Raw genomic sequence first — 115,343 nt, forward strand, 5'->3', positions numbered from 1 at the left:
TGCTAACCAAGTCTTTTAAGGTAGCGGCTATTTTAGCCGTAGTTGCTTGGCTATTAGTAGCAAGTGAGCGCACTTCTGATGCGACAACAGCAAAGCCACGACCATGCTCTCCGGCTCTAGCGGCTTCAATTGCGGCATTTAAAGCCAGTAAGTTAGTTTGATCTGCTATTCCCGATATTTCATTAAGTAAACCCGATATTACGTCGCCTGCGCCAACAAGATGATTTATTTGCTCTTCCGTATGATTAAGTAGTGTTAATAGCTCTCTGCTTTTACTGTCTGTTTGTGACACTTCTTGCAAGGCATTGGTCGCAGCTTGAGTAATATTATCTACTTGGTGTTTTAATACTTCACTTTCTTGCTCAACAAGTTTAAAGCCATGAGCAACTTGCGCACCAGAACTTGCAATATCGTCGGTTTGTTGGGTGCGCTGATCTGCACCTTCGGTTAACTCGTCGTGCACTTGGATCAGCTCTTGTGAGCTTACCTTTAATGACTCTGATTGAGTTTTTACTTGTTTAATTACATCTGACAAATACTCTAATAAGGTATTAAAGCCGGCTACCGCTTGGCTTTTTTGATCATCAGCACGTAAAGAAAGTTTAATATGATTAGGGTCTTGCATTATTTGCTCTGTCGCTGAGCTTAGCGATAGCCCGGCACTACGTTCGCGCTGCAATGTTTTAGCAATATAGCCTGCAACAAACACTTCAACAATGGCATAACCTGCATGTATTAGCACTGTTGTAAAGGCAAGCCTATCTGGATCAAACACGTAAAAACCTGTGTTTTGAGTTTGTAGGTAATAAAACGATAAGTGATGTACAGCAACAAACACAATAGCAGTTATAAAAACACGCCATTGCACAAACATAATTAACATCGCCATTAAAATAAATATTTCAAAATGCACTTCAATCAAACCATAGGTTTGTTGAATATGTAAAAAAGAAAACATCATAATGGCTGCAGCGACAACGTGGGGCGTTAAAGCACTATTAGGTTGGGTTTTTAATAGCCAAATTGGTAATAAGCAAAGCGGTAAGCCAACAATAAAGGCTTCGCTCAATGTGCCAAAATATAAACCAACACCTATTGATTCTATAAATAAGAGGCTAAAAATAACCGTAAATAAACGCGCAACACTAGACATAGTAGCCTTAAATTAAGTTTTTTAATAAAAATTAAGCGAGGTAATACGTATTAAAGTTTAAAAAAGTTCATCGGTTCCCCCTAACAAGCAAAAAAATGCTGAAATATTACACTTAACTTAACAAAGTAGACGAGTTAATTACATTATTTAAATATATTGACCTAATTGAATTGTTATTTACCCAACAAGCTAATAAGTTTATGTACAAGCAAAGACGGCTATTTAACCTGCACTTTAGTTAGAACTTTATTATCCAGAGTTAAGGCTATTTAATAATAGGTAATATTTTTTTAAAGTTAGGTGTTGCTGCTTGCTTGGTCCATTGAAAAATAATGCTCTCGGTACTGGAAATGATCGCACCAGCTTGGCGTAGTTGCTCAGTAGCAATTATTTTGTGGTTGTCGTTGCGTGAACCTATCGCATCAACTGCAATGATCACCTCATAGCCGTACTGCAATAAATCTAAGCATGTTTGCAACACACAAACATGCGCTTCGGTACCAATAACCACGACTTGCGGGCGAGTATACTTAGCGAGTTGCGCTAAAAACCCGGGCTCTGCACAGGCACTAAAGTGGGTTTTATGAAAATAATCTGCTTGTGGCAAAGCACCCTGTAAGGTTTGATTGGTTGCGCCCAAACCTTTTTTATATTGCTCTGTAATAAGGGTCGGTATTTTATGCACTAAGCTGGCTTGCGATAACTGTAATGAGCACTTTAAAATAGCGCTAAAGTCAGCTATGGCTGGCTCAAGTTTCGTTTGTATATCAATAATTAATAACACACTGCTTAAAGCATCCACATTACTCATTTTGCTCATACTTCCTCCACTGTCCTGTTTAGTGTTAACTGCTTGTAACTAGCTCACTCTAATACGAACACCAAAACAAAGCTACTCTGCTCGCTGTTAGTATTGTTCAACTAGGCTTAAATAAGTTATTAATACACTGATACAACTCATTTTTATTGATGGGTTTGGCTATAAAGTCATTCATACCGGCGTTTAAGCATTTTTCTTTATCTTCGGCAAACGCATTGGCAGTAATAGCTAAAATTAATACGTTTTTACAATCATTTGGCATTTGGCGTATTTTTTGTGTGCATTGGTAGCCATCCATATTGGGCATTTGGCAATCCATTAAAATCAAATCTGCGGGGTAGCTTTCTAAGCAATGTAACGCTTCAAGGCCATCGTTTGCCGTTTTTATCTCGCATCCCGTTGCAATCATCATTTTGGTGATTACTATTTGATTAATTGGATTATCCTCTACGATTAAAATACGTTTTGCTGCTAAATCAGGAACAGAACTGTCGGCTATCTCCTTAACTGGAGCCTGGCTTAGAATGAGTGGGATTTTTATTTTAAAACAGCTTCCTACCCCTTCTTCACTGCGCAGGGTAAGCGAACCGCCCATCAGCTCAATTAATCGTTTACTAATTGTTAGCCCAAGCCCAGTGCCGCCATATTTTCGGGTAGTGGAAACATCAGCTTGTGTAAATTCTATAAATAAATTTTGTTGTTGCAGCGCAGAAATACCAATACCAGTATCGGTAATTTTAATGAACAAACAATCATCCTCTGCAAAGCAATCCATAGTAATTAAACCAGTGTCAGTAAATTTACCCGCATTACTGAGTATATTGTTGATAACTTGAGAAAAGCGTAGTGAGTCTAACGCTATAAATGGCGGTAATTCTGGAGCAATAGTTAGCTTAAATGTAACGTTAGCGCTTAATCCCGAGTTATCAAAAACAGTGGCTAATTGGCGTATTAGTTTTTTAATTTCAGTTGGTTGCACATCTAACTTTAACGCATTAGCTTCTATTTTAGAAAAGTCGAGTATCTCATTTAAAATAAGCAGTAAGTTATGGGCACTTTGTTGGATCATTTGCAGCTCATTTTGTTCATCGGCAGCAATTTTAGAATTTTTTATTAGCAACTGAGTCATGCCCAAAATACCATTAAGCGGAGTGCGAATTTCGTGACTCATATTGGCCAAAAATAATGACTTAGTTTTATTTGCTTTATTAGCAACCCCTACAGCTTTAATTAGCTCTTCTGTTTTATCTTTAACTTGTTGCTCAAGCTTTAAATTAAAGTTTTTAAGCTGATTATTCAACGCTTCATTTTTACTGTTTGCGGTGCGTAACTTATTAAAGTTATTAGTCATCTTAAGGGCTAAACTTGCAAACTGTTGTTGTAACTTTTCAACCTCGTACCAGGTATTAGTATGCGAAACTAACCCTACTGTTTGTTCATCGGTTTCGAAGTTATCTATTTGCTCGGTTAACTTTATTATAGGCGTTACTAACCACTTACTTAGCTGCGTAATAAAAACACTGGTTAGTCCAATTATAAATAAGATCAACACCAGAGATTGCCCCCACGCTTGGGCTGCAACATTATTGGCATACTTTTTATTCATTAATGTGAAAATACGCCAATGATTTAATGCCGATGTAGTGTCTTTTGAATAATATTGCTGCGCGTTTGTTGCTGTAAATGCGCTTGTATGTTTAAGGCTTTGCAGCGCAACTACATCTTGTTTGCTAAGGGTTTGCATCTGCTTAAAGTCATTTAAGGTTGAAAATACTACCTGATTGCTTTTATCTAATATAATTAAGTCGGCTTGGCGCTTAAATAAGGTAGGTTGTAAATCACTAAAGTTTTCAAATAACAATGAGCCTTCTACTATCCCCTTAAATTGCTGGTTATTATAAACAGGGGCCGATATTGCCACTATTGATTGCTGTCCAAACCCTCTTCCTTTAAAAATACCAGAAATAAATCCATTTTGAGAATCAATTGCTTGGTAAAAATAATCGCGATCAGCAACATTAGCAACAGCCTTACCTTTTAACTGCTGTGTTTTTGACGTTGTGGGATAAAAGTAATTTACGTTGGCAAGTTCATCGGTACTTATAGCAGTTATAAACCCAGGATATAACTTCCCTAAAAGCTCAATAGCACTTTGTGGGCTATGCCCTACGCTAATATTTTGTGCGGTCAGTATTACTGCTTTGCGATGGTTTTCTAAATATAAATCTAGGCTTTGCGCTATTTGTTGGGACTTTTCGTTTAGTTGTGCGTTTATTTCGTATTCAACCCTAGAGTAATGGTTATTAATAAGCACAATTGAGGTAAGCACTACCACTAAAATAACGAGCAAAGTTACAATATAATTAAGGATTTTATACAAAGAACCATAATGGCGAGACCAAGAATGGCGATTAAAAAAGAAACTAAATAAATCAATTACGCATAAATAAATGGCGGCATTTAAACAATATTTAGCAAGCGCAGTAACCAAAGGTAAAAAGCTAATATTAAGAAAGTAATGCCCAAACCCCCACAGTAATGGCATTGCTACTACAAGCCAAAACAGCATTCCTCTAAAAAATAAAGGCCTAGAATAGCGCAGACAAAAAAAGTACACCCATAGTATTTCTAAACCAAAAACGATTGAAGGCCAAGCATGCCCCCAACGATAAAATATGCCTAGGGTGCTTAAAGTAAACACAACTAACGAATAGCGCCAGCCAAATAATAATAAGCTTAAAAGAACAAAAAATTGCCCTAATAAAAACTCAGAACTATTAATAAATAAGATTGGTAGGGTATTTACAAAAGCAGCGGTAATACCAAATAAACACGACACAATAAAGTTAAAGTAGCGATGCTTACTTGCTAGTAAAGGCATAATTAGATTCCAATAAATTGCTGTTGATTCAATTTGTTCCTACAACAGCTATTATTTACATATAGCTTAAACTAAGCCATATGCTGCAATTTGCCAAGTTTAATTAACACTACTGCAACTACTTTCAATTTGTAACACACTATTTGTTACATTAAATTTTGAACGCAACAGGTTTTCGACCTTTAAGCGACATGCTTTATCGTGTTTTTCAATGGTGCAGTGTTTTTTTAGCACTATATGCGCACCCACTATTACCGTTTTATCTTTTCGTACTACAGTTACATTATGCACATTTTTTACATGCTGAATTGTGGTAATTGCTTGCTCAACTTTAGCTACTTTAGGGAGTTTATCTTTATTTATGTACAGCCCTTTAACGCAACTTATAATAACCTTAATACCGGTGAATAAAACGAATGAAGCAATTAACATGCTCGATAAAATATCGATAATATCCCAACCAGTCAGGTAAATTAACACTCCGGCTATAAAAGTAGAAATAGTAGATATAATGTCAAAAAACGAGTGTAAAAACACCGCATATACATTAATACTCGCTTTACGGCCTTTATATAACACCCAAGCAGCGGCACCATGAAACAAAAAACCAAGCGCGGCAATGGCCGACATTAAAAAGCTATTTATTTCAAGTTCGTTGCCTTCATGATGGTGCATAAAACGCTCGCCACCTTCATACAATATAACCAAGCTAATTGCTAAATATAAAAAGCCATTTATAAGGCCTCCTACTAACTCAGCACGCTGATAGCCATCGTTATAGGTTTTAGCAAAGTGAATCGCCAAGCTCGAGGCAATTAAAGCAATAAATAAAGAGCTGTTATGAACAAACAAGTGCCCTGCATCGGCTAATACTGCTAGTGAGTTGGCGTAATATGCGCCTATTAATTGAATAACCATAAAAGAGCAGGTGATCGCCAAAGCAATTAATAAACGGCGACGGGAAGCTTTATGTGTCGTTATTTCGGTCATGAAATACTTAAGTACCTATACTTAAAACAAAGTAAGCTTCGAAAAAGCTCAACGGGGAATACGTAATGATATACAGTATCAATTATAATACGTAAACCTAATAAACGCACTAAAAAATTGGGAAAATAGAAACTTCTGTACTAAAAGTATTTAAAAAGGTATAAAAATAACAATATATTATAAAAATAATAACGTTTAATGTTTAGCTTGGAGAAACAAGTGAGTGATGACTCAATACTAAAATTGTGGCAGGTTTTAAATAAACTCAGTTTAGCTATTTTATTATACGACAATAAAAATAATACTTATTGTGTTAATACTGCGGCGCAAATTTTATTTGATTTAAAGCATTGCGACAATTTAGATAGCACTGCATTTAATGCTGTCACCCTCCTGAGCGTGCATAATAATAAACATATTGCTATTGAGTCATTATTCGATTCAAAAACTAGCACTAATATACAGCTAAAAAAACAACAACAAAGCATACCGTTAAATATCGCCCTTACCCAATTATCTGATTCTGTTTCTATGTTGTGTTTAGAGCCTTTAAAAAGCGATGTAATTGAGCTCTATAATTTTGATCGGGTTATTTCTGAAATATCAACAGACTTAATCGACATACAAAATGATGATATAGATTTGCATATTAATTTTGCGTTAAAAGCCATTGGCACTGCATTTGCTGCCGATCGTAGTTATTTATTTGAATTTAATACCGACAACGAAACCATTACTAACACCCACGAATGGGTGAATGAAGGCATTGAACCTTTCAAACAAAGATTACAAAATGTGCCAAAAACCGAGCTACCCTACTTTTTTGAAGTAATGAACGCTACGCATTTGTTTCAGGTAAACGATGTTTTAAAATTACCTCAAGCAGCAAACGCTGAAAAAGTTGAGTTTCAGATACAAAAAATACAATCTGTTTTATGCATAGGGCTCCTTTTTGATAAAGAGCTTATTGGTTTTATAGGCTGTGACTGTGTTAATTTTAAGCGCGCATGGACACACATTGATCTGATCAGAATAAAATTAGTGGGCGAAATAATTGCCAACGCATTAAAAAATATAGATTACAAAAAAAAGCTGCAACTAGCCCAGCAACAACTTATTACTGCTAATCAAAAATTAAGTTTATTAGTTAATACCGATGGTTTAACTAATATTGCCAATCGCCGCTGTTTTGATGAAACACTTAAAAGTGAAATACAACGTTGTGCTCGTAATAAGCATTCACTTAGCTTAATTATGTGCGATATAGACTTTTTTAAACGCTATAACGACAATTATGGCCACCAAAAAGGCGATGACGCACTTAAGCAAGTTGCTAAAACACTAAATAAACTTTGCAGGCGCGAAGGTGATTTAGCTGCGCGTTATGGTGGGGAAGAATTTGCAATTATTTTGCCTTCGCTTAACGCAGCAGAGTGCCATCAATTTGCATTATTATTACAACAAAAAATAGCGCTGCTAAACATAGTACATAGCGACTCTAGTGTTGCAAAAACACTCACACTTAGCGTGGGCTTTTATAGCACATATCCAACTAAAAACACCCGCCCCGAAACAATTATTAATAATGCTGATGCAGCCTTATATGAAGCTAAAGAAACGGGCCGTAATAAAATTTGTCAGTTTTTTGAAAGTAATTGAATATCACCTTACTAGGGTCTGTTGACCCTTGCGGATTAAAATTTGTTCAAACTAGGGGCGATTTAATCACGGCGCGAGGTTTGTAACCTAGTGGGCTAAGTGAAAACCGAGTAACAAAGAGTCAATCGCCCCTAGGCAGAACCCTTCGGGCAGCGCATGTTTGGCATTGATGCTACGTTATCGCCTATTTATGGGGAATAACCACACCACATAGGCTCTGCCTTGCCTAAATACCAAACACACTGCTGTAAATTTAACCTTGAAAGATCAACAGACCCTGACTATTTTATAGTGAAACCACATCAGTAATGTTACTCTAGCAACGTTGAAATTATAAACAACACTAACAATTCAACTTGTTAACTCTTTATTATTAGAAGGAATATTTACATGGACCCGATTGCACAAGTGCTCAATACAATATTTACCGTTGAAGCATTTTTACTCATTTTTGTTTTAGTACTGCTAAAAAGTAGTGTCAAATTTGTACCACAAAACCGCGCTTGGTTAATAGAACGCTTTGGTAAGTATCAATCAACTAAAGAAGCAGGTCTAAACTTTATCATCCCATTTATTGATCGTATTGCTGCAGATCGCAGTTTAAAAGAACAAGCACAAGACGTGCCTTCACAGTCGGCAATCACTAAAGATAATATTTCGCTTACTGTAGATGGTGTTTTGTATTTCCGTGTGCTTGACCCATATAAAGCAACCTACGGCGTTGATGATTACATATTTGCTGTAACTCAGCTTTCGCAAACAACCATGCGTTCTGAGCTTGGTAAAATGGAATTAGATAAAACTTTTGAAGAGCGTGACGTACTGAACACTAATATTGTAACTTCTATCAACCAAGCGGCAGAGCCTTGGGGTATTCAAGTATTACGTTACGAAATAAAAGATATTGTGCCACCACAATCTGTAATGGAAGCGATGGAAGCACAGATGAAAGCAGAGCGAGTTAAACGCGCACAAATACTTGAATCTGAAGGTGACCGTCAAGCCAATATCAATGTGGCCGAAGGGCGTAAACAAGCTCAGGTATTAGGTGCTGAAGGTGAAAAGGCAGAACAAATTTTACGCGCAGAAGGTGAAGCTAAAGCAATTATTGCAGTTGCCGAAGCACAAGCCGAAGCCCTGCGTAAAGTGGGTGAAGCTGCCGATACAGAGCAAGGCCAAAAAGCAATCCAACTTGATTTAGCAACTAAAGCAATAGCTGCAAAAGAAGCCATTGCCAGAGAGTCATCAATTGTACTGCTTCCTGATAATGCCACCGATGCAAGCTCAATGGTTGCACAAGGTATGGCCATTATTAATAGCTTAAATAAAAAGCATCAAGGCTAATAACTAAATAAAGGAGTCGGTATGGAATTTATTACCCAAAATTTACCACAAACCTTAATGGTACTTGGGGTTCTTGCGCTGATCATAGAAGTAGCCGTATTGGGGCTCTCTACCTTTATATTGTTATTTTTTGGCTTATCGTTATTTATAACCGGGCTGCTCATGAGTATGGGAATATTAGCCGACTCTATGACCACTGCGCTTTGGAGTAATACTCTAATAACAGCTGCAATTTCTATATTGCTTTGGAAGCCCCTAAAGCGGATGCAAAATAATGTTGAGCGTAAACCAGTTAATAGCGACTTTGCAGAGCTGACTTTTGTACTTAACCAAGATGTGACTATTGAAGGGTTAAGTACTCATCAGTATTCTGGCATTAGCTGGCAACTTAAAAGCAAACAGCCCATTAGCGCCGGTACGCAAGTTAAAGTAACTAAAAAAGAAGTTGGTGTAATGTGGGTTCAAAGCATTTAAAAACCTACAGCAATTATATTTTTCTAAACAGTTAAAATAACAATAAACGGGCAATTAAACACTGCCCGTTTATTTTGTTGAGTATTTATAATAAATAATCGCCTACCTCCTCCCTCGCACTTTGCTAACTAAGTTGATAGCATTAAAAAATGATGTAAGGAATATATCGTTATGACAAATCAACATAAACACACTTTGGTTGTTGAAGGGGGGGCAATGCGCGGTATTTTTGCAGCCGGTGTACTTGATGAGTTTTTAAAACAAAACTATCAACCATTTGCACGTTATTTTGGCGTATCTGCAGGGGCTACAAATGTAGCCGCCTATTTATGCAAGCAACCAATGCGCAATTACAAAGTGATCACCGACTATTCATGTCGTCCTGAGTTTATTAATCTTGCGCGCTTTATAAAGGGTGGCCATTTATTTGATTTAGACTGGCTATGGCAAGAAACCATTCGTGAAATACGGCTAAACACCGAAGTGTTTGCGCAAAACCCGGCAGACTTTTATATTGTTACTACGGCTATCGAATCGGGTAAAGCCCATTACTTAAAAGCCACCAGCACCGATATGGTCGAGCAATTAAAAGCGTCTTGTGCTATTCCTATTGCGTATCGCGACTATCCAATAATTAATAATATAGCCATGACCGATGGCGGCGTAGCCGACTCTATTCCCGTTATAAAAGCGTATGAAATGGGTGCACGTGAAATAACCGTTATTTTATCTCAGCCTTTGGGTTATCGTAAAAGGCCAAGTAAAGCACCATGGTTAACTAAAAAAATATATAAAAACTACCCGGCACTTATTAACACAACCCTCGCCAGAGCCGATGTTTATAACCAAAGTATTGATTTTATTAATAACCCACCCGCTGATTGCCGGGTAAATATTATAGCGCCACCAGTTAATTTTAAAGTGGGCCGTACCACTAAAAAGCTTGCAACCCTTAACACTGGCTACCAAATGGGTGTAGACGCCGCAAAAGCATTTTTAGCTTAATTCAAAACTAACTTAAGCTATATATTTAAAATTACTGCCCTTTATTTTAAATAAACATTAAAACACTTTAGATATTGTTAATAAGCTCTTATCCTATGGCGGAATTTTGATAAGTGAGTTATGTATTGTTTCTCATGAAATATTATGAGCATTAGCAACTCCCATTGTATTTTTTATTAAGTATTTAGGAACACATTGAACGTGGACATTTTTAACGCAATTATTTTAGGTATTATTGAAGGTATTACTGAGTTTTTACCTATTTCGTCAACCGGGCATATTATTGTAGCAGCGCAATGGTTGGGTATAGAAGCAACGGCTACTAATCAAGCATTCGGCGTAATTATTCAATTAGCCGCCATTTTAGCGGTACTAGCCAACTATAAAGATAAGTTCACTCCAAAACATCTTAACTTATGGATAAAAGTAGCCATCGCATTTATTCCGTTAGGCATTATTGCTTTCATTTTTAGTGACGTAATAAAAGCACTATTTAACGTACCTGTTGTGGGAGTAATGTTTATTGTTGGTGGGGTGATTTTTTTACTACTAGAGCGCAATTATAAAGAACAAAACTGCACCATTACCGATGTTACTCAAGTGACTTATAAGCAAGCAATATGGATTGGTATAGCCCAAGTATTTGCACTTATTCCTGGTACAAGCCGTGCGGGTAGCTCTATTGTAGGTGCTATGTTGTGTGGCTTAAACCGCAAAGCCAGTGCTGAATTTTCATTTTTACTTGGTTTACCTGTACTTGCTGCAGCGTCTGGGTATGATTTGCTAAAGCATTATGACTTATTTACTTTTGACGATTTAACCGCCCTTGCTGTAGGCTTTGTTACCTCTTTTATAGTGGCCTATTTTACAATTAAATTATTTATCCGCTTTTTAGAAAACTTTACTTTTGTAAGTTTTGGTATTTACCGCATTGTATTTGGTGTTATTTTATTAACCATAGCTTACGTTTAAAACATATTTAAGAGAGAAAATAATGAACGAAAAAATAAATCAAGAAGCACTCCACGCACTTAAAATAGCATTTACCTACATGCCTAAAGCAATCGAGGTGACTAAATACGAGTACGGCGAGCGTTATCAAACCGTACTTGATCATATTGAAGCCGTGCGCGAAACACTTCTCATAAACGATGTAGATCCTGAGGAAGTAGGCGGCGATATAAATCCAGAGTACACACCAAATTCAACCTATTAAATAATCATAAATTGCGTTAGCTTATTTACTATTATTTAACTAGTATATTTAACTAACACTCTAAAAAGTAAGGATCTATTATGAATAACAAAGTGATTGGTATCGTGCTTATTATTATTGGCGTTGCGTTGGCTATTTGGGGGTATGATGTTTATGAAGCAGCTGGCTCACAAGTTAGCCGCGCGCTAAGTGGCGACACGCCAATAGAAGCATGGGCCGGTATGATCGGTGGAGCTGTGTGTATAATAGTCGGCATTACCAGGGTTAAGTAACATACAGCTTATAAACGCTGCATGTTAAAAAAACAAAAATAATCAGTGTTTATTTAACCCCTAAATTAAATATTAAAAAAAGCCGCCTTTGGAGAAGGGCGGCTTGGGTGAACAAACAGCTATGGGTGTATTTTTGCTGTTATATCAAGAGACGTTTTTTAACTAACCTGATGCAGATTAACTAAATTAAGCTTGCTCTGTTTCATCGCTGTGGCGAATTAAGTAATCAAACGCACCTAAACTGGCTGTTGCACCACTGCCCATAGCAATTATTATTTGCTTAAATGGCGTATTGGTTGCATCCCCCGCACCATAAACGCCTGGGAGTGATGTTGCGCCTTTGGCATCAATTAAAATCTCACCAAATTTGCTCAGTTCAAGCTCGCTGTCTTTTAGCCATTCTGTATTTGGTATTAAACCAATTTGTACAAATATGCCCGCAAGAGTGAGTTGCTTACTGTCGCCACTTACGCGGTCGGTGTAAGTTAAACCGGTTACTTTTTTGCCATCGCCGAGTACTTCGGTTGTTTGTGCACTTTTAATAATAGTAATATTAGCCATACTGCTAGCTTTGCGAATAAGTACTTCGTCGGCACGTAATGTATCGGCAAATTCAAGTACCGTTACATGTTCTACAATATTGGCTAAATCAATCGCGGCTTCTATACCTGAATTACCGCCACCAATTACCGCAACCGGTTTGCCTTTAAATAAGGGCCCATCGCAATGTGGGCAATATGCCACACCGTGGCCACGATATTGTTGCTCGCCAGTCACGTTCATTTCGCGCCAGCGTGCGCCTGTTGCCAGTACCAGCGACTTGGCACTCAGTACCGCGCCGTTTTCTAGAGTAATTTCGTAACCATTATTATTGCGACTAAGCTTAGCTGCGCGTTGATTATGCATTACATCTACATCGTATTCTTTAACGTGCTCTTCTAGTTGTGCTACCAGTTTTGGCCCTTCGGTGGCTTTAATCGAAATAAAGTTTTCGATTGCTAAAGTATCGGCTACTTGTCCGCCAAATCTATCTGCAACAATACCGGTGTTTAACCCTTTTCGTGCTGAGTAAATAGCAGCCGATGCACCCGCAGGCCCACCACCAATAACTAACACGTCAAACTTTTCTTTTTTACTTAACGACTCAGCTTGGCGCTGTGCACCTTTGCTATCTACTTTATTGAGTATGTCGGTTAGGCTTAGTGCACCTTGGCTAAATGGTTCGCCATTTAAATAAACAGCCGGTACAGCTAAAATGTTGCGCTCTTCTACTTCGCCTTGAAATAACGCGCCATCTATCATGGTGGCTTTAATTTTATTATTAGTTGCTGCCATTGTATTTAGAGCCTGCACTACTTGTGGGCAGGTTTGACAACTTAAGCTTATATACACTTCAAAATTAAGCGCTTGGTCGAGCGACTTTATTTGTTCAATGTCCTCGGCTTTTGCTTTACTGGCATGTCCGCCAGTGTGCAATAGCGCTAACACTAAACTAGTGAATTCGTGGCCCATAGGTACACCCGCAAACGTAATGTGGGTGTTTTTAATAGGTGAATGTACAACCATTGACGGACGACGCGCGCTTGTGTCTGGGTTGTTTATTACCGTAAATTTATCGCTTAGTGAGGCTAAATCGTTTGCTAAGCTTGCTACTTCTGTTGATTTTTTGCTGTCGTCCAAGGCGATAAGCAGCTCAACAGGTTGAGTAAGCGATTCAAAATGGCTTTTTAATTGATTTTTTATGTTGTTATCTAACATGGCTTAACCCTTTTAGAAAATTTAAACAGCAAGCCTCCCATGCCAAATAATGCATGTGCTTAAACAAGTATATTGAAATAGGAGGCACCAACAAACGGATGTTTATTGATTTAAGGGCAGTTACCTGCCCTTACTTGGTAAATCGAGTACTTAGATTTTACCAACTAGGTCTAGTGAAGGTGCAAGTGTGTCTTCACCTGGCTGCCAAGATGCAGGGCAAACTTCACCGTCGTGCGTTGCAATGTATTGTGCAGCTTGTACTTTACGAACGAGTTCTTTAGCGCTACGGCCAATACCTAAATCGTGAGTTTCGATAATTTTAATTTCGCCTTCTGGGTTCATTACAAATGTTCCGCGAAGTGCTAAGCCTTCTTCTTCGATCATTACGCCAAAGCTACGTGTAATACGCCCTGTTGGGTCGCCAATCATAGGGTAAGTAATTTTACCTATTGTGTCTGACGTGTCGTGCCATGCTTTGTGAGTAAAATGAGTATCGGTAGATACTGAATAAACTTCTACGCCCATTTCTTGTAATTGTGCGTAATAATCTGCCATGTCGCCAAGTTCAGTTGGACATACAAAAGTGAAATCAGCTGGGTAAAAGAAGAAAATAGACCATTTACCAAGTACGTCTTTTTCAGATAATTCTACAAAGTCGCCGTTGTGGTAAGCGGTTGCATTGAATGGTTGTAATTTTGTGTTGATTAATGAAGTGCTCATGGTATTTCCTCATTTATGTTTAATGTATTTAAAAAGTAATCAACGCTATCGTTTTAAACGACCTTCTGCGTTGGCTTGATTAATACTATAAGACTAATGAAGATTTAAATAAAATTGATTGTTTAGATTGATTCAATCAGTTTTTAAGATGGTGGTTTGGCAAATTACTTTTATACGCAATTTTTTAAGGTAGCTATTAGTAATACTGTTACAATAGCCGCGCTAAATACTCACCATATAAACGAGGCGTGCTGTTATGGAAAAATTTATTAACCACATACAACTAGGCTACTTGGGCTTGCTCCCATTTTTAGGCTGTGTTGGTTGGCCACTAATGTTTGGCAGTAACAGTGTAAACTTAGAGTTTTTTACTTTTTACAGCATTGCTATTTTAGCCTTTATGGCGGGTAACTTATGGCGCGCTGGTGAGCAAAGTTACAGTAATGCTATAAAAGCAGTTATTGTAGTTATACCTGTACCGTTTTTATCATTTTTACCAGTTGAATGGGCGCTTGCATGGTTAGCGGTAAGCTTTTGGTTGGTGCTTATTTTTGAAAAAGCCTCACCGCAATGGCAAAGCTACCATAAAGATTATCAAAAAATGCGTTTTGTACTTACCTCTGTGGTGTTTGTATGCCATATATTTACTATTGGTATGAGCATTTACCCTAACTAATTTAAACTATTGCGCTTAAGGGCACACCATGATTGACCAATTGCGCCAGCAACTTAATACGCTTGGCGAAAACTACGTAGAAAAAAAAGCGGTATTTAAAATTAAAGTTATTCCATTTTTTTGTGCCATTAGTATAAAAAAAGATCATAAAAGTGAAGGCCGTCTGAGCTTTTATTCTAATCAACTCATTGAAATACTTATGGTGGTATTATTTGTTTTGTTTGGCTTATCTATTTACGACATAGACGCTGGCTTTACCCATGGCCCTATTCATATTATGTTCGCAATTTTAATTACCTTTAACCTTATACTTAAGCAAGTGGCCATTGAAGGGTTAAAAACACGTTTAGCCATGCTGCGTTTATATGAGCAACAAGCGCTAAATAATAACGCCGACGTTATCATTGCAAATAGCGATAAAAATACTAAATAACCTGATCTCAAGCAGCTATTTTCAGCGCTAACTGCGTTGAATTTACTTGCAATAGGCCAGCTATTGACGCGTAAATTCGCCTTGTTTTCACTGAAAACCTCTGGCTAGAGAAAATTAAATATAAATATGATTCAATACGTTAGTAAATCTCTTAACCAGAGTCCAGGTTAAATAACTTATGTACCTAAATCCCAAATGGAAAATACTCACTGTGGGCGATGGCGATTTATCGTTTTCTAACGCGCTGCATCAGCACCTAAAGCCGAGCTTATTGGTAGCCTCTACGTTTGATGACGCAGCCACTATTGAGCATAAATACCAAGACAATGCACTAAGCACTTTAAAAACCAATAAAGTAACCGTACTTAATAGCTTTGATGTTACAAAACCCCATTGCTGGCAAAACCTAAACGTTAACTTACATAGCTTTGATGTGGTTATTTTTCAATTTCCGCTTGTTCCTGCCTTTGTGGGCCGCGAAGCGTTTGAAAACAATACTCAACAAACCAGTATGAACGTATTTAATCGTGCTTTACTGCACCAATTTATAAAATACGCTAACGAGTATGCGCTTAACCCCAATGGCCCAATGCTGTGCTATATCACTTCAAAAGACGTAAAGCCTTATCGGGAGTGGAATATAGAAGGCAGTTTAAATGCACATTTAAACGCTGAGTATTTAGGGCAAATGCCGTTTGATATTAGCCGCTTTGCTGGTTATAAAATTCGCAATGTTGACCGTGATAAACACGTAAAAGACACCAGCGGTATTACCTATGTATTTAGCCCAAAACAGCATAGCGAGTTAAGCTGTCATCTTACTTTGCCGCATTATTTAACCCCAAATCACTGCCCACTTTGTCGTGTTGGCCCTTATATGGCAACCGAGGACGAAAACAAACACTTAAATGCCAAAAAGCATCAGCAAATGCTGCGCCTAGAACACGACTGGCAACAATGGCTTAATGCCTTTTATGCTTAACGCTTAATTTAAGGATTAGCCTGCTTAATTAAATCGGCCGCTTTTTCAGCAATAGCAATAACCGCAGCATTGGTGTTACCGGTTATTATGCTGGGCATAATTGAGGCGTCTACTACACGTAGCCCTTGTATAGCGTAAACTCGCAGCTCATTGTCAACCACTGCAAGTGGATCATTACCCATTTTACAGGTGCCTACTGGATGGTATTCGGTATCGGCCGTTTGACGAATAAATTCAATCAATTGCTCATCGTTATTTATATCAAGCGGGTAAACCATGTCACCACGAATGGCATCAAATGCACTGCTTTGCATTATTTGTAGTGTTTTTTTAAGGCCCTGTAACATCACTTTTATATCGTCGGGATGGCTTAAATAATTAGGATCGATTAGCGGCGTGCTGCGCGGATCACTATCGGCTAACTTAACAGCACCGCGGCTTTTAGGGCGCATAATACTACTATGAATACTGTAACCATGGCCGGTGTGTAATTTTCGGCTGTGATCATCCACTAAACCCAGCACAAACTCTAGCTGTACGTCTGGCGCAGGGGAGTCATCAAATAACTTAATAAATGCATGCGACTCTGCAAAGTTAGTAGTTAAGCACCCTTGGCGCTTACTAAACCAATCTATACAGCCTTTTAACACCCTAGCAGCCCCTGGGATACTCAAGCCAAACGTGCCTTTACTGGTTTTTGCTCTATACAAAGGCACCACTGTAAGGTGGTCGTGTAAGTTAGCCCCCACCCCTTCTAATGGTACTATCACCTTAATATTATGTGCGTGTAAATGCTTGCTGGGGCCAACTCCTGAAAGCATTAATAGTTGCGGCGAATTAATTGCCCCGGCACTGAGGATCACTTCGTTATTGGCGTATAAATTAACCACCTGTTTATTACGTTCAATTTGTACACCTTGCGCCATATTATTGTTTATTATTACTTTATTTACATGGCTATTGGTTAATACGGTTAAGTTTGCACGTTTTAAATGAGGAGTTAAGTACGCTTTAGCTGCGCTGCAACGCTCTCCATTATGTTGCGTAACCTGTGAAAGCCTAGCACCTTGCTGCTCGGTTGCATTTATATCGTTATTTAAACTCACCCCTTGCTCAACGCAGGCATTTAAAAAACATTGATTTACTGGGCTTGGCTCATTCAATTCTTGTACGTGAAGTGGCCCTTGTGTGCCATGTAACTCACTATTGGTAAATGTTTTATTGTTTTCGGCTTTTATAAAGTAGGGTAATAAACTGTCATAATCCCAGCCACTATTGCCATTGGCCGCCCACTGATCGTAATCGTATTTATTGCCTCTAATATACACCATGGCATTAATAGAGCTTGAGCCACCCAATACCTTACCTCGTGGCATAAAACCACAGCGATTATTCAGCTCTTTTTGCGCTACTGTATTGTAATGCCAGCTATTAATACCATAAGGCACACTTGCAGCAACCCCTGCAGGCATTTGTACAAAAGCAGTATTATCGCTAGAGCCTGCTTCAATTAAGCACACACTTACATTGGCATTTTCTGATAGCCGCGAGGCAATAACACACCCTGCACTGCCCGCGCCTACTACAATGTAGTCAAATGTTGTATTCATAGCATGCCTTTTATAATTTTCACAAATTGCCCATAACCATAATATTGCATAGATAAAAACATAAAAACTTGATATTTTTAGACACTCAACAGCAAAGGTTAACTATGAGCAGCTTAATAAGAGCCACGTCTTTACAAGGTATTGATACGCTAATTTTAGAATTTGGCGCAAATGTAACTGCCATTATGCAAGCGTGTAATATTAACGTTGATTTTACTCAGCTCGAAAACCAATATGTAAGCTATCGTTGCTATGCAGCATTATTAGAATACTGCGCACAACAATTTAATTGCCCCAGCTTTGGCTTAAAGCTCGCCAGCCGACAAAGTTTTGATATTTTGGGTTATATTTCTATTGCCGCTAAAAGCGGTACCTATTTAAGTGATGCACTCGATTGGGTGGTTAAATACTTACATTTGCACAGCCCTGCTCTTCGGCTTACGGCTCATCCATTAGAGGACGATAAAAGCTTATTTTTATCGTTCGAAATTAACCTCAACCCGCTACCTAACATTAACCAAGTTACCGAACTAACGATTGGCTTAGCAATGGGAGCGATTAAAAAGCTTAGTAATAACCAATGCAAACCTATCACGGTTTTTTTACCACAAAAGCTCACCACCAGTAAGTATGCTTATAACAGCTATTTTGACTGTAAAGTAATAGAGCACCGTAACAGCGCGGGTATTGTGATTGCGAAACAAGACTTAAGCATAGCACTTGAACAAGGGGAGCTGACAAACGTAGAGGCTGCACGAAACTTTTTAGCTAAAAATAGTCAATACAACAGCCCATTACCCATTCAAGTAAGCGCGTTAATGCGCCCCATGCTGCCTATTTATCAGTGCTCTAATCACACGATTGCTGCGGCGCTTAATATGCATCCACGTACTTTGCATCGCAAACTAGCTAAGCATAATACCAGCTTTGTAAAACTCAAAGATACCACGCGCCGTGCACTTGCACAGCACTACCTAACACAAGGGCAACTTACTATATCAACCATATCAGAATTATTGGGTTATCAAGAGCAAGCCACATTAAGCACCAGTGTTAAACGCTGGTTTGGCTGTTCTCCTCGCGTAATGCGCAGTAAAAAATGATCTGCTAATTCATTTTAGTTTCCCTTTATTTTCTCTATCCCTAATCTAATTTATTAGCACTAATTACAGATGATTTTATTTGTTTAAAAGCACTCTGAATTAACTTCTTCTAAGTTCAGTTTTTATCTATAAAAACAATTAGTTATTGATATTTATTATATTGCATTTATAATACAGATATTGTTATGCTATGGATGGCTAAAGCAGTAACTTATCAATACTCCTATCATATGCTGTCCATACATCAATACAGCCTCTAATATCAACATTCATCCTAATGTCGATTTAGTAGTATATTATCCATAATGTCATAAAGGACGACTATGAAACTTTATAAGTTCCCCTTAGCTGCAGGGCTTTTGTTTTCAGCACTTGCAAATGCTGGAGATCTACCATCTCCAATTAAAAATGTAGATGTTTATCATACTGACTCTAACTATCTCTCAATTCAAAATCTATCTATTGATACTGTTAAAATTGATATTTATGGTGAAATATTTACAGTGCTTCCAGCTTCTGGTGTTTCGTTTGAGTGTAACTCTTATTACAGCTTGGAATTATTATTTAAAAATAATGTTCATGATTTTTTTGAAGTTCCTTGTCAAAGCCGTGTCGTAATTAACGAACGTTACCAAAACAAATACTAACGGAGTATCAAAGTGAAAAAGTATATATTATTAGCACTTACATTAACTCTTGTTGGTTGTGGCTCAAATTCAGATGGGTCAAGTAAGTCAACTTACTCTTCTTGTAAGATAACTCAATCCAACGCAATACTTGCCTCAAATAGAGATAATGACTTAAAGCAATGCTGGAACGCCTCTGGTAACGGTTATGAAAGCCAAGGTGATGCACTACAATGGTGCGAAAAGACAGTGAATAACTACCTTTCTAATAAGTATCTAGTTACTCATAGTGTTACTTACGCTGTTGAATCAACATACTGTCCTAAATAGTTTGATTAGTTAAAAGGTTTTACCTACCTACTTTAATATGATGGTTTAACCTTTTTATTACTTTTTCCCTCTGTGGTTTTATACTTACTTTCTCTCCTCGCGATATGCACACTAAAAAATGATAAGCTTTACTTTTCCTCTACTTTTTATTGTTTTTTAGGAATATCCATGAATTTTGTTATTGTCGGTACTAATTTTATTAGCGATACCTTATTAAAAGCAGCCAACACCTTAATCGATTTTAATTTATATGGTGTGTGCTCGCGCGCAACAACGAGCGGCGAAGCCTTTTTAGCTAAACACCCAAAAAATACTCAAGCAAAAATTTTTACTTCAATAGAGCAAGTTTGCCAAGACGAGCACGTAGATGCCGTTTATATTGCCGCACCAAATAGCTTACATCAGTTATATGCAGTGCAATGCTTAGCAGCAGGTAAACATGTACTGGGAGAAAAACCAGCAGCGGCCAATAGTGCCGAACTAGCCGCTATTATAGCAACCGCTAAAAAGCATCAATGCTTATACATGGAAGCCATGATGACCACGCATTTACCCAACTTTGCACTGTTGCAACAGGCCATGCTAAAAATTGGTACGCCGCGTAAGTTTATTGGACAATATAGTCAATATTCGTCGCGCTACGATAAATATAAAAATGGCGAGCGCCCAAATACCTTTTTACCTCAATTTGCTAATGGTGCTTTGGTTGATTTAGGCATTTATCCACTGTATTTATTAATAGCACTGTGGGGCGCACCAAATAGTGTACACGCAAGTGGTGTACTCCTTGATACAGGTGTAGATGGCGCAGGCGATGTACTCTTAAATTATCACGATAAACAAGCGGTGATCAGCTACTCAAAAATATCGCAAGGCGATAATATTACCGAAATACAAGGCGAACTTGGCCGCATTCGGATTGAAGCAGTGTCGCAACTCAAAAAAGTAGAGTTTATTGCTAACAACGGTGAACGTGAACTACTTTCGCAGCCTTTTGACGAGCATTTTATGAAATATGAAGTTGATCATTTTATGCAAATGGTGACACAAAAAGCGCCGCAATCGGATATTAATACACACCAGCTTAGTGTTGATGTAATGCATGTACTTGATACCGCTCGCGCGCAATTAGGTGTTGTATACCCAAACGATAAAGCGTTTGAGACAAATTAAACCTTTGCTATAGTGCCTATTAGCCGCTTTATAATATGAGTGTTAGTTTAATAGCTAACACTCATACGTTTTTAACTACTTTTTAGCTTGTGAAGCAACGAGTTTAACAGTCGCAACAACATATGTTTTCTTTAACAATAACAAAGCGTAAGTTGCTTAATATGTTGTTTATCGAATAAGTTTACCTCGAGTATCAAAAACAGGTAGAATGCGCCAAATTTAATAGTGATATACAAGGAAAATAATGCATTCATCTACGAAAGAACTCTTACTCGCTGTTTTTTGTATATTGCTCGCTATGGTAACTATCCAATCTGGTGCGTCGCTTGCCAAGCAACTCTTCCCTATTGTAGGCCCTGAAGGGACTACTGCACTGCGTTTAGGTTTTTCTGCCACTATTTTATGCCTGATTTTTAAACCGTGGAAACACTTACCTGCCGCAGGCCAACGATTTCCTATTTTAATTTACGGCCTGAGCCTCGGCGGTATGAACATTTTGTTTTATTACGCCATAGAGCGTATTCCACTGGGTATTGGCGTTGCACTTGAATTTACCGGCCCATTAGCAGTTGCATTATTTTCATCGCGCCGTAAGCGTGATCTATTTTGGGTAGGCTGTGCTATTGCGGGCATTTTATTATTACTGCCTGATATGAAAGGCCAAGAAAGCCTAGATCCGGTTGGCGTTATATTGGCGCTTGCCGCTGGTGCATGTTGGGCAGGTTATATTCTTTTTGGTAAAAAAACCGGTAATCAAGGCTCTGGTGGTGCAACTGTGGCTATGGGTATGACTATTTCGGCCATTGTACTTGTGCCCTATGGCGGAATTTTGCAAGCCTCTTCATTCAGTTGGGATATTATTCCGTTAGGTATTGCTATTGCAGTACTCTCAAGCGCCCTGCCGTATACCCTAGAAATGATCACTTTGCGTAATATGTCGTCGCAAGGCTTTAGTATTATGATGAGTTTAGAGCCCGCAATTGCAGCATTAGCCGGATTACTCATATTAGGCGAACTATTGTCTATTTGGCAGTGGCTGGCAATATTACTGGTAATTATTGCCTCTGTTGGCAGTTCAACTTCAAAACCACAAAGCAGCAGTTAAACTATCCTCATTAAGCGATTAGGGCGTATTAACCTTAGGGATTAAAATTTGTTCAATTTAGAGGCAATTTAATCCCGGCGCGAAGTTTGTTATCTAATGGGCTCAATAACTGTCCCGGCTTTATTTTACTGGCTTACATCCATGCAGGAAAAGTTACTTCCCCCTAGATAGAAGCCTTCGGGCAGCACATATTTGGCATTTATGCGTCGTTATCGCCTGCTTCTGGGGAATAACCACATTACATAGGCTCTGCCTAGCCTAAAAAACAAACGCACTGCTGTAAATTCAACCTCAAAAGATAAATACGCCCTACCCCCTAGTGACTTTAATTTTTTAATGAAAACGGCCATATTTTTTGTCTCATTTCTGCTTGTTACTTTAACCCTCAGCTTGCATTTAAATGCATAACGGTTTTGCTCATCCGTGTAATGTCACTCGCTACTCACATCTTGTTATAAAATTTTACTACTGTTTAGCTTTTAACAACTAAGCAGCAAGAGCTTACTGAATGCTTTTTAAGCAAGTAATTGTTGCTAGTGGTTATTTATTAATCTAAATAAACTTGGGTATAATATTTATTCTATAAAAGTGAATTATAATTCATATTTTTATTCCCAGATGTATTCCACCCTGATAAACTAAAACCCTTACTTACTCATTATAACTAATTGCACTAGGATCACTTTTTATGTTTAAACCAAGCCTGTTAACCTTGGCTATTTCAAGCACACTTTCAAGTGTGGTTTTATTCTCTAATACCGCTTCAGCTCAAGAACAAGTGGTTACAAAAAACAAATCACTTGAAGTTATAGAGGTTACGGCAACACGACGCAGCGGCTCTGTACAAGCAGCACCACTTAATATAACCGCGCTTGACGCTGATGTAATGAAAGATCAAAACATTAGTGAACTTGCCGATGTAGCACGCTGGGTTCCTGGTTTAACAATTACTGACCAAGGTGGCCGCGAAGGCTCACCTATTATTGTACGTGGTTTAAATACTAACTCATCGGGTCCAGCGTCAGATGGCGGCACCGTAGCAACATATATTAATGAAATTCCGGTAAGCGTTGATATGCGCCTCGTTGATATTGAGCGCGTAGAAGTACTCATTGGGCCACAAGGTACATTATATGGCGCAGGTACATTAGGCGGCGCCATTCGTTACATGCTAAAAGCGCCAGAGCTTGATTATACCTCAGGCGAAATTTACGGTGATGTTTTTCAAACCCAAGAAAGTGACTCAGTAGGCGGTGAAGGCGGCTTTATTTTCAACTTACCAATTATTGAAGATACGCTTGCCATACGTACTAGCTTAAACCTATATAAAGATCCGGGTTTTGTAGATTACAATTATGTTGTTCGTGAGCCGGGAGTATCGCTTAGCGATCCTGATTGGAGCAATACTGATGCCGTTAACAACAACCTTAAACAAGTAAAAGATGCCAATGGCGAAACAACCACTACAGGGCGTATATCAGTTCGTTATAAAGCGAGTGAGTCTTTTGAAGGTACGCTTAACTATTTTTATCAAAAACAAGACAGCGAAGGTCGTTCAATTGTTCATAGCAACAGCTTAAATGCAAACAATGGCTTAAGCGATATAATTGGTAAGTACGAATCAGCGTATCGTTACGAAGAGCCACGCGTGAAAGAAGATCAATTACTTAGCCTAGAACTCAAAGCAGACTTAGGCTTTGCAGAGTTAGTATCGGCTACCGGTATATCAAGCTTTGAAGCTGAAGGTCAACGCGACCAAACAGATTTACTGATCCGTCTTGATTATGGCTACGAAGAATTTCCAGCATTTTCAACATTTACCCGCGAAATTGATGAAGTAGATACTTTTACCCAAGAGCTGCGTTTAGTATCACAAAGTGATAGCGATTTTAGTTGGATAGTAGGTGGTTTTTATAATAAAAAAGACACAGATGCATCAAGTAGAGAATTTACACCAGGTTTTGATCAGTTTGCGGTTGATAACTTTGGCGCAACTCAACTTAGACCTGATGCACTAGAGTACCTAGAAATAACGAGCAGCAAAGTAACAGAGTCGGCTCTTTTTGGTGAAGTGGGTTATCAAATAACCGACAAACTAGATATAACGCTTGGTGTGCGCTTTTACGAATACGATGTAAAGTCTAAAGCCGCTTTTGACTTTCCGTTAGCAAATACATTATATGATGGTGCTGGCCCTAACGATATCGCTATTAACTTTGAAGAGAATGCAGCAAGTGATAACGGTAATCTGTTAAAGTTTAACGCAAAGTATCAATTTAATGACACCGTAATGGGCTATGTAACGGTAAGTGAAGGCTTTAGAATTGGTGGTTCAAATGGCTTGGTTCCGTGCCCTGATCCACTTCCTGATGATCAACAAACAGGCTGTGGTAAACCAGATGAAATGCTATTTGATGCCGATATAACGACCAATTACGAGCTTGGCTTTAAAAGTACATGGTTTAGAAGTCAGTTACACTTTAACGCTGCACTCTTTAACGTAGATTGGGACAATGCGCAAATTACTGGGGCAACCGCAGTGGGGCAACTGCCTTACCTTTCAAACGCTGGCAGTGCTAACGCAAAAGGCATTGAAATTGCTACTCGCGCTATTTTATCAGACTCATTTAGCGCCTATGCAACATACGCTTACACTAAAGCGGAGCTAACATCAGATGCACCATTTTTATTTAACGCCGACGGTACTGATGGCGCTGCAGATGGCGATCGTTTACCTGGTTCACCAGAGCATCAGTTTTCATTAGGTATTAATTACCAAACTGACGTGTTTAACGACAAAACATTAGATATAAACTACGGCTTAACTGCGCAAAGCGACGTTATTTCAAAAGTTGGTTTACGTGATAGTGGTGAAGTACTACCAGGTTACAGCCTAAGTAATATTTCTGCTAAGTTAACAGCAGATGCGTGGTCAACTACATTATATGTTGATAATATGTTTAATAAATATGCTGTTACATCGGTGCGTCGCTCAGATGCCGATATTACAAGTGCTAATGGCGCAGAAATACAACGTAACTATGGACATTACATTAACCGCCCTCTTACGGTAGGCATTAAATTTAACTACAAGTTTGAAATATAATTTAAATTACATTTAAACTGTACTTAATCTATGTCATAAAGGCTCAAATTTATTTGAGCCTTTTTATTTATACGAGCTAACTATGCCCCCTAGCCTAAAACAGTTACATCAAAGCGCCATAAATTACTTAAATCAAGGTGATGTGCAACAAGCACATAAAACTTTAGTTGAACTTGTTACCCAAAAACCAGACTTTGCAGACGGCTATTTTTTACTAGCTATGGTAAACCTACAAGTGGGGCAAATTTACAAAGCCATTCAGCTGATTGAAAAAGCGCAAGGTTTGCAAGAAAATGTTGAATACACAGCGCAACTGGCAAAATGTTACGCACTTACAGGACAACTACAAAAAGCCAAAGCAACCGCATTAAGTGTTGCACTTAGCAAAATAACCAAAGCGCTGGATGCAGACACTTTAGGCGTTGCACTCACACAAGCGGGTTTACACGAACAAGCGATAAATTACTTTGAATACGCGTTAACACTGGCAAATAACAAACAAACTCCGCAAGCACAGTTCTTTTATAACTTTGGTGTTTGCGCTAAGTTTTTAGGCCTTTTTGAGCAAGCTCAAAATGCGTTTGAAAATGCTATTACTCTAAAACCATTACACCACCAAAGCCACTTTGCATTGAGCGATTTAACTAAGGCAAGTACGCAAACTAACCATATTGAACGCTTAAAAACGGTTGCTGAACAGGTTACTCACCCCGATGCAAAACTACATATTGGCCATGCTCTAGCAAAAGAATATCAAGATATTGGCGCATTTTCGGATGCCTTTTTAGCACTGCAACAAGGTAAAGCCGATAAACTTAAAAACAGCCCATTTGATAACGAGGGATCTGCGGCTTTATTTGCACATATTAAAAAATTAAGCCTTGAGCATAACGAGCCAAACGCCTCAGGTAACCCAAGCAACGAGCCTATTTTTGTTTTAGGTATGCCGCGCTCTGGCACCACCTTAGTAGAGCGTATTTTATCAAGCCACAGCGACGTGCAATCAGCAGGGGAGCTGCAAGACTTTGGCTTGTGTGTTAAAAAAATAAGCAAAACCACCTCGCCGCACGTGCTTGATAACCAAACCTTGAGTAGCGCCTATCAAATTAACTTTGAGCAACTTGGCACTCATTACTTAAATGCTACCCGTGTAGTTACAGGTAATAGTAAACACTTTATTGATAAACTCCCCTTTAACTTTTTTTATATTGATTTAATAACCAAAGCATTACCTAATGCAAAAATAATTTGCCTGCTGCGCGACCCAATGGACACCTGTATTGGTAACTATCGCCAACTATTTAGTATTAATAACCCTTATTACGCTTATTCGTTAGGTTTACTTGATACCGCTAAATTTTATAGCCGTTTTTATAAACTCATGCAGCATTTTCAAAGTTTGCATAAAAATACAATAAAATTAGTTCAGTACGAGGAGTTAGTAGCGCAGCCCGAAGTGCAAATTAAAGGTTTAGTTAAGTTTTGTGAGTTAGTGTGGCAACCGCAGTGTATTGATTTTCATTTAAATACAGCGCCGGTTTCTACCGCCAGTAAAGTGCAGGTTCGTCAACCGCTCAACAACAAAGCTATTGGCCGCTGGCGTGCATTTAAACCACATACAAATGAAATACAGCAGTACTTTAAAGCGCAGGGAATAGGAGTGAAATAACTGCTAAATTACTCAAGGTGAAAGGGAAAGCGTTAAAACAAAAAACATTTTGCTTTATACGGGCTCAGGCCGCGATTAAGTTAACCTTTGTTTTATTGAATTTAACTGCAACGGTTTGATGTCTAGCTACTAAACGCTAGACATCAGCTTAATTTAATTAAGTTTAAGCATCTTCGTCAACGTCTCGAATACGGTCTAAGCGCTCCAGCTCTTCTTCACGAGCGGCTTCAATTTCTTCAAGTATTGCATCAACATCTGCGGCTTCACTGTTATCTTCAAATTCACCTGTTAAAGTGGAGTTAGCCGTTAAGTTAGCCTCAGAAAACAATGCCCACATTTCTTTGGCGTATTGAGTTTGCAATAAAGCTGGGGCATATTCGCCGTAATAACGGCGCATATTATTAACATCGCGAGCAAACATTGCTTCGGCGCTATTATTCGCTGCAGCATTAACAGCTTGCGGTAAGTCAATAATTACCGGGCCTTTGCTGTCAACCAACACATTAAATTCTGATAAGTCGCCGTGGATGATACCCGCACACAACATTAATTTAATGTAATGCATCATTAAGCTATGCTGCCTAATCGCTTCTTCTTCACTAAGAGCTACATTACCTAACTGCGGTGCAACATCGCCGCTGTCATCGCACACAAGCTCCATTAGCAACACACCATCAATACAGCCGTAGGTGTCGGGTACACGTACACCGGCACTCGCTAAACGTGATAGCGCATCAACTTCGGCATTTTGCCAAATCTCTTCTTCTAATTGGCGACCATAACTTGAGCGTTTACCCATAGCACGCGCTTGGCGCCCACCACGAACTTTACGGCCTTCTTGATATTGTGCGGCTTTTTTAAAACTACGTTTACTGGCTTCTTTATAAACTTTAGCGCAGCGAATATGATCGCCACACTGCACTACAAAAACATCGGCTTCTTTACCGCTCATAAGCCTGCTGAGTACGTCATCAATTAAACCATCATCAACTAGCGGTTGTAGGCGTTTAGGAATTTTCACAGATTTTCTGCTAAATAAAAGGCGCTAATAACGTTTATTTTATTAACTTGGTTATGGTTGTCTAGGTGGTTCAAACGAGGTGTTACCTTTGCGGATTAAGTGCGATTATAGAGTAGTAGCAAGCAGTAATAACATTTAAGTGTAAACTAAGCAGCTACATATATGTGGCTAGAATAAGCGACTCAAGCGTAAAAGCCAACCGCATTTTATAATTTTTCAGCTTTTTTAAACAAACTTTAATACTGGCTGCATTTACTGCAATAAAATTGATGCCTAACTACAATAAATAATGGCTATTTAGTATATAGCCATTATTTATTTTTTAAAAAGAAGTCATTAAATAGCTAATTAAAGCACTTAAAACTGCCATGCTAAAGAAGCCCAATAACGACGTCCGTCTTCTACATAACCATACTCTACTTCGCTAATTTCTTTATCAAATAAGTTATAAACCCCCACGCCTAATTTAATGTTGTTACTTAATTGATAGTTTGCACCTAAATCTGCTGTGGTATAGCTTGGAGCAATTAAGCTACTTTGCGATGGCCCAGTTGTAGGTTGGCTTTCTTCCCCGCGATAGTGCATACGTGCCCATGCACTAAATGCATCGCTTAAAACCCAATTAACAGAGGTTTGCAGTAAGTGTGTTGGTAACTGATTTAATGGGCTTCCTGCATAAGTGCCCGTTTTTTGCTCCGATTCGGTGTAAGTATAATTAGCGCTTGCACTTACTTTACTGCTTAGTTTAAGCGATGCTGATAGCTCAAACCCTTGTGTTACTGCTTCATCAACATTTACGTAGGTTGTTGGGTCTGAACCAAATTCATTTGGACCGTCGGTGCATTGAGTTAATGGGCAAGCTATACGTGATATTTTATCGTCAAACTGATTATAGAAAACAGTGGCCGAGGTACTGAACTTTTCACCTTTATCGTAATAAACACCTACTTCATAATTTATTGATTTTTCAGGCGCCAAATTCGCATTACCATATATATTACCGCCGCGACTAACCTGCCCCCATTCTGGCGTAGTTGCTCGTAAACTAGGTGCTTTAAAACCGGTAGATATACCTCCTTTGACGGTTAAATTATCGCTCGCATTAAGCACACCATATAAACGTGGGCTAATATGGCCGCCAAAGTTACCATCATGGTCGTATCGAATACCGCCGGTTAATGCAAATAACTCGCTGGTTCGCCATTCATCTTCGCTAAATATAGACCATTGCTCGTTATCTATTTGCGATACATCACTTAATTTGTTGCTGGTATGATCGGTTAAATCTTCTTTTTTATAGGAAGCGCCCAATGTCGCATTATGCTCACTCGCAAGCGGAATACTCCACATCGTTTGTGCATCAGTATTTTTAATAAGCATTTCGCGTGATTTATTATTATATTCATCGTACTTTATATAGCTATTAGAACTACCAAAGTCATAATAACCATTATGGCTTACCGAGATGGTTTTTTGCTCGTATTGTGTAGTTGTTGATTCAGGACAACCACTGCGACCACACTCATCCCCTGGGGCAAGTGGCGCAATTGTTTTACCCACAGTCGCATCTAACGTTTGTTCAGCACGGCCAAGCTCTAATGTAACCTCGTGATTTTTATTAGGTGTTACTATAAACTTAGCTTTAAGATTATTTTGCTCTTTACCTCTAAAACCGGCGACTAGGTCATCTTCATCGCGTTTTGTAAATTGCCCGTATAGCTGTACTCCAAGTAGTTCATCAACTAATGAGCCCGCTGTAAAAAAGTTAGCTTGGTTAATGTTCCCAGACTCATTACTTTGTTGAATCGTACTATCTAAACGCACCTCGCCGTACCAGTGCTCAGGTGTTTTACGAGTAATTATATTGATTACCCCGCCTATCGCATCAGAGCCATATAAAGATGACATTGGACCGCGAATAACTTCTATACGTTCAATGGCCCCAATAGGCGGTGTCCATGCCCCCTCAACACCTGGACCGTCACTGTTTGGCCGTGTTTCGCGCGATGTTTGTCGTTGGCCATCTATTAATATTAATGTATAGCCATTAGCCATGCCGCGCAAACTAATATCTTTTCTGTCGCCACCGCCAGTCACTATAACGCCGGGCACGTCTGTCATAGCGTCGGTTAAATCACGGTAAAAACGACTCGCTAACTCTTCTCTATCAATCACACTAATAGATGCTGGTGCATTTTTAATTAGCTGCTCATACCCTGACGCAGTGACTACCATCACTTCCATGTCATCGTTTGTTTTATTTGCTTGCGCATAATTTGTAAAGGTAAATAAAATTGCGGCACTTAAAGGCAATAATTGTCGACTTGCGGTGTTCATATTTGTTTCCCGTGTTAGAATTGCTTAATTGATAATGATTAGCATTTGCGATATTAAGGGTAAGTGCATTGCCGAGCAATATAAGTATGCTAATAATTAAATTAAGGAAAACTTAATTACTATGAATATCAAGTTAACACGCTCGTTAACTATGTTTGTGCGCATAGTAGAAACAAACAGTATGAGCTTAGCTGCTAAACAATTAGGCATGACTACTTCTGCTGTAAGTCAGCAAATTAAAACATTAGAACAAGAGGTTGGGTTAAACTTATTCAATCGTAGTCCACGATCATTAAGCTTAACTGAAGCGGGTGATATTTATTATCAAAGCTGTAAAAAGCTGCTGCAAACAGCAGAGCAGACTAAACAAAAACTACAGTATTTAACCGGTATACCAAGTGGCAAACTTAAATTAGTTGCCCCTGTTGGCTTTGGCGCTGGGTTACTTTCTGAACCATTAAAACGCTTAATAGAGCTACACCCAAAATTAAACATAGAACTAATTTTGACAGATGAACCTGTTGATATGCTTAAAGAAGGAGCCGACTTAGCATTGTGTATTGGCCCACTTAACGACTCAAATTTAATAGCCCGAAAATTAGCCCAATGGCCTTATGCTCTTTGTGTTAATGCGACGCACCCTTTAGCAAAAAATGATCAATGTATTGAACAATTAAACCAGCACGCTCATATAGCTCACAGCCATTTAAACTATCAATTATTTAAGCCAAACAGCGCACCATACACACTTAATGCTCCGCGTATAAAAGTAAATAATATGCAATCAGTTATTCAATTAGTATGCGATGGATTAGGTTATGCAATGCTACCAGAGCCAGAAGTGCGCGAACGCATTAAAAACAAAGAGTTAAAGCAACTTCATAAAGACTGGCAACGTTCAAACTACACTGTGTATGCAGTAACGCCAAAACGAGATTTTATTGCTGCAAAGACTTATGCGTTACTCGATATTTTAAAAAAGCACTTCGCTGAAGTTACCTTAGGCACTAAGCACCACTTATAACAATGAGCATTGTTGTTATATATAACAAATGATAACAACCAGTTAAAAATAAAAACGAAAAGAGTTTAAATTTTATTCGACTCTAGTATTGAGTTAAATTAGATAATGTTTACAATATCAATAAGGTGCTGCTTAATTAATATAAAATAAATTTCTCGTTTTTATTAACGCTATGCGCTCAGACACATTAACTATTATTTAGGAACTTTTCTGAGTGACTCCAGCACAACATTTAGCATTATTTGCAGCCCAACAACAGATTATAGAGCAAATCGCATTGGGTGTAGATATACACCTGTGTCTGCATAATATCTGCGAGCAAATTGAAGCAATAATTGACTCTAAAAATGCTAAAAGCTCGATTTTAACTCTAGAGGGCAACCAACTTCGCCACGGTGCTGCGCCTAAACTTCCCCCTGAATATTGCCAAGCAATAGACGGTGTTACAATTGGAGATAATGTAGGCTCATGTGGCACTGCAGTGTACACAGAGCAACAAGTTATTGTTAGTAACATAGCTACTAGCCCACTTTGGGCTAATTATAAAACTATTGCATTAGCACATGGTTTGCAAGCGTGTTGGTCTACTCCTATTTTTTCCTCAGACAACAAAGTGCTCGGTAGTTTTGCCGTTTATTACACCCATCCAAACGCACCAACCGCATTAGATTTAAAGCTTATTGAACGCTTTACTCATTTATCGGGCCTAGCAATAGAAAAAGCGCGCTCTGTCGCAAGAGAAAAAGCACTTAGTTTAGAGCTACAACGTTCTAACGATAAATTAAAAGCATTTATTGAGGTGATCCCCGATTTAGGAATCATTTTTGATGAACAAGCGCGGTATATTGAAAGTTATGGTGCTAGCAACGAGTTGCAATGTAATAGCTTAAATAATGAGCAGCGCATAAGCTCGCTACCATTAGGTGATCCTAATAAAGTAATCTCTATCATTACTAAAACACTGAAAACAGAGCAAGTACAACTGTACGAGTACGAACTTAATTGTATGGGTAACCGACATATTTTTGAAGCTAGAACGTCAATTATTAATAACTACCTACTTGATGAGCCAAATAAAAAACATGTTTTATGGATGATACGCGACATTACCGAGCGTAAACTTGCTGAAGAGCAAGTTAAAAAGTTGGTGTTTTACGACCCATTAACCACATTGCCTAATCGCCGCATGCTAACTGACACGCTTGAATTGATGATCAGCGAATCTAAAAAGCAGCTTTTATTTGGCACTCTATTATTTTTAGATTTAAATGACTTTAAGCGCATTAATGATTCATTAGGCCATGTTATCGGTGACGAGGTTTTACTAGAAGTTGCTATGCGGTTAAAAACCGTTATTAAAAATGCAGGTATTATTGCGCGAATTGGTGGCGATGAATTTGTAATTTTACCTAAGCACCTAAGTAGTAATAAAAACAATGCACAAAGCCAGGCAATAGTGTGTGCCAACCAAATACTCGACTGCTTCAAAAACCCATTTAAAATAAACAACTGTAGTTATAAAATTACCGTCAGTATTGGCATTAGTTTTATTGAAGGCCCAGACACAACAAGCAACGATGTATTAAAGAGGGCCGATACAGCTATGTATAGCGCCAAAAAATTTGGCGGCCATCGTTTTGCGTTTTACGATCCGGCACTGCAACACGAATTAGACTTACGTTTACAATTAGAAAGCGACATTATAACTGCAATAAAAGAAAAGCAGTTTGTGGCTTACTTTCAGCCGCAACTTGATTGCCAAGGTAATATTATAGCCGCTGAGGCATTAATTCGCTGGATACACCCTATAAAAGGCATTATATCACCCTACTACTTTATTCCTGTTGCGGAACAATCTGGTCTGATTGATCAATTGCAAAGCACTGTATTGTTTGACGCCTGCATGTTAATTAAAACGCTAGAGCAAACACAGCTGCTTCATGATTCATTTTGTGTTGCTATTAATATTAGCGCCTGCCAATTTATAACACATTCCTTATACAACAATATTGTTAGTATTGTAGATGCGTTTGGTATATCTCCTACAAGATTTAAACTGGAGATAACCGAAAGCATTTTACTGGATGACATGGCTGAAAATATTGCACAAATGCAGCAGCTCAAAGCTAAAGGGTTTAGGTTTTCGATTGATGATTTTGGCACTGGTTATTCATCGTTAGCCTATATACACACTTACCCCGTTGATGAGCTAAAAATAGATAAAAGCTTTATTGATAAAATACATGAAGGTAATAGAGGGTCTGCCATTGTAAGTACTATAATCTCACTTGCGCACAACCTTGGCTTTAATGTTATTGCCGAAGGCGTTGAAACCGCAGAGCAAGCTAAAACACTCGCACAACTTAATATTACCGGTATGCAAGGCTATTATATGGCTTATCCTATGCCCGCAGCTGAGTTTATTTCTTGGTTAAAACAACAACTTAACAGTTAGTAACAGCAAAGAATAAGAAGCGCAGCGCCCCCCCTAACCTCTTTATAAATAATTTACTTAGAACTATGTTTGCAAATGCATTTTAGGCTTTTTGAACCTCAAAGTGGTTAAAGTGAACTACCCATCGACGCCACTTCGTGTCGAACAATGGGTTTTCTCGGAGTTTTTTGGATAAAATAACGTGTCTGGTTTTATTTCTAACTGAAACTTACTGTGACACGTTAAAGTTTTATTCTGATTTATTAGCTATTTTTTGTAAATTCTCGTGAATTTTGAATAAAACGATAAGTAGTTCACACCAAATTCTAGCGCCAATTACACCACCAACAATAATACCGAGCCCAGCCCAAAAACCACCACCGTACTGCACAAACATAGTGGTTACACCAGAAATTACAGCACCTAGTAACATTAACCAATATACAAAAGTAATGATTTTAGGTGTCAGCATAGATTCAAAGAAAAAAATATCTTTCATTTTTTAGTCCTTTTTAAAATAGTCAGTAAATTTTTATTTCACAAAAAATGAGCGCTTACTAGCCCTCATAGTTATTATCTAGCTAGCCTTAATAAAGCTAACTGGCTGTATATTTAATTAAAGCTAATTACGCTATTAAATTAAAAATTAGGTGTCGCAGTTACTTATTTAAATTATCGAGTTCTTTTTCTAAGTCTTTCATTGCTTTTTGCGCTTTGAACTCTTCGTAAAGCGCTTCGCGTGAACCGGGATCTAAACGTTTACCTGATTTAGCCACTAGGTTATTAAAGGTATCTTGTGTGTTATTAGTGCTAAAGAATAAGTAAAAAGCATGAAATTCCATAGGTTTTACTTATATTTAATTGACTCATTTAATAACAGCTGTTAAAAATAAGCAACAAATATGAATATAAACTTAATAGGGATATTTAATGAAAAAAGGAATTCAGTTTGCTGTAATTTCTAGCATTTTGTTATCTGGTTGTGCTTTAGATAGTAAAATTAACGGCATGATTGGTGGCTTAAATAATCTACTAACAACAGCAAAACTACCTGTAACCTACATGCGCCCAGCTAATCAAGATAACACCGATAAAATAAAACGTATTGCTGTTATTACCGATAGAAGCTCTTCAAATGCAGTGAACTTAATTGAAAGTAACCTTTCAGCTATTCGCGTTAATGACAAGCCATACTTTACTTTTGTTGATCAAGCAGCGCTTGATAAAGTAATTGCTCAACAGCGCTTTAATGAAGGTGACCTAACAAACTCAAATAATCGTACTCGATTAGGTAAACTTACTGGCGCAGACACTTTAGTAACCGCTCTGTATGGTTCTGATGTTGAAACATCAACCTATTACGAAGAGCGTAGTGAATGTGTTGAAAAAGGTGACAAATGGTATAAATGCAAACGCTCTCGTGATGTTAAAGTTCGATGCTCTGAAAAACTAGCTAAAGTAATACTAGAGCCAAAAGCAATATCTGTTGAATCTGGTGAAATCATTTTCACAAAACGATACAGCCAACAGGTAAGCAGTAAAGTTTGCGAAGGTGATGATCCTCACAATTCTGATAGTGCGCTATTAGGGCAAGCAGTTTCTCAGATATCAGAAGAACTAATTCAAGATGTTGCCCCGCATAGCGTTACAAAATTAGTTGAATTAATGGAATCGGATGATTCTGACATGTCCGACGATGCTGAAAAAATGCTGGATATGGGAATAGAGTTTGCTGAAAAAGATATGCCAGATAACGCCTGTAAGATGTTTAGTAGAGCTCAAAGTATTTATTCTGAATCACTAGCAATTAATTATAATAATGCTGTTTGTGCAGAAAGAGCAGCGGACCTAGAGCTAGCCCTTGCATATTATCAAAAATCTCATAATCTAACTATGGATGTTGATGAGCTAAAGTATATTATTGAAGGTGAGCAGCGTTTGTTAGATCGTAACAAACATAATGCTAAACTAGCTCAAAATAATAACCACAATCGTTTATAAAACAAACTTTGCCCAGCAAATGCTGGGCTATTTGGTTGAAACATGAATAAGAAATTACTTCTTTTTATATCTATGCTTTTATTTTCTTTCACAGTAGAGGCACAAACACACTCTAATTGCAGCTGTGCCCATTACTACCCAACACAAGCTCAAACCCCTGATTGGATAGGCATAGATAAAGTAACCGACACCCTCTATGTTAGCTCCGGCTCTTCTCAATGCTCTGGACTAAAGTCAATTGACGAACGCCGTTCTGCACTTGAAGCTCGAAAAGCACTCACAAAGCTTCTTAAAACTGAAATAGAAATTAAAGAGGAAAATAAACTCTTCTCTTCTAATTCCATAAGTAACTTACAGTTTAATTCTACAGCTAAAATAACAAGCGACCAGCTGCTAAAAAACGCTAAAATATTCGAACGATGGGTAGATAAAAATAACTGCGTGGTTTATGCAGGAGTAACAATAAACCATACAGATATACAAAAAGCGCAAGCACAAAAAAAGCAAGAGGCACAGTCAAAACTGTCCGCTAAGAATAACTGCATAAAAAGTACTGGCTCGCAAGCAGGTGAAGTTAAAAGCTTATTAACCGCTAAGTTTATTCAAAATGGCTTTAATATCACAGACTCAGCCTGCGACGTTTATTACCATGTAAAAAACTCAATTGTTAAGAGTAGTCAAAATAAAGTTTTTACTAGGTTACAGTTAGAAATAATTACTCACACTAACAAGCGTCTTTGGCAGGATCATTATCAAGGTAAAGGTATTAGCTTTTCTAAAAGATCAACGCAGCAATTACTACAAATCGCAAATGAAGACAGCATATCACTATTAATTGAAGATATTATTAAACTAAAAGATACTCCCGTTAATTAGCGCATATTTTAAGGAATGAAATGCCCGTGGAAAATAACAGCACACCTACAGAACAAGTTACTGAAGAAAAAAAAACAACTATAAAAAAACTTAAAGAATATTTTATTTTGTTAATGGTGGCGCTTATGGGCTTAGGTAACTGGGCAGATACTAAAGCTCTATCAATAGAAGCATATAATGGATTTATTACTAACTTTACAAATAAAATTGAAGAAAAAAAGATTTCAAAGTTAGACATAGGTAACTACCTTCCATATGCGCAAAAACAAATAGGTATACCGCAAGTCATTAAAACTTCAAAAATTGATGAACGTTACGAATATCGTTATTATAAAGAAGATAAATACCTCCTAACTTTAATCAATAAAGAAACTCGCATAGTAGCTATTGTTGTCCATAGCCTGTCCTATGACAAAAGCTTAGTTGACGATTTCTCACCTAAGGTACCGTTTAGTAACTTTAAATTAAAAGAGCACAGTCTTGAACAAATAGTGCCTGATAGTAATGAATTTTTTTATGACAGTAATAACATTAAATACTACATGCAAGTAAAACAACTCAATGCCCAAGGTATGTTTCTTAACTTAACGAGTGGCTTTAGTGATTATACTGAGCTAAAGGGAAATGTTGCTGAGGATCTATTCAAATTAGATGAAGTAACTTTGATGAGTGACGAGCAAACGCTTACTTCACCTATCACCAAAAAATTAGCAACCAATAAAGCAACTTTTTACGCAATCTCAGAATTACCAAGCGAATATATTGCTGATTCACTACTTACTAAATATGAATTTAACGTTTATTTTTAAGGAACAAAATGCGACATTTTTCATTGTTTTTACCACTACTTTGTACTTTTACAGTAACAAATATAAGTGCGAACACTTTTACTGAGTTTAAAAAGCAGCAACTTTTAGAAGCAACCAGTTTCAGCAAGCAATATAAACAAGATTACGCAAATTTTAGAGAAGCTTATTTAGCTGATTACGACTCTTTTAGAGATTCATTACTTAAGCATTGGTCTGTGCCCATCCAAAGCAGCACATTAAAGCAGGTCGTTTACAGTGCAGACCTAAAAAGTCGCATAATTATTGACGAACAAAGCATGACGGTTACTGTAGAAACATTAGATTCTCACAGTACGCTTGGACAAGCAGCTGAGACATTAATAACTGATAAAAATCTAGCCTCGTCTTTAGAATTAATAAGCCCAACTAAACAAGAATTAGAAAATAGCTTAGCAATTTCAAAAAGTGAAATTAAAAGTCAAAAAGAGTTAAAGCAGAACCAAGAAACGCTAGCACAAGAAATAACTACACAGTATGAACAGTCGCTAAGCAGTGTTGATAAAAACACTCAATTAAAGCCTCAACAAGCAATACAAAGTAAACAGCAATTAGCCATAGAAAAACAGCAGCGTATTGAAAAATTAAACACATCACTCAGCACCAAAGATAATGATGTGACTTATAAAAATATTACTTCTCGTACTTTTTCACTCCCTGACGAATATTTACATAAAAAAGTGAGTCCTTACTTAAACTTTTACTTACAATACGAGCAACAACAACTACCTCTGTTATTAGCAATTTCGCATGCTGAGTCATCTTTTAATCCAAATGCTAAGTCGCATATTCCCGCATTTGGGCTAATGCAAATTGTACCTAATTCAGCAGGTTTAGATGTAGCAAGAAAACACTTTAAAAAAGATATAGCGCCAACACCAGAGGAGCTTTTTGATCCTGATACCAATATCACTTATGGATCTGCTTACATTTCTATTTTAGACAAAAGTTATTTACGGAAAATAAAAGATCCAATAAGTCGTAAATATTGCGCAATTGCAGCTTACAATACTGGTGCAGGAAATGTAGCTAAAGCGTTTAATACTGATAAAAGCCGAAATATTAATCGTGCTATTTCTATTATAAACGACCTAGATAGTGAAAGTGTTTACAGTCACTTAATTGCAAACTTACCCTATGATGAAACAAAAAAATACCTTAAGAAAGTAAACAAGCTTGAACAGCAGTACCAAGCAAATATTAATCAATGGAACCTTAATAATAAGGAAATCAAACATGAAAAATAAACTTTTACCAATAGCCACTATTTTCTTTTTAAGCGCATGTGGATCAACTCAACAGCCACAATCAACCCCCTTTAGTAATGCTGATACTGTACCAAGCTGGGTTTTAATGCCAAGCGCACCTGAAGGAGGGTTAGCCTCATCTAGCTGTGTACCTTGGAGTGGTAATATGGCAGCAAGTAGAGCACAGGCTGTGGCTAGCGCGCGCGCTGATTTAGCAACACAAATTAATAGCAAAGCTCAAGTTCTTGATACCTTAATAAATAAGCAAATGCAGCAGCAAGATTCTGTACAAACACAAAGTTCTTTTACACAAGTAAGCCGCCAAACAGCCGAAGAAAGCCTTGTTGGTAGTATTGCAAAAGAAGTCAGCTTTGCTCAAATAAATAACCAAAAGCAACTATGTGCATTAGTTATTATGGAAAATACTAAGCCTATTTTCGATAAGTTGATTGAAAAGTCAGGCAAAAATCTGAGCCCTAATGATGAAGATATGCTTTACCGTGAATTTAGATTGCAACAAACCACTGAAGAGTTAAATAACTTAGCAAACTAACTCCATATTAAAATGAATACTGTAGAGTAAAGTTACTCTACAGTATGTCAGCACTACCCCAAAGCCAGCCATACACCAACGGCGACCATTAAACTGCCCGCAATGCGATTCATCCACTGGATGTTATTACCGCGCGTTAAAAATAATCGTAAGCTTTTTCCACCTGTTGCATAAGCCAACATACTTAAAAATTCGGTAACCATTATTACACTTAACAACACTAATAGTTGCGGGGCTACGTCATGTTCAATGCTTATAAATGGTGGTAGTAATGAGATCATAAACGCCCAGCCTTTTGGGTTGGCTATTGCAGTTACAAAGCCTTGCGTAAACAGTGACTGGCGACTTACAGCTGTGGCATTGCTGGTATTTACCGACATTTTTCCTTTAGAACGCCACATATTTATACCAATGTAAATTAAGTATGCACCGCCTACCCACTCTAAAATAGCAAACGCCTCTGGATAATTAAGCATAATACTCGCCACGCCTAGCACTGCAGCAACTGCAACACTAGCAACGCCGAGTAGCTCGCCAAGCATCATCCACAAAGTGCGCCGCACGCCAATACTCATGCCTAGCGTCATGGCTAATGTCATACACATACCTGGGGTGATCGAAACAAAAAAGAAGGTGGGAATAAATACCGCGAGTACTGTTATATCAATCATTTAAAACTCGTAATGGGTTAAAGACAAAGTTGTAATAGGTTCTAGGCGAAAGGGTAAAGGAAAAAGAGCTAAGGTGAAAGATAAATGATATGTAATATGACCATTTGTACTCGCTCACATTGAGCCAGTTTTTGGTAAGGTCCCCCCCCCCCTTAAACAAAGTATCAGCCCAAAATAAATTTTACCTATTAGTAAAACATCTCCCCACTTGAAAGCCCTGAACAGCAAGGCTTTCGCGTTATTTATCCTTTATTATGAAAAACAAAAAGCGTCTGAATTTGGAAATTTTATACACTCATATATGGCAAAAGTCTGAGATGATAAAGTGCAAAAATACATTTTGTTGCTCTAAAGTGCGGCGTACATACGCTCACTTTGCATTGGGAAGGTGCCGTGAGATTTAGAGTGGATCTTCTTGCTCTCACAGCATAAACACGTACTTTACTACTGCCTCGGTGTTGGCTCTGCCACTTGCTCAGTTATTACCTTTACCGGCTCAGCTGAATCATTTAGTAAGTACTTATCTAACCACTGCTCTTGCTCCCACAATACATGCAGTAAACTTTTACGAGCACGATAGCCATGTGCTTCATGGGGTAGCATAACTAAACGCGCTTCTTTACCTAAGCCTTTTAACGCGGCGTACATACGCTCACTTTGCATTGGGAAAGTTCCAGAATTCGGATCTTCTTGCCCGTGAATCATCAACATTGGCTCGTTAATTTTTTCGGCATGAAAAAATGGCGACATGTTTGCGTACACATCTTGGGCTTGCCAAAAGTCGCGCTCTTCGCCTTGAAAGCCAAACGGCGTTAAGGTGCGATTATACGCGCCACTACGTGCTATACCAGTTTTAAACAAGTCACTATGCGCTAATAAGTTAGCCACCATAAATGCACCATATGAATGCCCTGCTATTGCAATCTTGCCTTTATCAGCAATGCCTTTTTTAACCAATACATCTACGGCAGCTTGTGCGCTGGCCACTAGTTGCTTTCTAAAGTTATCATTTGGTTCACTGCCCTCAATACCTACAATAGGCATTTTAGGATCGTCAAACACCGCAATACCTTTAGCTAAGTAAGGCATCGGGCCCCAGTAACCAATAGAGGTAAACTCATAAGGCGATTCACGCACTTGAGAAGCGACTGCTTTGTCTTTATATTCAAGCGGGTATGCCCACATTAATACAGGTAATGAACCTTGAGATTTATCATAACCTGGTGGTAAATAAAGTGTGCCTGAAAGCTCAACACCGTCATCTCGGGTATAACGTAATTGCTCTTTTGTTACGCCTTTAAATGCAGGGTAAGGGTGCTCAAAATTAGTAATTTGAGTTAAATTTTGTTTATTTAAATCACGAATAAAAAAGTTAGGTTGCTCTGTTTTAGACTCTCTAATAGTAATAAAACGCTTACCTTCGTCATCAAGTAACGCACGAACACGCTCATAATAAGGTGCCGCTGATTGCCACAAACGTTTGCTGCTATTAGTTTTTACATCGTATTGGTCTAAAAACGGCACATTACCTTGCTCTGATGCGCCATTACCGCGTAAAAATAGATAGCGTCCGCCAACCACTTTTATTACCTTGCTGCCTAAATCATTGCGCTCATATAGTGCTCTACCAGGGTCTTTGTAGGCATCGTTGTAACTACGCTCTGAAAATAATATGCGGTTTTTATCAGCATCACGTGGGGCAATAATATAAGTACGCACTTGGCGGTCACTAAAGCGCCAATCGCTGAGCATAGCAATATTATCGTTACCCCATTCTATACCCGAATAACGACGCTCTACTTTAGCAAACAGTTTAGGCTCGCGCTTAAACGGTGCACGTAAGCTGTAAATAAAGTCGTGATATTCAACATCGGTTTTCATATCACCACCATCTTGCGCTTCAGCCCAAATAACCTCTGCACCTTGATCGGCTCGCCACTCAAAGTCACGTCTGCCAGTACGTACACTGTCGTAGCCTTGTGGAATATTATCGGCTAATGGTTGTTTTGCCAGCTCAACTAATGAAAAACCACGCATTCCCCATATTTGCCATGTTGTAGCAAAGCGGTTGTATGGAACTTGATACGAAAATGGCTCGTTTATGCTTGCCACTAATATATTGGTTGAGTCGGGTGATACTGAAAATGACTTAAGCAACGCAGGGCGGCCAATCGGTTGCGCATGTCCATCAAGCGTTATATAGGCGAGTTGCCCTTGGCCATAAAACTTAAACTGCGCCTCATCAAACGGACCGGTTAATAAGTTTTGATAAGTACGTGCAGGGGCTTTTTCGCCGCTACTTTGCTGAATAACAGGCACAGTACTTTGACTATCATTTTGTAACCTGGTTTTTCCTAAATTAACGGCTAAATTTGCAACCAAGGCACTGCTATCGGGTAGCCATTCATAGGGGGATGCAGTAAGGACAGAGTTTAGCGCAATTGAGTTTAGCTCATTAGCTTGTTTTGTTTTTACATTGTATAACCATAAACGCGCATCATTTTTTTGCTCAACCACAAAGGCTAAGTACTCACTATTTGATGACCACTTTGGCGCGCGAATAATACCTTGTGGCAAGTTATTAATATTAATAACCGTACCACTTTGTACGTGTTTAATTTGCACCGCACTGTATTTTGCACTTACGCGTGAGCGTGAAAAGTTTGCCGGGTTGAGTTTAATGCCCGCCAGTTTAAGCTCCTCTTTTGCCAACTCATCTAACGACACTACACGTTTGCGCTCAAACAATGCCAGCCATTGGCCATCGTCTGACAAACTACTAGTGGGCGATAACTTAGCATCTACTAATGCAGCAAGTTCAGCCGATGGCGTTTGATATCCTTGCTCTGCATAGCTCATTGGCAGTAATGCAATACAGCCAATAAAGGCAACTAACAGCCTAAAAGCGTTCATGTTTTGTCCTTTAGTAATTATTTAGTTTAATAAAGCTATCTAAACATGTTTTGCCGCATTCATAAAGCATTAAGGTTATACAAAATAGCGTAAATGATTTATCGCCACCCTAACTTAAGCTACACTACAGCGCTATTTATAAAGCGCTGTACACCTAAAAAACAATGCTGATGAATAAAGTAAATGCTGTCATATTTTTTAATATTACCCATTAATAAAAAATGACTTTATAAGCATTGAACTTGTGTAGAACTAGTGCGCTAAATTTACTGTACTACTACCGTTATTATTGTAATAACCATCACAAAAAATAAGCTTACCTGTTTCTATATGGGTAAATTTAAACTTACTAATAAGAGATCCTAGCCAATGAAAAAAGTGCTGGTAATTGGCTACGTATGGCCAGAGCCCAACTCATCTGCTGCAGGCACGCACATGATGTCGTTATTAAATGCCTTTAGAGCCCAAAACTGGCAAGTAGAGTTTGCAACGCCGGCACTGCGCACCGAGCACATGGTCAACCTTGACGACTTTGGTATTAGTAGCCAGAGCATTGCGCTTAACTGCGAAAGTTTTGACGATTACGTTAAAGCATATGCTCCCGATATCGTTATGTTTGACCGTTTTATGATGGAAGAACAGTTTGGTTGGCGCGTTGATAAGCATTGCCCGAATGCGCTGAAAATTTTAGATACTGAAGATCTACAATGTTTGCGTAATGCCCGCCACGAAGCCCACAAAGGCGAGCGAGAATTTACCACTAACGACTTGCATTCAGACATAGCAAAACGCGAAATTGCAGCCATCTTACGTTGCGATTTAAGCCTTATTATTTCTAGCTATGAAATGAGTTTACTTAATGATGTATTTAAAATAGAGCCTAGCTTATTACACCATTTACCTTTTATGGTCGATTTAAACACATTGCCCACCAGCACTAAAACCTTTGAGCAGCGCCAACACTTTATGACCATAGGTAACTTTAGGCACGCGCCAAACTGGGATGCAGTGCTTTATTTACAACAAATTTGGCCTCTTATTCGCAAGCAACTGCCTAAAGCTGAGCTGCATATTTATGGATCGTACCCGCCGCCAAAAGCAACTGCACTTAACAACCCTAAATCGGGGTTTTTAATTAAAGGCTGGGCCGATAATGCGTTTGAGGTAATGCAAAGCGCACGAGTATGTTTAGCACCACTGCGTTTTGGCGCAGGTATTAAAGGTAAATTACTTGAAGCCATGATTATGCAAACCCCAAGTGTTACCACTAATATTGGCAGTGAAGGTATGCATAATGAGTTACCTTGGCCCGGAAAAATAGCAAACACCGCCGAAGATTTTGCAAATGCAGCCGTTGAAATGTACAACAATCAAGGTGAATTTGAACAAGCACAACAAGATGGCAATACACTACTTAATACGCTGTATGACAAAGCCCAATTAAGCGCTGCGTTAATTCAAAAAGTCGATTCAATAAGTAGCGATTTAAACGCCCATCGCGAAAAAAACTTTACAGGCCAAATGCTCAAACATCATACAATGCGCAGCACACAATACATGTCGCAATGGATAGCTGAAAAAAATAAAAAATTAGATTAAAAATGACTAGACACACACCAATTAGTGTTTAAAATCGCGCCCATTAAACGTGGGCAAATTTCGCAATTTTGTCTATATTTTTAGCTTAGTTATTTAACCGTTGGCTTAAAAGCATTTGAAAAACGCAACCTTTACAGAAAAACGCAAATTTATCGTTAAATTAGGTAAAATGCTGCACAAATATGGTACGCCCGCATACCGCTTAGAAGCGCATTTAATGGAAGTTGCGACCTACTTAGACCTTAAATCGTCGTTTGTTATGTCGCCTACCTCTGTTACCTTTGTTATTTGGACCGACGGCCACGAAGACGAGTATACCCATGTTGCACGGGTAGATCCTGGCGATCACGACCTAGGCTCACTTGCCGACACCGACGACTTAGTTAATCAAATGCTTGATGGCAAGTTAACCTTGCACGAAGTGGACGAACAGCTAGACATTATTTTTGTTGCTCCTAACTCTTACAATAAACTCACTACGGGCATTGCGTTTGCCACATCTGGTGGTGCGTTTGCTATGTTAATGGGCACCAGTTGGTTTGATGTAGCTTGGTCTGCGTTACTCTCATCTCTTGTATACTTGTTTGTGCTGTGGTCGGGGCGCTCAAAACGTGTCGCCCACATGCTTGAGCCTTTGGTAGCAATTGTATCGTCAATCATTGCTTGTGCTATTAGTGTTTATTTTGCCCCAGAGATCAATATACGTTTAGTGGTACTGTCGTCCATCATTGTATTTATTCCAGGTTTAGCATTAGCCCTAGGATTAGCAGAACTTGCAGCAAGGCACTTAGTGTCGGGTACAGCACGGGTGATGGACTCATTCATGTTGCTGTTTAAACTCTACTTTGGTGGTTTTATTGGCATAGGTATTGGTTTTGCATTATTTGGACAGGCCGACTTTGTGCAACCTGCGCCACTGCCAGCGTGGACGCCTTGGCTGGCTATATTTTTACTGTGTAGCAGCCTAATAGTCATATTTAGAACCAAGCTTAAACATGCCGTGTGGTCTATCGCATCTGGCTTTATTGCTTATGGCACCAGTATTGGCTCGGCTATGTATCTCGATTACACCTTAGGGACCTTTGTTGGCGCATTAGCCGTTGGCATATTTAGCAACTTATTTAATCGCGTGGCCAACGCCCCCGCTTCTATTGTTGCTATGCAAGGCTTAATTGTATTAGTACCGGGTAGCAAAACCTATATTGGCTTAAATTCGCTTATTGAAGGTCAAGACTTTGTTTATGCAGAACATATAGGCCAGCAAACGTTTTTAATTTTTATGTCGCTAGTAGCTGGGTTAATTTTTGCCAACGTAGCACTGCCACCTAAAAAGAGTTTGTAAAACACCGGTTGAAGAAAAAGCTTGTTATGTTTTATACAGCACAGCAAGCTTTTAAAATAAACTTAACCACTATGAGGGATAGTTAATACAATCTTACCCACGTGTTGTTTTTCAATAAACGCCTGCTGCGCACTCACTATTTCTTTAAGAGGAAAAGTATGCGCAACAATTGGCTTTACCTTTTCTTCTTCAATAAAGCGTATTAAGTTTTTAAACACACCAGGTTCTAAAACGGTACAGCCAAAAAAGCTCAAATCCTTTAAATATAATGTGCGTATATCAAGCTCAACTAATGGGCCACCAATCGCGCCTGAAACCGCATAACGCCCTTTAGGTTTTAATACCTCTATTAATTTAGGCCATTGTTCACCAGCAACTAAATCGATAACGATATCTATACTGTTTTTACCTAATGTTTGAACTAAATCGTCTTCTCGAAAAATAACTTTATCTGCACCTAAACCTTTAACTGCTGCGCCTTACTTTTACTCGTATTAGCGACAACATATGCATCATGCGCTTTAGCTAATTGCACTGCAGCTGAGCCTACACCGTCAGATGCCCCCGTAACTAAAACAGTTTCGCCTTGTTTAGCTTTTGATCTGTAAAGCATGTTTTCGGCTGTAGAATACGAGCAAGGAAATGATGCAAGCTCTACATCACTATAGTGACTATTAATTTTATAAGCGTGGCTAGTATCGACAGAGGTGAATTGTGCAAAACCACCGTCGCATTCAGAACCAAAATACCAAGGAGTCTCAAGCACTTTACCTGCAGTATTAACAATACAAGGCTCTATTAGCACACGCTCGCCCAATCGACTTTTATCAACACATTCACCAATGGCCACTATTACACCGCATACATCGGCACCTTGAATACGCGGAAATACTAATGCGTTACCAGGCCAGCTGGCATCTCACTTTGCATTTGGGTAAACTTGCACGTACCGTTCTTAGAATGCCGGGGTCGAGTAATCGGATATAGCTGCGCGACATAAAAACAAATTCAAATAGCCGAAAAACCTCAGCGCCGACACTATGAATTTAACCGAGCAAAAACTACATTGATTATTATCTAGCTATGATTTTATTGAGCATCAATAAATTAACACCGATAACACCGCCATTATTTATCTGGCAATCATTAAAAAGGCCAATAAATTGGCCTTTTGCTAATTAATATATTGTTTACCACCAAGTGGCATATAAAGCCGTAAGAATTACTATCACGCCTACTACTGCAATATTAAATGGCTTGGTTGTGACAAAGCTCACTTGATCTAAACTAACACTGCTATCAGTCGAATTTTGCTTGCCCATCATTGACACTGAGAAACAAAGCACTAAGCATAATAAGAATACTAAACCGACTCGGTCCATGAATGGCAACTCAGGCCAAGAAAGTTTAAGTATCAATGAAAATATAGCTGATCCCAATGCAGCTGATAATGCGCCCATTGACGTTGCTCTCTTCCAGAACATCCCCATAACAAAAATAACCACAATACCGGGAGTGAAGAAACCAGTAAACTCTTGGATATATTGGAACGCTTGATCAAACTTTCCTAATAATGGTTGAGCGACAACTAAGGCAATGCACAGCGAGACCAGCGAGGCAACTCGACCAATACCCACATAATGACCTTGAGTCTCATTCGGCTTAAAGCGTGTATAAAGATCCATAGTGAAAATAGTAGAAATACTGTTTGTCATAGAAGCTAGAGATGACACTATAGCAGCAACTAACGCAGCAAAAACTAAGCCTTTTAAGCCAGCAGGCATTAATGCCATCATCGAAGGATAAGCTTGGTCTGGAGAAGTTAATGTAGGATAGAGAATAACGGCTGCAATACCCGGTAATACAACAATAAGTGGCATTAACAGCTTAAGGTAAGCAGCAAAAGCGATACCTTTTTGCGCTTCTTTAAGATTTTTTGCAGCTAAAGCACGTTGAATTATATATTGATTGAAACCCCAATAACTAAAATTCATTACCCACATGCCACCGATTAACACTGAAATACCTGGTAAGCTCATATAGTTTTCATTATCAGGGCTAAGTATCATGTCAAAATGTCCAGGCATTTGATCTGTCAGGATACCAAAGCCGGTTAAAACGCCTTGACCATCAGCAACAGCATCTAACGCTAAATAACTAAGTAACAGCCCACCAAAAACTAAGAGCACGACTTGTAAAATATCAGTAAAGGCAACCGCTTTTAAACCACCATAAAGAGAGTAGGCAACAGAGAACACTGCTAAAAATATCATACCGAACATCCAGTCAACTCCCGCAACTGTTTCTATGGCCATACCACCTAGCCATAAAACGGCAGTTAAGTTAACAAAGGTATAAACTGCCAACCAAAAAATTGACATCGTTGTTTTCACTTTACTGTCAAAACGTTGCTCAAGATATTGCGGCATGGTAAAAATTTTATTCTCTAAAAAAATAGGTAACATATATTTACCGACTAACACTAAAGTAATCGCTGCCATCCACTCATAAGACGCAATAGCTAAACCAATCGCATAACCAGAGCCTGACATTCCAATAATTTGTTCAGCGGAAATATTTGCTGCAATTAAAGAGGCACCAATAGCCCACCAAGGGAGTGCCTTACTGGCTAGAAAGTAGTCTTCTGTATTTGTCCCTTCTTGTTTTTCATTTCGGGAAATCCACCAAGCAAGGCATAACAAGCCTATAACGTAAACAATAAAAATTATGCTATCGAGCGTCCCCAATTTTGTCGTAAAACCCATCATTTATTCGCCTTTTATTTTTTAGTTTTAATTCTCTGTTTTAATTATTTTTTGTTTTGTAACGTTCTGAGTATGCGACTACCTGAATGCACCTTGAGTTGCAGTGCATTGGTAAATACTCGGTTTTATACCAAATATTTTCTCGTAATTGCTATTTACTGCATTCTTTACTTGAATCAACATAGATGAAGGTACCAAAGCAACTACACAGCCACCAAAGCCGCCACCTGTCATGCGAACTCCACCATTAATTCCTAAAACTCCATCTATAATTTCAACTAGGCCATCCATTTCTTTGGTAGTTACTTCAAAGTCATCTCGCAAAGATGCATGAGATTCTTTCATTGCGATACTAATCGCTGCCATGTCATTACTTTTTAGAGCATCTAATGTCGCAACAGCACGACTATTTTCAGTGATCACATGACGGGCACGCTTAAGTAATAACGGGTCTATTTGCTCTTGTACTGAGTTCAATTGTTCTAAAGAAACGTCTCGTAGAGTAGAAACATCAAAATATTTAGCGACTTGCTCGCACTGCTGACGCCTTAAATTATATTCACTATCAACCAAACCACGTTTAACATTTGAATTAACAATAAACAGCGTTAAATCATCAGGAATGAGTGCCTCTTCAAAGGACAAATATTTGCAGTCTAACAACATGGCGTGATTTTGCAGCCCCATTGCTGAGATTAGCTGATCCATAATGCCACAATTGCAACCAACAAAATCATTCTCAGCTTGCTGCCCCATTAACGCCGCACTAATGCCATCTAAATCTAATTGATACAATTGAGAAAATGCTTTGAGAATAGCTATTTCAAAGCTAGCAGAAGAGCTTAAACCAGCGCCTTGAGGTACATTACCTACAACAACTAAGTTTGCTCCATTAATATATGGATACTTCCGCATTAATGCTTGTAGCGTACCTTTAATATAATTACTCCACATTACCTGCTTATCAAACACTATATTATTGAGAGAAAATATATTCTTTTGTGAATCACAGTCATATGCATAAACTTCAACTTCCTTATCCTGCCTTGCTGAAACGGCAATTGTAGTGCCATAATTGATAGCCGCAGGGAGCACAAACCCATCATTATAATCGGTATGATCACCAATAATATTTACTCGACCGGGCGCATGGCAAACGAACTCTGCTGGACTTTGAAATTGTTGATAAAATAAGCCTTTTACTAGCGTTTTTTGAGTCATTTACTTCTCCTTATAATGAAAATCTGATAAATCACGTAACCTTTGCGTAGCTTGCTCTGCAGTTAAATCTCGCTGGGCTTCAGCCATCATTTCATAGCCCACCATAAATTTACGGATCGTGGCAGAGCGTAATAAGGGAGGGAAAAAACTGGCATGCAAAGTCCACTCATCATGTTGCATTCCATCAAAAGGAGCGCCATGCCAGCCCATTGAGTAAGGAAAAGAGCATTTGAATAAATTGTCATATTTGATTGTTATTTGTTTAAGAATAGCCGCAAGAGATTGTTTTCGTTGTTCATTCCATTCTGCAAGACGACTTACTGTAAACCTTAGAAGTAATAATGTTTCAAAAGGCCAAGCAGCCCAATATGGCACGACAACCAACCAATCATCGTTTATAACCACAATGCGCTCTTTATTTTCAATTTCTCTGACAGCATAATCTTGCAATAAATTACTGTTATATAAGTTGAAGTAAGCCTGTTGCGCTTTTTGTTTTTTCACAACTAAAGTAGGTAGTTGCTGTTGTGCCCAAATTTGGCCATGAGGGTGTGGGTTAGAACACCCCATCACACTGCCTTTATTTTCAAAAATTTGCACTGATGTATAAGTTCGCCTTAATTCATCACACTGCTTTTGCCAAGTATCAACAACATTATAAAGTTCATTTACTGAAAGCTCAGGTAAGCTTTTACTGTGATCAGGGGAGAAACAAATTACCCGAGCTTCACCTTGCTCCGTTGCCATTAAAAATAGTGGATCATCACACTTTACAACGGGAGTATTTTGCTTAATTGCAGAAAAATCATTCGTAAAAACATAAGTTTGTTTATATTCATCGTTTACTTCACCATTAATTCGTGAGTTTCCGGAACATAAAAAACAACTTTTATCATGGGCGGGAGTTTGATGCTCATCAAGCCTTTCTACTTGCCCCTGCCAAGGTCGCTTTGCTCGGTGAGTTGAAACTAATACCCACTCATCAGCTAATGGGTTATATCTTCGATGCGGATGCTCAGTCGGATCAAATTTGATAGTCATAATATTTAAAAAGTATTAATTATTGTAAAGATTAAACCAAGGGTAATCGTTTACCCCAAACTGAGCAAGCACTAATTTTAAACAAGTGGTTTATTGTTACTTAACATCTTTTCAATGTATATTAACCAAACTTAATCAGATTATATAATGAAAGCAATTACCTAATGGCAACAATAAAAGACGTAGCCCGTATCGCAGGAGTTTCTGTGGCATCCGTATCTCGTGTATTAAATAACGGCCCAAAAGTCAGTAAAAAAACCATTGAAAATGTGCTTAAGGCAATGAAAGACTTGAACTATACACCTAATGCGAATGCTCGAGCCTTAGTCACTCAGAGAAGCACTACAATAGGTGTAGTGATTCCAGACCTTGTTGATCCCTTTTTTGCCTCTTTAGCAAATGGTGTAGAGCAAGTTGCACGACAAAACAATATGCAATTGCTTTTAAGTACGGGATTAGTCTCAGCCGAGTCTGAAATGCAGGCCATCAACTTACTAATAGAAAGACGATGCGATGTAATGGTGGTACATAGTAAAAAATTATCTGATGAGGCATTGATTGCATTAGCAAAAAAAACATCAGGTTTAGTGCTGATCGATCGCTATATTGAAGAAATAGCAGAACGTTGTGTTTGGCTAGATAATCTCGAAGGTGGAAAGATTGCAGCTCGTCATTTATTGTCATTGAATCATAAAAGCTTTGCCTGCATCTCAAGTAAACATCAAATAGATGATCCGCTACTCAGATTACAAGGATTTCAACATGAACTAAAGTTAGTAGGAGCAGATGTTGACCTTATTGAGTACGGCCCTCCCACACTTCAAGGAGGAGAAATTGCCACTCAAAAGCTACTCGCTTCAGGAAAGAGTTTTTCTGCACTATTTGTTTATAACGATGCAATGGCAATCGGTGCTATTTCTACATTAGAAGATAATGGATTCAAAGTACCGTATGACATCTCAGTACTCGGTTTTGATGACGTGTTACTCTCTAGGTATTCAAGGCCAAAGTTGAGTACACTCAACTACCCAATTGGAAAAATGGCAATACAAGCAACTAATATAGCGCTTGAACTATCAACTAATAACACAATAATTGATGACCGAAAAAATTATAAACATATTCCCAGGATTATAAAGCGAGAATCAACTAGTTTTAAATCAGGTTAATCAGAAGATTAAATAAGCTAATCAACTTGCGGCTATTTATATAGGTTTAACTAATGGGCTAAAAAACTACTCAAGCTTCTAGGCAGAAACCAAAAAGGTAACTCGTGTTTGGTATTTATGCGTCGCTATAAGCTATTTATGGCAATAACATATTGCTCAGCACTGCTTTATTTAAAAGCTCAAGCCACTGCTGCAAATTAAACCCTAGATTCAAATTGTAAGTGCATAACTTGTTTTGGCTAGATTAAGTGGTCAGTTGCTCATAAGCTAACTGCTTTTTCTCCGGCAAGAGATTTTACAATGAGACATTACAAACAGCTGACCTATGCCCAAAGATGCCAGATCGCCGTTCTAAAGAAAAGCGGTTTTACGCAACAAAGTAGCAGAGCTAACTAATTTATCGCAATCTACGATTTCAAGAGAGCTTTCTAGAAATACAGGTAAGCGAGGTTACAGACACAAACAAGCTCATGAGCGGGCTTTGTTTCGCCGAAGAAGTGTAAGAAAACCGCTTAAGTGACACCTGAAATGATAGCTTTAATTACCCAGAAGCTTAATGAGAAGTGGAGTCCTGAAAAAATAACGGGATGGTTACGCAAAGAAAGTGAACTGTCTGTCAGCCATGAATGCATTTATCTGTATATCTGGGAAGATAAAAAAGCAGGTGGTGAGTTATACCTACACCTGCGCCGACACGGTAAGAAATATCACAAGCGCAGTCATGGTAAAACAAACCGAGGGCAAATAAAAAATCGCGTTAGCATTGAAGAGCGGGTTACCCAATTCACTGTATCAACTCAGGTGGCAGGAAAAACAGCACAAGCCGTCACTGCGGCGACAATAGAACTATTAAGGCCATATAGTCAGCGCTTCATACCATCACGGCTGACAATGGAAAAGAGTTCGCTTATCACGAGCAAATCACAGACGCTTTAAGTGTTCCTGTTTATTTTGCTCACCCTTATCACTCATGGGAGCGCGGATTGAATGAAAACACGAATGGATTACTACGTCAGTATTGGCCGAAGAGCACCGATTTTAAGGCGGTAACACCAGCGCAAGTTATACCAGTACTTGAGCAACTTAATAATCGTCCGAGGAAGACACTTGGATTTGAAACGCCTGCAAAATTGATGCAGGATCACTTGGCGGCTAAAGCCCCCTAAACGTTATGCACTTCAGGTTTGAATCCGCGAGCTAAAGAAAACCTGTGACTCCATGAAATGCTGTGGCACCAAGTTCATAAAATGCCCCCTTTAACTTTGTAAATTTTTCTGTGTATGATCTCACCGGCTCAATTGGTAAATACGATTGATCACCAGAAATAATATACTCTGCAGCGGCTCTACCAAAGACGCTCCCTGGGCTAATACCTCTTCCGCTGTAACCAAAAAGGTTTATTGCATTTGGCCCAAATTCAACTATGTGAGGTAAATGGTCATTTGTGCATGCAATACGACCATGCCACGCATGCTCGAAGCCCACATCACCTAAGTAAGGATAAAGCTTTTTTAGCCTATGCTGGGCCCAATTATAATGGATATACCTTGATGGTAAATCAAGTGATCCAACAGCTCCGAGTATCAGCCTGCCAGCTTGGTCACGACGTATTGAAGACATTATCATAGCAGTGTCCCAACATCCTTGCTGCTCAGGTAAAATTCTTTTTAGTAACGCCTCATCTAGAGGTCTAGTTGCCGCTTGAAAGTAATGCACTGGGGTGTAAGTTGGAGCCGCACTTATATTTGTTTGCTGATGGTAAGCATTAGTTGCTAATATGACAGCTTCAGTTTTAATGTTGTACGCAGATGTTCTGATTTCCCAAGATGCATTTTTTCGCTCGATTGCAGTTACTGGAGTTCTTTGATGAATAGATGCTCCGGCTTGTATAGCGGCACAAGCTAACCCTCGTAAGTAAGCAAGCGGTTGAATTGTACCTGCTTCTCTTAAATGTAGAGCACCATGATATATTGATGTGCCTAACTTATCTTCAGTATTTGATCTTGAAAGCAAATCAACTTTAATACCTCTATTTCGGTATTGTCTTAATCTCTCCTCCAAGTTAGCTAGGCCAGCCTTTGAGTGAGCGCAATGCAGGGTGCCAGTTTGAGTTAATTCACACTCTATGTTGTAATTTGCTATATTAGAAAAAACTAATTCTGGGCCGCGAAAGAGCATCTCGTTAAGTTTAATTCCAGCCGTTTGCCCTAACAATTTTTCTACTTTATCGGGTTCCATCCAAAGCCCTGGATTAACTAACCCTACGTTCCTCCCTGAACCGCCGTAACCGATATCTTGTGACTCTAAAAGAATAACTTTTTTACCTTGCTCTGCAAGCCTTAATGCACAAGATACACCGGTATAACCACCACCTACAACGACAGCATCAACAGATTTATCCTTATTGAGTTGATTGGTTTTCAATAAGCTTTTTGAAGTAAGATGCCACAAATTACTGCTAATCGATTCAATAGCCATATCATTATTCCACTCAATCAACATTGCTTAAAAAATTAAAAGTTACTTTGCACTTTATAGTACGGACATTATTTGTATTAAGGGTTTAGAGTACTTAATCCACCAAATAAATGTCTCTTTTATTAGGTGGATTCAAGGATACTATTTATAGCTTATGGCACTAATTATTTTAACGACGAAAGTAAACTATACTATCAGTCGTTTCGGCACTGACAGAATAAATAACTAGTCATTAGTGCCGTTTTGGCTGAATTAAGTAGTATGGCTTTCTTGCTCCTCAATTTGCTTATTAACGATCGCTAAGGTTGCCCGTTGTGTGATCATGGCAGCATCAAAAGCAGCTTGAGGTTTTTTATTTTTAATGTATTCAAAAATATCACAGTGCGCCTGATATTCTTCTACCGTAACCGCAATCATACGGTTAGTAAAACGCAAGTTCACTTTTAATGCGGTAGTAATAAAGTTCTTTAATTGGATAAAGAAAGGATTATTACTTGCAGACAATACACTATGGTGAAAATCAATATCAGCTTCATGGGTGTCATCCATACCATTTGTAGCATCTTTCATCCGCACTAAAGAGCTCTCTATCGCTGTTAGATCAGCCTCAGTGGCATATAACGCAGCTAAATATGCAGCTTCTGCCTCAAGGGCTAATCGCAACTGTAAAAAATACCTTAGTAAGTATAAGTCGGGCTTACCTAATAACACCCATTCCAAAACATCAACATCAAACAAGTTCCAATGCTTTGACTCAACAACAGTAATACCTTGTCTGGGTCTAGAACTAATTAACCCTTTGGCTGTTAACATTTTTACTGCTTCGCGAGTAGCGGTGCGACTAATATTAAATTGTGTACATAAGTCAGCTTCAGAAGGGAGTCGATCACCTACTTTATAACTACCATTTAAGATCTTTTTACCCAACTCATGAACAACTTGCTGGGTTAGATTACGATGTGATGATTCCATGTACTATTTTACTCTAGGTTATTTTGCATTATATCTGCCAATCTTTATTTGTATGATAAATGAGTTTATATAAATACACTAGCTTAATTTAAAACTGTATATATCGTCTCTTTTTAAAGAAGATTGAGCACGATGATGCGATTTAGCACTAACTTTAGGGTTTTTTCAATCTAAAATGCAGCGATGTAATCAATGAAAATAATCTTATATTCGTTGGTTATGGTTATTCATCTCACTGGAGTACCCACTTAAATCATTTAATATAGAAAGTACTTGCTTAAATAAACTTTATTTGTATTATAAATAGTATTGTTAAATTTAATTAAGATATTTGTTTCATGATAAAGTCACTTAGCCCCATTGCGTTAACCTTGCTGTTACTTGTTAACAGCAACGCTAATAGCCAACCCCGTGAACCTTGGGAAAATAATGAAGTATTTGCCATTAATAAAGAAGCGCCACGTGCCTCATTTTTTCCATTTCAATCTCGAGACGCTGCACTAATCAATAATAAAGAACAAAACAATAATTTTTTATTGCTTAATGGTTTGTGGAAATTTGACTGGCAACGCTCACCAAAGAACAAACCAGAAAACTTTCAGGCTGATAATTTTGATGATAGCAACTGGCAGCAAATCCCGGTACCGGGCAATTGGGAAACTAAAGGATTTGGTTACCCAATTTATTTAGATGAGCGCTTTCCTTTTACCACCACGTGGCCTGATGCACCAAAAGACTACAACCCAATTGGCTCTTATCGTAAGCCCTTCACTCTGCCAAGCTCATGGAAAAACAAACAAGTATTTATTCATGTTGGTGCGGCAAAATCGTCTTTAGATGTCTGGTTAAACGGCAACAAAGTCGGTTTTAGTCAAGGCGCCAAAACCCCTGCAGAATTTGACATTACCTCTTACCTTAATGAAGGGGATAATTTATTAGCTTTTCAAATTAGACGTTGGACCGATGCCAGCTATCTAGAAAGCCAAGATATGCTACGTATTTCTGGCATTGAACGCGATGTTTATCTTTACGCTACCCCTAAGCAGCGTATTTTTGATTTTCACGCTAAACCCACTCTAGATAAGACCTTTAGCCAAGGAAAGCTTGCTCTTGATGTTACTTTAAAGAACTTTGCTGATAGAAAATCACGACAAAACCTCCAAGTACAGCTCCTAGATCCACGTAATAATATGAAGGTATTAGTGGATAAAGAAGTTAAAGTAAACGTCGCCGCTAACGGTAGCACAGAAGTATCGCTTGAAAGTATGTTAAGTCAACCGGCGTTATGGTCAGCTGAAACACCTAATTTATATACCCTTTTGATCAGCTTAAAAGACCGTAAAGGCAACACCATTGAGACCGTACGCAATGATATTGGCTTTAGACATTTAGAAGTAGTGGACGGCAAACTCACCATTAACGGTAAAGCGATCACCATTCGCGGTGTTGACCGCCATGAAACGGATCCTCTCCACGGTCATGTTGTGACGAGAGCATCAATGGAACAAGATATTAAACTGATGAAAGAGTTTAATATTAACGCTGTACGTGCAAGCCATTACCCTAACGACCCTTATTGGTACGAGTTAACGGATAAATATGGTATGTATGTGATTGACGAAGCCAATATCGAATCGCACCCATTAGCGATTAATAAAGATACACAGTTAGGCAATGAAATGAGCTGGTTACCAGCCCATTTAGATCGCACACAACGTATGTTTGAGCGCGACAAAAATCACCCGTCAATCATCATTTGGTCATTAGGTAATGAAGCTGGTAAAGGCAAGATTTTTGAAACCACATATCAATGGCTTAAAGACAATGATAACAGCCGTTTAGTGCAATATGAGCCAGCTGGAGAAGAGTATTACACCGACGTATTCGCTCCAATGTACCCGTCAATCGAGCGTTTAGTAGAATATGCGGAATCTAAACCAAACCGTCCTGGCATTATGATTGAATATGCGCATGCTATGGGTAACTCAGTAGGTAACTTAGCCGACTATTGGCAAGCAATCGAAAAATACGACGTACTACAAGGCGGTTTTATTTGGGATTGGGTTGACCAGGCACTTGAGTACACCAATGAAAACGGCGTTAAGTACTGGGCATACGGCAAAGACTTTCACCCTGATTTGCCGAGCGATGGTAATTTCTTAAATAACGGCTTAATGTCAGCGGATCGTCAGCCTCATCCACACGCCTATGAAGTAAAGAAGGTTTACCAAGCGATTCGCTTTTCTGAAGCGAACAGCAGCAAAGGCGAGTTTATTGTAGAAAACCGCTATGACTTCATCGAGTTAGCCATGTTTGATTTACAGTGGCGTATTGAAACAGACGGTGAAGTTGTTGCACACGGCCACCAAGCTCTTCCAAATGTATTACCTAGTCAGAAAGCGCAGATCAAGCTAGCATTGCCGTCATTACCACAAGTTGATAGCAAAGAATACTTCATCACCCTCAGCGCTGTAGTTCGTCAGCCATACGGTTTGCTAGCAAGCGGACATGAACTGGCATTTGAACAATTTAAATTACCGGTACAGTTAGTGGCTAATCAAGCGCCAAAAACGTCAGCCGCTATGGTAATTAAGCAAGATAATAAAAACGTTTTAAGCTTTAGTAATAACAGCAGCACTGCCACTTTTGATAAAAACACCGGTTGGTTAAGCCAATATAGCTATAACAACAGTGACTTACTTAAATCATCGTTACGCGCAAACTTCTGGCGTGCACCCACTGATAACGATTTAGGTAATGGCATGCAAAATTGGGCGGCGCTATGGCAAACCGCCAGTGATAAATTAGTGTTATCTTCACTGAAAAAACACAAAACAGCACAAGGTTATCAAGTTACTAGCAAGTATAAAGTCGCTGACTTTATCGGTGATTATCAAGTGCAATATAACGTTCACAATAATGGTCAAATTCATGTGCAAAGTCAGTTAAATATTGCCCCAGGGCAAGAGCTTCCAAACTTACCGCGTTTAGGTATGCAACTAACTATGCCAGGACAATTCCAACAATTATCTTGGTTTGGCCGTGGGCCACATGAAAGCTATGCGGATAGAAAAACATCAGCACCAATTTCATTATATAAAAGATTAGTTAAGGACCAAATACATCACTATGTTCGTCCACAAGAAAATGGCAATAAAACCGATGTTCGTTGGATGGCGTTAAAAGCTGACCATGGATTAGGACTTTTAGTCGTTGGCGATCAAGTACTCAACACCAGTGCATGGCCTTATAAACAAAGTGATATCGACTTTATTGCTGGTAAAGACGGTGAAGAATCAGCCTCAGGGTTAGTACCGGTAACCAGTAAGCATGGCGCAGAAGTACCGATGCGCGATTTAGTTACCGTCAATATCGACCACAAACAAATGGGCGTAGGGGGTGATACGTCTTGGGGGCGCTTAGTACATGCACAATATACCATACCAGCACAAAGCTATCAGTACGGTTTTACCTTAGTGCCTTTTAGTGCTACCAAGGTAAACCCTGCGGCACTTGCTCGTACCGTTAGGTCAAATAGCAAGTAAGTAACCACCTACTCAAGCCACCTCAAGATACAGCCCTAATTGGGCTAGCATTTTGAAGTGGCGAGAGTATGCAACAATACCTAGCTATAAGCTTTGAAGAGGCAACAATGAGTACAGAGCAAACACCGTCGTTTTCTGACATTGCAATTAATCAATTATTAACTCAGCAATACCAATTGTCTGGGCAATTGAAAAGCCTAATGGGCTATTGTGATCAAAACTTATTATTAACGACCGAAAGTAACGCGCAATATATTGTTAAAATTGCTAACTCAGCAGAGCCAAAACTCGAGCTAGACATGCAAAATGCGGCTATGGCACATTTAACTGCCGAGCAATGTGCTGTGCCTCATGCTTTGAGTAATATAAATGGCGAAACCATTACCCCTATCACTAATGCTGAACAACAAACGTTTTATTTACGGGTATTAACCTTTATCCCGGGCAAGTTCTATGCTGAAGCCGACAGCCTGACGCACAATGAGTCGCTTTGGTCTAATTTAGGCCAATTTGTTGCTAAGATTGATTTAGCGTTAGCGGGTTTTCAACATCCTGGTGCGTTTCGTTATTTAGATTGGGATTTAGCCCAGGGCTATCGTGTTTGTATGAGCAAAAAGCATCTTCTGCATGCTGACCAAGCGCCTTTGGTAGAGAAATTTCTTACTCTTTATCAAACGCAAACCATGCCTGTACTAGCGCAATTACCGCAAGGCGTAATTCATAATGATGCCAACGATTACAACTTGTTAGTGAATGATGTAACCGCGCCAACCAGAATAACCGGTTTGATCGATTTTGGTGATATGGTACACAGCCATATTGTTAATGAATTAGCCGTTGCCTGTGCGTATGCCCTAATGGGTGAAAAATCAACACAAGATGGCGTACTGAATGCCTTTAAAACCATAGTGGCTGGCTACCATCAGGTGCGACCATTATCTGACAGCGAACTCGAAGTCTTATATTCATTAGTCGCCTTGCGTTTATGTACTACAGTTTGTAATTCCGCCTTAGCTATTTCGCAGCAACCAGACAATAAGTACTTGTTAGTGTCGGTAAAACCGGCCTGGGCGCTACTTGAACAACTAAGCGCATTAAGTCCCTTCGCCGTGCTATGCCAATTACGTCAAGCATGTCAGCTACCTTTAGACAGCGGCAAAGCACCTGCTGATATTATCCGCTACCGTAAGCAACACTTAGGAAAAACCTTAAGTTTAAGCTACCAAGAACCATTAAAAATGGTGCGCGGCCAAGGCGCTTATTTATTTACTGAGCAAGGTGTGCCCTACTTAGATATGGTCAACAATGTTTGTCATGTTGGTCATTGCCATCCAAAAGTGGTCGCGGCAGGACAAGCACAACTAGCCAAACTAAATACCAACACCCGTTATTTACATGACAATATCGTTAACTACACAGATAAACTATTGGCAACCATGCCAGAAAAATTATCTGTTTGTATGTTAGTCAACTCTGGCAGTGAAGCGAATGAACTCGCATTTAGATTAGCGCGTTGTTTCACTAAATCAAAAGAGCTACTGGTGGTTGACGGCGCTTATCATGGTAATACCAATGCCTGTATCGAAGCTAGCCCTTATAAATTTGACGGCCCGGGCGGCGAAGGTGCACCACCTTATGTACATAAGGTTACCCTGCCCGATCCTTACCGAGGTGAATTTCAAGGCACAGGCAGCAAAACCGCTGAGCTATATGCCAATAGCGTAAAAGCAACCCTTGCCAAATTAGCACAGGCCGGTAAAAAACCTAGCGCTTTTATTTGTGAATCATTACAGGGCGTTGCTGGCCAAATTATTATGCCTGACGGTTATCTAGCTATGGTGTACGAACAAATACGTGCTGCTGGCGGCGTTTGTATTGCTGATGAAGTACAAGTCGGCTTTGGCCGAGTCGGTAGTCATATGTGGGCATTTGAAACACAAAATGTGGTGCCAGATATTGTCACCTTAGGTAAGCCAATTGGTAATGGTCACCCTATGGCCGCCGTGATCACCACACAAGAAATTGCCGACGCCTTTGTCACTGGTATGGAATACTTTAATACCTTTGGTGGCAACCCAGTGTCGTGTGCCATTGGTATGGCAGTACTTGATGTGATTGAGCAAGAGCAGTTACAGGCTCATGCCTTAACAACTGGCGCTTACTTTACAGAGCAATTGAGATTATTACAGCAACACTTTGAGCTTATTGGCGACGTACGCGGTTTAGGCTTATTTATTGGTGTTGAATTAGTCGAAGACCGCATTAGCAAGCAACCTGCCACCGACAAAACCTCATGGTTAGTTGAGTTCTTCAAACAGCATCACATTTTGCTCAGTACTGAGGGGCCTTTTTATAATATTTTGAAAATTAAACCGCCATTAGCATTTAATAAATGCGATGCGGATAAATTTATCAAGGTACTTAAACTAGGACTAATGGAACTATCAGCGTGACAGCGTCTACATTAAAACAAAAGGTGCATATGAAATTTTTAAATGAATTAGGCATTAATGCCATCAACTACGGCGCTTCAACCGGTATTAACTGGATGGAGACAAAAAGTAATGGTCAATTTGATATTTCATCTCCAGCAGATGGAGAAGCGATTGCTAGCGTCTACAAATGTTCAAGCGAAGACTATGAGCATGTGGTGAATACTGCTCAAGCCGCATTTAAAGTATGGCGCAAAGTACCGGCCCCTCACCGTGGTGAAATCGTCCGTCAAATTGGTAACAAGTTACGTGACTTTAAACAGCCATTGGGTGAGCTTGTAGCCTATGAGATGGGTAAATCATTACAAGAAGGCTTAGGTGAAGTACAAGAAATGATCGACATTTGTGACTTTGCCGTTGGCTTATCTCGTCAACTTGACGGCTCTACTTTACACTCAGAGCGCCCGTTGCATAGAATGTATGATCAATACCACCCGCTCGGTATTGTCGGGGTTGTTTCTGCGTTTAACTTTCCGGTTGCTGTATGGGCGTGGAATGCCATGATTTCTGCTATTTGTGGTAATGTCACGTTGTGGAAACCGTCAGAGAAAACGCCATTAACTGCCATCGCGTGTCAAAATATCTTAAACGAGGTCTTAACGGCAAACGAGCTACCTGAAGGGATATTCTCTTTAGTGATTGGTGACGGTAATGTACTCGGTGAAGGCATGCTACATGATAAGCGTATCCCATTAATGTCAGTCACGGGCTCAACCCGTGTCGGTCGTCATGCCGGTATCAGCGTTTCGGCAAGGTTTGGTAAGTCTATTCTAGAGTTAGGCGGTAATAACGCCATTATTTTAACGCCACAAGCGGATTTAAAACTAGCGATACCCGGTACTGTGTTTGGCGCGGTAGGTACAGCAGGCCAACGCTGTACCAGCACGCGACGCGTTATTATTCATGAAAGCATTTATCAACAGGTAAAGGATATTTTAGTCAAAGCGTATACCGGACTTAAAATTGGTAACCCGCTAGATGAAAGTAATCATGTTGGTCCATTAATTGATCAACAAGCCGTTGCTATGTTTAGTGATGCTTTAGTCAAGGTACAAGAGCAAGGCGGTAAGTTATTGTGCGGCGGTGACGTATTATCAGGCCCTGGTTATGAGTCTGGTTGTTATGTAAAACCTGCCATTGTTGAAGCGGAAAATCATTACGACATGGTACAAAATGAAACCTTCGCGCCGATCTTATACTTAATAAAGTACTCAGGTGATGTGCATGATGCTCTTGCTTTACAAAATGATGTTGTGCAAGGACTCTCTTCAGCAATCTTCACAGAGAACTTGCGAGAAGCAGAAAACTTCTTATCTCATTGGGGTTCAGATTGTGGTATTGCTAACGTCAATATTGGTACCTCAGGTGCGGAAATTGGCGGTGCCTTTGGTGGTGAGAAAGAAACCGGCGGCGGACGTGAGTCTGGCTCAGATGCTTGGAAGGCGTATATGCGCCGTCAAACCAATACCATCAACTACTCGACTGAATTGCCATTAGCACAAGGTATTAAATTCGATATTTAATGCGCTAACTATGTTCAATATATTAAAGCCACGTCATCACGTGGCTTTTTTGCCTTACCCTACAGGTCGTTAGTGAGTTGTTAGCTGTCGCCTGAACTAATACGTCTTAGGCAAGCCTATCGCGCCATTGACAACGCATTTAGCCTCGATAACAGCGATGCTACGCTTTTAAATGAAGACCGCGGTTCGCGTCTCAGGCGGGCTTACCAGCAACATCGGCGATATAACTTGAATCATTAGCGTTAATATCGCAGCAGATAACATGACTAAGTTTAAGTTATTTACTCTTTACTGTGCTTGGCTCTTACTGGCCAATAAGCGATTTTTAATATCTATTAAGGTACTAACATGGCTTACTGACGCCATAGCCGCACTGAGTAAAGCGGTATAACCTTGTTGCTGAAATTGCGTTTGCACCTCACTCGGTACCTTCTCTAACATCTCTTTATTTATGGTATATAGGCCGGTCAATTGCTGTGCTTGACCATTATTATATTTAATATCTAACGATACCGACTCAAGCAAATTATACGCTCGCAACTCGTTGATAAAGGCACTGTTAAGTACAAATCCTTGAGTAAGCTCAGACAATATAACGCTTTGTTGTTGTAAATAGGGGCTCGCCTTGCCGTTGTTAAATAACGCCTCACCTTGTTGCTCATTTACGCGCGCGTCATTGCTATCAATTGCTAAAATCGGCCGCTGAGTGTCAAGGTCTTGGCTTAAATAAAAAGGCGTGCTTTGCAGTTTTAGCGGTAAATAGCACTTTTCCCACAAGCCACTGTCATGGTAAATATTTTCATCCACCGCTAAGCCAAATAAGGCCACAGGTTGAAATTGACCAGTATCGCTGTCTTTCGCAAAAAAGATCGGGTAATACTGGGCAACCTCAGCAAACTCCTGCGCGACAATATGGCTCATGTGTACTTGTCCATGTTGTTCTAACGTGCCTGCTAGCGATACTTTTGTGTTGCTGTGGTGCTCGCTATTTACGGTTTCTAATTGATGCATAACTAACCTGCTGTAATTAAATTTTACTAAAGCCAAATTGATGAATTTTATCTATCAGTTCTCGATTACTTGGTAAAGCACTGACGTACTTCTCAGTTACCTGCTTATTTTCAGCAAACATCCGCTGCGCCATTTTTTCTTCCGCTTCACTAGCAGGGCGTTCGTTGGGCGTAAAGTTAAAGTCCATACCATAAAGCACATATTGATAACTTGCCGCTGAGAACACCTCACGTTTATAGTGAAAGTCATATTCTGACGGCGAGCGATGCTGCCATAAGGTCATTAATGACTTTAAGCTGTCAGGAATCGTGGCGGGATCACGGTTATCACGCCAAAATGCCGAGTCTTCGCGCTTACTAGCAATATAATGTAATTTAAGGAAATCAATGATGCGCTCCCAGTTATAGTTAAAGCGCTCATTAAAGCTTTTTGCCACTATATCCATGCATTCGCGATTTGCTGGCATTTGTTCAGCAATCGTGGCAACAGCCAGTTCGATCATCACCAACGCTGACGCTTCTAGCGGCTCTAAAAAACCGGCCGAAATACCTACCGCCACACAATTATTAACCCAGAATTTTTCTCGAATACCTGGGTTGATATCAATTTTCCGCAAAGCGATACTTTCGCTTTTATCACCAATAGAGTCCTTTAAATAACACCGTAGCGCTTTTTCAGCCTCGGCTTGCGTGGTATGCCGGCTGGAATAAACATGACCAACACCGCGGCGCGACGGTAACCCTATATCCCATATCCACCCTGCCTCTTGTGCGGTCGAAATCGTGTGTGAGGCAATGGCATCAGCACCTTTTTCATAAGGCACTTGCACTGCTAGTGCGGAATCGATAAATAAAATATCTTTTTTACTGATAAACGGCACTTGATAGTGTTCACCAATCAACAAAGCGGAAAAGCCGGTACAATCAACAAACAAGTCGCCCGCAATATCACCATGATGCTTTGTGCTTAAACTGGCAATATCACCAGAGTCTATGCTGTTGATCTGACATACATGATCTTGAATATAATCAACACCCAGCGTGTTTATACAATGCGCTTTTAAAAACTCGGCAAATTTACCAGCATTTAAATGATAAGCATAATTAGCCACGGCGGCATATTCAGGTGAGGTGATTAATTTCGGCGCTAAGCCCTTTTCACACAGTTGTTCTTGAAAACACACCGCCTCTGAAAATGACATACCCTGCTTATCTTTTTGCCAATATTTAAACAAATCAATATCAAAGTAACCCTGTGGTAACACTAACGGGTGGTAATAAAAGTCATCGTCGGTGCCCGTTACCCATTTGGCAAACTTTGCCCCTTGTTTAAAGCTAACATCACATTCGCGAATAAAGTCGGTTTCAGAAATACCCATTTTTTGTAACGTGGTACGCATAGTCGGCCAAGTACCCTCACCAACACCAATACTTTTAACATCAGGTGACTCAATTAACGTCACTTTTAGCCCCTGTCCTGATTGTGTATTGTGCATCGCGGCAATACTGCCCGCGGCTATCCAGCCAGCGCTGCCACCGCCAACAATTACCACATGTTTTAATTTTTTAGCCATAATTTACTCTTATTATTATATTGCTGATTAGCTTTACTTTATTGCTGTTGGGCTTAATTTAACGCCTTTATCGAGTGTTTTTACCACTAAGGCTTTTACTTTAAAGCCGGTAATAGCGAAAACGATACCAACAATGGGTGATAGCCAATTAAAGAAACAAAAGACCGCATATTCTAAGGGGTTGATCAATAATACCGACTGCATATAAGCACCGCAGGTATTCCACGGGATAAGCGGCGCAGTGACCGTGCCGCCATCTTCTAACGCTCGCGATAAATTTTCCGGCGCTAATTGGCGACGCTTATATTCTTCTTTAAACATTCTACCCGGCATTACAATTGCGATATATTGATCGGCGGCTATACAGTTAGTGCCAAAAGCCGTCACTATCGTAGTAGAAATTAACGAGGCAACGCTGTTAGTCACGCTCATTAAGCTTTCTACCACACGCCTTAACAAACCCACCTTTTCCATTATTGAACCGAACGTCATCGCCGAGATTATTAGCCAAATAGTATTTAGCATTGACCCCATACCACCGCCACTTAATAAACTATCAATCGCCTTATTGCCTGTGTCTAGTTCAACGCCAGAGAACATCACTTGCCATACCACCATGGTATTAGCTTCGAGTGTTGATAAACCATCATTGGCGTAAGACAGAATAAGATCTTGCTGAAATAACACCGCCCATACGGCACCAGCAATTGCACCAATACCAATGGCCGGAAACGCTGGCATTTTTTTCACTGCTAAAAATAAAGTAATAAACAAAGGTAGCAGTAAATACCAAGCAATAAAAAATTCATTTTCTAGGCTGACTAATAGCTGTTCTATTTGGCCATTAGGTACCTGTTCTTTGCTATTTAAACCAAAACAAAAGAATATGATGAGGGTAACAGCAAAGCTGGGCACTGTACTCCACATCATGTTTTTAATATGAACAAATAGTTCTGTTCCAGCAATGGCTGAGGCCAGATTAGTAGTGTCTGACAATGGTGAAAGTTTATCGCCAAAATAAGCGCCACTGATAATAGCACCCGCCGTCATCGGGCCGGAGGCATCAATACCCGAAGAAACTCCCATTAATGCCACACCTATCGTTGCCGCTACCGTCCAACTACTGCCAATACATAACGCAACCAACGCACAAACAACACAGCAACTGACATAAAAGTATTGCGGCTCGAGAATTTGTAAACCAAAATAAATCATTGTTGGTACGGTACCAGCTAATAACCAAGTACCAATAAGTGAGCCGACCGCTAATAAAATTAAGATGGCCCCTAACGTTAAACTAATACCTTTGGTAATACCGATTTCAATTTCATCGCGATTGTAGCCATTTTTTAAACCAATAAGACACGCGATGCCTGCGCATAACATCAATGCTATTTGGTTAGGTCCTGACGATGAATCATCGCCAAAAAAATACACTGCAAGAAAGAGTAAGAAAAGTAAAATGACTATGGGGAATAATGCGTCAAATAACGTCGGCTTTTGTTTTTTTTCTATCATGCTTATCCCTTTAATTTTTAGCGGCCAGACTAAAAGTACGTAAACATGTGTATTTCAGGGTAACTGGGCGCTGTTTTTTATTGTTAGTTGTTTTATGGAAAATCGACATAATTCTTAAACTATTTGCTCAGTCACTCCAGGGCTTTGTAGAAACATTGATTATTTAGTATCAATTAAAGAAAAGCATACTTAGCTTTAATCCATGTTTCTGGTAGATAACTATATATAAAAACGGCGATTGAAGGTCAAGCATTCAATCGCCGTTTTATTTTACTTTGTTAAATAATCATGGTGACCAATCGACTCTCCTAAAGTCGTTAACTTTGATAGCCATTGATCAATTTGTTTGACATTTTCTGGCGCCGCACTTACCCCTGTTGATATTTGGTGATTAAGTACAGACTCTATTGCCAAACTAACTGGGTATGACACTAGTCGAGCCATGGCAGGTCCTTGCTCGTTACCTTGACTATCTAGCTGATAACTTTGATGCCAAACCACTTTGCCTTCACGTCGAACTTCTAACTCTACGCACATGACTACGCGATCCGCTTCACCTTCATCATAGCCATATTTTTGCTCAAGCTCTTGACTAATTTCCTGCAAGCGTTGCTCGCCCTCGCTCCCTGAGAGCGTAGCTATCTCGTCAAATAGTGGCTGCCATGCTGTTGACCAACCATTTAATCGTAATGTCCCACGGACGAATTCCTGAACATCCCAATCATCTTTAAAATTATATTGTTTGATAAAGGGTATTGAGTCCCTATTAGGATAGGCTTGGAATGTTTCATGATGATCAAATAATTGCGCTTGATATTCACTTAACGCTTCCCAAGGGGCATTAGAAGTTTTCACTTGGCCGTCTTCTTGCCATTGTGCTTTTGAACGTAACGCCTTTAAAACCCCTAATGGTGACCAGCTAAATTTATATTTAAAGTCATTGGCCTCTTTCGGAAATCCGCCACAATAAGAGCGAAAATAATGCTGGTTTCCTGGTGAATATTGCTCACTAGTTTGGTAGCTATCAACCAACAAATGAGCAAATAAATGATCGATACCAGGATCTAAACCTACCTCATTGACAAAGCATAAATTGGCCGCTTTTACTTTGGCGTCTAACTCCGCCATTTCCGGTGCGATATAGCTACTAGAAACAAAGTGGGCTTGGTGTTGTAAACAAAATTCTGCCACAGTTAAGTGCATAGTCGCTGGTAACATTGACACGAGTACATCACCGGGTTTTACACTCGCAGTTAATGCATCCCAGTTTAACTGGCGGACATCAATCTCAACATCACTATTTCCCAGTACTTGCTGTGCTTTCGCTAAGCTACGATTCCACACAATAATAGGCGTTGTTTTTTTTGCTAATTCAATAATACCAGGTGCTGACGATAATCCAGCTCCTAGCCAATGTATAGTATGAGTCATATATTTCCTGTTTTAATTTCGGTTATTTTACGTTTAAATAAGTCTAATGCTGCAGGCCAAACCCCCTGAGATTTGTCAGTAAGCGTTAATAAATGTTTTACTAATTGCTCGCCGTAATCCTCGCTGCTTTCTTTAGGTAATAACGACGGCAGATGGTCGATAGCAATAAGGTCAAGCACATTAGTGTCATCAATGCGTAAACAAGGAGTTTCGAACGTTGTGCATTGTTTATAAATAGGTAATGGGTTGTAGCTCCCGTAGGGATCACAACTGACATCAACAATCACCGACAATTTCCTTGTTGGTTGATCCAGTAACTCTTTAGTGATAAATGGCGGTAAATCTCGATTAATCAGTACGCAGTTAACAAAAATATTAGCTTGAGTGATTTCGACAAACGGTCCGCCTTTTTTGGTTTCGGCTAAGTCCCATTCGATAACATCAAGTAATAGTGATTTAGCTAAATCCACTGCACCGCTACCACTGCGACCTTTAGCACCTATGACTAGCATTTTCGGTTTAGTATCGATTTGGCTTATCGCCTGTTTAAGGTCGCCAAGCAGTTGCTCTTTGTCTTGATAAGATGAAATATTAGCTAATGGTGGATTAACGTTTTGCTGTTGATTTGCCCAAGCCAATATGGATAAAGCAGCACCTGAAAAGCCTGCCCAGTAACCAAAAGCGGCAATTCTTCGTTGTTGCTCATCAACCAAATACTCCAAGTCGAATAACTCGCCCCCACCGTGCTTAAAGCGTAATAATAGCTCTTGCCAGCCTGCTTGCTCTTTATAAGCATGGGCAAAATAAATATGTTGGTGGATCAGCGGAAAATCATCCTCGGGTAGTTCTTTCAAACCTAAAATAATCGCGTCTTTCGGCGCATTAACCCAGCTGCCCTGCTCGACAATTTCGGCATGAACTTCTTGATACTGCTCTTGAGTAAAAATATTTTGAGGTGAGCATTCAACGGTCACTTTAAAGCCCGCCTCAATTAATTTTTTTGCACCTATTGGCGACAGTGCAGTACGTTGCTCATAAGGTTTAGTTTCGGCTCTCAGCCAAATATGTGCTTTTTTCATAATATTAGTGTTCAGTAATTGGATGAAAAAGAGACCTAGCTAGATTAATAAAACTAGCTAGTATCTTAATAAATCAACAAATCCCTTTGTTGCTTGGGGATCAGAATGAACCACGAACACCAATTGAGTAGCGAGGGCCAGTTTCAATGGTATATAAAGCATGATTACTATATAAACCACGTTTATTGGTCACTTCATTGGTCACGTTAATACCTTCAAAGAACACCGTAAACGATTCATTGATATCATAACTTCCACTAATATCAACTTGATAATAGTCTTCAACATAAATTGGCGCGCCGCCTGCCCAGTTAGAGGTTACTTGCATAAACTCAGAGCGGTTGTTGTAAGCTACGCGGAATTGAATGGCGTCTTTCTCATAAAATAACACCGCATTTTGCGAATCCCCTAAACCTGGCAATGGTAATGGGTTTTCCGCGGTGTCGGCACTTGATTCACTATCAACAAAGGTCATATTTGCCATCATACCTAAACCATCGAATGGCGCAGGTAAGTAGGTAAATCTATGCTGTAAAGCAAGTTCAACTCCGTCGATTTTAGTTGAGTTAAGGTTCATTGGACGGCTAACTTTTACTTCGAATTCACCGTTAGGAACCGTTACGCTTTCTTGTGATTGTCCTGCATCAATAAAGTTATCGATATCTTTGGTGTAATAAGAGATAGCAGCATAGCTTGCATCATCAAAATACCACTCAAGACTTAAATCGAAGTTATCTGATTCATAAGGTTTAAGGTTAGGGTTGCCACCAGAGGCTGATAAGCTGTCAATTTTGCCTTCACTATAAGTCGTCGCTGGAGACAGTTCAGTTAATGTTGGACGCGTTATGCTCTTTGACCAAGCCGTACGTACGATCACATTTTCAATAACTTCAATATTGGCATTTATGCTAGGTAAGACATTACTATAATCGCCATCTGCACTAATACGCGATAAATCATCAGACATTATAGGGACATACTTACCTAGTGCATCAGGCCCTGTAATATCAATTAATTCATTGCCATAACCTGATGATTTAGTATTTGTTTGTACATAACGAACACCAGCAACAACCTGCCATGGCAGATAATTAAATTCACCATCGAAGTAAGCATCAACATAGATTGCTTTTAGCTCTTCTTCAACTTCATATGAATCAGACAATACATTTTGTGCAGTATGACCACCATTGTTATCCATAGCTTGCTTCATGCGCTCAGCAGATTCAGGGTCAAGTTGTGTATAACCTTGATTACTTTCTAAAAATGCCATATATTCATAAGAATCGAAGCTTAACCACTGACTAACAGGGTTGCCGTCAACAGCAGATAAAAAGCCATCTGCGTCAAAGTCACTGAATAGGCTTGCAGGAAGTTGTACGACATATCCCCCCCAGCCATTACGTACAGTTTGATCAGTGTTCGTTGGCATAGTGGATAAAGTACGGTTTGAATATGAGGTACCAAAGTTAATTTTAGACAGCGAACCCGCATCGACAATCCATTCTGCCCCCAGTCGTGCTTCAGCTATTTCATCTTCAATATCATCACCAAAAATACTGGCCCAGTTTGCGCCCAAGATATCTTTACTTAAGTTTTCCGAGAAGCCTAAAACCGGTATTGCGCCACCTTGCGTATTATCAAAGGTATAGCTATTAAAAAAGCCAGCTACGGTATCTGTAGTACCATTACCTCCGTTAGACTTCGCATTAGAGTATGACACATCGGCAGCAATATTAATTTCATCGTTTAACTGCCAGTCCATATTTACACCAAGTGCTTTAGTCGTGGTTGGACGGTAAGATAAGCGGTTTAAGTAATCTGTTGCACTGTTATTACCTGTTGCAAGTCGAACAATGGTGCGATTTTCATCTAAAGTGGCATCAACGATATTGCCTGACTCGAACCAATGTGCAAGAACATCTTCGCGATAACTAACATCATATTTTGAATATAGCGCATCGGCGGTAAACAAAAGGTCATCACTAGGACGATACTGTAATACTAAGCTACCGCTGGTACGTTCTCGATTTTCAGTTTTTACGATTTGATCGTAGTTTTGTGGCATGAATACATCTTCGAGTGTCTCACCACTTGTTAATGAGTCTAATGTTTCTTCTACATAGCCAGCTGTTTGCGCAATATCACTACGACTGTCTTTATCGCTATAAGCAAGTGATGCTAAAAGACCAAACTTTCCATCATCAAAAGTATTACTAATCAAGCCCGAAAATGTCGGATTATTTGAGTCAGACAATTTGTCGTAAGTATTTTTTATGCTACCAATCGCTTTAAATTCACCAATATCTAATGGGCGATGAGTCGTTATATTAATCGTCGCACCGATACTACCATCTTGTAATTTTGCTGATTGTGTTTTGTGTACTTCTGCGCCACTAATTAGCTCTGAGGCAAGGGTATCAAAGCTAAATGCTCTGCCACCACTAACGGTCGACATAGTACGACCATTTACCAGCACAGCATTAAATTCAGGACCTAAACCACGAACACTCACTAATTGCCCTTCGCCACCATCTCGGTCAATCGCAACACCTGAGATTCGCTGTAAAGATTCAGCAACGTTCTGATCGGGAAACTTACCAATATCTTCCGCAATGATGGCATCAACAACACCACTAGATGATTTTTTGATATCCATCGACTTGACCATGCTGGCATGCATACCTGATACAGCAATAACTTCTATGTCTTTATTTGCACTATTATTCGTCTCTGATGCATTTACAGCGGCTGAAACACCTAAGTTCACCATAACTAGCATTGATAAATAATTAAATTTTGGTTTATTAATTCGCACGTAGACTCCCCTTTTGAGCAGTAATTAATCACTTACCCATTTGTTGACTTATTTATATTTTTCTGTTTTGCAAGGCTGCACTTTAACCTAGCGATTACAGAATATAATCACAAACACATCAATTGCAACATTTATAATACAAATAATACTATATTAATTATCGCATAATAGTTTAGTCTTTGGCATAATTTGAAATTAAAGGAATTATTGTCTATTTAAGATCACTGTAAAGTGATACTAACTCGCTATGAGGTAAGTAATATCATGATAAAAAGTTTTAATATCTTTAAAGTAGGTTTTTGCTTATCAGTGCTTTTTTCCAGCACTGTAATTGCAAAAACTGAAACGATGACAAAAATTACTGCTGAGCACCCTCTTGCCCGAAATGTTATTGATCGGACCGGAACACCTCAGCAATATAAAAATTACGATAGTTACCAAAATCAAAAATTTAATCCTTTTTTAGATTTTGGTGCTTGGCATGGTTTCTTGCTACCTAATGATAAAAGCAGTTACGGCGCATTTACTGGCCCAATGATCATCGCGCAAGAGTACAGTTTATTTATTGCTAAACAGCTGGAAAAGCTGAGCATTATCGATAATAAAACACAAAAAAACATTAATTTATCAACAGCGCAGTTAGCAATCTATTCGCAGCCAGGTGCACTCATTCAACAGTATCAGTTACCACAGCTTGATCTTGCCCTCTCGTTACACTTTATTAGTAATAGGACGGCGCTAATCAGCACAAAAATTACTAACAAAACGAGCCAAGAACAATCACTACAACTTAGCTGGCAAGGCACTTTGCTTTCGCAATGGGATGATAGTCAAACGGTTAAAGCGGCTTTACCTGGTTGGTCAAGTAAAATTACAAGCCATGAGTATGGGCTAAATATTGATTTTGATGAAATAAGAGCAACATGGGACATACTTACCAGTGACAGTTCTCAATATCAAATTAGCCGTAGCCTAGCTAGTTCGACACAGATAGAACCAAAGCAACAAAATTATATTAGTACTGCCAACATAAAAGTTGCTCCAGATAGCGACATCGAACTATTTACCACGCAAAGTTATTTCCACAATAAAAATGAAGCCCACAATGAGCAGGCTCTTATTACTAATGCACTGACTGAGCCTTATAAGTACCTTCTAGCATCGACAAACAGGTGGCAAGCCTATTTAGATAATGGCGTTAACCTTAAAGACAAAACTGACAAACAAAAAGTAGTGGCCATTAAATCAATAGAAACCTTAATCGGTAATTGGCGTAGCGCTGCGGGTAATTTATTACATGACAGTGTCACCCCATCAGTAACCGCAAGATGGTTTAACGGCACTTGGGCTTGGGATACGTGGAAGCATGCCTATGCCATGGCCAGCTTTAGCCCCAACTTAGCGAAAAACAATATTCGAGCGATGTTTGATTATCAAATTCAAGCGAATGACTCACTAAGACCTGAAGATGAAGGCATGATCACAGACGCAGTCTTCTATAATAAAGATCAACCTCGTGGTGGAGATGGTGGTAATTGGAATGAGCGCAATAGCAAACCACCATTGGCGAGTTGGGCTATTTGGCAAGTGTATTTAAAAACTCAAGACATTAACTTTATCGCCGAAATGTTCCCAAGACTTGAGCAATATCATCGATGGTGGTACAGAAACCGTGATCATAATCAAAATGGTTTAGTAGAGTACGGTGCTACTAAACATAGATTTCATAATGATGAAAATGGCAATATCAGCTTTAAAGTACAATATCTGGATGATAAGAAATCCCAAACGGCTGGTTTAAGCAGTTGCAGCGTTAAAAATGATCACTGGTATCACTGCAATGGAATGGCATTATATCAACAAGTGCTGAGCCGTGGTGATTATGATGATATTGATATTGGCGCTCAGCATGGCGCTGCATGGGAATCAGGTATGGATAATGCTGCGCGCTTTGGCTTTATCACTCCAACACAGCTCAGTCATTATGCTAAGCAACATTACCAAGGTAACATTGAGCAAGCCCGCAAAGACTGGCAGGTGATGTTTTTCGAAAATAGAAATACTGCTGGCGAGCTAATAGGGTTTTCTATCAATCAAGAGTCGGTGGAGTTAAACACCTATTTAGCTCATGAAAAAAACCTGTTAGCTAATATGGCTGAATTACTACAGAAACCTGCTCTTGCCAAGAAATATAGACAAACAGCAAAAGTATTAGCGGCAAGAATTAACCAATGTTTTTACGATGATAAAACAGGCTTTTATTATGATCGAGCTATTATAGACCCGACTGCAAGCTCACAAAAAAGCTGTACTGGTAAACTACTGACCGAACGCGGCAGAGGCCCAGAAGGTTGGAGCCCATTATGGGCCAATATCGCAGATAAAGATAAAGCGGCGCGAGTTAAAGAGGTGATGCTGCAGGAAAGTGAATTCAACACTAAAGTGCCTTTAGGTACGGCGGCGTTATCTAATCCAGCTTATGATCAAGATATTTATTGGCGTGGTAGAGTCTGGCTTGACCAAGTCTATTTTGGTTTAATCGCCTTAAACAATTATGGCTATACGGTAGAAGCCAACGCTTTAGCAGCAAAACTGTTGACCAATGCGCAAGGTTTAAGTGAAAACAGTGCCATAAGAGAAAATTACAACCCTGAAACAGGCGCTGTACAAGGTGCAAGTAATTTCAGTTGGAGTGCTGCTCATTTATTGATGCTTTACAACGAAATTTTTACAGAAAATAAGAGCTAAATAGAAAGCGTTCAAAATTCTATGATTCACTGCTGTTGCTAGCTTTCACTCTGCCGATGTGAAAGCTAGAACAACATTAAGTTTAGTTAAAATAACAATAATTTTAGGCTCAGTTTTGACATTTATGTGTTGATATCGCGATCTATGGGGAATACCCACATTACATAGGCTATTTTTTTGCCTAAAAAATGCAGTCCTGTAGATTCAACCTCAAACATAAATACACTATTTTAATAATATTAGTCCTTTTTGTTGTTAGCTTTATACAGTGCATAGTAATTTTTACACACCTCTCAAATAATCTCTTTGTAATAAAAACAAAACCCCTTGTATTACAGTGTATTAAAAATGGCCTTGTATTTGCTTCATATTATTTAAACAATGAGTAAAGTAGGAAATAAAATGAATATTTTTGAAGCACTACGCGCCGATCATGACATACAACGTAAGTTAGTAGATGCGCTTATTCAAACTCATGGTGATACAGATGAGCGTCAAAAATTAATGCTTGAACTAAAAACACAGCTAAAACAACACGCAAAATTTGAAGAGCGTTATTTTTATAACCCACTGATGTTTGAAGATCTAACCCATGAAAAAGCCCGCCATAGTGTGGCAGAACATCATGATATTGATGAATTAATTGAACAACTTGAAGAAACCGATAGGAGTTCACCAGCGTGGTTGGTTGCTGCTAAAAAACTCCATCATTTAGTGCATCATCACTTAGATGAAGAAGAGCATGAAGTATTTCAACTAGCCGGCAAAGCACTAACCGAAGGGCAAAAAGAAAGCTTAGCTGAGCACTACAACGATGCAATGCACTAACTGCATGCAGTAACTACTTTATACGCTATAACTTTAACTTTGATACACTCCCTTGTGTACTATTTGGTTATAAGCCAAGCGGCTTATAACCAATTTTTTATGTATTACTTTATAGTAAATTTTACGTCTTGGTCGCGCAATAAATACAACGCAAAACACGCAGCCCACATTGGCCATGCAGTAAAGAATAATAAGTTGTTAAAGCCATCTATGTACTGGTTGTACGATGAAAGTGTAGACAAGCCATGCATTACAAAAATGATTCCGTAAGTAAGTCGCTTTTTAATACCCGCCAAAAATGCTAATACTAAAACTAATTGCAGCGCACCTAACACATACGCCACTATATCTGTTGACCCACTAATGCCATAAAACTTTTCAAAAATACCGGCGCTATGTGCCGGGTTCACAAATTTATCCAGCGTCCACATTATCATTACAATAAAAACACCCACACGCAGAGAGAGTAAAGACCACTGCAAACGGTTTTGTAGATCGGCACTGATTGGATTTGTCATAAAACTTCCTTTAATAAAAATATTAATAAACTATTAAATTACCAAGACCGTATAACTTGGTTTTTATTTCAAAAAAGCATAATTATTTTTAATTACCCTTACCTACTTAGCTTATTAACAGTTAAAGCACGGCTTATTTTAAGTATTTAAACGCTGTACATAAAAGCTAATAAATATAATAGGTTAACTGCTGGCAAGTAGACTACAATTTAAAAATATGTTTAAAAGCAATTATTTACAATCTGTGTAATATCGTCACTCTATTGCTATTTTTTTACAAATGAAACGGCAATATTTTATTAGCACGCTTTAAACGCAGCTGTTTTGTTATGCCCTAAAAAATAAAAAGAATCGAAACTTTACTGAAAGTTATTTTTACACCTTTCGGTCTTTATCATCATCAACTATTAACAAGAAAGAGAAAGCCCTTGAAATACCAATACTTAGCCCTATCGTTAGCAAGCGTATTAAATACCCCACTGCTGGCGCAAGCTGCCCAAAGCTCAACAGTAACAACCAATAACACCATAGAGCACATTGAAGTAGCTGGCCAAGTTATTAAATCTCAAGGCCTTTCAGTTAAAGATGCCAGCATAGATGGCCCATTTGGCGACAACTTAGCACTAAAAGACATAGCACGTTCGGTAACGCCTATTTCGAGCGAGCTAATAGAGCAGCTTAACATTACCACGTTACAAGATGTGCTTGCAGTAAGCCCTAATACCTATTCAGCAAGTGGTTTTGGCGCGCCAAGTTTACCCACTATACGCGGCCAATTAGGTGAGCTTTTTCAAGATGGTACACGTCGTCAAGCGGGCAACAATGGCTTTGGTGTACCGTTATCGTTCAACGCTATAGAACAAATAGATGTAGTAAAAGGTGCGCCACCGGTATTATTTGGCTCAAGCCAACGCAATGGCGGGTTTGTAAACTTACACTCTAAAAAAGCCGCTACAGATGAAAGCAAAGGCAAAGCAAGCTTATCGGCTGGACGATGGGATCAATATCGAGTACTGGTTGACTACAGCGCCCCCATAGTAAAAGACAAAGTAGGTTTTAGAGTTAGTGCAGAGCATATTGATAACGGCAGTTATTACGACTACTCTGGCACAAAAAGCGACAGCTTATTTGCAGCCCTGCGTGTATTTCCTGATGATAAAAGCAGCTGGGATCTTAATTTTGAATTATACCAAGTTGAATTTACCGATAACGCCGGTATTAACCGCCCTACTCAGGCGTTAATAGATGACGGACTGTATATTACCGGCCAAGGTGTGCAAGCAAATGGTAGCACTGTACCTTTAGCGGGTTCGATTATTTCACCAACGGGGCAAGTTAAAATAGATCGCAGCACCGTACTGACCGATCCTGATAATCAAAACGAAGCCACCACCTACTTGCTCCACAGTATTTATAAACGTGAGCTTTCTAGTAACGCGTCAATTAAAAACATTTCCTACTTTCAGCATTTACAACGTGATGAAATTGCACAAAACAGCTTTGTTGAAATTATAGAGGGTGCCGATACCGCGCAAAACCGTACCGAGCTTACCTACCTTTGGAATAGTAACCAGCAAACTATTTTTGCCTTTGATGTACGTTATAACCGCGTATTAGGTTACAGCCAATTTACCACCGAAGCCGACTTACCCATAGATTTAACTGGCCCACTTTCAAATAGACGCATTCCTTTAACTGATGCACAACAAGCACGCTTTGTTGAACTTCGCCCAGGTGTATTTGTATCGCCGGGTGGTCAGTACGATATTAATAACGACGGCAGTGGCGACTTTAACTTATCAGACACCACCGACTCACGCTCATGGCAAACAGGGGTGGCTATTCAGCAAGATTCAGATTGGACAGATAAGTTTCATACCAGTGTTGGCTACCGCGTTGATTTTTATGACGTAGAAGCAAACGACCCAATAGCACCTGTAGGGCAAATTGCCGCCAGCGACAGCATTAACGACACTTTGCATTCAGGGCAAGTAAGTTTTAATTACCGACTAAACGATGATTACACCACTTATGGCGCAGCAAGTTACAACGAAGCCACATCAAATAGCATGGCTGGCGGCACTACACTTGGCGGCGACAATACCATTAGTGCGCAAAATTTTGCCACCGAAAATACCCTAGTTGAATTTGGTTTAAAATATGCACCAACCAATAGCGATTGGTACGCCGATGGCGCAATATTTAGCCAACGCCGTAGTTTACGTAACCGCGATGGCAGTAATACTGGTATTCGCACCACAGGTTTTGAAAGCCAAGTATTTTACGATGCCTACCCGTACTGGTTAAGCGCAGGTTATAGCTACATTGACGCCCGCTACGATAATTCTGCAAGTAGTCAAGATTCTGCCCAAGTAGCCGATGCATTTGACAACTCACGCCCTGATATTATTGCAGGCACCAGTGTGGGCGCTCCTAGTTTTACCGCATTTGCGCCTTCAAGTAGCCAAGTTCAAGGCATTCCAGAGCAATCTTTTAGCTTTAACGGAAATTATTCAATTAATTCGAAATGGCAAACGGGTTTTTCAGGTCTATATACAAAGAGTTACCCATTAGACTTTTTGGCAACCGTACATATTCGCGATCAGTACACATTAAACGTAAATACTAGCTATGCTTTTACGCCTAGCACCAAGTTACGCTTAGATGTAAACAACGTTACCAATCAAAAAAATTGGCGCCCTGTATTTGAAGGCGGTTATTTTGGTGCAACCTTGGCTTTTCCTGAATTACCAATAAACGCCAAGCTGACGCTTACGCATAATTTTTAAAGACAAGTTTGAAAGAGAGAGAACATGATTAAAAAAATACTTTTGTTATTGATTGCAGCGGTCGCCATCGGCCTGTTCTTTCATTTTGATTTGCACCAACTACTTACGCTTGAGGGCTTAAAAGGGTCGATGGATCAGTTTAGCCAATATAAAGCGCAATCTCCGCTATTAATAATTGGCGGATTCTTTTTATTGTATGTGGTGGTTACTGCATTGTCTTTACCGGGCGCGGCTATTTTAACACTGGCAGCGGGTGCTTTATTTGGCTTAGTTGAAGGCTTATTGGTTGCATCGTTTGCATCAACCATAGGTGCTACATTGGCCTTTTTAGTATCACGTTACTTATTGCGCGACACCATTAAAAAGCGCTTTCCTGAGCGTTTAGCAGCCATTGATGCAGGCGTTGAAAAAGAAGGCGGCTTTTACTTATTTACGTTGCGTTTAGTGCCGGTGTTTCCGTTCTTTTTAATCAACTTGTTAATGGGCGTAACAGCCATCAAGTCATGGACTTTTTACTGGGTAAGCCAAGTGGGTATGCTAGCCGGTACATTTGTATTTGTTAATGCGGGTACGCAACTTGCTCAAATAGAGAGCTTATCGGGCATTTTATCGTTGGACTTAATTTTATCATTCGCTTTATTGGGCGTATTCCCATTTATTGCTAAAGGAATCTTAAACGTGTTTAAAAAACGTCGTGTATACAAAAACTACACTAAACCTAAAAGCTTCGACCGTAACATGATTGTTATTGGCGCGGGTGCTGGTGGTTTGGTAACAAGCTATATTGCCGCTGCTGTTAAAGCAAAAGTAACCCTTATTGAAGCGGGCGAAATGGGCGGCGACTGTTTAAACTACGGTTGCGTTCCAAGTAAAGCGATAATTAAAAGCGCTAAAATTGCAGAGCAAATTCGCCACGGTGAACACTACGGCCTAGAAAACATGACACCGCAGTTTTCGTTTAAAAAAGTAATGGCGCGTGTTCATAAAGTTATTGCCGATATAGCACCGCACGACAGCATAGAGCGCTACACTAATTTAGGCGTAGACGTAGTAAAAGGCTACGGCAAATTAATCGACCCGTGGACGGTAGAAATTAAACTTAACGATGGCGGCACGCAAACATTAACTGCGCGTACTATTGTTATTGCCACTGGCGCACGCCCATTTGTACCGCCACTGCCCGGTATAGAAGAAACCGGTTATGTAACAAGCGATACTTTATGGGATAAATTTGCAGCGCTAGATGAGGCACCTAAAAAGCTTGTAGTACTTGGTGGTGGCCCAATTGGTAGCGAATTAGCACAAAGCTTTGCCCGTTTAGGTTCAAGCGTTACGCAAATTGAAATGGCGGAGCGCATCATGATCAAAGAAGACGTTGAAGTGTCTACCTTTGCTCATGAAGCGTTGAGCGAAAGCGGCGTAAACATTTTAACCTCGCATCAGGCATTACGCTGTGAAGCGCGCGATGGTAAAAAGTTCATTATTGTTAAACGCCTTAACGAAGGCAATAATGAAGAAATTGCTATTGAATACGACGAACTGCTATGCGCTGTTGGCCGCAGTGCACGCCTTAAAGGTTACGGCCTTGAAGCGCTAGGCATAGAAACAAACCGTACAATAGTCACTAACGAATACCTAGAAACGCTATACCCTAATATTTTTGCCGCAGGCGATATTGTTGGCCCGTATCAATTTACGCACGTCGCGGCTCATCAGGGTTGGTACGCAGCAGTAAACGGCTTATTTGGTAACCTTAAAAAGTTTAAAGTAGATTACCGCGTTATTCCATGGACCACCTTTATTGACCCAGAAGTGGCACGTGTGGGCTTAAACGAGCAAGATGCAATTGATAAAGGTATCGATTTTGAAATCACTCGTTTTGAGTTTGAAGAGCTAGACCGCGCAATTACCGACAGCGCCACAAAAGGCTTTATAAAAGTCATTACCCCTAAAGGCAAAGACAAAATACTCGGTGTAACTGTGGTCTCTGAACACGCGGGTGATTTAATTGCTGAATTTGTACTGGCCATGAAACACGGTTTAGGCCTTAATAAAATACTGGGTACTATACACAGTTATCCTACTTGGGCTGAAGGCAACAAATACGCTGCAGGTGAGTGGAAACGCGCGCATGCGCCTGAAAAAGTACTTAACATGCTCGAAAAATATCATACGTGGCGTCGAGGCTAATATGTTTAACACAACATTAAAGCCTTTATTATTAAGTGCAGCGTTACTTGCAACGTCGCTTGCAAGCCAAGCGCAAAGCACGACTAATAACCTGCACGATAGCTGGAATGCATTGCTAAATAAGCATGTTGTAGCAATTAACCATAATCACAGCACAGAGGTTGATTACGCAGCCATAAAACGTGAGCATGCACAGCTAAAAACGTATTTAGATTCGTTAAGTGCTGTAACACAAAACGAGTTTGACGCGTGGGAAAAGCCTAAGCAACTCGCTTTTTTAATTAATGCGTATAATGCGTGGACTGTTGAACTTATATTGACTAAGTACCCAAACCTTAAATCAATAAAAGACTTAGGCAGCTTTTTTAGCTCACCATGGAGCAAAGAGTTTGTGCCACTACTTGGTAAAACTCGCAGCCTTGATGACATAGAGCACGGTTTAATTCGTGGCAGCGGTAAATATAACGACCCACGTATTCATTTTGCTGTAAATTGTGCAAGTATTGGTTGCCCTGCGCTGCGCGAGGAGGCATTCACAGCTACTGAACTAGAGAGCCAATTGCAACAGCAAACGGTGCGTTTTTTATCTGATACAACACGTAATATGGCTCAAGAAAATACGCTAAATATCTCCTCTATATTTAAGTGGTACGGCGATGACTTTGAACAAGGCTTTAACGGAGAAAATACCTTACAGCAGTTTTTTTTGCAATATAGCGATGCACTTAAACTAGTACCCGCTCAGCAAAAAGCGCTTAGAAATAATGACATGAAAGTAAAATTTTTAGACTACAGCTGGGATTTAAATGCACGCCAGTAAGTTTTGGCAAACAGCTACGCGATACAGTGTTTACTGTGTCGCGTTTTGCGTTTGCTTAATAACAAGCTTAAGTACTTTTGCTAATAACAGCGCTCATAATATGAGTAAAGAACTACTCACTCGCTGGGAAAATATTGAAACGCTTGGTAATAACCAAAGCGTGTACTTTTATGCCTGGGGCGGCGACGCGCAAATAAATGCCTATATTCAATGGGCTGCCCAGCAAGTTAAAACTCAATATAATATTAACTTAGTCCATGTAAAGCTCAGCGACACCAGCGAAGCAGTAAGCCGTGTGTTGGCCGAAAAATCAGCACATAATAATGACCAAGGCAGTGTTGATCTGGTATGGATAAACGGCGCTAACTTTGCCACCATGAGCGAGCACGCATTGTTGTTAAAACAGTGGGCAAATAAACTGCCACACTTTGCATACACAGATCCCGCTAATAACCCTGCAGTTAATTTTGACTTTGGCATACCCACAAACGGTATGGAAGCACCGTGGGGGCAAGCATCGCTCACCTTTTATTACGACAGCCTTGCAATAAATGAACAGGCAAACAATAAACTCCCTACTACATTAAACGAATTATTAAACTGGAGCACACAAAACCCGGGGCGCTTTAGCTACCCAAAGCCGCCTGATTTTTTAGGGATGAGCTTTTTAAAATACGCCTTAGTAATACTGCATCAGCAAAGCAGCGAAAATATTAAAGCGCAGTTAAACCAAGCGGCTACCGCTAACAACACAGCACAAGTATTAACCCCATTGTGGAACTTTTTAAATAAGCTACACCCTACGCTTTGGCGTGGTGGCACTCACTTTATGCAAAGTGGCGCGCAAATGCGCCGTTTAGTAGACGATACCGAGCTAAGTATTGCCTTTACCTTTTCAGCACCCGAAGTGCCCGCAGCCGTTAAACGCTACGATTTACCAAAAAGCATTCGCAGCTATGCAATGGCTGATGGCAGTTTAAGTAATACTCACTTTGTGGCTATTCCTTACAATGCAAGCCACCCGCAAAGTGCGCAATTAGTCGCTAACTTTTTATTAAGCCCAGAGGCGCAAGCTCAAAAGCAAAAAGCGCATATATGGGGCGATAAAAGCGTACTTATTCAATCAAGGCTAACGCCTGAGCAACAAGCCTTGTTTAAAACAGCTAAACCGCACCCAAGCGCACTGCCTTTTAACAGTATTAAGCGCACATTGAGCGAGCCACACCCAAGCTGGGTAAATGCCATAATGCAAGGCTGGCAAACTCGCTATGGGGTAAGCCAATGAGTGTTGTTAGCAATAAAGTGGCGACAAGCCATGGGCCTCACGCCCGTAAAAGCCATGATATGTTTAGTAAAATAGTAAAATTAAGCCCACGCTTTTTACTCGTTTTACTTATTTTACCCGTACTTGGCGGCTTAATTAGTGTGTTACTACCCGCCTTTGGTTATGCCCCTGCACTTGATCAAACTACATTTGGCTTGCAAGGCTTTACCATGCTTTGGCAAACACCCGGCCTAATAAATATGGCTATGCTAAGTATTGGCACAGGTTTAATAAGTACCTTACTTGCTTTTATTATTACTTTGATGATTTTAGCCGCTTTTTTTAACAGCCCTTGGCTTAACCGCATTCAGCGTTTACTGAGCCCTATTTTAGTTATACCTCACGCTGCAGCGGCTATTGCGGTAGGTTTTTTAATTGCCCCTTCAGGCATGGTTTCACGAATTATATCGCCTTGGTTAAGCGGGTGGGAACTTGCACCAAACGGCCTATTTCCGCATGACTCGTTCGGCATTAGTATAATTTTAGGGTTAACGCTTAAAGAACTGCCATTTTTGTTATTAATGGCACTGGGCGTACTGGCGCAGCCTGAGCTTGGCAAAAAATTACGCCAGCAACATAAAGTTGCGCTTAATTTGGGTTACTGCCCCATGACCGCCTTTTTTAAAGTAATACTCCCTAGCCTTTACCCACTGCTGCGTTTACCTATTTTAGCTGTGCTCGCTTATGCCAGCGCCAGTGTAGAAATGCCACTTATTTTAGGCCCAAATACACCGCCAACATTAGCGGTAGCTATTATGCATTGGTTTAACGATGTTGATTTAAACTTACGTATTAAAGCCTCAGCCGGTGCTTTGCTACAACTGGCACTCACGGGTGGGCTACTTGCGCTTTGGCTTGGCGGCGAAAAAGCGATAAAGGTATTATTTAGCGATTCACTTACTAACGGGGTGCGCGAATACGGCGGATTTTATTGGCAAAAGCTAACGGTAATACTCACTGCTTTAGTGATCGGTTTTATTTTACTCTCGCTAATTGCCCTTATTTTGTGGTCGGTTGCGGGCTTTTGGCGCTTTCCCGATGCACTCCCCGAGCAATTTACACTACTGCATTTTAACAGTGCATTAATGCAAATGAGCAACCCGCTTTTTAATACCCTAGCTATTGGTTTAGTCACAACGGTATTTGCCATTACGGTTACTTTATTGTGTTTAGAGTCGGAGCAGTTAAGCGACAAACCCATCTCTCGCTTTACCAGTTTAATTATTTACTTACCGCTATTAGTACCCAGTATTGCCTTTTTGTTTGGCCTAGTATGGATACAACAATGGGTAAATAACCAAGCCGCGTTTTTTAATGTGGTGTTTACACATTTACTGTTTGTTTTGCCTTACGTATTTTTGTCACTCGCGAGCAGTTATAGGCGGTTAGACTCTCGCTTTGCGCGCGTTGCAGCAAGTTTGGGCGCAGCGCCTAGCAAAGTGTTTTTTAAGGTGAAATTACCGCAGTTATTTGCACCTATTTTAATTGCAGCCGCATTGGGGTTAGCGATCAGTTTTGGCCAATACTTACCAACTCTTTTAGCCGGTGGCGGGCGTATAGCCACCATAACAACCGAAGCCGTTACCCTGGCAAATGGCGCAAGTAGGCGCACCAGTGCCGTATACGCTATTATGCAAATGACACTCCCGCTTATTGGATTTATACTGGCATGGGTTTTACCTAAGTACTTTTTTAAAAGCGCACGAGTGTAAAGCTCCCACAGTAAACAGTATTGAGTTAAAGGTTTTTTAATGCAGTCATCTTTACAGATTAAAAATTGTCAGCTTTATCGCCAAAACGAGCGACTACTTAGCTTAAACGAGCAAGTTAATGGCGGTGAAATTCTAACAATTATGGGCCCATCGGGCAGCGGTAAATCAAGCTTATTAAACTGGCTTACAGGCACTTTACCCAGTGGCTTTAAAGCCACTGGAGAGGTGTGGCTTAACGGTAAAAATATAAATGATTTACCCACGCATTTACGCCATATTGGCGTACTGTATCAAGACGCTTTATTGTTTTCGCACTTAAGTGTGGCGGGTAATATTGCTTTTGCTATGCCCAAAGGGGACAAAAAACAACGCATTGACAAAATAGCACACGCACTTGAGCAAGTCGGTTTAAAAGGAATGGCCAATCGCCATCCCGATAGCTTGTCGGGCGGCCAACAAGCACGCGTTGCCCTATTACGTCTGTTATTAAGTGAGCCAAAAGCTATTTTACTCGATGAGCCTTTTAGTAAGCTCGACACGCAACTGCGCGTTGATACCCGTGAACTGGTGTTTAGCCAAATACGCCAACATAAACTGCCTGCCATTATGGTAACGCACGATCATAGCGATTACGACGCTGCAAACGGTAAACTTTTCACCTTAAATACTGTACTTTAAGCGCACAAGGCACCCTATGTTAGATAAATTTATCACCCCTGTAATAAAACCACTGTTAAAGCCTGTGGTAATGCTAATACATAAATGCGGCATAACACCCGATCAGCTAACAGTATTTGGCTTTTTAATTGGCTTGCTCGCTGTGCCATTACTTGCTTTTGAAATGTGGTACGGCGCATTAGCTGCCATTGCTTTAAATCGCATTTTAGATGGGCTTGACGGCGCACTAGCACGCCATGCTAATTTAAGTTCAAGCGCTGGCGGCTTTTTAGATATTACACTCGACTTTTTATTTTACGCGGCCATTCCGCTTGGCTTTATTTTGGCAAACCCCGAACAAAACGCCATTGCAGGCGCAATATTACTCGCTGCATTTATTGGCACGGGTTCAAGCTTTTTAGCCTTTGCCATAGCCGCTGAAAAGTTTAAACTCGAAAAACCACAATTTAAATATAAAAGCTTTTACTACTTAAATGGTTTAACCGAAGGCACAGAAACAATAGCGCTATTTATAGCCTTTTGTATTTGGCCGCAGCACTTTGCCCTCCTCGCTGGCATATTTGCTTTTGCCTGTGCCATTACCATATTTACCCGTATACATGGCGGCTACTACACACTTAAACAGCAAGAAGCCAATGAGGTTATAAATAATAATGACTAACGAAGTTTGGTGGCGACTCGGTTGCTTTTTTAGCATTTTAGTCATAATGATGCTGCTTGAATGGCGACAGCCCGCAAGGCAATCGCCCATTAAAAGCAGCACTCGCTGGTTTGCAAATTTTGGCTTAGTGTTTGCCTCATCTATCATTGCGCGCTTAGCCGTACCTATTGGTTTAACCGCAGTAGCACTTTACAATCATGAGCACAGCATTGGCTTATTTAACCAACTAGCCATACCTAGCATAGTAACCATAGTGCTAAGCCTTGTACTGCTCGATATACTCATTTATTGGCAGCATAGATTGTTTCATAAAGTGCCACTATTATGGCGTTTGCACCGCGTACACCACGCCGATGCGCATGTAGATACCAGTACCGGCCTGCGCTTTCACCCCATCGAAATTGTGCTCAGCATAGTTATAAAACTCATTGCAGTTACTGCACTTGGCGTACCCGCCATTGCCGTACTTATATTTGAAATCGCGTTAAATGGACTCGCCTTGTTTAACCATGCAAACATACGCCTACCAAACGCCATTGAAAAGCCACTGCGCCTTATATTAATGACGCAAATATTGCACCGCATTCACCACAGTAGAGTAGTGAGTGAAACAAACTCAAACTATGGCTTTAGTGTAATTTGGTGGGACAAACTTTTTGGCAGCTATAAAAGTGAGGCCAAAAAAGTCGACGCAGAAATAGATATTGGTTTGGTTGAATACCCAAGTGCTAAGCAAAACGCCTCGCTTTGGGGGTTACTCATCATGCCGTTTAAAAACAAGTAAAAACAACTATATTGCACATCACACAATACCAATCTACTTAAAAGCCTTTTGATGTAGGTTGGTATAAATAAAATACTCTATGAATACGCCAGGTGAAAACTTTAAGGGTGTCTGTATAATTTCTAAATTTTTAAAGCAAAAATTTGTAGAATGGGCTGGCTTTACTATTCGTTATTCATTTTGGGCTAAAGCGTATTATGAGCAACAAAAAGCCAAGGGTAAGCCGCACAACAGCATTATTAGATCACTGGCATTTAAGTGGATAAGGATTGTATTTAGGTGTTGGAAAACGAATACACCCTACGATGAATCAACTTACTTAATCGCATTGAAAAGTAAGGGATCACCGCTGTTAAAATTTGCGGTGGAAAGTGAGCTTTAGTGCTTGCTGTCCACCTCAGGGCGTGTTGTTAGCATTAAATTATCTGTAAAGTTCAAGATTGTCTTTGTTGAATAAAGTAGGTGTAATTTTATAATAAACAGCAAACCAACCTGTTATTGCAACGATGACTCCGATATTGTACTCAGTAAAAAAGGGGATATAAGTTAGTAATACAACGATTAATAATAAATAAAGCAAAAATGTAATCCAAAATAATTTTGAACTGACCAACTTCAATCTTACATTACAGTCAGCACACTTAAAGTAAAGTGGAAATACGGAAAAAGACAAACTGAAAGGTTTGATGTTTTTAGTACAATTAGGGCAAATAGACATAAACTTCCTTGTAATGCTAACTAGGCTGTAGAATAACTCCAACAGCCAAAATTAATTTAAAAACGAGCTCCTACAATTAATTCTAAGCGCTTTTAGAGCATTAGGTAATGCATTTGGAACCCATAAAACAGGCTGTTTTTCTTAAAAAAGAGTAATTCTATAGCCTCAACGCCCAAATAATGGGATTTTATTGCTGGCTTACAATGTTGAGGAACGAAACAGCCAGCTGTAAAATTACCGTTGATTTGCTTGTTATGTGTTTTTACTCTGATCTTGTTTGATGATTTTCAGCAGCAAATCCATTCTGCGATTTGTCTTTTTACTTTCAGCCGTAACCATGCCTTGTACAAAAGACGAAGCAAAGAAAATAACACACATTATTTGAAATAACTCAGTTTCAATTGTGAAGAAACTATTTGCAATCAGTAGTAAGCCAAATGGCGCAATAATAGAGAGAAAATCTTTAAGTCCCCAATGATTTGAACCAAGCTTATCAAATTCTTCTTTATACTTTTGAAGGTCAGAAATACGTTCTAATTCTATCTTCGCCTCTACCATTTTTACGTCATCATTATCCATTGAAATCACCACACTCCTGAAACACATAACGCCCTAATAATGGGCAAAAAATTGTTGGCTAAAATAGTGAACGCAGTGAACAAAAGCCAAGCTTTATTTGTCCCTGTTAATGCGCTTGTTAGGCGCACATCAGGAAACATAACTTAATTAATAAACAAGCTGGCTTTTAAGAAATATCTGAACCATCTATCATACATAAGTTATCTTGTTCAATTGCGTCCTTTAATTCAACAATATCCCGTAAGAAAAGTTCACTAGTATTAGGGATTGCTATTCGAAAGGTATGCTTTAACTCTATAGCTTTAACGCTACCATTTGGAAAAGAAGCATCAAGTTCTTTTTCAATTGCAAACAGGCCATTCCCGTTAGGTTCTATATTAAAATCACCACCATCAACTATATGCCTAACGACACAGTTGCTTACAGTCGGCAACTCTTCTTTTCCGATATCTATAGTTGTAATTTGACCTTTATGATCTGAATCTAACCTTCTATAAACATAAATAACGGCTTTATCTTCGACAGGTTTAAACTCGAGTAATTCCTTATATTCTTCAGTCCCTTTTTGAGCTGTTGGTATTGTTGTACAACCACTAGTTAAAATTGTTGCAGCAATCGCTGTTGCTATAAAAAGCTTTTTCATATGTGTACTTATCCTTGTTGGAGTTGTTGTTTAATTAAAGTGATACGCAATGATGGCAGTGCGCCTAACAGCTTATTGAACACCACTATGGGGGTTTATAACACCCCAAAACGGCGTATATTACATAGCTTAATAATTCCACCAAACAACTCTAATGTAAACAAGTAATTACATGTGTTATAAAATTGCCTTTGTTAAAATGCCCCAAAACGACTTTTAATAATGTTATCCGACAAAGCCGCAACTATTGCCAATTTATACAGTTATTAATTATAAAATTTAGCTTGTATGAAACACCCTTTTTTAACACGGAAAAAAGAACACATATAATGAAAAGTGTGCAAAAACACGATTGATGCTTACCTTCAATGGGTATGGGTTACAACTTTTATGTAATTTCATGGTACGCACTATCCTAGTGCTAGGAGCGTTTACGCGGTTGAGTCGTTTTAAATTCATTAAACCAATATACAAAAAAGCGCTGCAAATATGCAGCGCTTATTACTTAATGGTTGTTGTATTTAAGTTTAAACTTTTTTGATTAAAAGAAGCCGAGCGGATCTTCGCTGTAGCTTACTAATAGGTTTTTAGTTTGTTGGTAGTGACCCAGTGCGAGTTTGTGGTTTTCGCGACCAATACCTGACTTTTTATAACCGCCAAACGCGGCATGAGCCGGATACATGTGGTAACAGTTAGTCCATACACGGCCTGCCTCAATTTTACGCCCCATACGATACGCTTGGTTCATGTTGCGGCTCCATACACCGGCGCCTAAACCAAATTCAGAGCTATTGGCAAGTGCCAACGCTTCGGCTTCGTCTTTAAAGGTCGACATTGAAATAACCGGGCCAAAAATCTCTTCTTGGAATACCCGCATGTCGTTGGTGCCTTTTAATAGCGTAGGCTGAATGTAATATCCGCCGTTAAGATCATCACTTAACTGCTCTACGTTGCCACCAGTAAGTACTTCGGCGCCTTCTTTTTTACCTATTTCGATGTAGCTTAATATTTTATCGAATTGCGCTTTAGACGCCTGCGCACCTACCATGGTTTCGGTATCTAGCGGGTTACCACGTTTAATTTGTGCAGTGCGCTGTAAAATGCGTTCAATAAATTGCTCGTAAATATCTTCTTGAATAAATAGTCGCGATGGGCAAGTACATACTTCACCTTGGTTAAAGTAGGCCAGTATTGCGCCCTCTATTGCTTTAGATAAAAAAGCGTCGTCTTTGTCCATTACATCGCTAAAGAAAATATTGGGTGACTTACCACCTAGCTCTACCGTTGATGGAATTATGTTTTCGGCGGCGCATTTTAAAATATGTGAACCCACTGGGGTAGACCCCGTAAAGGCGATTTTAGCAATACGGGTGTTGGTAGCCAGGGCTTCACCTGCTTCTTTACCAAAGCCATTAACTACGTTGAGTACGCCCGCTGGCAGTAAGTCGCCAATCACTTCCATCAGCACTAAAATAGAGGCAGGGGTTTGCTCTGCTGGTTTTAGTATTACACAGTTACCCGCAGCTAAGGCTGGGGCTAGCTTCCACGCTGCCATTAGTATTGGGAAGTTCCACGGAATTATTTGCCCAACTACACCTAACGGTTCATTAAAATGATAGGCAACGGTAGTTTCATCAATTTCACTAATACCGCCCTCTTGTGAGCGCAGGCAACCTGCAAAATAACGAAAGTGATCGGCGGCTAGTGGAATATCGGCCGCAAGTGTTTCGCGAATTGCTTTGCCGTTGTCCCACGTTTCGGCAACTGCAAGTAACTCTAAGTTTTGTTCAATACGGTCGGCTATTTTTAGTAATACGTTACTACGATCGGTAACCGATGTAGTACCCCACTGCGCTTTTACTGCATGGGCTTTGTCGAGCGCAAGCTCAATGTCGTCTTTGTCGGAGCGCGCTACTTTGCAAAACACTTTGCCGTTTACAGGGCTAATATTTTCAAAGTACTGGCCGTTTACTGGCTTTACCCATTCTCCACCAATGTAGTTTTCGTATTGCGCTTTAAAGGTAATTAGTGCATCTTTTTCGCCTGGATTTGCATAAATCATAGTGACACTCTCTTGTTGTTATTAGCTAAAAGTCGAGCTATTAAATAAGTCTTTTTGCTTTATATTTAATCAAGTGCTGTTTTATAATTAATCAGCATTGATTGACATTAGACTATCAAACACTTAAAAGCATGTATTGCTGTCCACAAAAGTTGTCTATGAGTCCAGATTTAAAAGGGATTAAAATGCATACTCCGCAATTAAATAAGCAACGTCAGCAATTAAAGGTGCTAATTGAAAATAAAGTGACCTTTGCTGCCGATAATAGCGAGCTAAGTATTTACGATACTTATCAAAATGCGCAAAAAGTAGCTTTGCATTCAAAAGAATTACTTTTTTGCGCCATGCTTAGTGGTAAAAAGGTAATGCATGTAGAGAGCTGCCAATATCATAAGGCATTTTTACCTCACGAATCCTTTGTGTTAGCACCAGAGCAAGGGGTATTAATTGACTTTGAACAAGCATCTTTAAACGCGCCTACTACCTGCCTTGCTATTGAAATAAGCACAGACAAAATAACGCAGGTGGCTAATGCACTCAATATTGAGCAACGCTTTGCCAGCGATGACTTATTTGCCTATACACCGCAGCTAGTACATAGCCAACATAATAGCCAAACCCAACAACTTTTAGCGCGTATGGTGCATTTATTTAGTGAGCCCGACGAGCAACGAGGTTATTTAATCGACTTATCGTTAAACGAGCTTATTACCCGTTTGCTACAGCAACAAAGTCGCGATTTATTACTAAAACATGGCAATAATCCGCAGCTTAAAACACCGGTAAATAATGCTTTGCAATACATAGAAGAGCACTTAAATGAGGCATTGGATATAGAGAGGCTGTGTAAAATTGCCTGCATGAGTCGCAGCAAGTTTTATCAACAATTTAAGTTGGCGTTTGGTACTAGCCCAGCACTGTGGCAGCAGCAACTTAGGCTTAAAAAAGCCTATAGTAAATTGTTACAGGGGCGCACGGTTAGCCAAGCGTGTTATGAGCTGGGTTTTAATTGCCCTAGCCATTTTAGCCGATTATTTAAACAAGCCTATGGCGTACCACCAGCAAGCATTGCCAAAAAAAACCATTAAGTGATGGTTTAGATTAATTTTATAGCGAGGTTAATTAACGTTTCGTAGGCACTAAATGCGCCTACGAAACTTATTTTATTGTATTTTTTATGGCGCATTAATACTGCGTATTAAAACCAAATTTCAACCTGAGCGCCTGCAACTAAGGCACTTTCGTCGCCCTCTTTGCCTGCAACACTTAACCCAGACTCTTGCCCAGCAGCCTTATTCCAATCAAAGTTACTTAGATAAAAGCGTAACGATGGACGCGACCAATACTCGGTAGAGTCGGCGGTTGCTTGTAATGCTAGCGCATATTTCATGAGTGTTTGCTCATCGTTTTCAATGCCGTTTGTTTTAGTTTGATAAGCGTTATAACCCACTTCACCAAGCACACTCCAATGCGGCGATATTGAATAATGCGGGCGCACACCAACACTTTTTAGGGTGTGGTAATCAGATGATTTTTCGTACATTACCATGTAATCTAGTTTAAATTTTTCGGTAATATCAACTAAGCCATTATTAAAAATACGAAAGCCACTTGAGCTGCTATCTGCCGCATAATCAAAGCTTCCGCCATCAGTACCGGCAGCGCCTGGGTTTTGCGCCATGGCGCCGGTACCATATTGAATCACTGTTTTTTGATCAACATTGCCTAACTGCTTTTGCCATTGCACTGTAAAAGTTCTGCCATCGGTAAGCCCTGCTTCATCAATTGCATCATTTACAAATAAGTTTTGCAGTGCAAATACCACTTTACCCGCATCGCCTACATCCATTTCATAGCGTACGTCGGCCATAAAGTTTTGATAGTTAGTATCTGCAGTGGCTTTGTTACCTGTAAGTTCGCCCTCGCCACCATAAGTGATGGCAGCAAGATGCAGCTTATCGGTTTCATTTACCGTAATGTCAGACACACCCACGCCGTTACCCGAGCTTTGCATATGTTTGTAATCTAATATATGTACGCTACCAACTGCCTTATCGTAATAATATCTGCGGCCAATCCATAGCGTACCATTATCGAGTAAGTTATCAGTTTCTACATAAAGCTGCCTTGAGCGTCTAGACCACTCCTCCGTTGCGGTTGGATCTCTTGAATCCCCGGCAAAGTCCATCATAAATACGGCTTTAAAATTAACTCCATTTAGCTGCTGTTTTTTAGTCAGCTGAAACTCGCTGTAGTCTCTGCATTCGTTACCTAAGCGATAATAAACCCCATCATTTTTAGGGTGGTTTAGTGAATAACAAGAGCCATTATTTTTACTGCCACTCCCTATAATGGTGTTTGTACCTGAGCGAAAATACCCATTAAATTCAAACCCATTATCCAATTCTTGCTTAGCTTTAGCGTCATCCTGCGCTTGCATTTCATTATTAATTAACTGTTTAACGTATGCAATATCTTCATCCGATAAACCAGCGGGGCGCTCTGCTGCGTGAACACTCATTGTAGCTGCGCATAATATTGAAAGTAGTGATAAAGAGGGTTTAATTCGTTTGTTATATTTCATGTTTACCATAGTCGTTGTGGGGTTACATTAAATGTATTTGCAGCGCTATTTAATTAAATGCAGCCGTAATTTAGCTAAGCAGTGCTGGTTGCTAGCTACAAATACGAAATTAGTTACTTTTAAAGGTAGAGTTTTTAGTTAACTTTGTGTCAGTAAAAATTAAAGGCATATAGCTGTTAACTTTAAGCTAACTGTTTTGGCGCTAATAATGATCAGCTACGATAACTCGTAGTAAATGAGCTGTGATCAGTAATAACCAATTTGAAAAGGATTTTATCCAACCACTGGAGGTTATTCAATATAGCAAACAACGATAGTATAAGATTTTACAGGGGTCACAAACCATTGATTAACAAGGGCAAACATAAAGTAAACATAACAAAAACACAGAGGAAACAATGAGCCCACTTACTTACATTTCAGCGTGAAAAACCACCGCGCAATAATTAAACCAATGACGAGTTTTTTGATTATCTGCGCAACTGTAAAATTAATCTGGTAGCTGTAAAACGAGTGTTAGGATGAAATAAAAGAAGAGTAAACAGAGTATAAAACGCATGGTAAGCTCCCTCAAAAGCGCTGCACTTAAACGCTATTAAGGGATAACGAGGGGATTTAAATCAAGCTAAATCAAACTAAAATAACTAAAAGCACATAAACTAATACCGGCTAATAACCATACTAATCCGTAGCTTTGCCAAAGTATTGCGTTATTATAAACCTGCTGCGGGTTATTTTTGTCAACTAACAGTGTGCAGGTTTTACCTTGTTTAAAACGGGTAAACATTTTTTCACGATATTCCACTAATACACTGTGCACCTGCCCATCAAAACGAAAACTCACTAGCATAGTTGGCTGATGCAACATTTCGGGTGCTGTTATTTGATTATTTGCCACGGCAGTTATTTGTTCTACCACACAAACCCGCCAGTGGCGTTTACTTACTTTACATTTTAACCAGCGTACAAATGGCAAAGTGCCAATTATTATAAATAAAACCCCCAACCACAACAGAGCCATACAACCACCTTTGTTTTTATTTTTATAGTTTACTAAACAACATACGCAGCAATCAAACTGCCTAGCACTTAGATTAATATAGCGCATTGGCTTTATTAAATACATGCTCAGATTACAAAGTTTTACCGCAAGCAACTTGCAGTTAACCTGCCGCACAAGCACAATAGCCGCATAAAAGAGGAGATCATTATGACCACAATTGGTATTGGCACCCAAACCAAAGAACAAGCACTCGCTAGCTTAAGTAATATGACCAGCGATTTAACCCCTATTCAACCGGCAGAATATTTATCTCGTATAGCCAAAGCGCAAACGTATATGCAAAACAATGGCATTGATGCCATTTATTTAAATGCAGGTACTAACCTGGCTTATTTTACCGGTATGCGTTGGTATGCAAGTGAGCGTTTAGTTGGCGCAATTTTGCCTGCTAAAGGTGAAGTGCAATACATAGCTCCTTATTTTGAAATTGGCTCACTCAATGGTTTTAAAGTAATTGACGGGCCAATCCGTGGTTGGCAAGAGCATCAAAACCCATATCAGTTATTTGTTAATATATTAACGGAAATGGGTATTGCGGCTAATGGCACTATTGGTATTGACGAAAGCGCGCAGTTCTTTATTTTTGATGGTATTAATAAAGCGCAAACGGGCTTAAATTTAGTGAATGCTCAACCTGTTACAGCACATTGTAGAATGCATAAATCAGCCAATGAGCTGGCGTTAATGCAACGCGCTATGGATATGACCTTAGTGGTTCACCAAGCTACGGCAAGCATGCTGCACGAGGGTATTAGTACCACTGAAGTTGAAGAGTTTATAAAGCTAGCGCATCAAAAAGTAGGCGCGCCGGGTAACTACTTTTGTATCGTGTTATTTGGGCTTGCAACGTCATTTCCGCATGGGGTAAAAGATCCGCAAATCCTTAAAAAAGGCGACATGGTACTTATTGATACTGGCTGTAAAGTACATGATTACTTATCTGATATTACCCGCACTTATGTGTTTGGTGAAGCAACTGATCGCCAACGTCAATTTTGGAATAATGAAAAAGCAGCACAAATTGCAGCTTTCAATGCAGCAAAAATTGGCGTGCCATGTGAAGACGTAGATACAGCTGCGCGCAGCTACTTAGCTGAGCAAGGTTTAGGCCCTGATTATCAAACACCTGGTTGCCCGCACCGTACAGGCCACGGCATTGGTTTAGATATTCACGAATGGCCTTATTTGGTAGGCGGTAATAAAACGCCACTAGCCGCTGGCATGTGTTTTAGTAACGAGCCAATGCTGGTTATACCGGATGAATTTGGGGTGCGCTTAGAAGATCATTTTTATATGACCGACAGTGGTGCAAAATGGTTTACCGAGCCTAGCCACAGTATTGACGACCCGTTTGGTTTACAAAAGTAATATAAGCGAAAATTAACTTACATTTGTTTATTTGGCTTAAACACTAAGTACTACTGCGCAGTGCACACCACGCGCAGTAGTTTATTTTGTGAGTTGACGTTTAACCAATCGCTGTTTGTTTTTTTGTACGTTAGCCAACCATACTAAGGGTAAAATAATTAACGATGCGCCAATTATTAAGCCAAGTGTAGGCACTTCGCCAAACCAAAATAAACCAACAACGACAGCCGCCACTAAGCCACTATATTCAGCGCTAGCAACTTGGCTCGATTCGATTTTGCTATAAACATACACGCAAATTCCCGCATAAATTAAAATAAACAGTGTAGAGCCAAACGCAGTAATAAGTGCGGCCCAATGCCATGGCTCGTTTTCCCACAGCGCCAAACCTAATCCCACAGGCATACCTACTAAATTGGTAAGTAACAAAGTTTGCATAATACTATGATGTTTAGGTAACTTTCGTATTAGTACATTATTTATTGCCAGTGTAATTGCGACTACAAGTGCAAATATAGCCGCCCAATTAATGTCGGTAGGCTGAATAACAATAAGTACCCCTATAAAGCCAATAACAGCCACAGCTATGCTGCTTTTTGTTAGCTGTTCACGAAATATCATTACTGCTAAAGGCAGCATTAATAAAGGCGCTGCATAAAAAATAGCGTTAGCGGTTGCAAGCGGTAAAGCTTTGAGCGCAAACACCATAAATATAATACCAAATAACCATACATGTCCGCGTACCGCATGCCATTTTAAACCGGCAAATAAATGTTTTTTATTCGCCGACAAACAAAACGGGAGCAAAATTAATACTGCGGTAAGTTGGCGCATAAATACAAACTGAAACGTGGGGCTTTCTGCTGGTAAAGTTTTGATTATAGCATCAGAAAAAACCGCAATAATATTACCCACCACAAGTAATGTCATGCCTAAGCCAACCGATATTTTTTGCATTGTTACTCCGTGCCCGCAAATTAAAAACGCTAGCATAGAGCAATTCGTTTAATTATGTATAATGATTAAAATACTTTTAGCATGAGTTTAACTAATAATGAAATTGCCCCCATTACGTGCTGTTCAGTGTTTTGAATCTGTAGCGCGATTAAATAGTTTTTCTAAAGCGGCTGAACACCTTAATGTGACGCAAAGTGCCGTGAGCCATCAGGTTAAATTACTAGAGCAATATTTAAACGAGCCGCTATTTAACCGCAGTGGTCGTAGCTTTTCGTTAACCGACGCGGGCAATCGTTACTATCAAGAAGTGAGTCATTCATTAACCAGTTTAGCCTCTGCCACACAAAAAATACGTTACGGCGAGCCTGGGCATATTCGTTTAGCACTTTATAGCTCGTTAGCTGTAAAGTGGTTAATACCGCGATTAGAAAGCTTTAAACATGACTCGCCAGATATCGACTTAACTTTAAATATGATTGTAGATGAGGCGGATTTTAGCGACCGTGTTGCCGATTGTTTTATTACCACAACGCCACCTAAAGGTGAGTTTGTCAGCTTATTTTTATTTGCAGAAAAGCTTTACCCTGCTTGTGGCAAAGGCATGTGGCAGCAATTAAAAAATCAATCGCTGCCCAATGAATTATGGAAGCACCCGCTGTTGTCGGTGCAGTATGATGAGTCAGAGCAACGTAGCACCAATGACTGGCAGCAATGGTGTAAAAGCGGCGGCTTTGAGCTACCTAAAAACGTAAGAGTTAATCACTTTAGTCACGTTATACTGGCCGCAGAAGCTGCGCGTTATAATTTAGGTATTACGCTTATTGATGCGTTTTTTATTGCCTCACAGCACGATAACCACTTAGTTAAGTTGCCACTGCATGGAGTTGAAACCGGCTGTAAATTTTATTTTGTATATAAAAAATCGCGAGCAAAACAAACCGATATTATTACCCTAAGCCGCTGGCTAAAAGCCCAGTGGGCCGAGGTTAAAAAATAAAAACACATAACTTTACTGCTATTTTATTTATACTTACCACACATTAATACTACTCTTGTAGCCACTCAATGGCTGTGGTGGCGTTTTCAAAGTAGGCTACTTTACCTGCTACAAACCAGCCCGCTACTTTGGCCAAGGTTGCTTGCCACTCTTTATTGCCGTAAACAGCCACTTTTTTAAAATTGTTACCGTGTTTTAACCCAAGCTTTAAGTCATCCCATGCGGCTCTAAGCTCCCAACCTTCTAATTGTGAGCCATCTATCAGCACTTTAACTATAGGGTGATCCACTTTACTTAGGGCTGAGTCGATCATCGGTGTAATAATCTTATAATCTTTGTGAGTTAATGTACCTACCGCTTTTAGCGTTAAAAAAAACTCACTTCCTGAGCGTTCAATGCCAATAGATAAACCGTGCGTTAAACCAACCATAATAAGTACTCTTACAATAAATGTACTTTGAGTATAGGTGATAGCTTAGCGCTCATACTGATACAACTCAAAGCTCAGCTATAACGGGTATTTTGCTACTTCATTTGAAGTGGTTAATTATGCATTTTTTAATCGAGTGATTTGGTTTGCTACATCAGTTAAATAACCGGTTTTAAGCCAGACTGTTGCGCCTGTACTTCCTGCTTTAGCATTAACAGTGCTATTAATAGGCACTCTTAACCAGCTATTTTTAATAAGGGTATCTGTTTGCTCGTTAAGCAACCCCTCAAGTACTAACAGCTCAGCCCCATCCTTTGCATTTATAACCATGTCGGCGTTAGGTTTAAAGTGCAGTAAGCTTACCTCTTCAAAGTTATCTTTATATAAAGAAATTACGCTAACATTATTAAACTGGGGGTGCGTAACGCCTTGCATTTTTTTAGTGTGTAAACACACATGCTGTCTATCTTGTGGTTGAAACTGCCACAATTTTACAAATATTACGCAGCCCCCCTGAGATCCCGGTTTGTGCTTTGACTGGGGAGGATTGCGAATATAACTACCTACAGGGTAATCGCCGTGCTCATCTTGAAATACGCCATCGAGCACTAAAAACTCTTCACCACCTGTATGTATATGCGGCGAAAATTCACTGCCAGGCGCATAGCGCACTATGCTTGTAGCGCGGGCAACTTCATCGCCTACTCTGTCCAAAGGGCGTCTATGTACTCCCGCCATTGGCGAGGCTACCCATTCCAGTTTTTCACTATGTACAACAACGCGCTTACTAAAATCAGCGGCTATTTTCATTTTTTTTCCTAACTCAGTTAAAGCAATTAACAAATAATAACAGTTATATTGGTAGCATTAAATTAAGTCATGTTATTTAGCCGTAAGTGTGATGGAGCTTTTATTATTAGGCATAAAAAAACGAGCAGGTTTAACTGCTCGTTTTTAATTAACACTTATGATTTATAGTCATTTTTTAATTAATAACTTTTACTCTACCTTTGTGCTTAGAGTGCACTATGGCAAGTGTAATAAAGCCAATCACTGCTACCACTGCACCAATTGGTTTGCCCATATCACTTGATAGGTTAAGACCAATTGCCGCTGTCATAATATATGAAAGCGTCACTGCTGTGGCGATTACTGCAGGAATACTGGCAATCCAATGGAATGCACCGCGGTCAAACAAGTATTTAGTTGCCAGCCATAATACGCTAGTAGAAAGCAGCATGTTTGAGAACGCAAAGTAGCGCCAAATAAGCGAGAAGTCGAGCTTAGTCATAAAGTAAGCAATTGCTAAAATTGGAATCGCTACTAATAAACGGTTACGTAAGCTTTGTGGAATATTAAACGCATCAACTACAGTTAAACGCAGTGAACGAAACGCAGTATCACCTGAAGTGATTGGGAATACAGCTACAGCAATAATAGCCATAACACCACCAAATACACCTAAGTAGCTATTAGCAATATGATTAACTACTAAACCTGGGCCACCTTGATCAAGTAATGCTTTTAAACCTGCATAACCTTCTGGGAATGCTGCAATACCAGCAAGTGCCCAAACACAACCAACAATACCTTCACACATCATGGCGCCGTAATATACCGGGCGTACATATTTTTCGTTTGTTAAACAGCGTGCAATAATAGGTGCTTGTGTTGAGTGAAAACCACTAATAGCGCCACAGGTAATTGTTATAAATAACAATGGCCACGTAGGTAAACCATCCGGGTTAGGCTCTAAAAAGTCATGTGCATGATCGCCACTAAAGTAAGCTAAAAAGTCACCTGCAACAGGTAAGTGTGGTGCGTTAATTAATAACGAAACTGCAATAGCAACTGTCATTACAATCATTAAAGCGCCAAAAATTGGGTAAAACTTAGTAATAATTTTATCAATTGGTAGCAAGGTAGCTAAAAAGTAATACGCTAAAATAGCCAACACCCAAAAGGTGTTATTTGCCAGCATTGTACCTTCAAAAAAATCAAGGTTACTTAATAAGCCCGCAGGGCTCATAATAAATACTACGCCTACAAAAAATAGTAGCATGGCAGTAAATATCAGCATAAAGCCTTTAAATACAATGTTGTAGTAATGTCCGGCTATTTCTGGCAGGCTTTTCCCGTCTTCTTTTATACTCATAACACCTGAGAAGAAGTCGTGAACAGCACCACCTAACACGTTACCTAGTACAATCCAAACTAGTGCAACGGGCCCGTATAAAGCACCAAGAATAGGACCAAAAATAGGACCTACACCGGCGATGTTTAAAAATTGAATTAAAAATGCACGCACAGGATGAATAGCCACGTAATCAACACCTTCGCTAAAGCGCTGTTGTGGTGTTTCAATCGTTGAGTCTAAACCTGCTTGCTTTTCAACAAAGGGACTATAAAATTTATAACCCAGTATTAAAATTGTGATGCAGATAAAAAAGATGATCATAAAGCATGTTTCTCTTTTTGTATTTGTATTAAAGAGCGCACTGTTTGCCGCTCCGGCCTTTCATTCCGTGAATAATCGACGAACATTAACAAAGGATTAATATTCTTACTATAAGACGTTTAGCTAATACTATAGTCGAATAAAATAACTTAGACCTATTTCGTGGCCTTATTGAACGTTAACTGTGCAGAATGTAAAAATTTAGAGTAATAAAAAAGGCAGTTTTACTGAGTAAATCTGCCTTTTTTATTCTGCCCGATAAGTTATCGATAAAAATTAATAATACCTTATCACCAATTTATTTATGGGTTCATAAACTCATTTATTTGTTGATGCGTTAAAGTAGGTGTTGCTCCGGCACTTTCGGCGACCATTGCGCCAACAGCGCAAGCAAAGTCAACCGCATGTTGTGCGCAATCACTACTGCACAGCTGATAAATTAGCGAGCCTAAAAACGAATCCCCTGCGCCAACTGTATCAACAACACTAATTAAATAGCCTGAGTTATAGTAGTTTTCGCCTTTAATGGTGAGTAATGCGCCATGGCTGCCTTTAGTTACACATAAATATTCGGTATTAGTTTGTGCAGCAATAAAGGCTAAGTTTTGCTCAAGCGAATGAAACTTACAACCCATAGCTTTAGCAATTTCGTATAGCTCTTCGTCGTTTAATTTGATGAAGTCGGCTTTGTTCATTAAATCTACGAGTGTTGCTAATGTGTAGTGAGGCGCACGTAGGTTTACGTCAAATACTTTAAAGTTTGCTACATCAACTAATTGATTTAATGTTGCCAAAGACGTTTCGCTTCGCCCTATTAGGCTGCCAAATACAAATACATCGCTACTTTTAACTTTACTCAGTAACTCATCTGTAAGCGCTATATTATCCCATGCTGTATCTGCCACTATTTCATAACTTGCTGAGCCACCACTATCGAGTGTTACCTCAACCGTGCTGGTTTTTTTGTCACTGTTAATAGCAATATAATCGCAGCTTACGCCTTTGCTCGCAATTTCGCCGAGCAGCTCAGCGCCTAACTCGTCGTTACCAACGGCGCTGATCATGTCGGCTTTTATGCCCAGTGAGTTAATACGCACACACATATTAAGCGGCGCGCCACCTAGGCGTTTACCAGAGTCAAAACAATCCCACAGTACTTCGCCAAAGCAGCTAACACTTACGTTTTCGCCTGATTTATGATTAATTAAAATACTCATAATTAGTTACTCTTTTGCTCAAGTGCAGCCTGCATAATGGCTTTAATTTTACTATTAGGTGCATAAAGCGCAGCAATCGATTTTTTATACTCTGCAGTAAACGTGTCGTTATGCTCAAGCTTACCAAACAAGCTCGTTAACTTTAAAAATGCAATCGGGCTAGTTTGAGTCTCTTGCGCGTAAGAATTAAGCTCTTTGTACATCGCATCTTGAATTTCAAGCTTTTCGCCTTTTTCACTTACACCTTTATCGCTGTATAAACACCAAGTAGCAATGACAAGTGTTGCCAGTGACACATCTCGACCTTGTACTAGGTTTTCGTTAATTGTAGCAATAATAAACTTAGGCAGTTTAGCAGAGCTTTCACTGCAAATACGCGCCAGGTTGTCTTTAATATTAGGATTAGCAAAACGCTCTATTAACGTATCTTTGTAGCTTTGAAGATCAATACCTTCAAGCGGTTCAAGGTTTGGCGTTACTTCTTTATCCATAAAAGCACGTAGGTATGTGGCAAATAATTCATCAGATACCGTTTCGTCAATGGTGCCATAACCATGAATTGAACCTAATAAACCAAGCACAGAATGCCCAGCATTAAGTAAACGTATTTTCATGGTTTCATAAGGCGTCACATCAGTTACAAACTGTGCACCAACAACATCCCAATTTGGGCGAGAGTCACTAAAGGTGTCCTCTATTACCCATTGTGTAAACGACTCACAAGTAATTGGCCACTCGTCGCTAACACCATAGGCATCAACCACGTAATCAATATCACTCTTTTTAGATACCGGTGTTATGCGGTCAACCATCGCATTTGGAAACGATACGTTTTGCTCAATCCACTCACTTAGGTTTTTGTCTTGCTCTGTGGCAAAGGCTAAAAGCATTTTGCGTGTTACGTTACCGTTATGCTGAATGTTATCGCACGACTGTACTGTAAACGCGCCCAAACCTTGCTCTTTACGCAGTTTTAGCGCAGCAGTAATGTAACCAAACGCCGTAATTGGGTCGTTCGGGTTATTAATGTCGTTAATAATATCTGGATTGCTGTAATCAAATTCGCCCGTTGCCGGGTTAAAGTTATAACCGCCTTCGGTAATAGTAAGCGATACAATTTTAGTATCGCTGTGTGCGAGTTTATTAATTACCGCTTGTTTGTCCTCTGGAGCAAACAAAAAGTCGATCATTGAGCCAATTACTTTGTTATCTATTTTACCGTCTGGGTGTCTAACAGTTAGCGTGTAAAGGTAATCTTGCTGCTTTAAAATATCACGCAGACCACGGTTACCCTCTAACAGGCCAACACCACATATGCCCCACTGCTCAGAGCCTGGGGTTTTTAAAAGCTCGTTAACATATACCGCTTGGTGAGCACGATGAAAGCCGCCTACACCAATATGAACAATCCCCGCTTTAACGGCGCTACGGTCGTAACTTGGTGTGTCAACATGGCTTGGTAATTGAGCCAAGCTCTGTTGGTTTAGCCCTGTAACAAGAGCGTTTGTGTGTTGATGTTGCGTCATGGTGCGACCTTACTAAACAAAAATAAAATATAAATTACGATACTGTATTACGATAAGTAATTACGATGCTGTATTGAGTACTTTATGGCGTTTTAACGACCAGTACGCAGTAACAAAATAAATAACAGTACAAATAAAACAGGCAATTTCGAACTGCGACTTATTAGCGCTGTACATCACCATAGTGTCACTGAAAAACATCACTTGGCTGGCAAAAATAAAAATAATCACCAATGAAATAGTCGATATGCCATTAAGAACTTTGGTAAATACAGAGCTATCAATTACTGGCTTTGGAATGTCTTTAGCCTCAGCTGCTTGATATTCTTTAATATTACGTTGCTCTTGCTCTTCTGCTGCAATCTCTTGCGTGTAATCTTCACCGGCACCGTATTTTTTAGCTAAAAGTGTGTAAATAACGATGGTGAAAATCCAGGTAGGAATAAACAAGTAGTAAAACGACATTACATCAATTGCGTTTAAGCCAAAACCGAACACAAGTGCAAGTGCCCATGAGGCAATAGCAGGGATGCTGCGGGTAATATTTTTATATTTAGCCCAGTAACGTGTTAAGCCAATTTTAGGAAATAACACATGCTCGGCAAATACAATGCCGCCCACTGGCACAACTAATAAGCCTGCGTAGGTAAGTAGCGGAAGCATTTGTGAAAATACAAACGGGAAACACGCAATAATCACGGTTACCACACCTACAATAGCGGTTGTGCGTTCACGTGATTGATTAACAAATATAGATTGCGCTGCAAGGCCTGCACGGTAAAGGTTTGCGTTAGCTGTAGTCCAACCGGCAATAATTACAATAACAAATCCAGTCCAACCTAATGCATGGTATGCAACATCACCCGGATCAAGTGACGAAATGGTTGTTTTAAGTAATACCGCAACACCTGCGCCCATAATACCGGCAGAGATCCACGCTAAGTAATGACCAAAAAACATACCCACACCAGAGAACAAGCCATAGCTTTTGCGTTTAGCAAATCTAAAAATAGCCATGTCGATTAAACCAAAGTGAGTAATTGAGTTAGCAGCCCATGCAAAGCCAATCACTTCTAATAGGCCAATGCCTTTTTCACCATCGGCATTGGTGCCCGTCCAGATGGAGGAGTCGCCTATGGTCATAAAGTCGCTAAAGCTAGTTAAAGAGGTAGAACCCAATACGTGGTTTGAAAGCTCAGGGAATAACGCGAACGAGCCTGCAATAAATATAACAAATAGCCAGGGCGCGCACAGTTTTGAAAAGTCAGCAACGGTTGAAAAGCCATACATAGCAACAAATACAACAATTGAGCCAACGGCTAAAACAATGGCGACAAACCAAAAGCTGTTTGGATACCAATCAAGCTGCGCGGGTATGTCGAACAAAAACCGCACGGCGGTGGAGGATACCGTGATCATGGCCGCCGATATAACACTAAAAATAACTACATTAGCCCAGTTATAGAGCTTGGTCATTGAGTTACCAGCAATTTTGTTTAAGTAGTTATATAAACTTAAGCGGGTTTGTACTGCAATGGGTGCCGTAATTAGCCACCAAGAACACATTGCTAGCAGGTTACCTATTAATAACCCCAATAGAATGTCGATGGTTGATGCGCCTAATGCAACAAAGGTTGCGCCAATAACAAATTCAGTGGCAGCAACATGTTCACCAGCGTATAGCCCTGCAAAATGTTTCCAGCCGTGAAGCTTATTATTAGCAACCGGAAGTTGCTCTTCGTTTACATCTTTAAATGTGTGTGTGTGTGGACTCGTTGCCATGGTATTTCCTAGTTGTTAACAGCAAAGTACTTAATACCTAAAGACTTTGCTTCTTATAATTTAGTTTTATAAACGCGTAACCACTTGTTTTAGTTTTTATAATTAATACCAGTACTAACAACGCTTATATTTTGCCACTTATAAACCCTATAAATGTGTGTTGGTATAAGTAGTTATGTTTAAATGTTTTTACTTTTAAGGGCAGGATAAGCTGTAAAAAACTGCTGCCAATGGGTTAAGTGAGCAACATTCGGATACACTTTACGAACATAGTTAATGGCCGCTTGCATGTGCTGCCCGCCACTGTAATGCAGTACTTGCATATTGGCATTTATGGCTGCACATACGCCAGCTTCGCTGTCCTCAATTACCAAGCAATGCTCTGGTTTTACGCCCATTTGCTTAGCTGCATGTAAAAACAAGTCGGGGGCGGGTTTACCACGCTTTACTTCACTGCTGGTAAATATCGTATTGCTAAAACAGTTACTTAAATTAACTATATCTAATGCTTTAGCTGTACGTGCTGGGCTGCTACTTGTGGCAATACATTTGGGCACAGCTAAGTTATTAAGTACTTCGTTTATGCCATCGGTTGTACTGAGCGCTGAACCAAACTCGTTTAAGAGCGCTTCTCGGTAATCATCTTCAAAGCTATTTGGCAAAGTGACATTAAAGGCGTTTTGGATTTTTTGACTTACGGTTTTAAAATTACACCCCAAAAAGTGTTGCTGTACATATCCGCGGTCAATGTTAACCGTTAAATACGCAAGCATATCAATCAACACTTGAGCGCTGAGTATTTCACTGTCGATGACTACCCCATCGCAATCAAATATTACTAAATCAATTTTAGCGTTCATTGGGTTACCTTAAACATTTACTTTTTGTGCAAAACACCAGATGAGCATAAGCCCGACTAGCGAGCATATTCCCTTTATTGTTTTTGAATGTCAACAAAAAGTGAACGAATTTACTTGTCGCTACTACAAACATAAATAAACAAAACTAAAAGCCGCTGTATTTAATCAAGTTTACAAAAAATATATAAACCTAAAATTGGATCTAAAAGTATATTTTAAGCCCCTCTTGCAATCTTATTTATGAATCAATCCAATTCATTTAATCAACTTTACCGAACAAAGGAATATTCATACACTCCTCAACAGTTAAACAGCCAGCAGCACTGCCGGCAATTTTAAATAATAAGGTCGACATGAATATTTTATTAAACGCAATAAACAAGAATACAAAACTAACATTAAGCGCGTTAACACTTGCGATGGCATTACCAGCAAGCGCGGCTACATTAACTAAAGACAACGGCGCAGCTGTTGGCGACAACCAAAATTCAATAACTGCAGGCGAGCGCGGCAGTGTGTTATTAGAAGACGTACAACTAATTCAAAAACTACAACGCTTTGCACGTGAACGTATTCCTGAGCGTGTGGTACATGCGCGTGGTACGGGTGCTCATGGTGTATTTGTGGCATCAAAAAGTTTAGATGATTTAACCATGGCAGCACCTTTTACCGAGGCCGGTAAAGAAACTGACGTTTTTGTACGTTTTTCATCGGTAATTCACTCAAAAGGTAGCCCAGAAACACTGCGCGACCCACGTGGCTTTGCGATTAAATTTTACACCGATCAAGGTAACTGGGATTTAGTGGGCCTTAACTTACCGGTATTTTTTATTCGTGATGCAATAAAATTTCCAGATATGATCCATTCATTAAAACCATCACCTGTAGATAACATTCAAGATCCTAACCGTGTTTTTGACTTTTTCTCGCACGAACCAGGCTCTACTCACATGTTAACGTGGGTTTATAGCGACTACGGCACACCAGCAAGCTTACGTAAAATGGATGGTTGGGGTGTTCACTCTTATAAAATGATCAATAAATCGGGCGATGTTAAGTACGTTAAATTTCATTGGGTAAGTAAACAAGGCATTGAGAATTTAAATGCAAAAGAAGTCGCTGAAGTTCAAAGCCAAGACTTTCAACATTTAACGCGTGATTTATACAGCGAAGTAAATAAAGGTAACTTCCCAGAATGGGATCTATACATTAAAACGCTTGATCCGTCGCAGCTTGACGACTTTGATTACAACCCATTAGATGCAACAAAAATGTGGTTAGGTGTAAAAGAAGTGAAGGCAGGTACATTAACGCTTAATCGCATGCCAACTAACTTTTTTCAGTCAACAGAACAAGTAGCAATGGCACCGTCTAACATTATTGCGGGTATTGAACCCTCAGAAGATAAGTTATTACAAGGGCGTGTATTTTCATACGCAGATACGCAAATGTATCGCCTTGGTGCTAACCATCAACAGTTGCCAATTAACCGTGCAAAAGTGGAGGTAGTTAACTACAACCAAGACGGCGCAATGAACTATGGTAATACTCAAAGCAACGTAAACTATCAACCAAGCCAAGAAAACGTAGCTGAAAACCCAATTGCCCGTAGAAGCCAAACGCAACTGCAAGGTTACGTACAACAAGCCGCCATTAAAAAGCAGCAAAACTTCGCGCAAGCAGGTGTTTTATACCGAGGTTTTAGTAAGCAAGAGCGTACTAATCTGATCAATAACCTAGCGGGCGATTTAGTAAAAATAAAAGACAGTAACGTTAAGCACAAAATGCTTAGCCACTTTTACAAAGCTGATAGTGAGTACGGTACACGTTTAACTAAAGCCATTAATGGCGATATTAAAATAGTTAAGCAGCTGGCAGCTAACCTGTAATTAGCAAGTTACAAAACATTAGTCCCAACTAAACAAGCTGTTATATAAGTAACCACAACCATGAGGAAGGAGGCAACCAATCCCCTTCCTCTTTTTAAAAGGTATAAAGTAATGCGTAATTTATTAATTATAGTAGTGCTACTAATAAGTTTTACCAGTAGTGTTTACGCTCAAAATACAACGGATACACAAACACCTAGTACACAACTTGAAAACCAACACTCAGCGCAAACACAATACGAGAGTTTATTTGCTTATTACTTTGCTGCTGCACGTACCAACGATACCGCTATAATTAAGCAATTTGTAAGTGCCGGCATTCCTATCGACAGCTACAACAATAAAGGTTACACCGCATTAATGATTGCTACTTACCATGGTAATAAAAACACGGTTAACACACTTTTACACTTAGGCGCTAATGCTTGCATGGAAGACAACCGAGGTAACACAGCCCTTATGGCCGCTATTTTTAGAGGTGAATTTAGTATAGCCAAAACACTGGTATCACTTGATTGCGACAACGCACATCAAAACAAAGCAGGCCAAACAGCCGAGCAATTTGCACACACATTTGGCCAGCAAAAAGTGCTCAATTTACTCACGCAGGTTAAAACTCTAAATAAAGTTCAAAAGCCCTTATAAAAGAGCTTTAGGTGTAACTAAACTTTAGCGGACTGCTTATTTAAGTCGTTACTTCTACATTATATTTTTGGGGTTTATCTCGCGTTACAAAGTAGCAAATTAGCGAGCCAAGTGTTACCAGCACCACTCCTTGCCAAAACGAAGCACTTAACGTAATAGACAAATACAACGCCGAAATAATAGTAGAAAATACCGGCGTAAAATACGAAAGCGTTCCAAGCAGCATTAAGTTACCGCCAATAATCGCTTGATTCCACAGTGCATAACCACTGCCAACAACTACACCCGCAAGTAACAATGTCATGCTTGAGCTGATTGAAAACGTTAATGGCGCTTCATTACTAAAACCATATTGCGCCCACAAACTCATTGCCGTAACAGTAAAAAATAACGTAATAGCATTTTTACCATTACTTATTTTTTGCGTTACTACGCAATAAATAGCCCATATAAACGCGGCAGCTAATGCCATTAAATAAGTAGCAGGATTATCAGCAAAGTTAGTAACTAACGTATCGACTGACATTTCTTGATCGCCCGTAATACACCAAGCAACCCCTAAAAAAGCAATGATCATACTTGGGTAAACCCAGTAACTTACTTTTTTACGCCCAATAATAATAGAGAGCAATATAGTCAGCGTGGGCCATAAATAATTAATTACCGCCATTTCCATAGCCTGATGGCGGCTATTTGCCATACCGATAGAAAGTGCCAAGCAAATTTCGTACGACACAAATAATAAAGTACCTACTACCAAGTAGCGTTTCGAAAATCCACTAAACTTAGGCACTCCCATAACCAAAATTAAAAATATCGCACTGACAGAGTACATTGCCGCAGCACCACCAATGGGGCTAAACAACTCAGAAATATCCCGTAGTAATGCCACTAAGCAGCTCCACAGTAATATTGCAGCGACTCCATAAAGTGTATATTTATTTTTGCTTATAAAATCCATATTAAACCTAAAGTACTACTTAATAATTTGAAGCTAAACTAACAGTAATTTTTTGTTTTAACAATAACATGCCGTTAATCTGCAGTGCATAACTAGCATTATCAAAGCTAAATATTATCACTATAGTTATAAGCAATAAGCGTAAACAGCGATTCAGTGTTTAAATTTAGCAAAGCAGCACAAACGCTAGGTAAATTAAAGTTACTGACTCTTTTGTCTCGTATTACCACTTTTACAGTGGTGTGGTTAAATAACTCACTAAACAGAGAAAGCAAATATGAACAAGTTCACGACTCCCGATCTATACGACGAACACCGTGATAGCGTACAAGTAGCCGACTGTGGATTACAGCACTTTGGCAACAAAACCACCTTTAGTGGTCAAGTCGTTACTGTAACGTGCCCCGATGACAATTCGTTTGCCGCTGAAATACTTCATCAAAATGGCGTAGGTAAAGTGCTGGTTATTAACGGCTTTGCTAGTAAACGCTTTGCATTTATTGGCGATATTATGGCAGATCGTGCTTTAAAAAATGGCTGGGAAGGTATAGTTATAAATGGTTGTTGCCGAGATATTGAGATTCTTGCTACCTTAAATTTACCTATTATGGCGCTTGGCTCAACACCACGCTGTACGTTAAAGCGAGGTTGTGGTGAAAATAATCAAGCTATTGCCATGTTAAGCGTCTGCATTGAGCCTAATGATTGGCTTTACGCCGATGTGAACGGGCTAATTGTGAGTAAATATAAACTTAGTTAGTTGCTAAATCACAACTAAAATAGATTAGCTGCCGCTTTTTTAATAAAATCTGAAACAAAAAAGCCCAGCATTGCTGGGCTTGTGTCATATTAATAGGTAACTATTTTATTAGTTAAAAGTTACCGTCATATTGTGAACGTTGCTCAACGTTTGGCAGTGCATCATCCATATTTATAGTGTTAAACAAAGCCTGGAGGGTTCTTAAAATATCCTTATAACTATACGAGTAAGCCGATGATTTTAAATTTGTTTTTATAAAAGCTGATTGCTGTAACATAAAACTCTTCCTTAAAATTCTTATGTAACACTACCTAATTTTTGAACAACTTACAATACGGTTTTTACATTTGTTCACAGTTGTTAACCACCTATTTTTCAGTTAACTATCAGTGTACTTTGCAGCCTTAAGTATCTATTAATTTAACCCAGAACAACCATTAGTTATTGTCTAAAACACTATAATTAACGAAACAAAAATTCATATTAGTAGAGGCTAGGGCTAGCTAGCACAAGTAAATTAAAACTTAGAGTAAAGCTATAAAAAAGAGCAATCAATAAATTTGTTTATAGTCTCTTTTAACTTATTTAACGCATCAACTGAAAAGCCTCTATCGTAAAAATAAAGTATTTTACCGCTGTTATTTATAAGGACTACACGGGTATTGTTAGGATTTTGATTACCAGTAAATTTTTGTACTTTTTCGCCGTCTTTATAAATAGTGATTACCCCAGCCCAAAGCTCTTTTGGAATCCCTTTACGCATACCACTGTCTATAAATGCACTAAACATGCGAGGTGCCATACCAGCAATAGTGGGTAGTTCGTAGGTAGGAATAACTACACCACTCATATCTAAGCCAATTAACCAGCGATCAATGTCAAACTGACTATCTTGCTTATAACCTATAAGCAAAAGTGTTTTATCTGCAGTAAGACTGCTTGGAATAGTCACTTTATTTTGCGTTAAACTTTCGCCGTCAATCGTTGGAAATTGTTTACCAATTACTTGCTGATTCGGGTACTGAGTAGAACATGCCGCTAAAAATATAAATAAAAAAGCAGTGAGTATTGATTTAGCCATAGTAAATCCTAATTATAATTTTTAAAGTAACACCTGTGCTTTTATATACGCTAAGCATTACTTTATCGATCTAGCTATATACTCTTTAAATTCTAAAATAGGCATAGGCCGGCCATACTTCCAGCCTTGCCCGTAATGTACCCCTGCTTCTTTTAAAATGACTTCTTGCTCTGTTGTTTCTATGCCCTCTGCCACACAGGTATAACCAAATTTGTGTACCAACTCCATAATATTAGGGATCATAGACGCTTTTAAGCCTTCCGTAGCTATGTCTTGTACAAATGAACGGTCTATTTTAAGCTGATGGAAACTCAAATTATGTAAGTTTTTTAAGTTTGAATAACCAGTGCCAAAATCATCAAGTGACAAGCGAAAACCCGACTCGATTAATGTTTTAAAATAGCCATGAGCAATAGTTGAATCTAAATACTCGTCTTCGGTTATTTCTAAACAAATTACAAATTTAGATTGCATTAATCCGGTTATTTTCGGTAATGACAACACATTCCCTTGCTCTACATCACAAGGAAAAATATTTAATGACACCTTAAATCCACTTGGTAACTGCTCTGCACTTTCTAACTCATTAAGTACAGTGTTAATCATTATTTTGGTAAAAGACCAAGTTAAATTAATTTGTCTAAGTATAGGAATAAATTGATCCGGTGTAAGCACCCCGTAATCATCTTTAAAGCGCGCAAGTACCTCGCAACCAATTATTTTTCCGCTTTGTAAATTAACTATTGGCTGATAAACCCAATAAAAATTACCGCTCTTTAATCCCCTACGTATCCTGCTTACAATTGAGCGGCGCGTAGTTAGGTGCTCATCAACTAATAAGCCACACGAAATACTCACCAAGCAAATTAAAATAAACGAAATAATAAATAGTTGGCGATTATCGGTAAAAAATACATCCCATGGCAAATACAAGGCAACACAATAATTTCCATTATTATTACTGCACGTTATATTCGTTTCGTAATGTAAATAGTCATTACTTTTTATATTATTATGAAGCCCTGTTTGCCCAGCTAAATGAAATAAGTTTTCAGATTCTTTATAAAAAACCTGCCAATTAGGCGTTACAATAATTTTAGGATCGAATACTTCTGATTTTAATATGAGGTTATAGTTGCCTTGGCGAATAATTAGTACTTTTAGTGGGCGCTCGGTAAAGAGTAATAAGTAAAGTTCAGGCTCAAAGCGTATGCCTATTTGTGAGGGGCTGTTTTTATTTACAGTATAATCTGGTTGGTTATCTGGTAAAGGATTTTCAAGCATACCAGTACCTGTAGTACAGATTAATGTATTATTTTTAAAGTAGCCTATATCAATAGCAAACTTGGCATCAAATAGCATCCGCCGCATAGCAAGTAAATTCGCTTCGTTACAAGTAGTAAAATTTAGGTTATTTAATTTAGTTAAAACACGAACGCTTTCCTCTACACCATCGTCTACTTGGGAGAGTAAATATTGTGAGTCTGAATGTGTTTGCGCTACTAATTTTTGACCCGCAAAGTACAATAAAATAAAGCAACCTAATGCAAATATAAATCCACCTGATAGCAGTACTACTATTATTTTTTTAGGATGCTGTTTCATTGTAAATTGAGGTATCCCCATTTATGCAAAGTCCTTTAATAATTACATAAGTAACTGAAAATTCAAGTTTCTGATAATATATTTACAATAAATATTTAAAAATTAAAACTCACGAATAATCGCCTCTAATGCATCACTAATTTTTTGATGCTGTTTTTCGTCCAAATGCACACCATCCTCATTTGAAACACTCACAATCCTTGCCAAATCATAAAATGAGCATTGTTTTATGTTAGCAACATTTTCAAATGCTGCAGCTAATTGCACTACTTTTTGCTCTGCCCCTTTGTACACGCCTGCGTAACTTCCGACTTCTCGTACATGAGCGGGACTAAGTATTAAAATTTTTGGAGAGCCTGGCGCATTGCTTTGCTCATAAAAATTCAATATTGAATCTATTAATGCTGTTAACCCAGCGGCAATATCGTGCGCATTTAAACTAAACCGATTTTTCAGATCGTTAGTACCTAAATCTATAATAATTAAATCTATTTCAAGTTCATTTAAGTAAGACTGTAAATAAGTTACGCCCGATAACTCACCTGCAAACGGTGGGTTGTTTACTAAAGCACGGTTAGGCTGCCCAGCTTCTATTATTGTAAAATTAGCCCCTAACTTTACAGCAAGCTTTGCTGGCCAGCGCACTGTAGCACTAAATCGTTTTCCTGTTTGCGGATTTAAACCCCAAGTATTGGAATCCCCAAAGCATAATATGTTTTTTATCATTAAAAAGGGTTTAGCGTATAGCCCTGCTGTTGTAACTGCGCATGTGCTGTCATTGCCGATAACGACATTTTTACGCCTTTTATTAACTGATCAGGAGCTACTTTATAGTGCGTGGCCGACTGCCCACATACATAAACCACCGTATTATTAGCAAGTAATTGCTCAATTAAGCTTTGATTTTTGTTATCGACTTCAAAGCGGTTTTTATATGTATTATTATCAAGCACATCTACGCTTGCACTGCCATGTATTACGAGTGCCAGCTCTATATTTTCTGGTTTAATACCATGTGCTATATGCATATTAATAAACCGCGCTAAAGAATTCATACCATTATTTTGCTCACCCTTTTGCGCGCCTTTACCAACATCAAAGGCAATTTTAAAATGTGTATTTTGCGCTATTGGAGCATGTGAGGGTACATTATAAAAAAAGCCAAAGTCTTTTATTGCGGGCTCTAAGTCATTCGCAAATACTGGCAGGCTTACAAACATTAGGCAAAGACCTAAAATAAAAGATTTCATTAATATTATTCCTTTTTATTTTTAACATTTTAATTAATAGTCATTTTTGACCTACTTTAAGCTATCTACGAGTAATGTTTACCCTAGTTGCCAATAATAGTAGCCGCCAAATAACGCACTGCAGTTAATAATTATGGTAAACCAAAGTACGGCTATAAAAACACGTTTTTGTGATTTATGCCTAAACCATTGCTGAGCGATTAACGCCCCCGGCCAGCCACATAATAGTGCTAATAGATGTAAAGTTCGCTC

Annotated in this window: 92 protein-coding genes and 1 pseudogene (2 of these 93 cut by a window edge); 47 read left to right on the forward strand and 46 right to left on the reverse strand. The window is 39.3% G+C overall.

The genetic code is table 11. The annotated features are described in order from the left end of the window. From H5079_RS05915 to H5079_RS05930, 4 genes are all read right to left on the reverse strand, one after another. On the reverse strand, positions 1–1,153 hold the 5' portion of the coding sequence (locus tag H5079_RS05915; RefSeq protein ID WP_011329907.1) for a methyl-accepting chemotaxis protein. It extends 314 nt beyond the left edge of the window; 1,153 of the gene's 1,467 nt are visible here — the first part of the coding sequence; its start codon is at positions 1,151–1,153; the stop codon falls past the left edge of the window. Positions 1,154–1,418: 265 nt separating this feature from the next. Continuing rightward, entirely contained in the window at positions 1,419–1,973 is a 555-nt protein-coding gene (locus H5079_RS05920) for an isochorismatase family protein (RefSeq protein WP_182683684.1), read from the reverse strand. A gap of 97 nt (positions 1,974–2,070) precedes the next feature. Beyond that, the gene (locus tag H5079_RS05925) at positions 2,071–4,854 is read right to left on the reverse strand and encodes a response regulator (protein ID WP_182683685.1); all 2,784 of its coding nucleotides are present in this window, start codon (positions 4,852–4,854) and stop codon (positions 2,071–2,073) included. A 99-nt stretch (positions 4,855–4,953) separates the two neighbouring features. Beyond that, positions 4,954–5,844: a cation diffusion facilitator family transporter gene (locus tag H5079_RS05930; protein WP_011329904.1), complete on the reverse strand. Its 891-nt coding sequence runs from the start codon at positions 5,842–5,844 to the stop codon at positions 4,954–4,956. A gap of 219 nt (positions 5,845–6,063) precedes the next feature. Here H5079_RS05930 and H5079_RS05935 point away from each other — a divergent pair, with 219 nt between their 5' ends. The 7 genes from H5079_RS05935 (at position 6,064) to H5079_RS05965 (ending at position 11,814) form a co-directional block, all read left to right on the forward strand. Continuing rightward, on the forward strand, positions 6,064–7,503 hold the full coding sequence (locus H5079_RS05935; RefSeq protein WP_011329903.1) for a diguanylate cyclase domain-containing protein: 1,440 nt from the start codon (positions 6,064–6,066) through the stop codon (positions 7,501–7,503). A 390-nt stretch (positions 7,504–7,893) separates the two neighbouring features. Then, the gene (locus tag H5079_RS05940; RefSeq protein WP_011329902.1) at positions 7,894–8,847 is read left to right on the forward strand and encodes a slipin family protein; all 954 of its coding nucleotides are present in this window, start codon (positions 7,894–7,896) and stop codon (positions 8,845–8,847) included. A gap of 21 nt (positions 8,848–8,868) precedes the next feature. Beyond that, positions 8,869–9,321 (forward strand): NfeD family protein, encoded by a 453-nt coding sequence (locus tag H5079_RS05945; protein WP_011329901.1) that lies wholly within the window; start codon positions 8,869–8,871, stop codon positions 9,319–9,321. 171 nt (positions 9,322–9,492) lie between these two features. Further along, complete coding sequence (locus H5079_RS05950) at positions 9,493–10,326, forward strand: patatin family protein (protein ID WP_041454910.1); 834 nt, start codon at positions 9,493–9,495, stop codon at positions 10,324–10,326. A gap of 201 nt (positions 10,327–10,527) precedes the next feature. Then, a complete protein-coding gene (locus tag H5079_RS05955) occupies positions 10,528–11,298 on the forward strand; it encodes an undecaprenyl-diphosphate phosphatase (RefSeq protein ID WP_182683686.1) in 771 nt (256 codons plus the stop codon). 22 nt (positions 11,299–11,320) lie between these two features. Beyond that, on the forward strand, positions 11,321–11,542 hold the full coding sequence (locus H5079_RS05960; protein WP_011329898.1) for a hypothetical protein: 222 nt from the start codon (positions 11,321–11,323) through the stop codon (positions 11,540–11,542). A gap of 80 nt (positions 11,543–11,622) precedes the next feature. Then, positions 11,623–11,814, forward strand: coding sequence for a DUF3185 family protein (locus tag H5079_RS05965; RefSeq protein ID WP_011329897.1), 192 nt, complete (start codon positions 11,623–11,625; stop codon positions 11,812–11,814). A 186-nt stretch (positions 11,815–12,000) separates the two neighbouring features. Here the strand turns inward: H5079_RS05965 and ahpF are convergent, their stop codons facing one another. Together ahpF and ahpC are read right to left on the reverse strand one after the other, a co-directional pair. After that, the gene (gene ahpF, locus H5079_RS05970; RefSeq protein ID WP_011329896.1) at positions 12,001–13,572 is read right to left on the reverse strand and encodes an alkyl hydroperoxide reductase subunit F; all 1,572 of its coding nucleotides are present in this window, start codon (positions 13,570–13,572) and stop codon (positions 12,001–12,003) included. A gap of 150 nt (positions 13,573–13,722) precedes the next feature. Further along, on the reverse strand, positions 13,723–14,292 hold the full coding sequence (gene ahpC, locus H5079_RS05975) for an alkyl hydroperoxide reductase subunit C (RefSeq protein ID WP_011329895.1): 570 nt from the start codon (positions 14,290–14,292) through the stop codon (positions 13,723–13,725). A gap of 256 nt (positions 14,293–14,548) precedes the next feature. On the opposite strand from ahpC, the gene H5079_RS05980 reads away from it, so the two are divergent. The 3 genes from H5079_RS05980 to H5079_RS05990 all read left to right on the forward strand — a co-directional run bounded on the left by H5079_RS05980 (position 14,549) and on the right by H5079_RS05990 (position 16,383). Then, on the forward strand, positions 14,549–14,968 hold the full coding sequence (locus tag H5079_RS05980; RefSeq protein ID WP_011329894.1) for a DUF3429 domain-containing protein: 420 nt from the start codon (positions 14,549–14,551) through the stop codon (positions 14,966–14,968). Positions 14,969–14,996: 28 nt separating this feature from the next. Continuing rightward, positions 14,997–15,401: a hypothetical protein gene (locus tag H5079_RS05985; protein WP_011329893.1), complete on the forward strand. Its 405-nt coding sequence runs from the start codon at positions 14,997–14,999 to the stop codon at positions 15,399–15,401. A gap of 178 nt (positions 15,402–15,579) precedes the next feature. Continuing rightward, positions 15,580–16,383, forward strand: a complete 804-nt coding sequence (locus tag H5079_RS05990; RefSeq protein ID WP_182683687.1) for a class I SAM-dependent methyltransferase — start codon at positions 15,580–15,582, stop codon at positions 16,381–16,383. 8 nt (positions 16,384–16,391) lie between these two features. On the opposite strand, the gene H5079_RS05995 is transcribed toward H5079_RS05990, so the two are convergent. Then, entirely contained in the window at positions 16,392–17,993 is a 1,602-nt protein-coding gene (locus H5079_RS05995) for a GMC family oxidoreductase (protein ID WP_182683688.1), read from the reverse strand. A gap of 104 nt (positions 17,994–18,097) precedes the next feature. On the opposite strand from H5079_RS05995, the gene H5079_RS06000 reads away from it, so the two are divergent. From H5079_RS06000 to H5079_RS06025, 6 genes are all read left to right on the forward strand, one after another. Further along, positions 18,098–19,096 (forward strand): AraC family transcriptional regulator, encoded by a 999-nt coding sequence (locus H5079_RS06000; protein WP_182683689.1) that lies wholly within the window; start codon positions 18,098–18,100, stop codon positions 19,094–19,096. A 323-nt stretch (positions 19,097–19,419) separates the two neighbouring features. Continuing rightward, positions 19,420–19,743, forward strand: coding sequence for a hypothetical protein (locus H5079_RS06005; RefSeq protein ID WP_011329889.1), 324 nt, complete (start codon positions 19,420–19,422; stop codon positions 19,741–19,743). 477 nt (positions 19,744–20,220) lie between these two features. Next, on the forward strand, positions 20,221–21,225 hold the full coding sequence (locus H5079_RS06010; protein ID WP_011329887.1) for a Gfo/Idh/MocA family protein: 1,005 nt from the start codon (positions 20,221–20,223) through the stop codon (positions 21,223–21,225). 244 nt (positions 21,226–21,469) lie between these two features. Then, a complete protein-coding gene (locus tag H5079_RS06015) occupies positions 21,470–22,330 on the forward strand; it encodes a DMT family transporter (RefSeq protein WP_089369173.1) in 861 nt (286 codons plus the stop codon). Positions 22,331–23,018: 688 nt separating this feature from the next. After that, the gene (locus tag H5079_RS06020; protein WP_182683690.1) at positions 23,019–25,436 is read left to right on the forward strand and encodes a TonB-dependent receptor; all 2,418 of its coding nucleotides are present in this window, start codon (positions 23,019–23,021) and stop codon (positions 25,434–25,436) included. An 82-nt stretch (positions 25,437–25,518) separates the two neighbouring features. Further along, entirely contained in the window at positions 25,519–27,105 is a 1,587-nt protein-coding gene (locus tag H5079_RS06025) for a sulfotransferase family protein (protein WP_182683691.1), read from the forward strand. Between the two features lie 163 nt (positions 27,106–27,268). Here H5079_RS06025 and H5079_RS06030 read toward each other — a convergent pair whose 3' ends face one another. Together H5079_RS06030 and H5079_RS06035 are read right to left on the reverse strand one after the other, a co-directional pair. Beyond that, entirely contained in the window at positions 27,269–28,126 is an 858-nt protein-coding gene (locus tag H5079_RS06030) for a PA4780 family RIO1-like protein kinase (RefSeq protein WP_041454909.1), read from the reverse strand. Positions 28,127–28,483: 357 nt separating this feature from the next. Continuing rightward, positions 28,484–30,463 carry a ligand-gated channel protein gene (locus H5079_RS06035; protein ID WP_182683692.1) on the reverse strand — a complete coding sequence of 660 codons (1,980 nt, stop codon included), beginning with the start codon at positions 30,461–30,463 and terminating at the stop codon, positions 28,484–28,486. A gap of 121 nt (positions 30,464–30,584) precedes the next feature. Here H5079_RS06035 and H5079_RS06040 point away from each other — a divergent pair, with 121 nt between their 5' ends. Together H5079_RS06040 and H5079_RS06045 are read left to right on the forward strand one after the other, a co-directional pair. Further along, positions 30,585–31,487 carry a LysR family transcriptional regulator gene (locus H5079_RS06040; RefSeq protein ID WP_182683693.1) on the forward strand — a complete coding sequence of 301 codons (903 nt, stop codon included), beginning with the start codon at positions 30,585–30,587 and terminating at the stop codon, positions 31,485–31,487. 214 nt (positions 31,488–31,701) lie between these two features. Next, positions 31,702–33,942 (forward strand): EAL domain-containing protein, encoded by a 2,241-nt coding sequence (locus H5079_RS06045; RefSeq protein WP_182683694.1) that lies wholly within the window; start codon positions 31,702–31,704, stop codon positions 33,940–33,942. 229 nt (positions 33,943–34,171) lie between these two features. On the opposite strand, the gene H5079_RS06050 is transcribed toward H5079_RS06045, so the two are convergent. Together H5079_RS06050 and H5079_RS06055 are read right to left on the reverse strand one after the other, a co-directional pair. Continuing rightward, complete coding sequence (locus H5079_RS06050) at positions 34,172–34,420, reverse strand: DUF4282 domain-containing protein (protein WP_011329879.1); 249 nt, start codon at positions 34,418–34,420, stop codon at positions 34,172–34,174. A 160-nt stretch (positions 34,421–34,580) separates the two neighbouring features. Continuing rightward, positions 34,581–34,763, reverse strand: coding sequence for a hypothetical protein (locus H5079_RS06055; protein WP_011329878.1), 183 nt, complete (start codon positions 34,761–34,763; stop codon positions 34,581–34,583). Between the two features lie 88 nt (positions 34,764–34,851). Between H5079_RS06055 and H5079_RS06060 the strand changes: the two genes are divergently transcribed. The 5 genes from H5079_RS06060 to H5079_RS06080 are packed head-to-tail and all read left to right on the forward strand — an operon-like array spanning position 34,852 to position 39,443. After that, the gene (locus H5079_RS06060) at positions 34,852–35,922 is read left to right on the forward strand and encodes a CsgG/HfaB family protein (RefSeq protein WP_011329877.1); all 1,071 of its coding nucleotides are present in this window, start codon (positions 34,852–34,854) and stop codon (positions 35,920–35,922) included. Between the two features lie 42 nt (positions 35,923–35,964). After that, a complete protein-coding gene (locus H5079_RS06065) occupies positions 35,965–36,798 on the forward strand; it encodes a TonB-dependent receptor (RefSeq protein WP_065813980.1) in 834 nt (277 codons plus the stop codon). Between the two features lie 20 nt (positions 36,799–36,818). Continuing rightward, on the forward strand, positions 36,819–37,607 hold the full coding sequence (locus tag H5079_RS06070; RefSeq protein ID WP_182678908.1) for an ETEC_3214 domain-containing protein: 789 nt from the start codon (positions 36,819–36,821) through the stop codon (positions 37,605–37,607). Positions 37,608–37,615: 8 nt separating this feature from the next. Next, positions 37,616–38,890, forward strand: coding sequence for a transglycosylase SLT domain-containing protein (locus tag H5079_RS06075; RefSeq protein ID WP_011329874.1), 1,275 nt, complete (start codon positions 37,616–37,618; stop codon positions 38,888–38,890). Further along, entirely contained in the window at positions 38,880–39,443 is a 564-nt protein-coding gene (locus H5079_RS06080) for a hypothetical protein (protein WP_011329873.1), read from the forward strand. Before H5079_RS06075 ends, H5079_RS06080 begins: the two co-directional genes overlap by 11 nt. Before the next feature lie 53 nt (positions 39,444–39,496). On the opposite strand, the gene H5079_RS06085 is transcribed toward H5079_RS06080, so the two are convergent. Together H5079_RS06085 and H5079_RS06090 are read right to left on the reverse strand one after the other, a co-directional pair. Then, positions 39,497–40,114 (reverse strand): LysE family translocator, encoded by a 618-nt coding sequence (locus tag H5079_RS06085; protein WP_182683695.1) that lies wholly within the window; start codon positions 40,112–40,114, stop codon positions 39,497–39,499. A gap of 444 nt (positions 40,115–40,558) precedes the next feature. Further along, positions 40,559–43,027, reverse strand: coding sequence for a S9 family peptidase (locus H5079_RS06090; protein WP_182683696.1), 2,469 nt, complete (start codon positions 43,025–43,027; stop codon positions 40,559–40,561). 369 nt (positions 43,028–43,396) lie between these two features. Between H5079_RS06090 and H5079_RS06095 the strand changes: the two genes are divergently transcribed. Then, on the forward strand, positions 43,397–44,626 hold the full coding sequence (locus H5079_RS06095) for a glycosyltransferase (protein WP_182683697.1): 1,230 nt from the start codon (positions 43,397–43,399) through the stop codon (positions 44,624–44,626). Positions 44,627–44,741: 115 nt separating this feature from the next. Beyond that, positions 44,742–45,968 (forward strand): threonine/serine exporter ThrE family protein, encoded by a 1,227-nt coding sequence (locus H5079_RS06100; RefSeq protein ID WP_182683698.1) that lies wholly within the window; start codon positions 44,742–44,744, stop codon positions 45,966–45,968. A gap of 62 nt (positions 45,969–46,030) precedes the next feature. On the opposite strand, the pseudogene H5079_RS06105 reads toward H5079_RS06100, so the two are convergent. The 4 genes and pseudogenes from H5079_RS06105 to H5079_RS06120 form a co-directional block, all read right to left on the reverse strand. Beyond that, a pseudogene (locus H5079_RS06105) lies at positions 46,031–46,887 on the reverse strand (zinc-binding dehydrogenase); the annotation flags it as partial. A 271-nt stretch (positions 46,888–47,158) separates the two neighbouring features. Beyond that, the gene (locus H5079_RS06110; RefSeq protein WP_182683769.1) at positions 47,159–48,733 is read right to left on the reverse strand and encodes a sodium/sugar symporter; all 1,575 of its coding nucleotides are present in this window, start codon (positions 48,731–48,733) and stop codon (positions 47,159–47,161) included. A 78-nt stretch (positions 48,734–48,811) separates the two neighbouring features. After that, positions 48,812–49,954 (reverse strand): galactokinase, encoded by a 1,143-nt coding sequence (gene galK / locus H5079_RS06115; RefSeq protein ID WP_182683699.1) that lies wholly within the window; start codon positions 49,952–49,954, stop codon positions 48,812–48,814. Further along, on the reverse strand, positions 49,955–50,995 hold the full coding sequence (locus H5079_RS06120; RefSeq protein ID WP_182683700.1) for a UDP-glucose--hexose-1-phosphate uridylyltransferase: 1,041 nt from the start codon (positions 50,993–50,995) through the stop codon (positions 49,955–49,957). It lies immediately after the preceding gene. A 164-nt stretch (positions 50,996–51,159) separates the two neighbouring features. On the opposite strand from H5079_RS06120, the gene H5079_RS06125 reads away from it, so the two are divergent. The 3 genes from H5079_RS06125 to H5079_RS18430 all read left to right on the forward strand — a co-directional run bounded on the left by H5079_RS06125 (position 51,160) and on the right by H5079_RS18430 (position 53,330). Continuing rightward, a complete protein-coding gene (locus H5079_RS06125) occupies positions 51,160–52,164 on the forward strand; it encodes a LacI family DNA-binding transcriptional regulator (protein WP_182683701.1) in 1,005 nt (334 codons plus the stop codon). A gap of 516 nt (positions 52,165–52,680) precedes the next feature. Then, positions 52,681–53,100, forward strand: a complete 420-nt coding sequence (locus H5079_RS18425) for a hypothetical protein (protein ID WP_259398048.1) — start codon at positions 52,681–52,683, stop codon at positions 53,098–53,100. Then, the gene (locus H5079_RS18430) at positions 53,085–53,330 is read left to right on the forward strand and encodes an IS30 family transposase (protein WP_310736334.1); all 246 of its coding nucleotides are present in this window, start codon (positions 53,085–53,087) and stop codon (positions 53,328–53,330) included. The genes H5079_RS18425 and H5079_RS18430 overlap by 16 nt, the downstream gene beginning before the upstream one ends. Positions 53,331–53,361: 31 nt before the next feature. On the opposite strand, the gene H5079_RS06135 is transcribed toward H5079_RS18430, so the two are convergent. Beyond that, positions 53,362–54,642 (reverse strand): FAD-binding oxidoreductase, encoded by a 1,281-nt coding sequence (locus H5079_RS06135; protein WP_182683702.1) that lies wholly within the window; start codon positions 54,640–54,642, stop codon positions 53,362–53,364. A 252-nt stretch (positions 54,643–54,894) separates the two neighbouring features. After that, positions 54,895–55,614 carry a FadR/GntR family transcriptional regulator gene (locus tag H5079_RS06140; RefSeq protein ID WP_182683703.1) on the reverse strand — a complete coding sequence of 240 codons (720 nt, stop codon included), beginning with the start codon at positions 55,612–55,614 and terminating at the stop codon, positions 54,895–54,897. Positions 55,615–55,952: 338 nt separating this feature from the next. Between H5079_RS06140 and H5079_RS06145 the strand changes: the two genes are divergently transcribed. The 3 genes from H5079_RS06145 (at position 55,953) to H5079_RS06155 (ending at position 63,174) form a co-directional block, all read left to right on the forward strand. Continuing rightward, entirely contained in the window at positions 55,953–59,159 is a 3,207-nt protein-coding gene (locus tag H5079_RS06145) for a glycoside hydrolase family 2 TIM barrel-domain containing protein (RefSeq protein WP_182683704.1), read from the forward strand. Between the two features lie 68 nt (positions 59,160–59,227). Further along, positions 59,228–61,612: an aminotransferase class III-fold pyridoxal phosphate-dependent enzyme gene (locus tag H5079_RS06150; RefSeq protein WP_259398049.1), complete on the forward strand. Its 2,385-nt coding sequence runs from the start codon at positions 59,228–59,230 to the stop codon at positions 61,610–61,612. Positions 61,613–61,641: 29 nt separating this feature from the next. Beyond that, on the forward strand, positions 61,642–63,174 hold the full coding sequence (locus H5079_RS06155; protein WP_182683705.1) for an aldehyde dehydrogenase family protein: 1,533 nt from the start codon (positions 61,642–61,644) through the stop codon (positions 63,172–63,174). A 288-nt stretch (positions 63,175–63,462) separates the two neighbouring features. On the opposite strand, the gene H5079_RS06160 is transcribed toward H5079_RS06155, so the two are convergent. From H5079_RS06160 to H5079_RS06185, 6 genes are all read right to left on the reverse strand, one after another. Then, on the reverse strand, positions 63,463–64,185 hold the full coding sequence (locus H5079_RS06160) for a SapC family protein (RefSeq protein ID WP_182683706.1): 723 nt from the start codon (positions 64,183–64,185) through the stop codon (positions 63,463–63,465). 16 nt (positions 64,186–64,201) lie between these two features. Next, the gene (locus H5079_RS06165) at positions 64,202–65,758 is read right to left on the reverse strand and encodes a tryptophan halogenase family protein (RefSeq protein WP_182683707.1); all 1,557 of its coding nucleotides are present in this window, start codon (positions 65,756–65,758) and stop codon (positions 64,202–64,204) included. 33 nt (positions 65,759–65,791) lie between these two features. Beyond that, the gene (nhaC, locus tag H5079_RS06170; protein WP_182683708.1) at positions 65,792–67,276 is read right to left on the reverse strand and encodes a Na+/H+ antiporter NhaC; all 1,485 of its coding nucleotides are present in this window, start codon (positions 67,274–67,276) and stop codon (positions 65,792–65,794) included. A 270-nt stretch (positions 67,277–67,546) separates the two neighbouring features. Beyond that, positions 67,547–68,707: a saccharopine dehydrogenase family protein gene (locus tag H5079_RS06175; RefSeq protein WP_182683709.1), complete on the reverse strand. Its 1,161-nt coding sequence runs from the start codon at positions 68,705–68,707 to the stop codon at positions 67,547–67,549. Then, positions 68,704–69,786, reverse strand: coding sequence for a saccharopine dehydrogenase (locus H5079_RS06180; protein WP_182683710.1), 1,083 nt, complete (start codon positions 69,784–69,786; stop codon positions 68,704–68,706). The genes H5079_RS06175 and H5079_RS06180 overlap by 4 nt, the downstream gene beginning before the upstream one ends. 100 nt (positions 69,787–69,886) lie before the next feature. After that, positions 69,887–72,604, reverse strand: a complete 2,718-nt coding sequence (locus tag H5079_RS06185; RefSeq protein ID WP_310736330.1) for a TonB-dependent receptor — start codon at positions 72,602–72,604, stop codon at positions 69,887–69,889. A 264-nt stretch (positions 72,605–72,868) separates the two neighbouring features. Between H5079_RS06185 and ygjK the strand changes: the two genes are divergently transcribed. Further along, complete coding sequence (ygjK, locus tag H5079_RS06190) at positions 72,869–75,352, forward strand: alpha-glucosidase (protein ID WP_182683711.1); 2,484 nt, start codon at positions 72,869–72,871, stop codon at positions 75,350–75,352. 402 nt (positions 75,353–75,754) lie between these two features. After that, positions 75,755–76,180: a hemerythrin domain-containing protein gene (locus H5079_RS06195; protein ID WP_011329866.1), complete on the forward strand. Its 426-nt coding sequence runs from the start codon at positions 75,755–75,757 to the stop codon at positions 76,178–76,180. Between the two features lie 104 nt (positions 76,181–76,284). Here H5079_RS06195 and H5079_RS06200 read toward each other — a convergent pair whose 3' ends face one another. Beyond that, positions 76,285–76,698: a hypothetical protein gene (locus H5079_RS06200; RefSeq protein ID WP_011329865.1), complete on the reverse strand. Its 414-nt coding sequence runs from the start codon at positions 76,696–76,698 to the stop codon at positions 76,285–76,287. Positions 76,699–77,126: 428 nt separating this feature from the next. Between H5079_RS06200 and H5079_RS06205 the strand changes: the two genes are divergently transcribed. Genes H5079_RS06205 through H5079_RS06240 form a run of 8 tightly spaced genes read left to right on the forward strand, consistent with a single transcriptional unit; the run spans position 77,127 to position 87,656 of the window. After that, entirely contained in the window at positions 77,127–79,487 is a 2,361-nt protein-coding gene (locus tag H5079_RS06205) for a TonB-dependent siderophore receptor (RefSeq protein ID WP_182683712.1), read from the forward strand. Positions 79,488–79,511: 24 nt separating this feature from the next. Then, entirely contained in the window at positions 79,512–81,677 is a 2,166-nt protein-coding gene (locus H5079_RS06210) for an FAD-dependent oxidoreductase (RefSeq protein ID WP_011329863.1), read from the forward strand. 1 nt (position 81,678) lies between these two features. Next, a complete protein-coding gene (locus H5079_RS06215) occupies positions 81,679–82,497 on the forward strand; it encodes a DUF547 domain-containing protein (protein ID WP_182683713.1) in 819 nt (272 codons plus the stop codon). Continuing rightward, a complete protein-coding gene (locus H5079_RS06220; protein ID WP_182683714.1) occupies positions 82,484–83,782 on the forward strand; it encodes an ABC transporter substrate-binding protein in 1,299 nt (432 codons plus the stop codon). Before H5079_RS06215 ends, H5079_RS06220 begins: the two co-directional genes overlap by 14 nt. After that, on the forward strand, positions 83,779–85,533 hold the full coding sequence (locus H5079_RS06225) for an ABC transporter permease (protein ID WP_182683715.1): 1,755 nt from the start codon (positions 83,779–83,781) through the stop codon (positions 85,531–85,533). The genes H5079_RS06220 and H5079_RS06225 overlap by 4 nt, the downstream gene beginning before the upstream one ends. Before the next feature lie 39 nt (positions 85,534–85,572). After that, entirely contained in the window at positions 85,573–86,211 is a 639-nt protein-coding gene (locus H5079_RS06230) for an ATP-binding cassette domain-containing protein (protein WP_182683716.1), read from the forward strand. Positions 86,212–86,227: 16 nt separating this feature from the next. Continuing rightward, complete coding sequence (locus H5079_RS06235; protein WP_182683717.1) at positions 86,228–86,872, forward strand: CDP-alcohol phosphatidyltransferase family protein; 645 nt, start codon at positions 86,228–86,230, stop codon at positions 86,870–86,872. Continuing rightward, on the forward strand, positions 86,865–87,656 hold the full coding sequence (locus H5079_RS06240; RefSeq protein WP_182683718.1) for a sterol desaturase family protein: 792 nt from the start codon (positions 86,865–86,867) through the stop codon (positions 87,654–87,656). Before H5079_RS06235 ends, H5079_RS06240 begins: the two co-directional genes overlap by 8 nt. Before the next feature lie 970 nt (positions 87,657–88,626). On the opposite strand, the gene H5079_RS06245 is transcribed toward H5079_RS06240, so the two are convergent. The 3 genes from H5079_RS06245 to H5079_RS06255 all read right to left on the reverse strand — a co-directional run bounded on the left by H5079_RS06245 (position 88,627) and on the right by H5079_RS06255 (position 91,658). After that, positions 88,627–88,953, reverse strand: a complete 327-nt coding sequence (locus H5079_RS06245) for a hypothetical protein (RefSeq protein WP_182679044.1) — start codon at positions 88,951–88,953, stop codon at positions 88,627–88,629. 166 nt (positions 88,954–89,119) lie between these two features. Beyond that, a complete protein-coding gene (locus tag H5079_RS06250) occupies positions 89,120–89,596 on the reverse strand; it encodes a hypothetical protein (RefSeq protein ID WP_182683719.1) in 477 nt (158 codons plus the stop codon). Between the two features lie 541 nt (positions 89,597–90,137). Next, complete coding sequence (locus H5079_RS06255) at positions 90,138–91,658, reverse strand: aldehyde dehydrogenase family protein (RefSeq protein ID WP_011329851.1); 1,521 nt, start codon at positions 91,656–91,658, stop codon at positions 90,138–90,140. A 185-nt stretch (positions 91,659–91,843) separates the two neighbouring features. Here H5079_RS06255 and H5079_RS06260 point away from each other — a divergent pair, with 185 nt between their 5' ends. Further along, positions 91,844–92,746 carry an AraC family transcriptional regulator gene (locus H5079_RS06260; RefSeq protein WP_182683772.1) on the forward strand — a complete coding sequence of 301 codons (903 nt, stop codon included), beginning with the start codon at positions 91,844–91,846 and terminating at the stop codon, positions 92,744–92,746. A 110-nt stretch (positions 92,747–92,856) separates the two neighbouring features. Here the strand turns inward: H5079_RS06260 and H5079_RS06265 are convergent, their stop codons facing one another. Both H5079_RS06265 and H5079_RS06270 read right to left on the reverse strand, forming a co-directional pair. Further along, a complete protein-coding gene (locus H5079_RS06265; protein WP_182683720.1) occupies positions 92,857–94,179 on the reverse strand; it encodes a carbohydrate porin in 1,323 nt (440 codons plus the stop codon). 688 nt (positions 94,180–94,867) lie between these two features. Further along, positions 94,868–95,263, reverse strand: a complete 396-nt coding sequence (locus H5079_RS06270; protein WP_033012968.1) for a hypothetical protein — start codon at positions 95,261–95,263, stop codon at positions 94,868–94,870. Positions 95,264–95,452: 189 nt separating this feature from the next. On the opposite strand from H5079_RS06270, the gene H5079_RS06275 reads away from it, so the two are divergent. After that, complete coding sequence (locus H5079_RS06275; protein WP_011329847.1) at positions 95,453–96,673, forward strand: Xaa-Pro peptidase family protein; 1,221 nt, start codon at positions 95,453–95,455, stop codon at positions 96,671–96,673. Positions 96,674–96,754: 81 nt separating this feature from the next. Here H5079_RS06275 and H5079_RS06280 read toward each other — a convergent pair whose 3' ends face one another. Further along, positions 96,755–97,630 (reverse strand): DMT family transporter, encoded by an 876-nt coding sequence (locus H5079_RS06280; protein WP_010553617.1) that lies wholly within the window; start codon positions 97,628–97,630, stop codon positions 96,755–96,757. A 97-nt stretch (positions 97,631–97,727) separates the two neighbouring features. On the opposite strand from H5079_RS06280, the gene H5079_RS06285 reads away from it, so the two are divergent. Then, positions 97,728–98,627 (forward strand): LysR family transcriptional regulator, encoded by a 900-nt coding sequence (locus H5079_RS06285; protein WP_010553616.1) that lies wholly within the window; start codon positions 97,728–97,730, stop codon positions 98,625–98,627. 49 nt (positions 98,628–98,676) lie between these two features. Here H5079_RS06285 and H5079_RS06290 read toward each other — a convergent pair whose 3' ends face one another. The 7 genes from H5079_RS06290 to H5079_RS06320 all read right to left on the reverse strand — a co-directional run bounded on the left by H5079_RS06290 (position 98,677) and on the right by H5079_RS06320 (position 106,900). Continuing rightward, complete coding sequence (locus H5079_RS06290) at positions 98,677–99,057, reverse strand: STAS/SEC14 domain-containing protein (RefSeq protein ID WP_182683721.1); 381 nt, start codon at positions 99,055–99,057, stop codon at positions 98,677–98,679. Between the two features lie 117 nt (positions 99,058–99,174). Beyond that, entirely contained in the window at positions 99,175–99,867 is a 693-nt protein-coding gene (locus H5079_RS06295) for a cupin domain-containing protein (RefSeq protein WP_011329844.1), read from the reverse strand. 175 nt (positions 99,868–100,042) lie between these two features. Further along, positions 100,043–101,515, reverse strand: coding sequence for a carbon starvation protein A (locus tag H5079_RS06300; RefSeq protein ID WP_011329843.1), 1,473 nt, complete (start codon positions 101,513–101,515; stop codon positions 100,043–100,045). A gap of 302 nt (positions 101,516–101,817) precedes the next feature. Beyond that, positions 101,818–102,732, reverse strand: coding sequence for a carbohydrate kinase (locus H5079_RS06305; protein ID WP_011329842.1), 915 nt, complete (start codon positions 102,730–102,732; stop codon positions 101,818–101,820). A gap of 2 nt (positions 102,733–102,734) precedes the next feature. Continuing rightward, positions 102,735–104,258: a mannitol dehydrogenase family protein gene (locus H5079_RS06310; RefSeq protein WP_182683722.1), complete on the reverse strand. Its 1,524-nt coding sequence runs from the start codon at positions 104,256–104,258 to the stop codon at positions 102,735–102,737. 60 nt (positions 104,259–104,318) lie between these two features. Further along, positions 104,319–106,040: a cytosine permease gene (locus H5079_RS06315; protein WP_179807724.1), complete on the reverse strand. Its 1,722-nt coding sequence runs from the start codon at positions 106,038–106,040 to the stop codon at positions 104,319–104,321. Between the two features lie 179 nt (positions 106,041–106,219). After that, a complete protein-coding gene (locus H5079_RS06320) occupies positions 106,220–106,900 on the reverse strand; it encodes an HAD family phosphatase (RefSeq protein WP_182683723.1) in 681 nt (226 codons plus the stop codon). 353 nt (positions 106,901–107,253) lie between these two features. Between H5079_RS06320 and H5079_RS06325 the strand changes: the two genes are divergently transcribed. Together H5079_RS06325 and H5079_RS06330 are read left to right on the forward strand one after the other, a co-directional pair. Continuing rightward, complete coding sequence (locus H5079_RS06325) at positions 107,254–108,789, forward strand: catalase (RefSeq protein WP_220488945.1); 1,536 nt, start codon at positions 107,254–107,256, stop codon at positions 108,787–108,789. 111 nt (positions 108,790–108,900) lie between these two features. After that, the gene (locus tag H5079_RS06330) at positions 108,901–109,434 is read left to right on the forward strand and encodes an ankyrin repeat domain-containing protein (RefSeq protein ID WP_182683724.1); all 534 of its coding nucleotides are present in this window, start codon (positions 108,901–108,903) and stop codon (positions 109,432–109,434) included. A 40-nt stretch (positions 109,435–109,474) separates the two neighbouring features. On the opposite strand, the gene yddG is transcribed toward H5079_RS06330, so the two are convergent. Continuing rightward, on the reverse strand, positions 109,475–110,395 hold the full coding sequence (gene yddG, locus H5079_RS06335; RefSeq protein WP_011329837.1) for an aromatic amino acid DMT transporter YddG: 921 nt from the start codon (positions 110,393–110,395) through the stop codon (positions 109,475–109,477). Positions 110,396–110,672: 277 nt separating this feature from the next. Here yddG and H5079_RS06340 point away from each other — a divergent pair, with 277 nt between their 5' ends. Then, entirely contained in the window at positions 110,673–111,155 is a 483-nt protein-coding gene (locus tag H5079_RS06340; protein ID WP_182683725.1) for a putative 4-hydroxy-4-methyl-2-oxoglutarate aldolase, read from the forward strand. A gap of 112 nt (positions 111,156–111,267) precedes the next feature. On the opposite strand, the gene H5079_RS06345 is transcribed toward H5079_RS06340, so the two are convergent. The 6 genes from H5079_RS06345 to H5079_RS06370 form a co-directional block, all read right to left on the reverse strand. Then, a complete protein-coding gene (locus H5079_RS06345; protein ID WP_231613396.1) occupies positions 111,268–111,432 on the reverse strand; it encodes a hypothetical protein in 165 nt (54 codons plus the stop codon). 258 nt (positions 111,433–111,690) lie between these two features. Continuing rightward, positions 111,691–112,236 (reverse strand): hypothetical protein, encoded by a 546-nt coding sequence (locus H5079_RS06350; RefSeq protein ID WP_182683726.1) that lies wholly within the window; start codon positions 112,234–112,236, stop codon positions 111,691–111,693. A 57-nt stretch (positions 112,237–112,293) separates the two neighbouring features. Continuing rightward, a complete protein-coding gene (locus H5079_RS06355; RefSeq protein ID WP_259398050.1) occupies positions 112,294–113,862 on the reverse strand; it encodes an EAL domain-containing protein in 1,569 nt (522 codons plus the stop codon). A gap of 81 nt (positions 113,863–113,943) precedes the next feature. After that, positions 113,944–114,567 carry an SGNH/GDSL hydrolase family protein gene (locus H5079_RS06360; RefSeq protein WP_182683727.1) on the reverse strand — a complete coding sequence of 208 codons (624 nt, stop codon included), beginning with the start codon at positions 114,565–114,567 and terminating at the stop codon, positions 113,944–113,946. Further along, positions 114,567–115,061 carry a DsrE family protein gene (locus H5079_RS06365; RefSeq protein ID WP_404936203.1) on the reverse strand — a complete coding sequence of 165 codons (495 nt, stop codon included), beginning with the start codon at positions 115,059–115,061 and terminating at the stop codon, positions 114,567–114,569. Before H5079_RS06365 ends, H5079_RS06360 begins: the two co-directional genes overlap by 1 nt. A 108-nt stretch (positions 115,062–115,169) precedes the next feature. Further along, a protein-coding gene (locus H5079_RS06370) for a DUF1294 domain-containing protein (RefSeq protein WP_182683729.1) crosses the window boundary here: on the reverse strand, positions 115,170–115,343 show its final stretch. It continues 189 nt past the right edge of the window; the window shows 174 of its 363 coding nt (coding positions 190–363); the start codon falls outside the window, past its right edge — the gene reads right to left on this strand; its stop codon occupies positions 115,170–115,172.

Origin of the sequence: Pseudoalteromonas sp. SG44-5 (assembly GCF_014164175.1) — a bacterium.
Taxonomy (GTDB): domain Bacteria; phylum Pseudomonadota; class Gammaproteobacteria; order Enterobacterales; family Alteromonadaceae; genus Pseudoalteromonas; species Pseudoalteromonas nigrifaciens.

Excerpts from the sequence above, each read along its gene's own strand:
- H5079_RS05920 (WP_182683684.1), bottom strand. The coding sequence starts at position 1,973 with ATGAGCAAAATGAGTAATGTGGATGCTTTAAGCAGTGTGTTATTAATT.
- H5079_RS05925 (WP_182683685.1), bottom strand. The coding sequence starts at position 4,854 with ATGCCTTTACTAGCAAGTAAGCATCGCTACTTTAACTTTATTGTGTCG.
- H5079_RS05930 (WP_011329904.1), bottom strand. The coding sequence starts at position 5,844 with ATGACCGAAATAACGACACATAAAGCTTCCCGTCGCCGTTTATTAATT.
- H5079_RS05940 (WP_011329902.1), top strand. The coding sequence starts at position 7,894 with ATGGACCCGATTGCACAAGTGCTCAATACAATATTTACCGTTGAAGCA.
- H5079_RS05945 (WP_011329901.1), top strand. The coding sequence starts at position 8,869 with ATGGAATTTATTACCCAAAATTTACCACAAACCTTAATGGTACTTGGG.
- H5079_RS05950 (WP_041454910.1), top strand. The coding sequence starts at position 9,493 with ATGACAAATCAACATAAACACACTTTGGTTGTTGAAGGGGGGGCAATG.
- H5079_RS05960 (WP_011329898.1), top strand. The coding sequence starts at position 11,321 with ATGAACGAAAAAATAAATCAAGAAGCACTCCACGCACTTAAAATAGCA.
- H5079_RS05965 (WP_011329897.1), top strand. The coding sequence starts at position 11,623 with ATGAATAACAAAGTGATTGGTATCGTGCTTATTATTATTGGCGTTGCG.
- ahpF (WP_011329896.1), bottom strand. The coding sequence starts at position 13,572 with ATGTTAGATAACAACATAAAAAATCAATTAAAAAGCCATTTTGAATCG.
- ahpC (WP_011329895.1), bottom strand. The coding sequence starts at position 14,292 with ATGAGCACTTCATTAATCAACACAAAATTACAACCATTCAATGCAACC.
- H5079_RS05980 (WP_011329894.1), top strand. The coding sequence starts at position 14,549 with ATGGAAAAATTTATTAACCACATACAACTAGGCTACTTGGGCTTGCTC.
- H5079_RS05985 (WP_011329893.1), top strand. The coding sequence starts at position 14,997 with ATGATTGACCAATTGCGCCAGCAACTTAATACGCTTGGCGAAAACTAC.
- H5079_RS05990 (WP_182683687.1), top strand. The coding sequence starts at position 15,580 with ATGTACCTAAATCCCAAATGGAAAATACTCACTGTGGGCGATGGCGAT.
- H5079_RS05995 (WP_182683688.1), bottom strand. The coding sequence starts at position 17,993 with ATGAATACAACATTTGACTACATTGTAGTAGGCGCGGGCAGTGCAGGG.
- H5079_RS06000 (WP_182683689.1), top strand. The coding sequence starts at position 18,098 with ATGAGCAGCTTAATAAGAGCCACGTCTTTACAAGGTATTGATACGCTA.
- H5079_RS06005 (WP_011329889.1), top strand. The coding sequence starts at position 19,420 with ATGAAACTTTATAAGTTCCCCTTAGCTGCAGGGCTTTTGTTTTCAGCA.
- H5079_RS06010 (WP_011329887.1), top strand. The coding sequence starts at position 20,221 with ATGAATTTTGTTATTGTCGGTACTAATTTTATTAGCGATACCTTATTA.
- H5079_RS06015 (WP_089369173.1), top strand. The coding sequence starts at position 21,470 with ATGCATTCATCTACGAAAGAACTCTTACTCGCTGTTTTTTGTATATTG.
- H5079_RS06020 (WP_182683690.1), top strand. The coding sequence starts at position 23,019 with ATGTTTAAACCAAGCCTGTTAACCTTGGCTATTTCAAGCACACTTTCA.
- H5079_RS06025 (WP_182683691.1), top strand. The coding sequence starts at position 25,519 with ATGCCCCCTAGCCTAAAACAGTTACATCAAAGCGCCATAAATTACTTA.
- H5079_RS06035 (WP_182683692.1), bottom strand. The coding sequence starts at position 30,463 with ATGAACACCGCAAGTCGACAATTATTGCCTTTAAGTGCCGCAATTTTA.
- H5079_RS06040 (WP_182683693.1), top strand. The coding sequence starts at position 30,585 with ATGAATATCAAGTTAACACGCTCGTTAACTATGTTTGTGCGCATAGTA.
- H5079_RS06050 (WP_011329879.1), bottom strand. The coding sequence starts at position 34,420 with ATGAAAGATATTTTTTTCTTTGAATCTATGCTGACACCTAAAATCATT.
- H5079_RS06055 (WP_011329878.1), bottom strand. The coding sequence starts at position 34,763 with ATGGAATTTCATGCTTTTTACTTATTCTTTAGCACTAATAACACACAA.
- H5079_RS06060 (WP_011329877.1), top strand. The coding sequence starts at position 34,852 with ATGAAAAAAGGAATTCAGTTTGCTGTAATTTCTAGCATTTTGTTATCT.
- H5079_RS06065 (WP_065813980.1), top strand. The coding sequence starts at position 35,965 with ATGAATAAGAAATTACTTCTTTTTATATCTATGCTTTTATTTTCTTTC.
- H5079_RS06070 (WP_182678908.1), top strand. The coding sequence starts at position 36,819 with ATGCCCGTGGAAAATAACAGCACACCTACAGAACAAGTTACTGAAGAA.
- H5079_RS06075 (WP_011329874.1), top strand. The coding sequence starts at position 37,616 with ATGCGACATTTTTCATTGTTTTTACCACTACTTTGTACTTTTACAGTA.
- H5079_RS06080 (WP_011329873.1), top strand. The coding sequence starts at position 38,880 with ATGAAAAATAAACTTTTACCAATAGCCACTATTTTCTTTTTAAGCGCA.
- H5079_RS06085 (WP_182683695.1), bottom strand. The coding sequence starts at position 40,114 with ATGATTGATATAACAGTACTCGCGGTATTTATTCCCACCTTCTTTTTT.
- H5079_RS06090 (WP_182683696.1), bottom strand. The coding sequence starts at position 43,027 with ATGAACGCTTTTAGGCTGTTAGTTGCCTTTATTGGCTGTATTGCATTA.
- H5079_RS06095 (WP_182683697.1), top strand. The coding sequence starts at position 43,397 with ATGAAAAAAGTGCTGGTAATTGGCTACGTATGGCCAGAGCCCAACTCA.
- H5079_RS06110 (WP_182683769.1), bottom strand. The coding sequence starts at position 48,733 with ATGGGTTTTACGACAAAATTGGGGACGCTCGATAGCATAATTTTTATT.
- galK (WP_182683699.1), bottom strand. The coding sequence starts at position 49,954 with ATGACTCAAAAAACGCTAGTAAAAGGCTTATTTTATCAACAATTTCAA.
- H5079_RS06120 (WP_182683700.1), bottom strand. The coding sequence starts at position 50,995 with ATGACTATCAAATTTGATCCGACTGAGCATCCGCATCGAAGATATAAC.
- H5079_RS06125 (WP_182683701.1), top strand. The coding sequence starts at position 51,160 with ATGGCAACAATAAAAGACGTAGCCCGTATCGCAGGAGTTTCTGTGGCA.
- H5079_RS06135 (WP_182683702.1), bottom strand. The coding sequence starts at position 54,642 with ATGGCTATTGAATCGATTAGCAGTAATTTGTGGCATCTTACTTCAAAA.
- H5079_RS06140 (WP_182683703.1), bottom strand. The coding sequence starts at position 55,614 with ATGGAATCATCACATCGTAATCTAACCCAGCAAGTTGTTCATGAGTTG.
- H5079_RS06145 (WP_182683704.1), top strand. The coding sequence starts at position 55,953 with ATGATAAAGTCACTTAGCCCCATTGCGTTAACCTTGCTGTTACTTGTT.
- H5079_RS06150 (WP_259398049.1), top strand. The coding sequence starts at position 59,228 with ATGCAACAATACCTAGCTATAAGCTTTGAAGAGGCAACAATGAGTACA.
- H5079_RS06155 (WP_182683705.1), top strand. The coding sequence starts at position 61,642 with ATGAAATTTTTAAATGAATTAGGCATTAATGCCATCAACTACGGCGCT.
- H5079_RS06160 (WP_182683706.1), bottom strand. The coding sequence starts at position 64,185 with ATGCATCAATTAGAAACCGTAAATAGCGAGCACCACAGCAACACAAAA.
- H5079_RS06165 (WP_182683707.1), bottom strand. The coding sequence starts at position 65,758 with ATGGCTAAAAAATTAAAACATGTGGTAATTGTTGGCGGTGGCAGCGCT.
- nhaC (WP_182683708.1), bottom strand. The coding sequence starts at position 67,276 with ATGATAGAAAAAAAACAAAAGCCGACGTTATTTGACGCATTATTCCCC.
- H5079_RS06175 (WP_182683709.1), bottom strand. The coding sequence starts at position 68,707 with ATGACTCATACTATACATTGGCTAGGAGCTGGATTATCGTCAGCACCT.
- H5079_RS06180 (WP_182683710.1), bottom strand. The coding sequence starts at position 69,786 with ATGAAAAAAGCACATATTTGGCTGAGAGCCGAAACTAAACCTTATGAG.
- ygjK (WP_182683711.1), top strand. The coding sequence starts at position 72,869 with ATGATAAAAAGTTTTAATATCTTTAAAGTAGGTTTTTGCTTATCAGTG.
- H5079_RS06195 (WP_011329866.1), top strand. The coding sequence starts at position 75,755 with ATGAATATTTTTGAAGCACTACGCGCCGATCATGACATACAACGTAAG.
- H5079_RS06200 (WP_011329865.1), bottom strand. The coding sequence starts at position 76,698 with ATGACAAATCCAATCAGTGCCGATCTACAAAACCGTTTGCAGTGGTCT.
- H5079_RS06210 (WP_011329863.1), top strand. The coding sequence starts at position 79,512 with ATGATTAAAAAAATACTTTTGTTATTGATTGCAGCGGTCGCCATCGGC.
- H5079_RS06215 (WP_182683713.1), top strand. The coding sequence starts at position 81,679 with ATGTTTAACACAACATTAAAGCCTTTATTATTAAGTGCAGCGTTACTT.
- H5079_RS06220 (WP_182683714.1), top strand. The coding sequence starts at position 82,484 with ATGCACGCCAGTAAGTTTTGGCAAACAGCTACGCGATACAGTGTTTAC.
- H5079_RS06225 (WP_182683715.1), top strand. The coding sequence starts at position 83,779 with ATGAGTGTTGTTAGCAATAAAGTGGCGACAAGCCATGGGCCTCACGCC.
- H5079_RS06230 (WP_182683716.1), top strand. The coding sequence starts at position 85,573 with ATGCAGTCATCTTTACAGATTAAAAATTGTCAGCTTTATCGCCAAAAC.
- H5079_RS06235 (WP_182683717.1), top strand. The coding sequence starts at position 86,228 with ATGTTAGATAAATTTATCACCCCTGTAATAAAACCACTGTTAAAGCCT.
- H5079_RS06240 (WP_182683718.1), top strand. The coding sequence starts at position 86,865 with ATGACTAACGAAGTTTGGTGGCGACTCGGTTGCTTTTTTAGCATTTTA.
- H5079_RS06245 (WP_182679044.1), bottom strand. The coding sequence starts at position 88,953 with ATGGATAATGATGACGTAAAAATGGTAGAGGCGAAGATAGAATTAGAA.
- H5079_RS06250 (WP_182683719.1), bottom strand. The coding sequence starts at position 89,596 with ATGAAAAAGCTTTTTATAGCAACAGCGATTGCTGCAACAATTTTAACT.
- H5079_RS06255 (WP_011329851.1), bottom strand. The coding sequence starts at position 91,658 with ATGATTTATGCAAATCCAGGCGAAAAAGATGCACTAATTACCTTTAAA.
- H5079_RS06260 (WP_182683772.1), top strand. The coding sequence starts at position 91,844 with ATGCATACTCCGCAATTAAATAAGCAACGTCAGCAATTAAAGGTGCTA.
- H5079_RS06265 (WP_182683720.1), bottom strand. The coding sequence starts at position 94,179 with ATGAGTGTTCACGCAGCAGAGCGCCCCGCTGGTTTATCGGATGAAGAT.
- H5079_RS06270 (WP_033012968.1), bottom strand. The coding sequence starts at position 95,263 with ATGGCTCTGTTGTGGTTGGGGGTTTTATTTATAATAATTGGCACTTTG.
- H5079_RS06275 (WP_011329847.1), top strand. The coding sequence starts at position 95,453 with ATGACCACAATTGGTATTGGCACCCAAACCAAAGAACAAGCACTCGCT.
- H5079_RS06280 (WP_010553617.1), bottom strand. The coding sequence starts at position 97,630 with ATGCAAAAAATATCGGTTGGCTTAGGCATGACATTACTTGTGGTGGGT.
- H5079_RS06285 (WP_010553616.1), top strand. The coding sequence starts at position 97,728 with ATGAAATTGCCCCCATTACGTGCTGTTCAGTGTTTTGAATCTGTAGCG.
- H5079_RS06290 (WP_182683721.1), bottom strand. The coding sequence starts at position 99,057 with ATGGTTGGTTTAACGCACGGTTTATCTATTGGCATTGAACGCTCAGGA.
- H5079_RS06295 (WP_011329844.1), bottom strand. The coding sequence starts at position 99,867 with ATGAAAATAGCCGCTGATTTTAGTAAGCGCGTTGTTGTACATAGTGAA.
- H5079_RS06300 (WP_011329843.1), bottom strand. The coding sequence starts at position 101,515 with ATGATCATCTTTTTTATCTGCATCACAATTTTAATACTGGGTTATAAA.
- H5079_RS06305 (WP_011329842.1), bottom strand. The coding sequence starts at position 102,732 with ATGAGTATTTTAATTAATCATAAATCAGGCGAAAACGTAAGTGTTAGC.
- H5079_RS06310 (WP_182683722.1), bottom strand. The coding sequence starts at position 104,258 with ATGACGCAACATCAACACACAAACGCTCTTGTTACAGGGCTAAACCAA.
- H5079_RS06315 (WP_179807724.1), bottom strand. The coding sequence starts at position 106,040 with ATGGCAACGAGTCCACACACACACACATTTAAAGATGTAAACGAAGAG.
- H5079_RS06320 (WP_182683723.1), bottom strand. The coding sequence starts at position 106,900 with ATGAACGCTAAAATTGATTTAGTAATATTTGATTGCGATGGGGTAGTC.
- H5079_RS06325 (WP_220488945.1), top strand. The coding sequence starts at position 107,254 with ATGAATATTTTATTAAACGCAATAAACAAGAATACAAAACTAACATTA.
- H5079_RS06330 (WP_182683724.1), top strand. The coding sequence starts at position 108,901 with ATGCGTAATTTATTAATTATAGTAGTGCTACTAATAAGTTTTACCAGT.
- yddG (WP_011329837.1), bottom strand. The coding sequence starts at position 110,395 with ATGGATTTTATAAGCAAAAATAAATATACACTTTATGGAGTCGCTGCA.
- H5079_RS06340 (WP_182683725.1), top strand. The coding sequence starts at position 110,673 with ATGAACAAGTTCACGACTCCCGATCTATACGACGAACACCGTGATAGC.
- H5079_RS06345 (WP_231613396.1), bottom strand. The coding sequence starts at position 111,432 with ATGTTACAGCAATCAGCTTTTATAAAAACAAATTTAAAATCATCGGCT.
- H5079_RS06350 (WP_182683726.1), bottom strand. The coding sequence starts at position 112,236 with ATGGCTAAATCAATACTCACTGCTTTTTTATTTATATTTTTAGCGGCA.
- H5079_RS06355 (WP_259398050.1), bottom strand. The coding sequence starts at position 113,862 with ATGGGGATACCTCAATTTACAATGAAACAGCATCCTAAAAAAATAATA.
- H5079_RS06360 (WP_182683727.1), bottom strand. The coding sequence starts at position 114,567 with ATGATAAAAAACATATTATGCTTTGGGGATTCCAATACTTGGGGTTTA.
- H5079_RS06365 (WP_404936203.1), bottom strand. The coding sequence starts at position 115,061 with ATGTTTGTAAGCCTGCCAGTATTTGCGAATGACTTAGAGCCCGCAATA.